Origin of the sequence: Microcoleus sp. T3_B1 (assembly GCF_036700445.1) — a bacterium.
GTDB lineage: Bacteria > Cyanobacteriota > Cyanobacteriia > Cyanobacteriales > Microcoleaceae > Microcoleus.
In genome coordinates this window covers 57,092-145,030 of record NZ_JAUBOX010000008.1, presented here as the reverse complement: position 1 = coordinate 145,030, position 87,939 = coordinate 57,092, and the positions used below count along the sequence as shown (strand labels likewise).

Sequence of the window (87,939 nt, the reverse complement as noted above, 5' to 3'; positions counted from 1 at the left end):
TCATCTTTATTTAACGATTTTACTAGCTTTTTCATTTTATCTCTTTTTTGACACATTTGCCAAAGTGAGATGCACCCGCACGCGATCGCAACCATCAGCCAACAAATCCACTTTCAAAACTCGCTCCACATCCCACAAAATCAGCGTATTATCCTCACTCACAGAAGCCACAAATGACCCATCCCCACTATACACTACCCCCCGAATCGCCGCAGAGTTACCTCTGCTGAGCGTCGTTAATTGGGTACCGTCAAGCTTCCAAAACTTCACCGTATTGTCTACACTACCAGAAGCAATAATATTACCATCCGGGCTAAACGCCACCCCCCATACCGCGGCCAGATGACCTTCCAGAGTTCTCAGTAACTTACCATCCACAGTCCAAAGCTTAATCGTATTGTCCCCGCTGCCAGAAGCCAGAAATTTACCGTCAGGGCTAAACGCCACCCTCCAAACCGCAGCAGTATGACCTTGAAAAGTTCGTAGGGGCAGTGCCCCCGTGCCTGCCCCATCAAGCTTCCACAACTTCACAGTACCATCACCCCCTGCCGAGGCAATTAGCTGACCGTCAGGGCTAAATAACACCTGCCAAATAGGAGCATGATGTTCTGTCATAATAGTCTGCAATAAAGTACCATCGGGCCGCCAAAGCTTGATAGTATTATCTTGACTTCCAGAAGCAAGAATTTGACCGTCAGGACTAAAAGCCAATGCAAAAACCGTAGTGTTATGACCTACCAAAGTTGCGATCGCTTTTCCGTTTCGAGTCCAGATATTCACCTTATTATCAATTCTGCCAGAAGCAATTAACTTGCCATCGCCACTCATGGCAACAGCATAAATCGCAGCCTTTTCGAGATCGAAAGTCGCCAGCAATTTGCCTTGCCGACTCCAAAGCTTAGTCGTGCCATCCTCGCTGCCTGTAGCAATTGTAGAACTATCCGAACTCAGTGCGATCGCCCAAATCCCGGCTTTATGTGCAGTAATCATCGTCCCGAATGGGTTTTGACTCTGCCACAGCCGCACCGTATTTTCTGCACCCGCCGAAGCAATAAAACTGTACGTCGGGCTCCAAGCTATCCCCCAAATCCCAGCAGTGTGACCTCTCAATGTCGTCCGTTCTGTTCCGTCAAGATTCCAGAGTTTAACAGTTTGATCCCGACTTGCAGAAGCAAGAGTCTGACCATCGGGACTGAAAACAACTCCCGATACTACAGCAGAATGACCTTCAAGCGTTCTAAGCAAAGTACCGTTTTTGTTCCACAGTTTCACCGTTTTGTCTCCACTTCCTGAAGCCACAATCTGACCGTCTGGACTAAACGCTGCTGCAGATACCACAGAAGTATGACCCCGGAGAGTTCTTAACAGTTTGCCGTCTTTGTTCCAGAGTTTCACCGTTTTGTCTCCACTTGCCGTAACAATAGTCTGACCGTCTGGACTGAAAGCCACTGAGGTTACCCCAGCAGTATGACCCTGGAGAGTTCGTAGGGGCAGTGCCCCCGTGCCTGCCCCGTCTTTGTTCCAGAGTTTCACCGTTTTGTCCATGCTGGCAGAGGCAATTGTTTGACCGTCGGGACTAAACGCCACTGTCCAGATACCAGCAGTATGACCCTGAAAAGTTCGTAGGGGCAGTGCCCCCGTGCCTGCCCTATCGAGTTTCCAAAGTTTTACAGTTCCATCATCACTTCCAGAAGCAATAAACTGACCGTCCGGGCTAAATTTGACAGACCGAACGATCGCCTGATGACCTTTGAGTGTTGCTATTTCCGTTCCGTCCCGCCGCCACAGTTTAATAGTTTTATCCACACTTGTTGAAGCAATAAACTTACTGTCCCGACTAATATCAATTCCAATAGCAGCCGCTTTATGTCCCGATAAACGGTTGTATTCAACCCCTTCATAAACCGCTTGACGCAATACATCGATCACTCGATGTTCAATATTTTTATCTTTATTGCCTAAGTTTTGTAGTCGGCGCTTAGCTTTAATTGCTTCTATTAGTGCATCCAATCGGCGATTAGAGGCAAACAGTCCCTCCGAGGAAGAAACCAGCGCTTCAATTTCACTCATCCGAGCTTCGCGCTCACTAATGACGGCTCGGCGATACTGAAAATAACTTGTTACTCCTAAAGCACCGGCAAGCAGCAGTGCAATACTAACAGAAAATAGTAAGCGCCTCTGTCGTTTCGCTGCTTTTTTTTCTTGAATTAATCGCATTTGTTCCTCGGCCAGCCGCGCTTCCACTTCTTTGGTGCGTTCTGCTTCTAAAGCTTGTTGAACTTCTCGCCTATCTAGTTCGGCACTAGCAGCTAAGAACTGATAGTCAAGGTTACTCAAGCTTTTTTCCTGCGCCCAGATTTGACCATCTTTTAAGGCTTGTCCCCGCAAAAGTCGGGAAAAATCTGTTTGTTGTGAAGCAACCCAAGCATCGAAGGTTTGCGAGTAGGGGCGCAGTTGCCCTAATTGCTTCTCTACCCATTCGAGGTTAAAAACTTCAGCATAAATCCTGTTTCTCACCTGTAAATAACCATTATTTTTGACCACTAATCCCGATAATAATAGTTCAATTTGTTCTGGTGAGTCATCAGTTGATACCCCTCCGGCTATTTGGCTCAAAGGTAGAAATCTTTCATTTCCTTGTAGGGGCAATTCTCCTGTAGTTGCCCTATAAAGATTTGGGTCAGGCACGGGAGTGCTGCCCCTATAGTCCTCTTCAAAGCCCCACAATGAAACAGATCCGCTGGCTAAAGGGGGGTTAGATTGTAAAATTTGCTGGTAGATGCCGAGTAATCTGCCCGCGCGTTGTTCGTTGCGAATAATCCGCTCCTTTATGGTTTTTAAATGTTCCGGCTCATCCTGAGATTCCCAGTTATTAATGATATTTTCTCGCACTAAACGATCTACCCAAAACTCTTCTGTTCCTGCTGGAATTGTTACTACTTTTTGCGGTGTAGTTTTAGTTGCTATGTAGGCTAAATAGCACAGTTTTTGCGTAAGAAATGGCTGCCCTGAAGTCCAAGCCAAAATCTGTTGGATAATAGCTTGATAATTATTGACTACACTTGCTAATCCCGCCGCTAATGGCTGGGCTTCTTCTAGTTCAAAACCTCGTAAATTTATGGCTCGCCCAATATTAAAAGGAGTTCGTTTTTTATCAACAATTAAATCGCTAGGTGTTGCTACTCCAAATATTGCAAAACTAATACGATTATATGCTGGATTAATTGAGCGTTGATTATAGCAAAAGCGAATTAGGGCAAAAAAATCATCGACAGGGAACTCTAGACTGAGAACACTGTCAATTTCATCAATAAATATAATAATTTTTTTGTCAGGAAACTTGGATAACAAAATATCTTCAATAAAATGACTCAATCTTTGCAGGAATGATAAATCTTCTTCATCACGCCACCAGGTTTTTAGGTTAACTTGCCCTAAAAGATTGAAGCCGCGCCACAGTTCACCAATCATCCCTTTATACCACTGTAAAGGAGTGATATTTTCACTGCCGATGCGGGTCATGTCGATCGTGCTGCATAGAAATCCCTCAGCTTGCAATCGGTGTAAGGTGCGGACTAATAGAGAAGATTTTCCCATTTGCCGCGAATTGAGTACATAACAAAATTCGCCGGCTTTTAAGGCTTCATAGAGTTCGGAATCTGCTTGTCTTACTACGTAGGTAGGCGCATTATTGGCAAGGCTGCCGCCGATTTGGTATTGGTAATTATTCATGTTTGTGAGTTCAGGGTTTTTGAGATTTTAACGATCGCCCACGGCATCGCACAGATGCCTATCCTCCTCCTTCACATCGGCATTTGTTCGCAGGTAATCTCGCACCCAGTCGCAACCAAACACCAGCGGGTCTGTATTGAGAATGCGCTTCACATCCCACAAAATCGCCGTTTGGTCATGGCTTGCCGAGACAAGGAAAGTGCCGTCGGGACTAAAGGAAACTCCTGTCACCACACCTGTATGCCCCGTGAGTGTCGTCAGCAAGATGCCATTTTTGTTCCAGAGTTTCACCGTGTTATCCAGACTTGCCGTAGCGACGATTTCACCATCCGGGCTAAAGGAAACTCCCACCACTCCCTCTGTGTGGCCTTTGAGCGTTCGCAGGAGCACTGCTTTCTGAGGAACTGAGGTATCTGAGGGATCTAATTTCCAGAGTTTGGCAGTGCCATCTGTACAGGCTGAAGCTAGAGTCTTGCCATCGGGACTGAAACTGACCCCCGTAGTCACAGCCTGATGGGCATCAATCGCCTGCAACAAAGTGCCATCGGTCTTCCAGATAGAAATAGTACCGCTGCTACCGACGGCGGCTAAAGCTTTTCCATCAGGGCTAAAGGCCACACTCCAGAAGGCGCTGCCATCTAGCTTCAGAGTTCGCAGTAACACACCGTCTGGCTGCCAGAGTTTTACCGTGCCGTCCATACTTGCGCTGGCAATAATTTTACCGTCAGGACTCCAAGTAATTCCGTAAACGATTCCGTTGTGGGCGTTGATTTCTCTGAGGAATCTGCCATCCTTGTGCCAGAGTTTAACTGTTTTTTCTGCCCCCACTGCAATGACTTGACCATCAGGACTGAATGCCACATCCCAAAGCCCTCCTGTACCCTCCTTAAGCGTCCGTAGGGGCAGTGCCCCCGTGCCTGCCCCATCGAGACGCCAAAGTTTCACCGTGCCGTCTGTACTGGCAGTGGCGACGATTTTACCGTCAGGAGCGAAAGCAGCTTTATAAACAGCAGCGTCGTGACCTGGCAGGGGCAAGAAAAAAATGTTTTTCGGCTGCCAAAGTTTGACAGCATTTCCTACACCCAGCGAAGCAATTGATTTGCCGTCAGGACTGACATGAATATCCCACACGGCACCGCGATGCCCTGCAAAAGTTCTCAGCTCTTTGCCGTCTTTACTCCAAAATTTGATTGTTCGATCGTCGCTGGCTGAGGCGATAATCTGACCGTCGGGACTGAAATCTAGACCCTGAACGCCAGATGCGTGACCCTTAAGGGTTCCTAGGGGCTGTAACTCTTCGTCTGACGGGGCATGGGATCGCCAAAGTTTAACAGTTTTATCCATGCTGGCGGAGGCAAATATCTCGCCGTCAGGACTAAACTTGACCTCCCAAATGGCAGCGCTATGGCCTTGAAACGTTCGCAGTACAGTTACTGCGTCCCAGAATAAGCCGTTTTTTTTCCACAATCGGATCGTGCCCTCCGCACTTGCGCTAACGAGCATTTCCCCGTCGGGGCTAAAGCTCAGGCTCCTCACCGCATCGGTGCGATCGAGAATGGTTAATAAATTGCCGTTTTTGTCCCAGAGTTTAACGGTGTTATTCTCACCGGATGCAGCTAAAGTCTCGCTATCTGGGCTGAACGCCACACCGCTTAACTCGTTACTGTGTCCCTCAAGGCTGTGCAGGAGTGTGGGGCCCGCCCAAGACGTTCCCTCTTGCTGCCAAACTTTAACTGTGCCATCTCCACAGATGCAAGCGAGGAGTTTGCTGTCGAGGCTAAAAGCCATCCTCCATACCATACTCTTGTGGGGAAGAGTCGCAATCAGGGTGCCATCTCGCTGCCAGAGTTTGACCTCGTTAGCTGTACTTGAGGAGGCAATTGTCTGAGCGTCGGGACTGATTGCTAATCTATACAGTGTCGCCTGATGTCCTGACAAGCGGTTGAACTCCGAAGCTCCATAAACTGCCTGCTCTAGTAATAATTGCACGCGATTTTCTAGTTCGGGATTTGCGCTGCCGAGTTGTTGCAGTTTACGCTTGGCTTTGATGGCGGCAATGAGGCTGTCTAATTTTTGCTCTAAGGTGAAGAGGGCTTCGGAGGAGGTGGCGATCGCTTCTACCTCACTTATGGTTGCGTGGCGATATTGCCAAAAAGCTGCTGTTCCGAGAAAGAGGGCGATCGCTAATGCTAAAGAGAGTGCAGCAATAAACCACTTTTGCCGTCTGGCATTTTTTTCGACTTCTTTTAACCTTTCTGCTTCTAAGGTTAGTTGCATTTCTTGCTTGTCGAGTTCGGCGCTAGCTGCTAAAAACTGATAGTCTAAATCGCTCAAACTTTTTCCCTGCATCCAGATTTGAGCATCTTTTAAGGCTTGTCCCCTCAAAAGGCGCGAATCATCTGTTTGTTTGGCAGCGTTCCAAGCATCGAAAGATTGGGAGTAAGGACGCAGTTGCCCTAATTTTTTCTCAACCCATTCTATATTAAATACTTCTTGATAAATTCGGTTTTTTACCTGCAAATAGCCTGCACTTTTTACCACTAAACCGGATAGTAATAGTTCGATTTGTTCTCGGCTGTCATCGGTTAATACCCCCCCTAGCCCCCCCTTAGTAAGGGGGGGAGCCGAAGGCGGGGGGGTCAGAATTTGCTGGTAAATGCTGAGCAATCTTCCGGCGCGTTGTTCGTTTCTCAGGATGCGATCGCCTATCGTTTTTAAATGCTCCGGTTCGTCTTGCGATTCCCATTTATCGATGATTTGCGATCGCACCAAACTATCCACCCAAAATGCCTCTGCCCCAGGGGGAATATTTACTAATCCGTCCGCCGTTTCTAGGCTGGCTCTGTACGCCAAATAGCAAACTTTATGGGTGAGAAATGGCTGTCCTGAAGTCCAAGCTAATATTTGTTTAAGAACGGCACGAGGATTACTGACGGCACTCTCTAATCCCTTAACTAATAGTTGGGCTTCGTGCAGTTCAAAACCCTGCAAATCTATAGCATGACCGATATTAAAAGGAGTTCGCTTTTTGTCAGCAATTAAATCGCTTGGCGTGGCTACTCCAAAAATTGCAAAAGTAATGCGGTTATACTCTGCATTAATCGCTCGCTGATTATAGCAAAACCGAATCAGGGCAAAAAAATCATCGACATCGAAATCCAAACTGAGAATGCTATCGATTTCATCGATGAATATAAATATCCGCTCGTGAGGAAAATTGACCAGCACGATATCTTCAATAAAATGACTCAATCTTTGCGAAAATGAGACCTCTTCTTCGTCGCGCCACCAAGTTTTTAAATTAACTTTTCCTAACAAATTGAAGCTGCGCCATAAATCCGCAACTATTCCTTTGTACCATTGTAAGGGAGTGATATTTTCGCTACCGATGCGGGTCATGTCGATCGTGCTGCATTGAAAACCTTCTGCTTGCAGTCGGTGCAGGGTGCGGACTAAGAGAGAAGATTTGCCCATTTGTCGCGAGTTGAGGATGTAACAAAATTCCCCAGATTTTAAAGCTTCATAAAGTTCGGAATCTGCTTGTCTTACTACGTATGTAGGCGCATCACTGGCGAGACTGCCCCCAATTTGGTATGTAACCTTGGTCATGCCGTTTATGAGTTGGTTTAAAGGTGAAAGTTGAGTATAAAAAGAGGCAGCCTGAGCGTTATTTTTGTCATCATCTCTACTGAATTATAATCCATCGGTAAAATTCATGTTTTCCAAGTAGTTGTTTTTATAATAAATTGACAAAATAACAACTAGAAATTATCATACAATATAGCCTAATGTTGTCAATTTATATTAACATTGAAATTAACAGCAAACAAGGAGAATCAATATGCTCATTCAAGAACAACCAGCACAGTCTAAACAAATGACCCTAGACGAGTTTCTGGACTGGTATCCAGAGGGTCAAGGTCGCTTTGAACTACATGATGGAGCCGTTATTGAAATGCAAGCAACTGGAACACACGAACAGGTGGGGGGTTTCCTAGCCCTTGAAGTGGGAGTAGAAATTAAACGTTTGGCTTTGCCCTATTTCATTCCCCGCCAAGGAATTATTAAGGCTATTGATTCTGATAAGTCTGGCTACAGCCCAGATGTGATGGTGTTAGATTGGCAACAAATCGAAACGGAACCGATGTGGAAAAAGCGCTCGACTATTACCAGAGGTGAAACTATCCGTTTAGTCATCGAAATCGTGAGTACAAATTGGCAAGATGACTACTTAATAAAGTTAGCAGAATATGAAAAATTGGCAATTCCTGAATACTGGATTGTCGATTATTTGGGGTTGGGGGGAAGAAGATATATTGGCAACCCCAAGCAACCAACTATTTCCGTTTATCAGTTAGTTGATGGTGAGTATGTAGTTAATCAGTTTAGAGGTGATGATGTGGTGCGATCGCTTGCATTCCCAGATTTAAACTTAACGGCAAAACAGATTTTTCAGGTGGGGCAATAACTAACTAAAGTTGTGCGAACCAAAATATAGGCGGTACAACTCGCAGCTTAGCGTACAGCGGTTGTTATCGATATGAATCAGGCCCATACTAAATAATTTAGAAGCTACTATCGGATCTAATTCCACTCCGTGTTCCGATTTTACCACTTGTTTAAGTGCAAGCGCAAGTTCGGGATACTCTTGCAATGTTGCCCAAAAACTCCGCAAGTAATCTTTATAAATTCCCGCGATTGTCGGAGCTTCTTGTAGTAGCTGATCTAGCCTTACACTGTTTTGACAGAGGTGGTAAAGAGCGAGCCGCACCAGATAAGGATGTCCCCCCACCATTGCCATCAGTCGCTCGGCATCGGAACCCTCTGTCCAATCCAGTCCGTGACGCTGCGCTAAAGCAAGTATCTGCTCTTCTGTAAAATAGGGCAATTGCAGCGGTAAACCGACATTAAAAGGCGATTCAGTGAGCTTTAAAGGAATATAAATTTCTGTGGAGTGAAGAACGATTAACCGCAGTTTTCCCAAAGTTTCAATCCGCTTTGCTTCTTCATGCCAGCTTCGCAGCAGCGGCAAAAATTCTCTGGCAATTTTTGGATACTCAAAAATTCTATTTACTTCATTTAAAGCTAACACAAGAGGGGTACTTATTTGTGCTAATATATATTGTTGCAAATAAATGGTGCAGCTTACTTTGCTACCCATGTCTTCATCCCAATAATCATCTAATAGAGGTGGTAATTCTAGGTGACGGCTGATGTTGGCACAAAACCAGCGTAAAAATTTATCGATATTGGCTAAGACAGCTTCCTCGGCTTGCTGAAAATCTAAACTTACAGTTCGATAGTCAAGAGAAGTCGCGCGATCTAAAATGCGTAGCAGAAGGGAACTTTTTCCCATCTTCCTGGGAGCTTTAATCCGCAGCACACTTCCTGGTTTGGTAATCTCTCGATAGGCGAGTTCTTCAATTAGCGGGTGAGGGATATAAAATGGCGAACCGAGGGGCACGGGAGATCCTGGAAATTCTAAAGGTGTTGCTAGGCATTGGCTGCGGGTGAATGCTTCAATTAATTCTCGTTCCTCTGCAGTCAGGGAACGTGATTCTACACAAGAGCGAAAATTTGATTTACTAATAGATGTCTGCAAGATTTGAGAGAGAGATTGCCACAAGGATGAGGCGATGTTTCTCAGGTAATGCTCTCCGTAATGAGAGGCAGATGCGATACTTGTATAAGTCTTTCCTTCCCAAACTTGGCGGAGTATGATTTCTTGTACTGGATATAAATCTTTTTGTAATCGGACACGAGTTAGCTGTAGTACCTCATCTATCGTCATAATTTGCAATTATCCCCTGAGTGTATCGTTGATATTATCACTTATAATTGACTGTAAAGCTGAGAGCGATCGCCTATTGGATTGCGACACGATCCTGTCGCGACATTTCTCAGGGGGTAATTGGTCACATCGGTTAATTATCCCCCGAAGAGTATCACTATCAATAAAGAATTCCCTCGCGGGGTGGGGGCGCGTTTATTTAACCTGTCTGCACTCTTCAAGGGTACAAGAGTGAACCCACCTCTACAGGCTTTGGAGAATGGTTCTCTTCGTTAAGTGAAATCCGTGACATCCGTTAAATCTGGTAATTTCCCCGTTGCCTGACCGATCGCTGAGTGCTATAACCTAATTTCAATGGGCGCTGGCGCTCCTACTGGAAAGGAATCTGTGCTCAGTTTTTCTTGATCGTTGGCCAAAATGTCATGCCGGTGTCACAGTTGATAGTGAAGGCAGAATTAAAAATGTGACAGTTGACTTTGCTAAAACTTAGTCGATTGATGTTAATTTAATTAACAGTAGTTTCTGATCGCTGCATTTACTCATCACAAGCGTTAAGTCCAAAAGCATAATTCTTCTTTTTGTGCTAGCAGGTTTTTTGATTTGCCTGTAATACGGTCTTAAAAATTTAGCAAATAACCTAGTTGATTTAATGCAAATGGTTCATAAAATTTTTCCTAATTATTTTATTCCTCACGGCCATTGCTACTTGTGGAAGCCTGGATTGGTGGGGCTACACGTTTTGTCCGATGGTTTGATAGCAGTCGCTTATTTTTTGATACCGATCACGCTGATTTATATTGTAAAAAAGCGGCAAGACGTGCCTTTTGACTGGGTTTTCATGCTGTTTGGCTCTTTTATTATCTGCTGCGGGATTACCCATATTATGGAAATATGGACGCTGTGGCATCCTAATTATTGGTTCTCTGGTTTTCTTAAAGGGATTACTGCGCTGATTTCGCTATGTACAGCAGCAGTGCTGGTAGAACTAATCCCAAAAATCTTGGCTATTCCCAGTCCCGCTCAATTGACGGCGGCAAATAGGGCTTTACAAAATGAGATTGGCGATCGCAAACAAGCTCAAGAAGCCCTCTCGGAATTAATGTTAGAATTGGAAAAACGGGTTATTGAGAGGACGATCGCTTTAGAAGTTGCTAATGAACGTTTGCAACAGGAAAATCGCGATCGCTCTTTGGCGGAAAATTCATTGCGGCACTCTGAAGCTAAACTGCTAGAACAAACTCAGCATTTAGAAAACGCTCTGCAACAACTTAAAGGCGCTCAAGCTCAACTCGTGCAAACTGAAAAAATGTCGTCTTTGGGGCAAATGGTAGCTGGGGTTGCTCACGAAATAAATAACCCTGTCAACTTCATTTATGGCAATCTGATTCCGGCTGAGGAATACATTAAAGATATTTTGGCCTTGATTAAGGCTTATCAAGTTTATTACCCCACTCCTGCGCCGGAAATTGCAGACAAGATTCACACTATCGAACTCGATTTTATTTTAGAAGACTTGCAAAAACTTTTTGGTTCGATCAAAATAGGAGCAGAGCGAATTAGAGAGATTGTTAAATCTTTACGAACTTTCTCCCGGTTAGACGAAGCCGAAATGAAAAAAGTAAATATCCATGAAGGGCTCGATAGCACTTTAATGATTTTGCAGCACCGCTTGAAAGAACAACCAAACCGTCCACCTATCCAAGTGATTAAAGAGTATGGAGATGTGCCAGCATTGCAATGCTACGCTGGGCAGCTTAACCAAGTATTTATGAATATTTGTTCAAATGCTATTGATGCTTTAGAACAGATTGTACAGGAGGGATATTCGACCAACGGCTATTGGGAAAATAATTTATCTGACAACTTACAAAACACCTATTGCCCACTGCTAAAAATTCGCCTCCGCACCCTTTTAGTTGATGGCAAGTGGGTGCAGATTCACATTGCTGATAATGGCACGGGCATAGATTATGATGCGATCGCTAAAATTTACGATCCATTTTATACAACGAAACCTATCGGTGCTGGTACCGGGCTGGGTTTGGCGATTTCTTATCAGATTATTCAAGCCCATGAAGGTTATTTGCGCTGCACTTCCGAGGTTGGGAGAGGTACGGAGTTTATCATTGAAATTCCTTTGCGATCGCAATTTGGCGAGCGCCACCATCTGCACAAGCAAGCTGTTATGAACAAGCGGGGTTTAGGCGTTAATAAATAATGCTGAATCCCGCTACAATTTTCGGCTTATTTTATTTTTTTGCCTAACTTAGGCATCATCAAATCCATCTTATCTGCCAATAACAACTATTATGTGGGAAGCACTCAAAAATATCTTTTCCCCAACTCAGTATATGCCTCACGGTCATTGCTATCTTTGGCAAACGCCTTTAGTGTGGCTGCACGTAACTGGGGACTTTTTAATCGCGATCGCCTACTATTCAATTCCGGCGATGCTAATTTATTTTATCTTCAAGCGCCGCGATGTTCCTTTTTTAGGAATATTTGCTTTATTTGGTGCATTTATTATTCTCTGCGGCACGGGTCACTTGCTAGACATTTGGACGTTGTGGCATTCCGCTTATTGGCTGTCGGGGATTGAAAAAGGAATTACTGCACTTGTTTCCTGCTACACCGCCGCCTCGATGGTAACACTATTGCCCCAGTTTTTGTCTTTAAAAACCCCCCAAGAATTAGAGGCGATAAATTGCAAGTTGCAGAGTGAGATCGCTGTGCGTGAAGAGGCAGAATTAGCGTTGCGCCACGCTTATGATGACTTAGAAATTAAAGTCCAACAACGCACCGTACAGTTGAGAAAAATCAACGGTTATTTAGAAGCAGAAATTAAAGAAAAAATATCCGCTGAATCCGCTTTGCGAGAACGAGAAACTAGATTAACAGAACAACAAAATGGCTTGCTAGAATTAGCAAAAAATTCTAGTATCTACGAGGGAAATATCGCCGAGGCATTGAGAGAGATTACGCAAATGGCAACTTGTACCCTGAATGTCGATCGGGCAAGTATTTGGTTTTATCAGGAAGATAAATCAGGAATGTGCTGCGCGGATCTTTACGAACTGATGCCCAATCAACACAGCGCCGGTGCAGAACTGAAAGTTGCTGACTATCCTAGCTATTTCCAAGCTTTGAAGACAGAACAGGCGATCGCAGCAGTTGATGCCAAAACTGATCCGCGCACCCTCGAATTTAGCGAATCTTATTTGATGCCTTTAAACATCTCGTCGATGCTAGATGTTCCTATTACCCATAAAGGGCAAGTTGCGGGTGTAATTTGTTTAGAACATCTGGGAACGACCAGGAATTGGACGCTCGACGAACAAAGCTTCGCTAGCTATGTGGCGCAGATCGCAGCTTTAGCAATGGAAGCCCGCGATCGCAAGCAAGCCGAGTTAAACTTGCGTTCTGTCACCGAACGCTTGCAATATTTGCTGGCGACTACTCCGGCGGTGATTTTTAGCTGCAAATTAGGGGGAAATTTTGAGGTAACATTTGTCAGCGATAATATTGTTTCAATGATTGGTTACGAAGCCAGAGAATTTATTGATGGTTCTCTTGATTGGCATAGCCTGGTTCATCCAGACGATCGAGAGATTGTTGCTACTTCATTCGCTCAGATATTGGAAAAAGGATCGATTTCCTACGAATACCGCGAACGGCACAAAGACGGTAGTTATCGCTGGATATACGATGAGGTTAAGTTAGTCAAAGATGCTGCTGGCCTACCAGTGGAGTGCGTTGGTTATGGAGTAGATATTACTGCTCGCAAACAGGCGGAAAGAGCCTTGCAGCAACAAGTAAAAAGGGAGCGGCTCGTGAATGCTATTCAAGAGCGGATTCGCTCCTCTCTTAACCTAGAAGAAGTGCTGACAATGGCTGTGGAAGAAGTCCGCCAGTTTTTGTCAACAGACAGGACTATTATTTACCGCTTTAACCCTGATTGGAGTGGATTGGTAGCCGTCGAGTCGGTAGCAGCCGATACAATGCCGATTTTGGGAATTGACATTAATGACCCTTGCTTTCGAGAAGGCTACATTTCTTTTTACGAGCAGGGACACATTCGCGCGATCGACAATATTTATACCGCAGGTATTTCAGAGTGCCATATTAATTTACTGAGCGAGTTGGAAGTTAAAGCTAACCTCGTGGTTCCCCTTTTGCAAGGTGAAAAACTATGGGGGCTACTCATTGCTCATCACTGCCGCAGTCACCGGCATTGGAACTCTTCTGAGATAGAATCTCTCAAGCAAATTTCCGTGCAGCTAGCAATTGCCATCCAGCAATGCACCCTTTTTGAACAAGCCAAAACTGAAATTGCCGAACGTAAATTAGCAGAAACAGCATTACAAAAAGCTGTGGTAGCTGCTGATACAGCTAACCGCGCCAAGAGCGAATTCCTTTCTTCTATGAGCCACGAATTGCGGACTCCCCTAAATGCCATTCTCGGATTTAGTCAGGTGATGGTGCGCGATTCATCTCTCAACAATCAACACCAGCAGCACCTAGAAATTATTAATCGCGCCGGCGAACACTTGCTTTCGCTAATTAATGACATTTTGGAAATGTCCAAAATTGAAGCGGGCCGAAGTCAGCTTAATGAAAGCAGTTTTAATTTAATGCGGTTGCTAAAAACCTTAGAAGAAATGTTTCGATTAAAAGCTAAATCTAAGAAATTGCAGCTAAATTTGGAACTGGGTGACGGCGTACCACACTTTGTTAGTGGAGACGAAGGTAAATTGCGGCAAATTTTGATTAATCTTGTAGGAAATGCGATCAAGTTTACAGAGAGGGGTAGCGTTACTTTGCGAGTGAAAAAGAAGGTAGAAGAAAGTTTGGGGGCTGAAACCGCAGAGTTATCCGACACACAAACAAAACTTGCCGGCGCGGGTTCTGAACATTCCGCAAGCTTAGCGGTTGAAACCGCAGCTATACAAAAGAAACCTGGATGGTGCACTGGTTTTAATCAGTCCGAAAGCTTGGGGCACTGTGATTGTGTAGACGCGACTGACCTTCGCCCGGAATTGTTACGCCTTCAGTTTGAAATTGAAGATACTGGCCTTGGCATTGCCCCTGAAGAGATGAATAAGTTATTTGAACCCTTTGAGCAAACAAAAACAGGTCAAAAGTCTCAACAGGGGACTGGATTAGGTTTACCAATTAGCCGCAAATTTGTACAAATGATGGGAGGAGATATTACTGTCAGCAGTACGCCTGAGTTGGGAAGTAAGTTTGCATTTGATCTTCAACTCAGCCTTGCCACTCCAAGCGAGATTAAAATCCTTACACCGCAGAAAAAAGTAATGAGTTTAGCACCGAATCAACCAGAATACCGGATTTTGGTTGTTGACGATCGCGCCGATAACTGCCTAGTCATAGAGAGATTATTGTCACCACTAGGCCTCATCGTGCGATCAGCTAGAGATGGTGAAGAAGCTATTGCTGTATGGGAGGATTGGCAACCGCACCTGATCTGGATGGATATGCAGATGCCTGTCATGGATGGCTATGAAGCCACCAGAAAAATTAAAGCTCATCCTCTCGGAAAACAAACTGTAATAGTTGCTCTTACTGCTAGCGCTTTTGAAGAGGAACGACACACTATTTTAGGAGCAGGCTGCGATGATTTCATGCGTAAACCCTTCGAGGCAAAGGTATTATTTGCGAAAATGGAAGAACTTTTAGGGGTGCGTTACATTTACGAGGAATCTGTTGATGCACCACTAGAAAATGAAAGCGAAATTAGCGGAGTGACTAGCAATCAATCGGTCGAGTCACAACTCGCTCAAATGCCTCTGGAGTGGGTAGAAAAGATATCTCATGCTGCTCATGAATGTTGCGACGATAAAATTGTCAACTTGATTGAGGAAATGCCGAGTGAGTTTGCTTTCGCCGCCGAATATTTAACTACTTTAGTGCAGGATTTCCTCTTTGACGATATTATAGATATAGCGCAGTCAGCAGTTCGGCGCTGTGAAGATACCAATTTTCAACTAATCTAAACTTAGGAGGCTATTCTATTTAAAAAAGACCTAACATTCAGCCCCTATAGGGTCTCCTTGCCCTCACTTTTTAGGAGAGCCAATTGGAATTTCTACTGTTTCGTTTTTTTTGAGGTAAAATTCTTAAGTATTCACATCTTTTCTCTTAACAAACTACCGTGAGCGAGCGCATGGACAGCCATCAATCTCCTACAATTCAAGCAAACATTTTAGTAGTTGATGATAAGCCAGATAACGTGCGGCTTTTATCTACAATTTTGACGACACAAGGGTATCAGGTTCGTAAAGCGCTGAACGGGCAAAGGGCGATCGCTACAGTGCTGGAGTTTCCGCCGACTCTAATTCTGCTGGACGTGATGATGCCCGAAATGAATGGATATGAGGTATGTGCAAAGTTGAAAGCTTCACCACAAACCAGTTCGATTCCCGTGATTTTCTTAAGCGCCTTAGATGACGTTTTAGATAAGGTGAAAGCTTTTGAGGTGGGAGCAGTTGACTATATTACTAAACCTTTTCAAGGTAAAGAAGTATTGGCACGAGTGGCCAATCAGTTAACAATTCAAAGTCAACAACAGTTACTTCAAGAGCAAACGAAGCAATACCAAGAACTTGTCGAACGTTTGCAAAACGAAATTAAAGAGCGGCAGGGGGTGGAGGTAGCTTTACGGCTTGCTCAAACAAAGTCGGATCATTTATTGCTGAATATTTTACCAGCAGCGATTGTTGAAAGTTTGAAAAAGGGCCAGGGTTCTCCTGCCCAGAGGTTTGATTCAGCAACAGTTCTTTTTGCCGATATTGTCGATTTTACGTCTATTGCTGCTAGAATGTTACCTCTAGAATTGGTAAATGTACTGAACCAGATTTTTTCAAGGTTTGACCAACTAACTGAAACACACGGTTTGGAAAAAATTAAAACAATTGGAGATGCTTATATGGTAGCGGGGGGGTTGCCGGTGCCGAGGGCAGATCATGTAGAAGCGATCGCGAATATGGCCTTGGATATGCAGGAAGCGATCGCTGATTTTCAAACTGACAGAGGCGAACCATTTCAAATTCGGATTGGCATTCATACAGGGCCCGTAGTTGCTGGCGTAATTGGCACTAAAAAATTTATCTATGACTTGTGGGGAGATACTGTTAATGTTGCTTCTCGGATGGAATGTCAAGGATTACCGGGATATATTCAAGTTACTACGGCTATTTACGAAGTGTTAAAAAATCGGTATTTATTTGAAGAAAGAGGTGCGATCGCGGTTAAAGGTAAAGGAGAGATGATCGCCTATTGGCTAAAAGCTAAAAAAGTTAGTTAAACTCACATCTTGCACCATTCTTAATTAGCCTTTTAGGAACAGGCAAGATGCCTGTTCCACAAGAAAATCTACTCTTTGTGGAACGGGCCGGAGAGCCCGTTCTTGAGAAGGGTGCAACATCTCAGGTTAAAGCTAATTGCTAATTTATAGCCGAACTCATCAAAAGATGAAAATAATTTGCAGATTCCAATTTGTATTTTCCCGGACGATTTCAATGCGATCGATAAATTCTCGAAAGTAAAACCTGCGTTCTGATTCTGATAAATCGAGCCAAAATTGCTGCAGGGAAACTGTTTGGGCAATTTCTCGCAAATTTACTGGGGGTAGTTGCGCCAATTTGCTTTGCAGTTCGGCAATTTCGGTGCGGATTTTGTAGGCTCTAAACTCGGCTGTTTCCGTGTCTAAAATGCCGCTTTCAATCAGGGCCCAAAGTTGCTCTATGATTTCTTGTTTCGATGCGATCGCCCTGACAATTCCTGCTTTAATTCCATTCATATTCGGCATTTGCAACCCAGCAACAGCATCGGGTAAATCCCGACAAATACCGGCGATGGTTAATTGCAATACTTCATCGTAGGAAAGGCCGCTACATTTAGGCTGTTGTGCACAGTTAATCGGTCGCAAATAAAGGTATTCTTTTTCTTTGCGGTAGGAGGTGACTTTGGCAACTGTCATGGGCGATTTGCATTCTGCACAAATTGCTAAACCTGCGAGGGAACGTGGGGCGCTAGCGCTGCGAGGAGAAAGGCAGCGGTTCCGGCGCAGCAACCTGTCTATTTGGGCGGCTTCTTCTCTGGAAATAATCGAGGCGTGGGTGTTAGAAATTACTTGGCCGTTTTGATATTCCAAATCGCCTCGGTAGGCGGGATTTGTCAGCCAGCGGCGGCCGGTACTTACAGAAATTTTTTTGTTGTATTTCTTGGCTAAATACCGCACGGAACCTCGCAAGGAACCGTAAATTAAAAAGTGTTCAAAAAAGTCTTTGACGGTGGGGGCGGTGGTTTTATCGATCGTATAACAATCTTTGCCGCGCCGGTAGCCGTAGGGAGCCTTACCCGGTGGAATGCGAGATTTGATGCGGTTGCGGGCGTGTCCTTTGCGAATACTCCGGCTGTGTTGGCTGCGCTGGATTTCTGCGAGGATTTGCAGCAAGTTTTGGCGGTTTCGTGGTTCTGTTTCTGCTTGTACGATGATTTCGACACCGAGGTTTTCGAGTTGGGCGAGGTGCGAACACACTTGCTGCAATGTGTCGCCTAGTTCTTCAAACCGCTGAATTAATAAGTATTTGACTGGTTCTGTTTGGCAGTCTTTGAGGAGTTGCTGAAGTTGCTGCCGGCCTCCTAAGTCTTGATAGGTGCGATCGACTTCTTGGCCCCAAATTTCCGGTGCGGGTGCTGCTTCCAGTAGCGGTTCGGTGTAAGAATAAGCGATGATTTTCATCTGTTACTCGCTGAGTTCGATGATGTTGCCGTCGGGATCTTGGGTAAATAATGCCGATCGACCTGACGCGCTCATTTGGAACGGGCAATTGTGAGCGATTAACTGCTGTTTGGCTGCCTCTAAGTTAGCAACAGAAAATGCTAGATGTCGGTTGCGTCCCCATTTGGCATGGTCTACGGCATCTGGGATAATTGTTTCACCTAAAATTAGGTGGAGCTGGAAGTCGCCGATTTGATACCAGATTCCGGGAAATTTTAAGTCTCGATCGATTTTTGGCAGGTTTAGTACGGTGCTGTAAAAGTGTTGAGATTGTTCCAGGTTGGAGATGAGGATGGCGCTGTGGAGGGATTGAGTAATTTGCATTTTTGTTGGGATTTAGGGTTTTATTTTAACCGCTGATGCAGGCTGATGAGCGCTGATGAACGCAGATTTTTTTGAGGTTGGTTGAGTTTTTGATATGATAACATTGTCCGTCGCTATTAATATATCCATTATCAAGTCTTGTAACAAAAAACTGCCCGCTGGGAGTGTTTTTAACAATGGTTTCTCAAAAAAGTGCGATCGTCTCCAGAGCGGGCAAATTCCGTCTCCGCAATGTCTTGGTAGTTCCCTTTGTTCTCCAAATTTTGGCGGCTGTTGGCTGCGTTGGCTATCTCTCTTACAGAAACGGAGAGCAGATAGTCAACGATATTGTTAGTCAGTTGCGCCAGGAAGTGAGTGCGAGAGTTTACGAACGTGTTCAAACCTATCTGGAAGCTCCGCCACTGGTGAATCAGATCAATCAGGATGCTGTACCTTTGGGGGTGCTGAACTTTGACGATTTGGAGCAAGCTAGACCATATTTTTGGAAACAAGTTCTGCAATTTAAGTCGATCGGTCACGCGGGAATTGCCAACGAAAAAGGTCAGTACCTGCGTGTGGGTTGGGTAAATCGGCTGGTTGGACTTGAACAACCTCAGCTTGCCCAGCAACTGATTCCGGGGGGTGGCGACTTGATATATTACAACCTTGACGATAATGGAAACCCGACAACAATCGACAAAAACACGCCCAATTATGACGTTCGCACGCGCCCTTTTTACAGAGTAGCTGTTGAGAAGAAACAGGCAGCTTGGAGTAAAGTTTATATTAATTTTGGCTACGGTACGCTACAAATTAATGCGAGTCTACCCTATTACGATGCCGAAGGGAAACTAATTGGCGTGCTGACTTGCCAGATGGGACTCGATCAAATTCGCCACTTCCTGCAAACCTTAAGGGTGGGTAATTCCGGTCAAGTATTTATCATTGAACCCCAGGGTGAGTTAATAGCCACTTCGGTTAAAGAACAGCCTCTTTCGGTGGGAACAGGCAAAGATACAAAGCGGCTCAAAGCACAGGAAAGCAGCAACCGACTGATGCGTCAAAGTGTGATTTATCTGCTCGATCGCTTCAAGCGTTTGGAAGACATCCATCAAACTGTTCAACTTGACTTTAAGCTGAACGGTGCGCGGCAATTTATCCAAGTTTCTCCGCTAACTGACAAGTACGGCCTCAATTGGCTGAGTGTAGTAGTAGTTCCTGAAGCGGACTTTATGCCGCAAATTTATGCTCACACTCGGCAGACTATTTTGCTGTGTATTGTGGCTCTCATTGTCTCTGTTGGAGTGGGTATTTTCACTGCTAGCTGGATTACTCGCCCCCTGAACCAAATTGCTCAAGCTTCAGAATATCTAGCAGGTGGTACTCTCAACCAGAACGTTGATTCCAGTCTGATTTTGGAAATTGAAACCTTAAGAAATTCCTTTAATAGCATGGCGAGACAACAGCAAGAATCCTTTGAAACCCTAGAAGATAAAGTCAAAGAACGTACCTCTGAACTCGCTACAGCCACTAAACAAATTGCTGCTCTCAACCAGCGCCTGAAAGCGGAAAACCTCCGCATGAGCTCCGAGCTCGATATGCTCAAACAAATGCAGCAGTTGATTCTGCCAAAACCTGCTGAACTTGCAGCCATTGAAGATTTAGATATTGCCGGATTTATGGAGCCAGCATCGGAAGTAGGTGGTGATTACTACGACGTACTTTGTACTAACGGAGTTGTCACGATTTGCATTGGTGATGTCACCGGACACGGATTGGAAAGCGGCATTTTGATGGTGATGACTCAAGCTGCTGTCCGCACTCTTCAGGAAATGCAAGAATCCAACCCGATGCGTTTTTTAGATACCCTCAACCGCACTATTTATAAAAATGTCCAGCGCATGAACTCCGACAAAAATATGACACTAGCTTTGCTCAACTATGCGGATCGCACAATTAGTATCAGCGGTCAACATGAGGAAACTCTTGTCGTCAGGAAAGGCGGTAAAATCCAGCGGATAGACACCATAAATTTAGGATTTCCCCTCGGCTTACATGATGATATTTCCGATTGGATCAGCCATGTTTTAGTAGACTTAGAGCCGGGGGACGGGGTGGTGCTTTATACTGACGGCATCCCCGAAGCTAGAAATATGCACAAAAAATTCTACGGTATTGAAAGACTCTGTGAGGTGGTTTCTCAAAACTGGCATTTGAGCGCCGAACAAATCAAGGAAGCCACCATCGCTGATTTGCGAAAATTTATTGGAGAACAAAAAGTTTTTGATGACATTACTTTGCTAGTATTGAAGCAACAGGGAAATATTGTGCATAATTTGTCACTAACCCCAGCCTAAAGGCATGGGGCTTGAAAGAGGAAGATTCACCGTCTTCTTAATTCAAGACTAAAACAGTGTCTAGCCTGCGTCTTTAAGACAAACTGAGCCATCTGGGAGTGGTATCCCACCGGACGTTAAGAATGCCTCCCTAGTTTTTAACCGCTCGGATGTGCCAGTGGCGAAGGGAAATATATACCTATAGATAGGACTTACCGTAAATGTTTGTACCCGTTGTAAACAGTGAAAATAGACCGTTAATGCCGACTACCTCAAGCCGCGCTAAGCGCTGGATTAAGTCAGGTAAGGCAACACCATTCTGGAAAAAGGGGGTATTTTGTGTGCGATTGAATATAGAACCTTCAAGCCACAACTATCAACCCATAGCGGTTGGCATCGATCCAGGTAGCAAACGCGAAGGATTTACCATTAAATCCAAATCGCATACCTACTTAAACATCCAGACCCATGCAATTGATTGGGTAAAAGACCATGTTGAAGTAAGGCGAAATATGCGACGTGCTCGGCGGTTTCGGAAGACACCGTGCCGTCAAAACCGAGCTAACAGGTTGGTTAACAAAAATCGGCTCCCTCCATCTACTAAGGCGAGATGGCAGTGGAAGTTAAGGATAGTTAACTGGCTAACGTTGATGTTTCCGATATCAACATTTGTTGTGGAGGACATCAAAGCGCGAACGTGGAAAAACGGACGTAAGTGGAACGTATCGTTTAGTCCTTTAGAGGTTGGCAAGCACTGGTTTTACTCTGAGCTTAGAAAGATTGCCCATCTTGAGATTAAATCGGGCAATGATACTTACAACCTGCGTCAAGAACTTGGACTTAAAAAATCAAAACAGAAGCTATCAAACAAGTTTGAGGCTCACTGCGTTGATTCTTGGGTATTGGCTAATTGGTACGTGGGCGGGCATACTCAACCCGACAATACCAAGCTAATAGAAGTAATCTCTCTTGAGTTTCATCGCAGACAACTCCATCGCTTGCAGCATTCCACAGGTCATATTCGCCCCCGTTATGGCGGCACTTTGAGTGTGGGGTTTAAGCGCGGTTCAGTCGTCAAGCACCCTAAATACGGATTTTGTTACGTTGGCGGTTGGCAAGAATCTCCAACGAAGAAAGACCCGTACCGGAAAACAATTAGCTTGCACGATTTAAAAACAGGCAAGCGTCTAACTCAAAACGCATCGCCCGCAGATTGTAAGTTTTTGTCCTACAACTCGTGGCGCATTGCAAATTAAATTGTAAAGCCGTCCTAGAAGGACGGGGTTTCTACCCATTTTTCTGATGAGTGACCGAAAGCATCCAGGATACAAGCCCCCGGATTCATTCCTTCGCAGACTCAGGACCCAGAAATAAAAAACCTGTATCCCATGAAACTTGCCCCCCGAATTTATCCGTGGGGTCGCCTCTAAAATCTAAAATCTAAAATCTAAAATCGATTGACGGTCGTCAACGCGGTTCCTAGGACGAGGGGTCTTGGATTTAGTGGTCAAGCATCGAAGCAGAAACCGGATTTCGAGTTCCGCGCCTGTAACTTCTAATATTTTACAGCGAGCGAGTCAAACAATTTTGCGCTTCCAGATTCGGAAGTATAAATTATGAAACCACAAATAAATTTAGCATCATCTAAATGTCCAGAAGAACTCCATACCCAGCTACGGGAGTTGAGCGAAAAACTTGAGGAAGTAGAGGATGAAAAAAATAGCTATGAAACCTTAGTAGAAATTATCACGGAACACTCCACGGATCTGGAAAACCAGATCCATCATAAAAACCGAGAGATGCAGACTTACATCGAGCAGGTAAAAAAGGTTATAGATGCAGCTATTGCTGTAAAAAACAATAGCTTTCAACCCCAGATATTGTCAGATGTGGCAGCGCGCAGTGATGCACTGGGAGAACTGGCACAGGTATTTTCCCATATGGTGCAAACGGTGAAAGCGCGGGAACAAGAATTAGAGAATCTTTTGCAGGCTTACGGACGTTTCGTTCCCGATGAATTTCTCCAATTTCTCGGCAAGCAAAGCATGGTTGATTTCCAGCTTGGAGATCACGTGAGCAAAGAGATGGCAATTATGTTTTCCGATATGCGTTCGTTCACCACGATGGCGGAGCAAATGACTCCTCAAGAAAACTTTGACTTCATCAATAATTATTTACAGCAAATTAGTCCGGAAATTCGTAAGCACAACGGTTTTATTGTCAAGTATATTGGAGATGGAGTCATGGCAGTTTTTCCCGATGGCGTTGATGATGCTATTCAGGCAGGAATTGTGAAGTTGGAGCAGTTGCAAAAATACAATCAAAGCCGTAAAATAAATGGGGATATACCGCTGAATATTGGCATTGGTATCCATGTGGGTGATACGATGGTTGGGATTATTGGAGATGCGAATCGGATGCAAGCAGATGCGCTCTCAGATCATGTCAATCTCACCGCTCGTCTGGAAGGTTTGACTAAGTATTATGGCGTATCTTTATTAATTTCTGGAGATGTGGTACAACGTTTGAGTCAACCCGAAAAGTATCATATCCGTTTTTTGGATCGGGCTATTGTTAAAGGTAGACAAGAAGCCATTACAGTTTGTGAGGTGTTAGATGTTGAAGTAGAACCAGTGCGATCGCTCAAAATTCAAACTTTGCCTATATTTGAGGAGGGACTCCAAGAATATTGTCAGGGAAATTTTGCTAAGGCCATAGTTTGTTTTGAACAGATAGTAGCCCTAAATCCAGATGACAAGCCCAGTCAACTTTACCTAAAACGCATCCAATCGCTGTTACAAAAAAGTATTCCTGCTAACTGGAATGGCGTGTGGAAATTCACCAAGAAGTGACCTTAATACATCAATTGGAGCGAGAAAAATCATGACATCTGGCAGCTTAAGAACAATGACACAAATCTTTGGAGAATTCATTGAAGAATTTCCTCCTGAACACGACTCCCTAGAACTTACATTTACTCCCAGTTCTCGCCCGATCAAACAGCGCTGGCGCAACAACAGGCTTTCAGCTCATTTTGTAGCAGATTATTTGTCTAGCTTTCTACCGGTGGATGAGGAGGATGCTAGCAGCGAGAAACGGATCAAACAAAGCAAGGGAGCTGTGAGTTACGTAGCCAACGAACTGTTAGAAAATGCGATAAAATTTAATAACGATGATACTCATTACAAGGTCAGATTTGGCATACATTTTATTGGTGAAACAGAGGTGACGGCGGTAATTTTTGCCAGTAATAGTGTCACTTCAGAAGGGGCGAAGAAGTTGAAGGAGTTTATTGAAGAAATTATGGCTTCCGATCCAAATGAACTTTATTTGCAGCAGCTTGAAAAGAATGCGGAATCGGAAAGTGATACATCGGGATTGGGATTGCTGACGATGATTAATGACTATTCAGCTAAGATAGGTTGGAAATTCGAGCCCAGGCCAGATAGTGATACCATCAGTGTTACGACTGTGGTTCAAATTAGGGTCTAGTTTCTAGCATTTCAATATTTACTCTCTTGTGCGATCGCAATATTTTAGTCAGGAAACCAAATCACAATGGGCATTCAAGAAATTAAAGGTGAAGATTACAGCATTCAATACGAACCAGCATCAGTCACACTCACTTTCCAAGGGGAACTCAGCCTGAGCGGCCCTCCCGAATATGCACCAATAGCCGAGTTGTTAGATGAGGTAGCCAATGGCGAACCGCCTACTATTACCTTGAACCTAAAACAATTGGAATTTGTTAACAGTTCTGGTATCAGTATGCTGTCTAAATTTGTCATTAGCGTCCGAAAAAAGAAAACGATTCAACTTTTGGTATTGGGTTCAAATGATATTCCTTGGCAACAGAAATCTCTCAGAAATTTAGAAAAGCTGTTGCCAACTTTGAAGCTCGAATTAGCGTAGGATATGTGTAAATTTTAACTACAGTTAACACAGGCGGGACGCCCGTGCCACAGTTAACACAGGCGGGACGCCCGTGCCACACACAGTTAACACAGGCGGGACGCCCGTGCCACACACAGTTAACACAGGCGGGACGCCCGTGCCACAGTTAACATAGTTGACACAGGCGGGACGCCCGTGCCACAGTTAACATAGTTGACACTCCCCGACTATCAAGGTGCGGGGATTCTTAATTCAGCGACTAACCTTTAAGTGTTGCGTCATGAAAGGCAATACTCCGACTTTTCAACCGTAGAATCCTACCAATTAACGAGCCTGAGCAAGCAGCCACCCCAGCGGGTCTGTCTCCAAAAGCGTACTAGAATACTTATCTAGAGTTTGGGTATGCCCTACCCTACTTAACAATCCTACAAATAGTTTGTTTTGACTGGTTTAAGGCTTACTGAATTCAGCCTCTAGCTGTTTAAAGAGTTTTCGCTGCTCTGCGTCCCCCGGTTTATGCCTAAAAGTGTGTCTCATGTCCTGTTTCACGAGGGCATTGCGAATTTGACCTTGACTTTTATACTATACTCCAGATATCGGAACCTAGCGGACTTTTTGAAAAAAGTTTTAAGAAATTAAAGCTGTCCTAGAAGAACAGGGTTTTAAACCCAAATTTTTGATAAATTTGGATGATTAGTAAATTGCTTAAGTTTGCTGGATCGGCAGTTCAATGATAAACTCGGTTCCCTTACAGGGTTCCGACTCGCACCGGAGCGATCCTCGGTGATTTTCTACTAAGATTTTGTAGACAATAGACAATCCTAAACCGGTACCTTTACCGATTTCCTTGGTGGTGAAAAACTGCTCGAACATTCGCTCTTTTATCTCTGGTGTCATTCCGGGTCCCGTGTCAGCAATCCGCACTCTCACGCGATCGGGCCCTGCTAATTCTGTGGTTATCAAAATTTTTAGCGCAGCATTGGGCTGATTTTGTGATACCTCGTCCAAAGCATCGATCGCGTTGGTAATTAGATTCATAAATACTTGATTTAGCTGTCCTGAATAACACTCTACAAGAGGCAATTTTCCATAATTTTTAATGACTTGAATGTCGCGACGGTCTATTTGAGAATTGAGACGGTTTCGCAAAATTAACACGGTGCTGTCAATGCTGTCGTGCAAGTCGCACATGGTCATGTTACTGTTATCGGTTCGCGAAAAGTTGCCCATAGATTTGACAATTTCGCGAATGCGAGTGGAACCCATTTGCATGGAAGAGATGACTTTAGGCAAGTCTTCAACTAGAAAATCCAGATCTATCTCTTCGATTTTAGCTGTGATATCGGGACAGGGATTGGGATAGCATTCTTGATAGAGACACAGCAGGTGCAACAAATCTTGAGTATAAATTGCGGCATGGCTCAAGTTGCCGTAAATAAAACTAACTGGGTTATTAATTTCGTGGACGATACTAGCCATTAGCGCCCCCAGCGAAGACATTTTTTCGCTGTGGAGGAGTTGAGCTTGAGTTTGTTTTAGTTCGCAAAGTGCGCGATCGAGCTGGGCGGCTTGAGCTTCCGCTTTCGAGGTAGCAGCACAACTTTCTTGATAAAGTTCAACCTGTTTGAGGTCGATTTCAAATTGTTCGATTTCGCTTTCTTGCTGGTATTGACTCACCACGGCATCGAAAGCTTCTAGCAATTCGCCCCCCGCAGCTTCGACAATGTACAGCAGATGGGAATTTTCCAGCCTGAGTTCGGCATCGGGAACTTGCACCAAGGCTTTAATTCGATCGATATATGCGCGTACTTGTTTGTCTAAATACAGTGGCGGCTCAAAATACATTGCCTTGAGGGTGGCTGAAGGGGGACTCACTAAGTTGACGCTGCTGCCAATATTAATTAAGTCGCGGTGCGATTTTTCCATAAGCTCGATCGCCTCTAACAAATTCCCGCGCAGTTTTGCTCTTTCTACCCCATTCTGAGAGCAAACTAACCTCATGCAAAAAAAAGCCGTTCGTTGGGAAAGCATTCGCTGGCGGCCGCTGATGTTAATTACCGCAGCACTAATTTTTCTGGCTGTCGTAATTTGTTCCAGATTAAAATAGTTTCTCATTGCCGCCATTGGTAATATCCCCGACTCCACTAAATGTCTGTAGCTCGTGCTGACACAAGATTTAAGAGCCATAAAAATAATTGTACAAGACACTAACCAATATATTCTGTATTTCGTAGTAAAGTAGTATACTAAAACACAATTATTTGCCCGTTGTGGCTTATCACAATTTTCAGGATTCCGCTTGTTGCACAGTTTTTCTTAACTATTCAAAAATTTACTAATCAACTTGGCCATGATGGGAGCTTGAGTTTGCGGCAACCCGTGAGCAGCATTGGGAATAATTGCTAACTCGGCCCCCGGTATCTCGCCCGCGTAGCTTTCACAGTGCCATAGAGGAATTGTTTCGTCACTCTCTGCTGCGATGACTAAGGTAGGAATTTGCAATTTGTGAATTTCTTTTTCTACTGTATCAACTGCGTCTTCCGGCCTCATCCGACTCATTAAAAATGACCTTGCTACTGGTTGAGACATCAACTCCCTGCGCCACCCGGAAATTTGCTGCAATTGCTCACTTTTTCCCGCTAAACTGGCAAAAGGTTTTGCCAACTGCAATGCCCAATCCACGGCTGGGGTTTCCCACAGCAGCGGCCGCAAAGCATCGTATTGACCACAAAAAGTGTCGTCTCGAATGCCCGCCGGTGCTGCTAACACTAAACTGCTAACAGAATTAGGATATTTTAGGGCATATGCAGATGCTACCCAACCGCCAAAAGAATGTCCGAGGATGTAGCAGGGTTCGATATTTAGTTGTTCTACAACTTGCCGCACAAAAGCAACTTCTACAGCTACGTCGTAGCGGATTTCTGGTTTGCTGGATTCTCCAAAACCTAACATATCTAAACTGATGCACCGAAACTGAGATTGCAATAACTCAATTAATGGCAGCCAGCAAGTCTTTTCTCCTAAGAAACCGTGCAGCATCAATAAGGGTCTGCCGCACCCGATGTCGAGGTAGGCGGCTGTTTGGGTGGTGCTATTGACAAATGTACTTAATGTGTGCTTTTGTCCTACAAGTGCTTGAGACTGCATGGGCGATCGACTCCTGATAGGTAAGATACCTTTGTAAAGGATTGTAACAAAAAAGCAGTTCAAACGTTAAACTTCATTACGGAGTACACAGTTAGAAATAGACCATGATATTGTCTATGATTATTAGAAAAAACTACAAACCCAAAGCAGGAGAACACCTTGAACTCTACTTTAAAACAGTACCCGGCTTGCTCTCTTCGCGAAGATGTCAGTGAGTACGTAGCACACCTACAGCTTCACATGACTTTACAAGCTCGCAACCTGCTCCCTACCATTACCACCGCTAAGGATAGTCGCGAACAACTGTTGCAGCAGACTCAGGCTCATTTTGAGAAACGTGTTTCTCGACAAGCTATTTAAACAAATTTTTCTGGGTCATTAAGATCGCCCGCAGTCGATCGAACTTTCCCACATTTCAGCATCCCAGAAACCCGGTAGCCTCAAAAATACCGGGTTTCTTTTCGGCTAATTATGCAGGGAACCCGGTTTTGGGTAATATGCGTTGGGTGTGCTTTAAATTTAATCTCTATGCGAATTTCGATTATTGCATTTTTGACTTTGGCGGCGCTGGGTGGCGGCGAATTGGCAGCGCGGGCGATCGATCCGAGTGCCGCACCGACTGAGGCCCAGTTTAGAGAGGGAACCGCAGAGGCGCAGAGGGCGCAGAGGGAGGAGGATGAGGTCATTGGTGATAACTTAACGTTAAACCCACCGTCTCTCTTGTTTGTAGCGAAGTCTAGATCCCCCCTAACCAAGGGCGGGCACGGGGGCACCGCCCCTACTAAGGGGGGGACAAGAAATATGCTCAAAGTGGGTCTTGTTAAGGGGGATTTAGGGGGATCTAGACTAGATGACAAGCGACGAACTGCAGAGGCACAGAGGGAGGAGGATGAGGTGAGTCTCACATCTGGCACCATTCTCCAGAACGGGCAAGATGCCCGTTCCACAAGAGATGAATTGTTTTGTGGAACAGGCATCTTGCCTGTTCATCACAAGCTGATTGAAAATGGTGCAACCTCTCTCAAGAACGGTGCTGCATCTGTCAACAACGGGCAAGATGCCCGTTCCACAAGAGATGAATTGTTTTGTGGAACAGGCATCTTGCCTGTTCATCAAAAGCTGATTGAGAATGGTGCAACCTCTCTCAAGAACGGTGCAGCATCTGTCAAGAACGGGCAAGATGCCCGTTCCACAAGAGATGAATTGTTTGGTGGCACAGGAATGTTGGCTGAAGTACGCGCGGCGCAGCTATCCCCTAGGGAATCGCCCTCACTCAAGTCCAGCCACAATAAAGATTTTACATCTCTGTTAAAAACTCCGGCGACGATCGCGGCACAAGCCGAAATCCCCGAAGCAGTAAACAGCAACGCCCGACAGCTAGGCGGTACTCGACAAATCAGTCAAGCGGGCAATGCTGAAGGCGTTTACGTTGCAGAGGTGAAAATTCGCTTTGTTAATTCCCGAGGCGAAGCTGTTGATAAAAAAGGGAATCCGGTTGAGGGCAGAATTTCGGAAGATTTTATCCGAGGCGAACTCAAACTCAAGGCGGGGGATAACTACAGCCGGGAAGTTGTACGATCGGATTTACAGCAGTTGCAGCAATTGGGATTGTTTGACAAGGTTACGGTTTCGATCGAAGAAGTGGGCACGGATGTTAATGTAATCTACAACGTTCAAGAGCGATCGGCTCGCTCTTTTAGCGTGAGTGCCAGTCTTAGTGATGATGTGGGCGTTGCGGTTCCTCTTTCCTATACCGATCGAACTTTCGGCACCACCCCACAGCGGCTGGCGGTGGAACTTGAGCCCAGCCTCCGAGGTATCCAGTACGATGTCCAGTTTGTCAGCCCTTACCTTGCCGCCGAAGACCGTTTGGGATACAGTGTGAGAGCTTTTGGTGATCGCAGAATATCGGAAATTTTCAACAAAGATATTGATTTGCCCAACGGGAACCGAGTTCGGGAAATTCGGATGGGGGGAAATCTCAGGTTTACCAGACCTTTGGGCGATTGGCAATCGACTTTGGGACTTAATTATACAAACATCAGTACGCGCGATCGCAACTTAAATATCGCCCGCCGCGACGAACTCGGCAATCCTCTCACATTCAGCGGCAGCGGCGTTGACGAGTTATACACTGTTTCTTTTGGTGCGATGCTCGATCGGCGGGACAATCCCTTCAACCCTACCAGCGGCTCGATTCTCAGCCTCAGCACCGAGCAGTCGATACCTTTGGGGCGTGGTAACATTGTGAGTAACAGGCTGTTGGCGAATTATATACATTATGTACCCGCAACTTTGTTCGGCATCAGCGAGTCCGAAGCCTTGCCCGAAATGCTGGCTTTTAACTTGCAAGCGGGCACGGTAATCGGGGATTTGCCACCAACGGAAGCTTTTCGCCTCGGCGGCCGCAATTCTGTGCGGGGCTACGATAGCGGGGATATTGGCAGTGGGCGGAGTTATTTTTTAGCTTCCGGCGAATATCGGTTTCCTGTCGGCAGGGATGTCGGCGGCGTGATATTTGTTGATTTTGCGTCGGATTTGGGCACGGGAGATAGTGTACTGGGAAAACCGGCCGTAGTCAGGGACAAACCGGGGACTGGGGCAGGTGTTGGGGTGGGTGTGAGGGTGCGATCGTCCTTTGGATTAATTCGCTTAGATATGGCGGTTAGCGACTCCGGCGACATCAAACTTATACTCGGTACAAAGCAGCGATTTTAAATTAGTCATTAGTCACGAGTTAACTGTAGGGGCGGGTTTTACCAACAATCTTTGATAACCGCAAACAATCTTGTAAACCCGCCCCCACACAACCGATAACCCAGATTAACCTGATATTCGAGCTAATCCAAAAAATGTAGATTCGGATTTGTCGTGTTCGTGGGGGCGGGTTTATTATATTGTTGGTTTCTGGCATAGATGATTGGTAAAACCCGCCCCTACAGGATGCGTGTAGATACAAGAAGCGATTTCAATTGCCAGTTGCTAAAAAAAGGTTTCAGCCTACGGTTTTAAACAGCGGGGTATCTGCTATCTCTGCTAAGAATTGGGCGACTTGTCGATCGAATAATTGAGTTTAATTTCGTTCATCAACCCCACATCCACAGTTTGTGGTAGTAATCGAAATTGAGTGAAATACAGCACCTCGGTAAGGACACAACAATGTTGTATCCCTACTGTGTTGTAGGCAATTGACAATTGCTATATTTATTTATCCTCGTAAATGCTTAACGCTTTGGTTTCTTCAGATCAACAGTTTTCGGCTTAGCCGCCGGAGTGCGCGGATAAAACTTAAACTTATTGAGCGCAGCACTTGCCGATTTAGCCACACCGCTATCTATATCTCGCAAAGCTTTTTGTAGCAGCGGAATAACTTTTTCCGACTTAATCATTGCTAGTGCTTCCACAGCAGCTTCGCGCACCTCCGGGTGAATATCTTGAGCTAATTTTCCCAAGGTTTCTATTGTTCGCTCACCTTCGGATCTCAGAGCATTAGCAGCAGCCATTTTACCTAAAGCAGACGCTGCAAACTTGCGGGTTTCTTTGTCCTGACTTTGAACACATCCCATCAACTGCGGTAGAGAATAGCTTGGTGCTTGTCTGGTAATTGGAAGCTGTTGTTCGACTTGGGGTTGATGTAAATCAGTTGATTGTGGTTCCGAAAAATCTGTGTAATTTAACTCTTCTTCAACTTCTGTTTTATTTAACTCACTTGACAGTTGCTGCCAAACTTCTTCTTGTGATAAACCTTCGGCAAATTCTGTGGAATTTAACTGACTGAACTGCTGATCGGGGACTTCTTGTTGTTGTACATTACTCTCGTACTGCTCTTGCAAAGACCTGATAGTAGCTTGCATCTGAGCTTCGTGCTCTCTCAACTGCTCGTGAGCCGCTTGCAACTGACTCTCGTATTGCTCTTGCAAAGCCTCCATATTTAACTGCATCTCAACCTCGCGGTTCTCATATTCCTCGGCAATTTGCCTCAAGCGAATTTCGTGTTCATCTTGGAGGTTTTGCAAATGTTGCTCCATCTGAGCTTGATAACTTAGATGCAATTCGTCAGCAACTCTGAGTAAATGATGTTCGTGTTCTGCTTGCAAAGATTGGATATTTTGCTGCATCCTAGCATTGTTAGCAGCTTCTAATTCCTCGGTGATTTGTCGGCGCAGCTCAGGCTCGTGTGCGCTGACAACTTGTTGGAGCTGACTGTCGCGTTCTGCCAAAACTTGTTGGAGCTGATTTTCGTATTGAGCCGCAACTTGTTTGAGCTGGTTTTCGTATTGGGTAGTAACTTGTCTGAGTAAATTGTCGTGTTCGATAGTAGCTTTTCTAAGCTGATTTTCCCGTTCTCCTTTCTGAGATTCGACAGCTTGTCGCACCCGAGACATCTGAGCTAATTCTATTTCCTCAGTAATTCTGCGAGTTTGCTGCAAGTATTCTTGTTTTTGCTTGTTTAAGCGCTTTTCCACTAACCAGTAAGCAACTGCTACCCCTGCCAAAAAACCTACGATCGCCCCTATGATACCCACAACTGAGATCCTCCCGACAAAATAGTTATGCTGGACTTTTTACATTTAACCATATAGCCTCCTGTAACCGCCCAGTAGCAACAGCCAGGCTGTCACTGCTAGCCAGTGAACCGCCACCGCAGGCCAGATAGAACCGCTTTGCAGGTATGCGAGGGAGCACGCAACTCCCAAAATTGCCGCCAGTAGCAAAAATACTGGATTCATAAAGGTCGATCGACCAACCGGGTAAAAAGTCAGCGCGTTCAGCGGGTGGTAAACTACAAAAGCCGCCAAACTCGCGCATCCCCAAAACCACAGCATTAACCCAGAAGCCTTCTCAAACGGGTGCGGCAGCATTAACACCCGGAACAATAATTCCTCGGTGATGCCCGGACTTAACAAACAGCCCATGAGCACTCCCACAATTGTACGCCGAGAGGTTTGCACGTCTACTTTTAGAAATCCCGACCAAAAACCGACGGAAAGAGCGATCAAAGTGTAAACCAGCGCGAGCATAGCTGCAACCAGCCAATCACTGAAATCGGGAATAGTTGAAAAAGCTAGGGTGACGCGGCGTATCAGGAATCCCGGCAGCACGCGCGGCGGAGCTATCCCGAAGGGAATCGTACTAAAATTTAACATAATCAAACTGATCCTTAAAATTTTGAAACAGATGTTAGCAGTAAGTTGACCCGTTTATGCAAAACCAATCATTGCCGCCCGTCAGAGTCCGCGTTTTTGTTTCGGGATTAGTTCAAGGAGTAGGCTACCGATATTCAACGAAGAATCAAGCAAAGTATTTCGGCCTCAGCGGCTGGGTAAGAAATCTCCCTGATGGCCGCGTCGAGGCTGTCTTTGAAGGAGCCAAAAAAGCTGTGGAAGGAATGATTAGTTGGTGCCGCCGCGGCCCCACCGGTGCTACGGTTAGTGAGTTGGTTTTGGAATACGAAGACCCGGAGGGCGATTCCCTTCAAGATAGCTCCGCCGCGCGTACTTTTGAGATCCGCCGATAAAACAATAAAGGGAATAATCTGCGGTTGAAACCGCTACCGTAGAAACGATGTCTGCCTTATATAAGGCAGGCTTCGCTCACGCTGACTAAAGAATGAATCGCATAAAAAGCGCGAATTTGCTATTGCCAATTTATCAATGATGAGCAAGTTGACTTAAATTAGCAAACAACTGAGCAACTTTGGTCAAATCTTTATCTCCCGGCGCTATTTCTACGCCGCTAGACAGGTCAACACCGCTGAAGTTATTGCCGAGGGAGCATCTCATATTTGCAAAAACACTTCTTTCTTCTTCCTTCTGACTCTTTTCTCCTGGCTCCTGACTCCTGACTCCTAATTCCAATTTCGAGCTTTGCTGCAAAAATGAGATGCTCCCATTCCCGATCGCACTATCAATTGCATTTAAAATATTATCGGGTGTTAAACCGCCCGCCAGCAGCCAAGGACACTGCGGTCTAAACTCTGATAACATCATCCAGTCGATCGTTTTACCAGTACCGCCCAATTGCTGTGGATGGTAAGCATCCAGCAGTAAAGTATCGACACGAACAGCATAAACAGCAGCGGTGGCTAAAGTTTCAGGAGTCTTAACTCTCAGGGCTTTGATAATTTCAATTCCCGGCAAAAACTCCCGCAGTCGATCGCAATATTCCGCTGTTTCATCTCCATGCAACTGCACCCCGCTTAAATTTGACTCTGCCGCTACTTGACAGATATTTTCTATTGTGGTGTTGGCAAAAACGCCGATGCGATCGACATTTTCCGGCAACTGCTCGACAATCAGGCGAATTGTTTCTGGGCTGACATAGCGGGGGGAAGCCGGCACGCAGATAAACCCCAAAGCCTGGGCTCCCAAGCGGGCGATCGCAATTCCTTGGTCTAATTTAGTGATTCCGCAAATTTTAACCCGCACTCCTCGTCCTCCGTTCCGAATTTGTATCAAAATATCAACGAATTGTTAACTATTAAAACAAATCTTAGTTTAATGCAAACCGCTTTTTATAATCGTGGAAATCAATTTATCTGTGAAATCAGGAGATAAGAACGTGATCAACTCATCTTTGCTGTTAGCCGTACAATCTACCGCTCCCTCAACACCGGAGTGGTCGCCACTGGTAGGACTGACAATGATTTTATGCAATTTGCTGGCGATCACGATCGGCTACTACGGCATCTCCAAGCAAAACCGAGGCAAGGGCCCAGCTTTACCCGTTGCACTCCCTGGAATGTTCAAAGGCTTCGGCGTACCAGAATTGCTGGCAACAGCCAGCTTCGGCCACTTGCTCGGAGCCGGAGTAATCTTGGGCTTGGGTAACGCCGGAGTTCTGTAAAAATCAGGGGAAAGGCAAAGGCAAGGGGTAGAAAAGATATATAGCAGCAATCCTAAATCATTTGGGAATTTCTTACTCCCTCCCCTTACCAAGGGGAGGGTTGGGGTGGGGTAAAAAGTTTACGATTCATTTAGGATTGCTATAATAGAAACTCTTTCTTGCTCTCCTTTCCCAGGAAAATTCATGCAGACAGGTTGGCGAATCGGCTCTTTATTTGGCATCCCCCTAGTTATAGATTATTCGTGGTTTATAATTTTAGCCTTAGCAACCCGCGAATACGCCAGCAGTTACCGCCTGTGGGGGCCTGCGCTCTCCTGGGGTGCGGGGTTAGCAATAGCTCTGCTCCTGTTTGCTTCCGTGCTCTTGCACGAACTCGGACACAGCTTGGCGGCGATATCGCAAGGCATTAAAGTTAATTCTATTACCTTATTCTTATTTGGTGGAGTAGCTTCGATCGACTCGGAATCAAAAACTCCCGGTCAAGCTTTTCAAGTAGCTATTGCCGGCCCTCTAGTCAGCTTTGCGCTGTTTTTAATCCTCGGTTTGGGTTCTCAAGTTCTTCCCCCGCAAAGTTTGCTAGCAATTGTCACCGAAAGGGTAGCGCTAATCAATCTCGTTTTGGGATTATTTAACTTAATTCCCGGTCTGCCTTTGGATGGAGGACAAGTTTTAAAATCAGCTATTTGGAAAATCACCGGCTCTCGATTTGCCGGCGTTCGCTGGGCGGCAAAAACAGGACAAGTTTTAGGCTGGCTGGCTGTTGCTTTGGGTCTGAGTTTATGCTTCTTAGCGCGCGAGTACGGCGGCTTGTGGATTGCGCTGATCGGCTGGTTTGGCATTCGCAATGCCACTGCTTATAGCAGATTGACTTCACTGCAAGAAGCCCTACTAAAAATTAAAGCCAGCGATGCGATGAGCCGCGAGTTTCGAGTTGTAGATGCAGATTTGACTCTGCGAGAATTTGCCGATCGCTATTTGTTAGAAGTCAATCCGTTTCCATTTTACATTGCAGCGACCAACGGCCGGGATTTGGGCTTAGTGTCGATCGACGATATCCGCTTCACAGAACGCAGTCAATGGCAAGTTCAGACTTTGCACAACATTTTGAAACCCCTGGGAAAAACCCCCACAGTCTCGGAAAAAGCATCCCTCGCAGAAGTAATTAACAGCATGGAAGCCCGTCAACTCCCCCGAATCATCGTCCTCTCACCGATTGGTTCAGTAGCGGGGACGATCGATCGGGGCGACGTGGTTAAAGTTTTAGCAAAATACCTCAAACCCCAGATTTCAATGGCCGACATCAAGCGCAGCAAAGAAGAAAACAGCTATCCTCAAGGATTGCAGTTAAGTGCGATCGCCAAAACCGCACAAGAAAACTAGAAATTGGGCATCGGTAAGGGGCATCAGCGATCGGTTAAGATGTAGCAAACTTTGTCAATGAGGGTTGAAGCAAAAAATTTTATGCCCAAATTCTTTAATAGAATTTATCATAAATTGGCGGAGAGACGTTGGAAAAACTTAACTCATTCCTTCCCCTTCCCTGACTTGCAACCTCTGATTATTACCTGCATTGCCGTGACGGGAACTCTATTGGGAGTGCGGCATTTAGGCTGGTTGCAGCCATTGGAATTAAATGCTTTCGACGTGATGGTGCAGTTGCGATCAGATCCGGGTCCTGACCCCAGGTTGCTGATAGTGACAATCACAGAACAGGACATTCATGCTTTTAAGAAATGGCCAATTTCCGATGGCGTTTTAGCAAAAGCGATCGCCGAAATAGCGCGTTTTGAACCCACAGCTATTGGCATAGATATAATTCGCGACATTCCCTACGAACCGGGGAATGCAGAATTAGTAGCTCAATTGAAAAACCCCAAAGTATTTCCCATTACCTTCATCGGCAAGTCAAAGTACGATCGAGTGGCACCTCCTCCTAACATACCAGATGAGCGGGTAGCATTTAACGACTTAGTAGTCGATCCAGACGGTATAGTGCGCCGCAATTTGATTTCTGTTGGCGATGGTAAAAAAACGTTTTTTTCATTGTCCAGTACGCTAGCTTTTGCATATTTTGACAGCAAAAAAGTCCCCTATAAAACCATAGAAAACGATGTTTTCGTGGTAGATAAAACGGTATTTTCAAAACTGCGCTCTCACTCAGGAGGTTATCAGAACATTGATGCCAAAGGTTATCAAATATTGCTCGATTACCGCTCTGGGAAAAATATAGCAGAGAGCGTGACACTAACTGAAGTTTTGGATGGCAAAGTTGACCCCAAACTGGTCACAGATAAAATAGTCTTGATCGGGGTTACAGCCCCTACTGTAAAAGATATTTTTTCTACGCCTTACAGCGCTAGTAAAAACGGTAATATCCTGACCCCTGGGGTATTAATTCACGCAACGGCCACCAGCCAATTTCTCAGCGCAATTTTAGACGGCAAAGGGATATTTTGGTATTGGGACGAATGGCAAGAAATGCTGTGGCTCGCTGTTTGGAGTGCAGTGGGCGGCTGTTTAGCTTGGCGGCTAGAAGAATCGCTGAGTTTGATGGGAAGTACGATCGCAGCTTTCGGCTCATTATTCGGATTCACCTTTTTCCTATTCACTCAACAGGGATGGATACCTTTAATTGCCCCAGCCCTGGCACTTTTAATCACCGCAGGAGTCACAATCACCTATAAATACGAGCAGTCGAAGCAACAGCAAGGGATTGTGATGAAATTATTAGGACAACAAACTTCACCCGCGATCGCAAATGCCCTGTGGAAAGAGCGCGTCCATCTGCTCGAATCTGGCTTATTGCCAGGGCAAAAACTTACTGCTACCATCATACTGACCGACTTGCAAGGTTTTAGTACAATCTCCGAAAAACTACCGCCAGAAGTAGTAATGAGTTGGTTAAATGAGTATTTATCAGCAATGGCCCAAGAAGTCCAAGCACATCAAGGCGTGATTAATAAATTTACCGGAGATGGAATGCTGGCAGTATTTGGCGTACCTATTCCCCGCACCACTCCCGAAGAAATTACCGAAGATGCTCGCCTCGCCGTATCTTGCGCTCTAGCCATCAGTTCCCGCTTGCCCGAAATGAATCAAAATTGGCTCACACGCGGTTTGCCGACCGCAAAAATGCGAGTAGGAATCTTTACAGGGCCTGTGATGGTGGGTAGTCTGGGAGGCGCAACCCGTTTAGAATATGGAGTGATCGGCGACAGCGTAAATATTGCCTCTCGGCTGGAAAGCTGCGAAAAGGATCGGCAAGAGGACACTTGCCGGATATTGATTGCAGAAGAAACCTTTCTGCATCTGGCAGGGAAATTTGAAGTAGAATCTTGGGGAGCTTTACCGTTAAAAGGCAGGGAACAAAAAGTTAATGTCTACCGCATTTTGGGAATTAAAAAGTAATAAAAAGACAGAATCTCTCCCTAAAAACTCATGAAAAAGATGAAAAAAAATACTAAGTTTCTCATCCACCTGACATCAATTGCAGCGGTAGTATCGATCGCCATACTCAACATTTCCCAACTTGCCGTTTTGGGACGGCCACAAATAAACATAGAGAACGGGCCAGACAATACTCAATCGGGAGGGCCGCGCTTCGTTCCGCCCCGTGATGAAGATAATCTGTCACCAGGGGCTCCAGCGAAATCGACGCGCGGACCAGGTAAATGCGATATCGGTAAGATAAAGCTAACAGCCTTGATACCAGAAAATAAAATCGGACGGACTGTTTCGGAATATCCTCTATTCTTTTTCTACTTGCCTCAAACAGAGGCGGAATTAGCCGAATTTGTTCTGAAAGATGAAAACGGGAAGCCGATTTATCAAACAACCCTAAAAACTAACAATTCATCAGGGGTTATCGGTGTTAGTATCCCTGCAAATAAAAATGTGCCGCCTTTGCAATTAGGCAAAAAGTACCCTTGGTCTATTTCATTGATTTGCGACGCTATAGACAGATCCGCAGATGTGTTGGAAGAAGGTTTTGTGCGCCGAGTTGAACTCAGTGCAGATATCCGCAGTCAATTAGATCAGGCAGATCCGCGCCAGAAAACCTTTATTTATGCTCAGAATGGGATTTGGCAAGATGCTCTCAGCACTCTAGTTGCCGCTCGTCGCGCTAATCCTAATGATGCAGAATTAACTGCTGATTGGGAAAGCTTGCTGGATTCTGTGAAATTGGGCGAAATTGCCAAAGAGCCGATCGTTCAAATTGAGCCCCCCTCGCAGCCATAGTTTATTGCATAGCAGGGGGTGACCAGAAACCGGGTTCGATCGACGAAAAAACTTCTTTGTCGCCCGCAGATTCGCTAAAAAACCCGGTTTCTAGGAGTCGGAGTTCGCAAGTCCTGTATTGCCAGCCTTTCCTCTTCTGAAAGAGGCTACTCTTTCAAATCAATTTCAAAACTTAGAATATCGAGCGAGAGGCGACAGCGTAAATATTGCCTCTCGGTTGGAAAGCTGCGAACAGGATCGGCAAAAGGACACTTGCCCGATATTGATTGCAGAAGAAACTTTACTGCATCTGGCAGGGAAATTGGAAGTAGAATCTTGGGGAGCTTTACCGTTAAAAGACAGAGAACAAAAAGTTAATGTCTACGGCATTTTGGGAATGAAAAAAAAGTAAATAAACAGCATCTATCCCTAAACCTTCATGAAGCCAATAAAAAAAACTACTAAGTTTATCATCCACCTGACATCAATGGCAGCGGTAGTATCGATCGCCACACTCAACATTTCCCAACTTGCCGTTTTGGGACGGCCGGATCTAAACACAGGTGACGGGCCAGACGATCCTCAACCGGCAGGGCCGCGCTTCGGTGATGAACCCCCGCAAATAAACCCACCGGCCAAGCCACCCAACACTCAACCGGCAGGGCCGCGCTTCGGTGATGGACTGCAGCCTCCAAGCACAGATGGCAAGCCATCCACTGAATCGGGAGGGCCGGGCTTCAACGAGTCGCCCCCCACTCAACCGGGACGCCCTGTGCGCGGTGGCGGCTGCGCGAGCATTAGTCAGCTAGGTCTCACAGCCTTAGTGCCTAAAAATAAGATCGGACGGACTGTTTCGGACTATCCAACGTTCTTTTTCTACTTGCCTCAAACAGAGGCGCAATCAGCCGAATTTATCCTACAAGATGAAAGCGGCAAGCCGATTTATAAACAGGATGTCACAATTAGCAATTTATCAGGAGTGATCGGCGTTAGTATCCCTGCTGACAAAAATGTGCCACCCTTGGAAGTAGGCAAAAGTTACACTTGGAATTTGACAGTGATTTGCGACGCTCAAGACCGATCGAGCGATCAGATCGAAAGCGGTACTGTAGTGCGAGTTGAACTCAGTGCAGATATCCGCAGTCAATTAGAGCAGGCAGATCCGCGCCAGAAAACCTTTATTTATGCTAAAAATGGGATTTGGCAAGATGCCCTCAGCACCCTAGCTGCGGCTCGACGCGCTAATCCTAATGATGCAGAATTAACTGCTGATTGGGAAAGCTTGCTGGATTCTGTGAAATTGGGCGAAATTGCCAAAGAGCCGATCGTTCAAACTCAGCCACAGCCATAAGCTGTACTGCATATAAATTTAACTTTTTTGGTAACGTTAGAGCAACGGGCTAGAAGAGTTTTAATAAAAAGAAGTGTACAAGTTTTTAACTTGTATCAGTAACAGCCAAGATGGCTGTTCTACAATAAAAATTCTTTCTTGTGGAACGGCCATCTTGGCTGTTCCCAAAAGGCGGTATACCCCACAATAATTATTCCAAAAATCTCTTGTGGAACGGCCATCTTGGCTGTTCCCAAAAGGTGGCATTAAACCCCGCCCCCAAATATGCAGGTTAAATGTGAAACAGCTTATTACTTGTTAATTCCAAAATATCCTGCCATTCCAGATCCGAAAGTGGCTGCACCTCCAAATCAATCTCAAAACAGCGACAAGCCGCCGCACTCAAAACATCAATTACAGTGGCAATAAAATCATCTCCCCCTTCAGATAGAGGTAATTGCACAGGAATTAATTCCTCCCCAAACACTCGAGAAAATAATTTAACATCCGGCTGCAAACGCATCGAACCATGCTGCAAAATAGCATCACCCCGTCGCAATTGCGCGCTACCAATTAACTTGCAACCATCAGCGGTAACTAAATCCGCAGCCGTCGCAGTACCAAAACAATTCGGATTGTGAATATAACCCCTTCCAGCTTCCCCGTAGTGCAAATCCAAACCCATCGCCCTCCAACCCTCAATCAAAAACTCGCAAATAGTCTGATAAGCTTTCATACGGCTGCTTCCAAACCCCGACGCCACAACTGCATAAGTTAAATCCCCTTGGTGCAGCACGGCGCGCCCGCCGCTGGGCCTCCTCACCAACTCCACAGGCATTCCCCCCCAAGACAACTGCTGCCAAAACTCCGGCCACCTGCGCTGGTGGTAGCCCAAGGAAATCGCCGTCGGTTGCCAAGTGTAAAATCGCAGAGTTGGCGGATGTTTGCCCGCTAGATGCTGTTCCAGTAGCCATTGGTCGATCGCCATCTGCACCCTACCAGACGCCGACAACAGTGGAATTAAACGCCAAACAGAATTAGCCATCAGTCGCGAGTCCTTAGTTTCTACTCAATAATTCGCAGAATGTTTTAAAATTAGTAACAGTTTTTTGGGCCTGTCTTCTAAGTTGGTGCAAGTTTCACGCCAGCCGGTGCTTTAGAAATAAATAGAAAAAATAATCGCAGAACCATGAGCAACAGTGTAATTGTCATTAACGACGAAAAATTTGAAACAGAAGTCCTGAAAGCAGAGCAACCAGTGCTTGCCTATTTTTGGGCTACTTGGTGCGGGCCTTGCAAACTGATCGCGCCTTCGATAGACTGGGTGGCGGCCAACTACAGCGATCGGCTGAAAGTGGTTAAAATGGAAATTGACCCCAATCCTAATACTGTCAAGCAGTATAAAGTAGAAGGAGTCCCAGCTCTCAGGCTGTTTAAAAATGCCGAAGTAGTGCTTTCTCACGAGGGAGCTATTACTAAACAAACTTTGGTCGGTTTGCTCGACGCTCACTTATAAAGTTTGGAAATGATTCGGGAGTTTCCAACTCCCAACTTAAGCTGTGTTGCATCTAGATTGCCTATGGTATTAGAGAGGGAGAGGGGGAGAAGAGGAGAGGGGGAGAGGATTTGATGATTGTTGATCGGGACTCGAAATATGCAATTTAAATGAACAACAGCTTACAACTATAGAAATCGCAAATATTTTTTTAACATCTCTCTTTTATCCTCCATATTCCTCTCTGGCTCTGCGCCCTCTGCGCTCTCTGCGGTTACTAAAAAAAATCCCAAAGTCAATAAAAAGGCCCTATAAAAAATAATTTAGCTCAGATAAAAACATTCCTTAAAATTCCACAAAACTATAGAAAATATGCAATTTGCTAAACGTTTAGAACCACTGCAATTTAATGTATTTGCCGATATGGATCGGGCAAAAGCTCAAGCTAGAGCAGCGGGGCAAAATGTGATTGACTTGTCTCTGGGTTCTTCGGATTTGCCGGCGGCGGCTCATATTACAGATGCGATCGCACATTCTCTGTCCGACACCAGCACCCACGGCTATTTGCTATTTAACGGCACAAGAGATTTTCGGGAAGCAGCAGCCATTTGGTACGAGCAAAAATTTGGGATTGCAGTCAATCCAGAAACAGAAGTGCTGCCGTTAATTGGTTCCCAAGAAGGCACAGCGCATATGCCTTTAGCTGTACTCAACCCTGGAGATTTTGCTTTGTTGCTCGATCCGGGCTATCCTTCCCACGCGGGCGGTGTGCATTTGGCGGGCGGTCAAATTTATCCGATGCCGATATTAGCAGAAAATGCCTTTTTGCCGATATTTGAAGATATTCCGACAGCAGTGCTTGCTCAGTCGAAGATGATGGTTTTGAGCTATCCTCACAATCCTACAACTGCGATCGCCCCGGTTGCTTTTTTTGAGAAAGCTGTGGCTTTTTGTCGAGAACATCGGCTGGTTTTAGTTCACGATTTCCCTTATGTGGATTTGGTATTTGACGATTCCGTAGGGGCGGTGCCCCCGTGCCCGCCCTCTGGGATCGAGGAAAACCGCAAATTGATGGCACCGTCAATATTTCAGGCGGATCGAGATAAGAGTGTGGCGATCGAGTTTTTTACACTATCCAAATCCTACAGTATGGGAGGTTTTCGAGTCGGATATGCGATCGGCAATTCCGAACTAATTGCAGCGCTGCGACAGGTAAAAGCCGCAGTGGACTTCAACCAATACCGAGGGATTTTAAACGGAGCGATCTCCGCATTAACGGGCCCTCAAGATACCGTCAGAACCAGCGTAGAAACCTTCAGAAAACGGCGGGATGCCTTTGTGAACGCGCTACAGGGCATCGGCTGGCAAGTACCCGTACCCCCTGCCACCATGTACGTCTGGGCGAAACTGCCGGAACCTTGGGCCCAAGATTCCGTGAAATTTTGCACTCAGCTAGTACAGAGTACAGGAGTCGCAGCTTCCCCTGGTGCCGGTTTCGGGAAATCAGGAGAAGGCTACGTGCGATTTGCCTTAGTCGAGTCGCCAGCAATTTTGGAAGCAGCAGTTAGAAAAATTGCTGAGTTTCTCAATTGAGTACACGCCTACGGCGAGTGCCGTAGGCGTGTCAACTTAAGCTTTTAGTCCGCCAGTCCTCCTGCTCACCCCGCACTCTTCGCCAGGGAATAAATTCCACGGGGCTTATAGCTAAAGTCCTATCAAAGAGGACTGAAAAACTCATTAGTCGTCTTCAGACGACTTTAGCTTTGAGGCTCTTGTTTCAACCCCTGTCGGACTGTCGGACTATCGGTTGCACGTTAAGTTGACACCTACGGGCACGGCGCTTTCCCTACAGGGGTTTTAACCCCTGCCGGACTGGGGTTTTGACGTTTTTGGGCACAGGATGAAGGGCAAGGCGTCTAAGTGCTTACCCATAGCTCAAGATGGATGCAATGGCTAAAATAATGTGATTTCTACCTAAAGGAATAGATATTTGCACGCAGTATCTGTCACAATCTTTTTTAAGAAATGTTAACGTGAGACATCTTGGGAATTACCAGTTCCGCTCACCCACTCTAAAAATCCTTGAAGTGAATTCTGTCGGGGTAGCGATTGTTCCGTAGCCGCGAGCGCAAACCCGAAAAAGACCACACTGCCCAAAATGGCAATCAGCGGAAAAGGCTTACCCAGCCCAAAGTCCCGCTGAAGGCGAGCTAACGGTCTGCTCTCGCGCCTGAGCATCTTTCCTACCGTCAGTTGTTTGAGACTAAAAGGATCGCGCACAAAATGACCGCTCCAGCTAATTACCATATGAGAATGGCAGTGGGGGCAAGTGAATAGTCCACTGACCATCCCGACTGGGCCTACGACGCTGGAACGGTTGCAGATCGGGCAAGTGACAGAATGAGTGTTATAGGTGGGAGCGTTCATAACTGTTTTTCTTGAGTAAAAAAAACTAACAAGTAATTGGTAGCCTGTGTTAACGCTTAAGGTATAGACCTTGAGAGGCACTTTTCCTTAATTCCTAGTTTACCGCTCCAATCGGGTCGATCGGAGCTCAATCCTTGGGAAAACCTTCAAATTGCCAATCCCGCAGCGAGTGCAAGTCTGGAGCACAGGTGAGATTATATTGCAAGGGAGTTACGGTTATTCTGTTGTCGCGAATAGCTTGTACGTCTGTAGGAATATCATGCGGCACCGCCGAATCGGCGATTTCTTCTACATCTTCTAACAATTCGCCAGCCAGCCAATAATAAGTTTTGCCGCGCGGATCAGTGCGCTTTTGAAATATGTCGAAATAGCGGCGAATGCCTTGACGGGCGATCGCAACTCCGGTAATTTCTGCTTGTGTGACTGCCGGTATGTTGACATTCAACAGCATCGGTTTGGCCATTGGCTGTTTTTCCAACTGTGCCAGCAAGGTGACAGCGAAATCCACCGCCGGCCCAAATTCCTGCGAAGTAAAGCTCGCGAGGCTGAAAGCAATGCTGGGAATACCTTCCATAATTCCTTCCATTGCTGCCGAAACCGTACCCGAACAGATGATATCCGTGCCTAAATTAGGCCCGTGGTTGATACCGGAAAGGACAAAATCCGGCGGTTTGTCAAGTAAAGCCCACAAAGCAAGTTTCACGCAGTCGGCGGGAGTACCCGAACAGGCCCAAGCTTGGACTCCGGGCTCAAAAATAGATTCGACAATTTCGGCGCGGATGGGTTGGTGCAGGGTAAGGCCGTGGCCGGTAGCGGAGCGCTCTCTGTCGGGACAAACTACACTCACATCGTGGCCAGCGGCGGCGAGAGCGTTGGCGAGGCTGCGGATGCCTTGTGCAAAGATGCCGTCGTCGTTGCTAATTAAAAGTTTCATTGAAATTTTTATAGGCCTTATAACAATACTAAACTAGATTCAACTAGGGCGATCGCTCTAACATCGAATTACTTATTACAAATTATCCGTAACTGCCGAAAATCTAAAATCTAAAATCAACAAGCTGTAGAGCCAAAATTGCGCTAAACTCAACTTGGCCCAAAACTGCCATCAATCTAAAATCTAAAATCTAAAATCTAAAATCAAAATGACTGTCCAGCTAAGCGACATTGAAACTCAACTAGAAACCCTCGGTCAAGAGTCCAAAAGTGCGATCGCCACTGCCAATACCCTCGAACAACTCGAACAGTTGCGCCTCGGCTACCTCGGCAAAAAAGGCCAACTCTCTCAAATTTTAGGCATGATGGGCAAACTGTCGCCAGACCAGCGACCCAAAGTAGGTGCGATCGCCAATACAGTCAAAGAAGCCCTGCAAGCCGATTTAGAAGACAAGCGCGCCGCCCTCCAAACCGCCCAAATCCAAGCCAAATTAGCCTCAGAAACCATCGATGTCACCATGCCGGGGATTTTTCGCCCCCAAGGCCGCGTTCACCCCTTAAACGCCGTCATAGACCGCGCTCTCGATATCTTTGTCGGCCTCGGCTACACCGTCGCCAACGGCCCGGAAATGGAAACAGATTATTACAACTTCGAGGCGCTGAACACACCGCCAGACCACCCAGCGCGGGATATGCAAGATACATTTTACCTACCAGGCGGCGACTTGCTGCGGACTCAGACATCATCAGTGCAAATTCGCTACATGGAACAGCACAAACCGCCGATTCGGATTGTCTCTCCCGGCCGCGTTTACCGCCGCGATACTGTCGATGCTACTCACGCAGCAGTTTTCCACCAAATTGAACTTTTAGCAATTGATGAAGGTCTGACCTTTACTGACTTGAAAGGCACAATTAAAGAGTTTTTGCGGCAAATGTTCGGTCAAGATTTGCCGATCCGTTTCCGCACGAGTTACTTTCCGTTTACGGAACCTTCGGCCGAAGTTGATTTGCAGTGGAACGGCAAATGGCTGGAAGTTTTGGGCTGCGGAACGGTCGATCCGAATGTTCTTAAAGGAGTCGGTTTAGACCCAGAAAAATATACTGGGTTTGCGGCCGGTTTTGGTGTCGAGCGGTTCGCAATGGTACTTTATGAAATCGACGACATTCGCCGGGTTTATGCTAGCGACTTGCGCTTTTTGCGGCAATTTTAAAGCATGGTTTGGGGTCGCTTACACGAGTAGTCTAGAGGTCTTCGTCAATGTACCTCAATCTTTCAATTTCAAGTAAGTAAGTACAAATAAACATTACTTGGGGAGAGGGCGGGTTCTGCAACGATGACTCGTCCTTACTGTAGATAAGCCCTAAAGCCGCCCCTACAAGCCCCTGCAAGATATTATTGTTTTTTTGCACTTACCTACTTATTTATTTCCTACTTGCTAAAAACACCCTTGATGCTGTCAACAGCGCTCTCGACAGCATTCTTGGTATTATCTACTGCTTTCTGAGTCCGAGCTGAATCTTCCGATGCTCTTTTCTCAATTGTGGCCGCATCTTTCTTAGCTTTGCGCTCTACGACACTACCATCCTCCGATGATCGATCGACTTTAGAAGCATTTGTCTTGGCAGTTTCCTTAACTTTATCTTCTGTATCTCGGATGAAGTTCTTGGCTCGTCCAGCATCTTTGCTGGCTTTTTCTTGAACCGCATCGCCCGCATCTGCTGCTGCGATCAAGTTTACACTAGGAGATGCCATTGCTGCGGTGTTGGAGAAGAACGCACCAGACCAAACGAAGGCCATCGCTGACACGCAAAGCACAGTTGTAGCCATCCAGCGCCCGACAGTCGAAAGCCGTTTCGTAAAAGAATTCAGTTTCATACAATACACAATCAGATATGACATTCTATTTCTACTCGATCAGAGCGATCGGCTGAACCGTTCTCTAGAGAGAGGTTATCCGCCAACGAACGGTTAAAAAATGTCACTCTTTTGATAGATGGACGCAAGGAATGTCAGTCAATTTTAGATTTTAGATTTTAGATTTTAGATTTTAGAGTTGACTCCACAACCGCCATTTGGAATCTTGAACTTTGGTGAGTTGATTGTAAATTTTAGGTTAAAGATTAAACAATTGATTAAGGAAAGTCAGTCAATTTTAGATTTTAGATTTTAGATTTTAGATTTTAGATTTGACTCCCCAGCAGCCATTTGGAATCTTGAACTTTGGTGAGTCGATTGTAAATTTTAGATTAAAGATTAAACAATTGATATCGATTCCGGTTGCACCGGAATCGATATGAAACAGCCTTGGGGCGGGTGGGGTGAATGTACTTCACTCAGTTTAAATCGGCTGTATTTAGGAATAGGTTGTTTCCGAGATTGTGTGTGGGATATCAACATATAATACTTAACAAACAACTAATGACTAATCACAATTTAGTAAAAAAGTCAATACCGTTTCATCAATTCCCTTTAGTTTCAAAGGCTTATATTTAACAATGCGATTTTCCTCAACATAATCTGCAACCGCCGCCGAAATTAGCACCGTGTTTGGTTCCGTCACCTCTTGCAAGCGGGCGGCAATATTCACGCTCGGCCCGATCGCAGTATAATCCGATCGATCGGGGCCGCCAAACATCCCCACCACCGCAGTACCCTGGTGAATTCCGCAGCGAAACCGCACCGGAGGGACGCCATTTTCCCCAACAATTCCCTGCTCCAGCCAGCCCTTGTTAAGCTCCTTCAGAGCTCGCAGCATTTGGTCAGCAGCAGCCACAGCGCGGCGTACTTGCTCATTAGGCGTTAGTTCCTCCGGCGCGCCAAAGAAAGCCATTACCGCATCTCCCACAAACTTGTCCACCGTACCGCCGCTGTCAAAAATAGCCTTAGTCATTGCCGCCAAATATTCATTCAACAGCTCAGCTACCCGGCGCGAGCGCAGCGTATTTGCCATTTGAGTAAAACCGACAATATCGCTAAACAAAATAGTAATCAATCGCGGTTCCGGGCGCAAATCCAAGGCCAAATCTCCAGCCGCTGCAGCCTTCACCATCGCCGGCGGCAAAAATCGGCGCAGCACCGACTCAGTTAAATAACTGTTCAACTGCTGCACTCGGCGCTCGTTTTGTTTGAGGGCGATCAAATTCCGCACTTCCGCCAACAATTCTCGATCATTAAAAGGCTTGGACAAATAAGCATCCGCACCCCTTTCTACTCCTTCAATTCGAGTATCTTCGTCGGCTTTAGCAGTCAGCAAAATTGCCGGAGTTCCCTGCAATTCCTCATCCTCTCGAATCATCCGAATCAAATCCAAGCCCGAAATCAAAGGCATCATCAAATCCGTTATAATTAAATTAGGGCGACGTTTTTTAGCCACGGCAAATCCTTCTTCTCCGTTGCGCGCGAGCAAAACTGCAAAGCCGGCATCTCGCAGAATGGCCGACACATAAAATCGCAAATCGGGATTGTCGTCAACTACCAAAACCGTTCCCACTGCTGTTTCTGATCTGACAGGTTGGATCGGCTCAAAGTTATGATTTTCGGCCTCATTTTCCGACAAATCCGCTTCCACATCGGCCAGTTCCACCGCAGCTTTCGATGAGTGAAACTCCGCAGGTATTTCTAGTACCTGTTCCGGGGGCAAGTGAGTCGAACCGAAGTGCAGCCAAACGGTAAAAGTAGTACCTTCGCCGTAAACTGATTCAACTGAAATTTGACCGCCGTGGAGTTCGACTAATTCTTTGACAAGTGCCAAACCTAAACCGCTGCCTTCGTAGGAACGGCTAGCTGAACCTTCGGCTTGGTGAAAGCGCTCGAATAAATAGGGAATTTGTTCGGTGCGAATGCCGATACCCGTGTCTTTTACTTGCAACAAGCAGTGAGCGCCGGCCGATTCAACTTTCAGGGTGATAGTTCCGCCTTCTGGGGTGAATTTAACAGCATTTGATAGCAGGTTGTAAATAACTTTGTCAAATCTTTCCAAGTCCAAATAAAGTAAAGGACATTCTTGCAGTTGGGTAATTAAGTGCAGTCCTTTTTTCTCGCAGTAGGCGCGGAACGACTCTGCGGTAGAGTAACAGAAACCGACTAAATCGCAGGGGCGGAAACTCGGCTGCATCCGTCCGGCATCGAGCCGCTGCAAGTCCAGCAGTTGATTTACCAAGCGCAGGAGGCGGCGGGAATTACGCAAAGCGATTACGGCTTGTTCGTAGGGCAAGTCTTCTTTGCGCCTGCAAGCTGATTCCAGAGGGCCGATAGTTAGAGTTAGAGGCGTGCGGAACTCGTGGGAGATATTTTGGAAAAATTCGGTTTTGAGCCGATCGGCTTCCAGAAGCCGTTCTGCCTGCTGTCTGGTAGTCTGGTAGAGGCGCGACTGCTGCACGGCCAGAGCAGCTTGAGTTGCGACTATTTGAGCCAGGTCAATGTCTGAGATGTTCCAGCGGCGGATGCTGTGATTTTGGCGCAGGGAAATGCTGCCGATGATTTTGCCTTCTGAGAGTAAGGGAACGACTAACAGGGCGCGGGCTGGCGATCGCACTTGCAGTTCTGTAACATTTAACTCGGGGTGTTCGTCGAGATCTTCGATCGCCACCGGCTCTTTTGATACCATAACTTGCAACAACAGCGGATTGCCCCGAATCGGCACCAAAGACTGTGGCAAAGAAGGATGGGCAAAAACCCAGGCGCGAGTGTTAGCAGCAGCATCACCAGAAGCCGTCTCGTAGCCCAGAGAGTTCGCAACTAGCTCTGGATTGTCAATAAAACCCTGTTCTACAGCCACGGTATCCCTATCTGTGTCGTATAGCCCCACGCATTGGACGTATTCATCATCTTCTGTCCACAGAGATAGGGCGCAGCCGTCAACTTGCAAAGCTTGGCCGAGTTGTTGAGTAATGGCTGCAAAAATATTTTGGGGATCGAGACTCGATCGAATTGCCGTAGTAATAGTATTGACTAAGGCCTCCCGCTTGGCCAGCGCCCGCACCTGTTCGTAAGCCCGGGCTTGAGAAAGCGCCAAAGCCGCTTGGTCTGCCACGGTAATTACCAACTGTACCTCGTGGTCTTGCCACTGACGCCGTCGATCAAACTGGTGCAGCGCCAAGACTGCCATCAGTTCGATTTTGTAAAATAGCGGTACGATCAAGCTCGATCGAATATTCGCAGCTTCGTAAGCCTGCTTTCGCTGTTGATTATCCCAGTTTAAAACTCGATCGTCAGTTTGGGCATCTTGAATCACCTCCACATCCAGAGTTTCCCAAACCAAATCCGGCAGCAAATCCGGGGAGAGTTCGGCCGCAGAAGCATCTGGGGGCGTGACTTCCTCATCGCCCCCCAACCCTTTAGTTTCTGCCTTCTGGTAAACGAACCACTCATCGGCCACCCGGCCGTCTTGGAACGGCCGCAGCAGACAGCAACTCACCTCAAACATCTGCCCGACACTTTCCACAATTCTTTGCAGCATTTGCTGGTAATTGGGAGCCGATCGGATAGTATTGGTAACGGCATAAAGCAGCGATTCTTGGCTCAAAGCACGGCGCAGTTCATTGGTGCGCGTTTTCAGAAGATTGTGAGTCTCAACAGCTTGACTGACAAGATTTATCAGCTCTTGAGCATCCCAAGGCTTGGTAACGTATTTGAATACTTTGCCAGCGTTAATAGCTTCAACTAAATCTTCAACATCCGTATAGCCAGTTAAAATAATTCGGATCACGTCGGGGTACTGAGCCGCCGTCAAGCTGAGAAACTCCGTACCGCTCATTTTTGGCATTCGCTGGTCGGAGATAATCACTGCTACTTCTCCCTCTTTTGCCAAAATTTCGAGAGCAGCGGGGCCAGATTCGGCTCTGAGCACTTTGTAGTCTCGATGAAAGGTGCGGTAAAGCAAGTCGAGGTTATCCGGTTCGTCATCGACGATCAGAATTTTTAGCTTAGGATTTTCTTGGGAATTCATGCACCGTTCTCCTGTGCCCCGGGGCTGTGCGATTTAATAAGTCTGATAAAAGGAAGAATTCGCCGATTTAAATTGCTGAAGTCATACCATTTTCGATTTTCGATTTTCGATTTTCGATTGCGAATGACTGATGACATAAGGATTGGTATTTTGCCTAGAGTGCCATTATTTTGGGAAAATGGTATCACAATCATTCGTGGATATGAAGTTGTTGTGAGTAGGCCGAGGCAAGCATCAACCTTGATTTTTGATGTCTGGGTTTTCAATTCGGAATTCTTCTGAGCCACAGTTATCTGTCGTGCACCCCAATTTTATTATTTAATGATATTCATATAAACTCGTCTCCCGATAAGTTTTTTTCACCCCTTACCTTTATGCAGCAGGAGAGCAAACACACATCTGGCCCTTTTAACGGGAGCATCTCAATGAAAGCAGCCCAGCTAGAAATTGGAGTTTTGAGGCAGGAGTTTTGAGGGAGGAGGCAGGAGGGAAGAGGAAGAAGGAAGGAGCCAGAAGAAGTGTTTTTACAAATATGAGATGCTCCCATTTTAACTGCCGTCTCGATATCTCCGAATACATAGGAATAACCGTCCTGATTGTGAGTTGATTGGCCAAATTTATGTTTGCTCCTGGCTCCTGGGAATATTTTATTTGGTATGTGAAAGCTGCCCGCAGCAAGATACAATAGACAACCAACATCTTCCCCTGTGTTTTTTTCCCACAAGTAACAGCAACTTTAACAGTCAGCCAAGGATAGCGACCACCATCCGGCGCCGAGCCCCTGACTGATATTCGGGGGTGGCCCACAGACCACAGAGGTGTCTGTGGGAGTGACGCAATTGCTGTACCATTTTAGTTAGACTTGCACTTTTTTCCCGATCTCGGCATTTTTTGTGCCTCCTGCAGACCAACGCCCAAGCCAATTACTGCGGCGAAACACCGCAAGATCGAGCATCCATCTGTTAATCTTAGCTAGGGATGTACTCTGTGGAAACCGATCGGTCGATTTTAGATTTTAGATTTTAGATTTTAGATTTACTCCACAGATGAATCGGGGAGCTTGAACTAGGGTCTAAAATTTTGATCTGTCCCCGACGAGTGTCGGTGGCTGGTATCGGTTTTTGGGCCGGGTGAATCAGCTCGATCGAGGTTTTGAAGGTTAGCCCCCAGTAACTAATTTGCTTACTTTTACTAACGTATGCTACTATTGGCTACATGGCATACGTCCCACTCAGAAAAGCGGTTGAATTTCTGGGCTTGCATCCACACACCCTAAGAAAATATGCAGATGAAGGGAAAATCAAAAGCATCAAAAACGAAGCAGGGCAACGACTCTACGATGTCGAGTCCTACCAGCGTGGTGCAACTAGAACTACCTTTATTTGCTACTGTCGCGTCAGTTCTCCCAAGCAGCGAGACGACCTCGCTCGACAAGTTGACGACCTGCGACAGCAATACCCCAACGCCGAAATCATCCAAGATATCGGGTCGGGGCTTAATTTTAAACGGAAAGGACTGCAAGCCCTACTGGTCAGATTTATGCGCGGCGAACAGCTCACGGTTGTTGTTGCCTGTCGTGACAGATTGTGCAGGTTCGGATTTGAACTATTCGAGTTTATGGCCGGGCAAAACGGTGGACAAATCTTGGTTCTCGACCGAACTGTTTACTGCCCAGAAACCGAACTCACAAGCGATCTTCTTGCCATCCTTCACGTCTTCAGTTGCAGAATGCACGGACTCAGGAGTTACAGCAAGAAAATCAAGGAAGATCCGGCTATTCCTAAATCCTGAACAGAAAGTGCTGCTCAAACAGTGGTTTGGGGTGAGTCGTTTTGTTTACAACACGACTATCAAATACCTGCAAGAACCAGGCACAAAAGCTAGCTGGATGACAATCAAAACTGGAATACTCAACAGTTTGCCAGAATGGGCAAAGCCTGTACCTTTCCAAATCAAATCGATTGCCATCAAAGACGCTTGCTCAACTGTCAAAGCAGCTAAGCAGGGTTTCAAGAAAGACGGGCAAATCCGTAAATGCAAATTTCGCAGTAGAAAAGACACCAAGCAATCTATCTATGTGCCGAAGTCAGCCATAAAAGAATGCGGCGTCTATCATTCGATTCTAGGCAAGTGTCAATTGACAGAATCCTTGCCTGCAAATTTCAGTGATGGTAGGTTGACTCTCGCTTATGGTGAGTATTACATAGTTGTCTCTGAAGAAGTGCCACAAGTCAAGACCGATAAACAAGGTCGGCTGGTTGCCTTAGATCCCGGTGTCCGCACGTTCATGACATTTTTCTCTGAAGATTCTTACGGCTGGTTAGGAAAAGATTCTAATTTGCACATCCAGAAATTGTGTTTTCGGTTGGACAAATTGGTGTCAAAAATCCCTAAATCTCCTAGTCGGCAAAAAAGAAGATTTAAGAAAGCAGCCAGCAGGCTTCGTTGCAAAATCAAGAATTTGGTCAAAGAGTTACATCACAAAATAGCTAAGTTTTTAGTCTATAATTTTGATGTGATTGTGCTGCCAACTTTTGAAAGTTCTCAAATGGTGTCTAAGTCGCGCCGTAAGTTGAGAAACAAAACGGTGCGACAAATGCTAAGCCTAAGCCATTACGAGTTCAAAACTTTTCTTAAATGGAAAGCTTGGGAAAAGTCTAAACTTGTGATTGATTGCAACGAAGCTTACACGTCGAAAACTGTGTCGTGGACTGGCGAAATTGTCAAAAATCTAGGTGGCGCTAGGACTATTACGTCCGCAGCTACTGGGTTGAAGATGGATCGGGATCTAAATGGTGCTCGCGGGATTTTGCTGCGGGCATTGGTTGACACGCCTTTGTTGAGAGATTCTCTTAACTTATATATTTGTTAGCATTTGTTAGCAAAAAAGTGTCGGTCTCACTCGCGCGCAGCAGAGTATCGAACCGACGGGGCCAACCCCTGGAGACTGTTTCCAGGCATCCAAATTTAAATTGGACGTTGGAAAAGTACCCAGTAGCTCAACAGGCAAGATCGGTTCGATCGGGGACGGGCGATGGATAGCCCAGAACTGCTGAAAGCTGGGGTGCCAAGCCGGGGGGCGGCGGGGAACATCCGACGCGCGATCGAGCCCGGTGTTAGTATGGTCAGTCGTTGAGTTTTTCAACTACCGCTTGACGGATAAATTATATTCGATCGGGTATTTCCCTAAGCAGAGAGCGGTAGGATTCCGGGAACCTGACGTTAAAACCTTTGTAATTGTTTTTAATACCTTGCCCGCTAAGCTGTCGCGCATTTAATTTGTAAGCTACTGTTTACTTAAACTCTTGTGATGCCGGCCGAAAGCCAGGGATCAAGCTTCAATTTAAAGGGCAAATAGCTTATCCACAAATCTACTATTAGGGGATGAGTTCTATTTTTTCATAACTAGAATATTAAATGCTAAAAATTTTCCATTTACCTCAAATACTACTTAAAGTCAACACAAAAATATGTAATTTAATCTGGCTAATAAACTATGCCTATAAGTTACGTTATAAGATCAGTATAACATCAGTGATTATTCTAAGAGGGTAGCTTAGAAACCCGCGTAAAAAAAATCATATAGTGGCCTGGCATTGTGAATCCTTCATTTTTTTCCTCACCATCTCACCAACAACAAACTCCTGGACTTTCTGGTTTTTCGATCCGGGTGGCTGCGCCCAACGACTTAACGCAGCTAGCTGATATTTTAGCCATGAGCTTTCACTCCCGCGAGGGGTTTGTAGAATGGGTGTATCCAGTGTTGCGTTTGGGCATTTACGAAGATTTAAAAAATCGACTGCGTTCTAAGGCAGAACATTACATTTGTCTGGTTGCTGAGCTAGTCTCGCGCGAGGAGGGAACGCAGAATTATCGATCGCACCGAGCTCAGCGCATAACAGGAACAGTAGAAATGGCTCTACGTTCTCGCTTTCCTTGGCAAATCCCTAATTCTGACTATCCTTATTTGTCGAATTTAGCCGTTCACCCGGAGTACCGGCGGCAGGGGGTTGCTCAACAATTGCTCAGCAACTGCGAGGAGACAGCCAAAGAATGGGGATTTTCTGAGATTTACCTCCACGTTCTGGAAAATAATCACCCAGCGCGACAGTTGTACTATCAAGCCGGCTATCGCTTGCAACAGGTGGATTGGAATTGGACTGGTTGGCTGTTCGGCCAGCCGCGCCGCCTGTTTTTACGCAAACAGATTTCGCTCTCCTAAGCTAAGTATTTGAATTGATCGTGGGGAATTGGGGCTTCGCCAAGAAAAAGGAAAAAATAGCTCTTCTTTCCTTCTATTGTGAATCAATGGAATGGGAATGGGGAATTATTGATGAATTTTAGTTTGCTCTTAAGCCCGATCGCACAACCCACTAAAATTAGTTTGATCGAGCGTAAGGATTCAGGTCTTTGATTGGGGAATAAGAGAAGGCATCAAAAAGTCACAAGAATGGGCAGATATAGCATCACGGAAAAAAGCCATTGCGCTTTTACCCTGAAACCGACAAGTCTGAATCACAGATAACAAATCAGCGGTTTGTTCAAACCGAGACATTGACCGGGAACCCCCAGATACCTTACGTTTAGTCACAGCTAATCTCAGAGAACGTTCTGCTAAATTATTATCAGGAGGAATGTCGGGATGGTCTAAAAAGTACCACCATTGATCTGCTTTCTCACGTAACGAGCGCAGTAACAGTCCAGCAGCATGACCAACATGACCTTGCCAAGTATTTAACAATTCTGCCAATCTCGTCTTAAAGTCCCTCGCCCAAGTCTGATAATCAATCTCTTGGGGGTGTTCCCGCCCTAGGCGATGTTGTCGAAATGCCTCATCAATTAATTCCAAAAATGCAGAAGCGACGACAGTGTTGTTACCGTGGCCCATTTGCAGAACTTTCTTAAAATGTCGCCGTAGATGGGCTAAACATTTTTGTTGCGCTCCCACAATCACACCGTTATATACGCTAAAATCATCGGAACTCAACACAGAGCGCAAATTCATGCCCCAGCATTGTCTCTAATTCGGCTCTACTGCGAGTGTCTGCGGCATGAAACAGGCAAAAATCTTGACCTGTGGCTGTCGGTCAACCATTCTTTGACTCCCTTCACACACCGGGGGTGTTTCATCCACATGGACGTTGCCTTGTAATGGTACCCATTTCCATAAAGCTTCAACGGCGGGTTTGACAGCATCAGCTACCCGCGCATTTGTCGCTTGTCCTGGACCTATCCCTAGGTCGATTCCACCTAGTTCGCGCAGGAACTCTTGTTGTTTTTCATAGGATAGGTGTCCATAATTACCCAACCAGCTTAATAATGCTTGTAGGTCAATACTTAAGTCAAGTCAAGGAACTATCCCGGATGCTGGTGCACCCATCACCATTGCTCCGCATTCATTGCATTGACATTTGACTCGTTGATATTCTACCACTTCAATTGGTAAGGCTGGCTTTACACGCTACCTGCTGCTTGCTATAACCAATCGGATCACTTAATTCTCTACTACCACAATGCTCACAAGATTCAGGAGTGCTGATTTGATATCTATCTACTCGCCCAAACCCTTTTCGGGTTTTGCCGATATGTCCCGGCTGTCCTCCTGCTTTGCGTTTTGGTTGGGACTGTGACTCTGACTCTGACTCTTTTGAGTTGTCAAAAGCGGCTGTCTCTGATTTCTGTATCAGATCGCTCGATGGTGGTTTTGATGATGTTTTACTATTACTGGGCTGTCTCTCTTGGAGCTTTTCGAGCTTTTGTTGTAATTTTTCAATCAGCTTCTGTTGGGTGAGCACAATTTTGACCAGCTCCTGGTGGCTCAACTGGTCAACCATTTCTAATTTTAGTGCTGCTGATAACTCTGACTTTTCGCTCATCTGACTACATTACCATATTGTTCGGCTCTCTGCGGAACTATTTTTACCTGAATCCTTACCTGCCAACAATGGACAATCTCAAAAACCCGCCCCGACCGGGATATTATGGTTAATCGATCGGACATGACATGAAACCACAGATAAACGCAGATAAGCGCCGATTTCCTTGGCAGTTTATCTGCGTTAATTTGCGTTCATCTGCGGTGAAAAATTAAATCTGATTATCTTCAGAAAAAAGTCCCAACAAAGGGCCGAGAATAGCGCCGAAAACAAAGCCACCGGCGTGGGCCCAGTAGGCAACTCCCCCGGATTCCATGCCGACACTTGCCGGGGCATTCAAGGAAGCCAGCCCGCTCAATGCTTGCTGTGCAAACCAAAATCCTAGAAAGAAGAAAGCGGGGACTCTGACGGTGGTAATAAAAATTCCCAATGGCAGGAGTGTCAGAACTTTAGCTTGGGGATATCTGAGAATGTAAGCTCCCATCACGCCTGCGATCGCGCCGCTAGCACCTAGGGACGGAATGGCAGATGCTGAGGAGAAAAACCACTGAGTTAGTGATGCTAAAACGCCGCAAGTAAGGTAAAATATTATAAATTTGACGTGTCCTAAACGGTCTTCTACGTTGTTGCCAAAAATCCACAAAAATAACATATTTCCGGCAATGTGAAGAAAGCCTGCGTGCAGGAATTGGGAGCTAATTAGTGTCGTCCATTCGGGAAATGGCGAAGCTGGCAGAGCAACCCGACACATATTGCTTAACTGGCAAGGAATTACGGCCCAAGAGTAGAAGAATTGCGTTAATTGTCGATCGCCCAAACTGAGTTCGTACAAAAATACTAATATGTTTGCGGCAACCAGCCCGTAGGTGACATAGGGAGTGATAGTAATGGGATTTTCATCGCGTAAGGGAACCACGGCCTTTTTTCCTCATCAAAATATTGGCAACACAGTAGCGCATTTATAGCCCAGGTGTCTCCTGTCTAAAGGAAGAGGGAACAAACCAATCGATTTTAGATTTTAGATTTTAGATTTTAGATTTAAAGAATTGAAGGATTGAAGAATTGAAGAAAGCGACCTCATATCATTTCCGGTCGAGGGATCGCGATTGTTGTAGGGGCGGGTTCACCAACAATACCTGCCAATAATTGACAATCTCAAAAACCCGCCCCGACCGGGATATTATGGTTAATCCATCGGACATGATATTACGGATATATCCGAGGGCTGGTTAATCGATTTTAGATTTTAGATTTTAGATTTTAGATTTTAAGAATTGAAGAATTGAAGAAAGCAACTTTACGGATGTATCCGGGGGCTGGTTATCGGATACTATATTTTTTTTCTGCACGGATGAATCCAGGGGCTTTTACCGCCATCGGATGCCGCAAGCTTCCTTCAAACTCGCCGTTTCCCGCTGAAACCAAAATAAAACCCTCCACCTTGCAGTTAGTTGAATATCTGCTTTTTAGTGTTGGGTTTTATTTTACCGCAAAGGCGTATATTGTAGGATTGCAGAGGAAGTTTGTAGTTGCGATATTGGTACTGGTTTTCACATCTCAACCAAACTACAAACTTATTTATCCCCTTGCTGATTACATTTTTACAGCGGGGCTAGTCGAAGGTTTAGGCGACTTAATTTCCTGGGAAGCTGCACGGGCGCGGAAGAGTTTAGCAACGACTTGTTCACACTTAGACAAATCCGATTCTATCTCTGTCAAAATCGCCGTTGATACGGGATCTGTTAACTTCACCCGCAGGTTGTTGATATCGACAACACCGGTTTGCAAATCACCGAGAGTGCTCCGCAGCAAAAACGTTTCATCGCTTCCTTGCATCGAAGCTTTTAATTTAGCGTATTTGTCAGCAATTTGGGCAGGAATTGAGGGTTTTTCCCCGAAATCGTTGAGGCGTTTTTCGATAGCGAGGATGTGGTTCTGTTTATTTTGAATCATTTCTCTCAAGAGCGATCGCAAATCGCTGTCTTGGGTTTTTTCCGCATAATGTTCAAAGGCTTCGCAAGCATAGCGTTCCCCTGCGAGGGCGGTATTCAAAGCTTTAACAATGTCGCCTTGTGTCGAACCTCCCCAACCATTAGCTAATTTCCACCATTCTGCATTTTTGTCAGTTTCTTCTGGCAAACCGACTGCTTTTCCGCCGTAACCGAGGCGAGCCATAATTGCGGTGGTAAATATTGCTAAATCTCCAGGTTGGCGGGAAGTGATCAAGTTACCGTCAACTACTAAAGCTTCGTTGATGTAGTTAGCTCCGGCATTAATCATGTCTGTTTTAATTGCCAAGAAACCTGTGGCATTTTTGCCTTTCAGCAAGTCGGCTTCAATCAAAACTTGCGGGCCGTGGCAAACAGCAGCGACAATTTTCCCTTGCTCAAATGCTTCTCGTACAAAACGTACTGTATTGGGGTTAGTCCGCATTGTATCGGGAGCCATCCCGCCGGGAATTATCACTGCATCGAATTCTGCGGGGACTGCTTCAGTGGTAGTTCCGTCAGCCTGCTGGGCAACTTTTCCTTGTTTTCCTGCATACTTTTCATTTGTCCGCGAACCGAGGACAACTACATCAAAATTTGCTTGTTTTAAGGCGTTGTAAGGAACTAAAAATTCCGAATCTTCAACTCCATTTTCAATGAGTATGGCAACTCGTTTTGTGTTGCTACCATTATCGGTTGTCATAATCAAATTTCCTCAGACTATCTTTTTATCTAACCATAAATGATTTATGATGTTTTTAGCGTCTTGCTAAAGTGATAAATTACTTGGTTTTAAAAGCTGTCAGCGTGAGCCTTGAGAGGTATTTTACAGTAATTGTCTCAATGCACGTATGAGGCTCCATTAATGTCGATCGTAGTCCCGGTAGCGTGCGTAGCCAAACCGGATGCTAAAAACGCGATAACATTAGCAACATCTTGAGGAGGAGCGATTTTGCCGATCGGGATATCGCGAATAATATCAGATTCACCGAACTCCTGAATAAACTGATTAGACATTTCTGTACTAACAAATCCCGGTGCAACTGTAAAAGCCAAAATATTATCAGCCGCAAACCCTCTAGCAATACTGCGAGTTAAAGCAACAATAGCACCTTTAGAAGCGGCGTAGTGCAGATAATTGGGGTCATCCCCACGAAAAGCAGCGCGACTTGCTATATTAATAATTGTACCGCCCCTGCGACTTTGAAAATGCAGAATAGATTCCCGGCACAAATCGGCAACGGCAATTAAATTCACTTGTAGAGTTTGCTGCCAAGCTGAAGACCAAATATCGAACTCGTCCTCTATACCCGCTGACTGCATAATCCCCGCATTATTAACTAAAATATCAATATGGCCCCGCCATTTTAAAGCATCTCGCCACAAAGTCGAAGCCGCGTTTTCCACCATCAAATCTGCTGCCAATAAATAACAGCGATCGCGCGCAACACTTGCTGCCACCGCTTCAGCTTCTTCCTGACTGCGAAAGTAATGCAAAATCACCTCGGCCCCAGCATTAACCAGAGTCCGCACCGTCACTGCACCAATCCCTTTCGAGCCACCAGTTACTAAAATTACCTTTCCGGTTAAATCAATCATTCATGTCTCTCTTTTCTCTTTCTCTGTGACCAAGAATTTCTTGATGGTACCCGCCACGTGATTTATCCGTGGAATCAATCCAAAATCTAAAATCTAAAATCCTCAAGCCCCCGCATTTATCCGTGGGGTCAATCTAAAATCTAAAATCTAAAATCTAAAATCGATTGACCTCTGCGCCCTCTGCGGTTAATAAAAAAATAAATCCCCTTCACACACGAAATATAATTGCTCTATGATACAGCACATCCCATCTAATGTGTATGCCATTTCCTTATGCTGATAGATATCTGCCACACACATCTCCAAAAACTTCCAAATCCTTTCCTCTGTTGGTTTCTATTAGAAATATAGCCACTGCTTACAGCACTATACCTTCTTTGTCATTAAACTCGATAACTACAGTGGATTCGGCAGCAAAGGTCGAATCAGCTCCATAATTCGATCGGAATTAAAATTATTGATATAATCGGTTAGGGCTGTGGACAAACTTGCTTTCGATTCTGGAATTTGTACGATCAATTCGTTCATAACTTCGGTATCGAGATAGTAAGCGGCTTGATACATTTGTTCTAACCACTGGGGGGGCATCATGGATATATCTTCTACAGACACCGTTTCAACTAATGGTTTTTGTGGAGTTTGTTCTACGACTTCGTAGATATATTGTACTCCCAAATATTTAGCGAGTTTATCAAAAAGTTCTCTCTGCTGAAATGGCTTGCTTATAAAGTCGTTGCAGCCAGCCCTAAGAACTTTCTCTCGATCTTCTTCCAAAACACTGGCAGTTAAAGCAATAATGACAGTTTGTTGGCTCTGAGGGCGTTCTCTAATATATTTAGTAGCTGTGTAGCCATCGACGATCGGCATTCGCAGATCCATCAGAATCAGGTGTGGCAGCCAACTCTCCCACAGTGAGAGTGCCTCCACTCCCTGTTTTGCTTCTCTCACCTCAAAACCAACCGAGGTCAGGATCTCGACTAACAAGCGACGATTTTCTTCTAAATCTTCAACAATAAGAATGCGGTAAGTCGGTTGTCCGGGAGCTAAACCAATTACTCTTTGATTAATTGATTCTGGGGGTAAGGATGCTGATTGAGGTAACTGTACACCAATCTCAAAGGAAAAAGTGCTACCTCGGTGCAAAGTGCTTTTAACCTGAATCTGACCGCCCATAAGTTTGACGAGTTTTTGACTGATGGCTAAACCAAGGCCCGTGCCTTGACTCAAATTATTTCCAGCTTGGGTTTGCACGAAAACCTTAAATAATTTATCAATTTCTGTGGGCGAAATTCCCACGCCTGTATCCTCAACTTCAAAACATAGGTGACAGGATGTTTTGTCTCTTTGTGTTGCTCTTACCCGTAGGGTGACGCTTCCGTGATTGGTAAACTTAATCGCATTACCGAGCAGATTGACCAATACTTGATAGAGTTTTTTCTCGTCACTATGCACAAATTGAGGAATGTCGGGATCTCGCTCGACAATTAGCTGCACTACTTTAGATTGGACTTTAACTTGGAACATTTCTTCGATAGAAGTCAGCAAACTTGTCAAATCAAACTCAGAAGGATTGAGAGTCATCCGTCCGCTCTCTATTTTGGATAAATCTAAAATATCGTTAATCAAATCCAATAAATGTTTACCGCTACGATTGACAATCTCTAAACGTTCTTGGAGAGAACGAGTCAGATTGCTCTCATAGCTCATCAATTGCGTGAATCCCAAAATTGAGTTGAGGGGGGTGCGGAGTTCGTGGCTCATATTGGCGAGGAAGACTGTCTTGGCTTGGTTTGCTTCATTTGCCTGATGAAATTCCAACTCCGCTTGTTTACGATCGCTAATGTCAATTAAATATCCCAAAATTTCTACGGCTGTACCTGAATTATCTCGAATTAGTTTAAGCTGACTGAGCATCCAGCGATAAACCCCATCGGAGCGACGAAAACGGTATTCGTGGAAGTAAAAATCATTAAGGAATAGATTTGCTAAGCCATTAAGCACCGGTTTTACATCATCGGGGTGTAAGTGATTCACCCAAAATTTAGAATCTTCTAAAAACTCGCTGCTTTCGTAGCCCAATATATCTTTGATATTTTCGCTGATGAACGTTGCTCCATAATCGCCAGCAGCTTTACTGCTAAAAATGACCACGGGGCTATAGTTGAGAAGAAAGTTGAGGCGATTTGTGGTAGCTTGCAAGGCTTGCTCAGCCAGTTTTAGCTCTGTTGCGTCTTCCTGAACAGCAACATATACAGTTCCGTATTCAGGATGCTCAAACATGGATGTATGAACTCTGCACCAAAAGAGAGTTCCATCTTTCTTTCTATTCTGGACTTCATATTTCGCTTCCCCGGTCTGTTCAATTTGAGTGACGATATCTAGAACGGCTACATCTGGTGTAACCTTTGTATCGACATAATTCAAAATACCAAGGGGTTGACCTGCGAGTTCGTCCTCTGTGTAGCCAAACATAGCGTCAAAGGTAGGGTTGGTGTAGACGATCATGAGGTCTGAGGCTTTGATTAAACACACTCCTCCTGCCATGTTATTCATAATAACGCTTTGAAGTTCTAGGGTCTTTTGAGCTTCTTTTCGAGCCGTAATTTCTTGTATTTGAGAAATAAAATGCAGTGGATTTCCCTGTCCATCTTGTACTAGCGATCCATTAAGAATAATCCAAATAATGTGTCCTTCTTTATGGAAATACCGTTTTTCCAGTTGGTAAGTTGAAATTCTTCCTGCTAATAGTTGATGTGCATAACTAAGATCGCCGTCTAAATCGTCAGGATGGGTGATGTCTTGGAAAGTTAACGCTAACAACTCTTCTGAGGAGTAGCCAAGAATCTGACATAAGGCAGGATTGACTTTAATCCAGTACCCATCAAGTGAAACGATCGCCATCCCGATAGAGGCATCTTCAAACGCATGGCGAAACTGCTCTTCACTGTTTCGTAAAGCCATCTCAATTTGTTTGCGATCGCTAATATCGCGCAAAATCACAGTAAATACCGTTTCGTCTCCCATTTCCAGCTTAGAAATAGAGGCTTCAGCCGAAAACTGCGTTCCATCTTGACGACGACCCAAAATCTCGCCTCGTTCTCCCATCCTTCGCGCTCTGGTAGAAGACTGTGAAAATTGTTTGATATGCTGCGGATGTGCATCTCTAAACTGTTCTGGCAGCAGTAAATTCAGTGGCTCCCCTAAAATATCCTCAATTTTATAGCCAAACATCTTTTCTGCCCCTTGATTAAACAGGGTAATGCGTTGAGTGCGATCGACTGAAATAATTGCATCATTGGCGATTTCTAGAATTCCTGCAAAACGAGCCTGCGATTTTTGTAAAGCATCTGTTCGTTCAACCACAAGAATTTCTAAATTTTCGTTAAGTTTTTTAATTTCTTTTTCGGCTTGTTGGCGCTTATAATCTATCTGGTTCAAAAAGCGAGCCGTCCCCAAAATGAGAAGTGAGAACGTGAAAACCATAACAGTTGAACGCAATGTATAGCCAAAATTAGCGTTATACCAGCCTAACTTTTGTCCCTGAAGAGTGAACCAGTTCACTGTCACGGGAAAGATCGTCGCCCAAGGCAGCAACCACCGAACCATTACTCCGCCAACTAGGGGACTGGTTACTACTTGCATTAATCCTTCCTTGGGGCGGAGGAATAAAATTCCTCCATAGAGGATGAAAAAGGTGGCGATCGTGTTTAGGGGTTGAATCGTCGTAATTGTGACCAACCGTTCAAGAATATCGACATGGAATAGGTGTGCAAATAAAGCTAGTAGAGAAATTAAAGCTGCAACACTACTAAAAATCTGAGCCAACCAAGTATCCCGTTGGGAATTTTGCCCTAACAGTAACAGTGCTAGTCCCATCAGCACAAAATTTAGGGCGGTATTTACTCCCATTCTTCCCGGATCAGGAGTCGCGGCAGACACAAAATCTCGGAAAAGCCACTGATCAGTACCCAGCTTCCAACCAAAAATATACTGGCTCAGCGTCAGCATACCCATGATGATTATCAATCCTGCCATCCCTTGAGCGATGCGATCGTGCAGTCGGGTTCTTTGGTACTGCAACAATCTCAAAGACCCTCCAGCCAGCAAAAAGCAAATTGCCGTGTTTGCTTTCATGGTCGCAGTCATACCGGGAAAACCACTTTTGAGTAGGGAGATGTCAAATTGCCAACCCAGCAGCACGAGACATCCGATCGCAATGACGGCTAGACTTGCCATTTGAGAAATCCGCTTGTTCATAAATCGCCTGCTTGGCTTGAAACAATGTTCTTCTAATGTTAGGCGAAGCGAAGAAGGGCGACCACGAGGGGACTGCCCCTAGCCGAACTATTCAGATTTTGTATGGTTGCGCCCCCTTGCCAGCCCCATATCTCCGGGAGCGCAGGACTTCTTTGTGGGTAAACTAACTTTTTTAACCGAATAATTAAACTATACTATTTGTGCATAGGTTTATATTCCTCTAGCAGGAAACTAGGGAAATGAGTATGATTCTCCATAGAACTAGCGATAGGGTTAGCGATCGAGCTACAAACTACCGAGGCAATATTTTAATTGTTGACGATCTGCCTGATAACCTGCGTCTGCTCAGGGATACTTTGAGTGCACATGGTTATAAAGTTCGCAGTGCCACGACAGGTGCAATGGCGCTGAGAGCCGCCCAATTGCCATCGACGGAGTTAATCTTACTAGATATTAAGTTGCCCGATCAGGATGGCTATGAAGTTTGCCGAAAATTAAAATCTGATGAGCGCACCGCCGACATTCCAATAATTTTTTTGAGTGCGCTAAATGAAACTTTTAATAAGGTGCAAGGGCTGGCTGCGGGAGGGGTAGATTATATTGCTAAGCCATTTCAAGTCGAAGAAGTATTAGCTCGTGTCGAAACCCACCTAACTATCGGAAGGCTGCAACAAAAACTCCAAAAGCAGAATTTACGTCTCTTGAGAGAAATTGAAGAACGGCAACGTCTCGAAGAGTCTCTCTTTGCCGAAAAGGAATTGGCTCAAGTGACACTGCAATCCATTGGCGATGCGGTCATTACTACTGATGCCCAAGGTAATGTGAGATATTTCAATCCTATAGCTGAGCAACTGACAGGCTGGAAAAATCATGAGGTTCAAGGAGTTCCTTTCTCTACGGTATTCCTAATTGTCGAGCAAGTAACGCGAGAGCCAGTAGAGAATCCTATAAACAAGGCTCTATTAGAGGAGCGAATTGTGACCTTAGCTAACAATACTATTCTGATTTCCCATGATGGAACCGAGTATCCCATTGCTGACTCGGCAGCACCGATTCGAGACCGCGAAGGTCAAATTATCGGGGCAGTCATGGTCTTTCATGATGTTACTGAATCGCGCTATCTCACCCGTCAACTCTCTTGGGAAGAAAATCACGATGCCCTGACGGGGTTAATCAACCGTCGAAAATTTGAGCAGCAGCTAGTGGAGGCGCTCGCCTCTGTTAAAGATAGCAATCAGCAGCACGCTCTCTGTTATTTAGATTTAGATCAGTTTAAAGTCGTTAACGATACCGTAGGTCATATTGCTGGCGATGAGCTACTGCGCCAAATCACAGCACTTATTCAAAAGGGAGTCCGTGCTAATGATATGCTGGCTCGCTTGGGAGGTGATGAATTTGGTATTTTGCTCACTCAATGTTCGCTCTCTCAAGCAACCCAGATTGCCGAAAACCTCAAAGACATAGTGCATCAGTTTCGGTTTATTTGGAATGGCAAAACCTTTATCATCGGAGTCAGCATTGGAGTTGTTGCTATTGACCAAACCAGCCAAAATTTGATGGAGCTTCTGGGAGCGGCTGATGCAGCTTGTTATGCCGCCAAAGCCAGAGGCCGCAACTGTGTTCATATTTATAGTCTAGATGATAGTGAACTAATTAAACAACGTGGTCAGAGGCAGTTGATTGCCCAAATCAGCCGAGCGCTGGAAACCAATCGTTTTTGTCTCTACTACCAAAAGATTGTCTCTATTACCTCTAAACCATTAGTAGAGCATTATGAGATTTTGCTCAGAATGCTGGACGAAAATGGAAAAATAGTATCTCCTGCTCAGTTTATTCCCGCCGCCGAGCGTTACGGGTTGATAACAGAAATCGATTGTTGGGTCATCGAAAAGTTTTTCTCGAACTATCACAAATTGCCTGAGAAAGATGCTCTTAGTCAAGGCTTGTATACGATCAATCTATCTGGCGCTAGCATCAGTAACAATCAGTTTATGAGGTTTTTAATCGAACAATTTTCTCGCTACCAAGTCCCCCCACAAACCATTGGTTTTGAAATCACGGAAACGGCAGCCATTGCAAACTTTGAACAAGCCAGATATTTCATGGGCGAACTCAAAAAGATTGGCTGTTGCTTTGCTTTAGATGATTTTGGCAGTGGGTTGAGTTCCTTTGCGTATCTGATAAATTTACCAGTTGATTATCTAAAAATTGATGGTGCTTTTGTCAAAAATATTAGTCATAATTTGATTTCTCAAGCGCTCGTTGAAGGGTTTAATGGTATTGCCCATGCGATGAATCTTGAAACTATAGCTGAGTTTGTCGAAGACGAGACTATTTTAGAAAAATTGCGGGAGATTGGAGTAGATTATGCTCAGGGTTATGGGATCGCGCGCCCCGTGCCTATTAATTTTAATCGCTAGCCATCGCACGCTTGCCAGCGAACCCATTGCCTCACGCCTGCCCATTGTCTGGAGGTCTCCCAGAGTCGATCGCCCGCTGCTACAAGGCTAGCTCAATTTCCTGTGTCACATTTAGATCGAATGTGCTGTAATTGTAAAGGATTGAGTGTTCTATTGGAAATAAACCGGAAAATTTGCCATGAAAGCAGTTGCGTTCGATCGCTACGGTTCAGCCGAGGAATTGCAGTACCGAGAGTTGGAAAAGCCGATCGCCAAATCCAACGAATTGTTAGTGCGAGTTCGCGCTAGCAGCGTCAATCCCGTAGACTGGAAAATCCGACAAGGACACCTGCAACTATTAACAGGATTTAACTTTCCTCGAATAGTCGGTTCTGACATCTCTGGAGTTGTCGTGGAAGTCGGCAGGGAAGTCACCAAATTTCAACCCGGAGATGAAGTTTATACTTTCTTAAATCCCATCAGTGGGGGTGCTTGTGCCGAATACGCGATCGTGCCAGAATCGGATGCCGCCTTTAAACCGAAAAACATCACTCATGCAGAAGCAGCAGGAGTACCGATCGCAGGTTTAACTGCTTTGCAATCGCTCAGGGATTTGGGCCAAATCCAAGCAGGAAACAAAGTATTGATTAACGGCGCTTCCGGCGGAGTCGGCACTTTTGCCGTGCAAGTTGCGAAAGCAATGAACGCGGAAGTAACGGGAGTTTGCAGCGCTAAAAATAGAGAATTTGTCAAGAGTTTGGGAGCGGATTTTGTTCTGGATTACGCAGAAATTGACTTTACTCAACAGCCCGAAAAATATGATATAATCTTGGATGCTGTCGGGACAAGAACATTTGCTGAATGCGAAAAAGTGCTGCAACCAGAGGGAGTTTATATCTCGACTTTGCCGAGTTTCGACAACCTCGCACCGATGTTAACGAGCTGGTTAATATCGGGCAAAAAAGCTAAATTTATTTTAGCCAATGCCAACCCCAGCGATTTAGGGGCTTTGCGGGAGTTAATAGAATCAGATAAAGTTGAGCCGATTGTCGATCGCACTTACAGCTTAGCAGAAGTAGCAGCAGCCCACGTTTACAGCGAAACCGGCCGCGCTGTCGGCAAAATTGCGATCGGCATTGAATAATGAAGGCAATACACGGATTTTGATACCCCTACACGGATTAATTATCGATCGTTCCTTCTGCTGCTGAAGTCAGAATAAAGAATGAAGAAGGAAGTCGGAGCAATTATGAAATAACTATTCTCAATTTCCAATTTCCAATTACCAATTTTCAATTACCCATTCCCTCTTCCCAATTACCCTTTACCAATTACCCATTTCCTATGACTGCTCCCTCAAACTTGGAGACATCCGAACAAGGTTCCGACAACAACCTCGAAGTAATTAGCCCGGAAAACAGCATTGCACCAATCGCAGGCGGTGCGATGGGTTCTCGCAACTTAGAAAACGAATTTCTCGACGAACTTCCCGACGAAGTTGAAATGTCTTTATTCGACCATTTAGAAGAATTGCGGCAGCGACTTTTTTACTCGCTAATTGCAGTAGTAATCGCTGTAATCGGTTGCTTTTTCACAGTTAAACCCATCGTGCAACTGCTAGAAGTACCGGCAGGGCCCGTCAAATTTCTGCAACTAGCTCCCGGCGAGTATTTCTTTGTTTCTATCGAAGTAGCCGGATACAGCGGTTTGCTCATCGCCAGTCCGTTTATTTTTTACCAGATAGCGCTGTTTGTTCTCCCCGGTTTGACTCGGAAAGAACGCAGGTTGCTGGGGCCGGTGTTTTTCGGTTCGAGTTTCCTCTTTTTGGGCGGGTTAGTCTTTGCTTACATCGCTCTGATTCCGGCGGCGCTTAATTTCTTTGTTACCTATGGGGCGGATGTTGTAGAGCAGTTGTGGTCGATCGACAAATACTTTAAATTTGTGCTGCTGTTAATGTTCAGCACCGGCTTAGCTTTTCAAATCCCGATCGTCCAAGTATTGCTCGGCGTTTTGGGCATAGTTTCTTCTAACCAAATGCTCTCCGGCTGGCGGTATGTAGTCTTGGGAGCGGCAGTTTTGGGAGCGGTTTTAACGCCTTCTACTGACCCTTTAACGCAAAGTCTTTTAGGAGGTGCGGTGCTGAGCTTGTATTTTGGCGGGGTTGGTTTGGTGAAGCTTTTAGGGCGGTGAGAATTAAGAATAGCAGACAATGTAAAAGTTACCGAACATCTGAATTTTAAAATTGTCTGCTATTTTTAGCCGAGATTGCGATTGTTGTCAACTTATCTTAAAAACATTGCTTCAGTTATTTTGAGGGCGAATTGAGTATTTACCTCTGGCAGCTTATAAAGATTGTGTAAAGCTAAGCTTTTGAGATATGTGAGTAAGTTGATTGTTTTATATTAGCATCATTGCTGATTTAGCAATTTTTCAATAACTTTTACAAATAAGAAATCCAATTCGCATTAGCAAAGTTTAGTGTGCCATGTCTGGGGCTAAGGTTTTTAGCCTAAATTCACACTATTTTTTAGGTGCTCTCGCTGGCAATCATAAGTTATTTTAATGATTAAATTTTTAAGGTTTGCATCAAGATTTCGGACGAGCCGATCCTTAGTATTCGCTTTAGAGATAACATACCGACACAGTGAAATTACTGAAAAAGAACGTAAAATTTCAGCAATAGAGTCAACCTGGCTCACTGAAGTCTAGCTATATCTTTTGAGTTTCCTGGCTGCCTAAGATAGGAGAATTGTTGGTTTTTTGGGTGGATTTTTTAGTAAGTTATTTTGAAAAATCCACACTGTAGATTTTTACCTTTTTGACGGTTTCAGTTTCTTAATCTCAATCGGAAATTAAATATATGGCACCAATACCTGGCACTTCGGGCCCTGACTACTTATACGGCGCTGGCCCTTTCATTGATAGCGATGACACCATCTATGGTCTGGCTGGCAATGACACTCTCGATGGTGATCTTGGCAGTGATAGTCTCGATGGTGGAAGTGAAGATGACCTCCTCTATGGTGGAAGTCAAGATTATCCTTCCGACGTTAATACTCTGCTTGGTGGACTTGGCAATGACAGTCTCTATGGAGGAGGCCGAGCTTATGACTTGCTCGACGGCGGAGCAGGCAATGATTATGTGCTTGGTGACTACACTGGCAATAATAATAGAGACCAGCTAACAATTGGTAACGATGACACGCTCTACGGTGGAGAAGGAAATGACACGCTCTACGGTTGGCGTGGTAGTGACATTCTATATGGCGGAGTTGGCAACGATCAACTCGACGGCGGCTTCGAGAACGATTTGCTCAATGGCGACGATGGCGATGACACTCTGTCTGATGGCAGTGGTCTCTTAGGTTATGGTGGTACCCCTGCCATCAACGGCAACGACACTCTCAACGGCGGCAGGGGTAATGACTATCTCGATGGCGGGGTTGGGAATGACTTCCTCAATGGAGGGGATGGCATCGACACAGTATCGTACATAAGTGCCAGAAGTGGTATCAATCTACAGTTGGCGCCTATCGGTGACGGGTCTGGGTTAGGTCGGGCTCTCGATGGATTCGGCGGTATAGCATCCAGGGGGGCGCCCCCGCCGATCGTAATAGAGAACGGTGTAGACTCACTCTCTGGCATTGAAGTCGTTATAGGTTCTAGTTTCAACGACACCCTAGTTGGCGGGAGTAGCAATGAAACACTCTTGGGCGGGGCCGGTAATGACTCTTTGTCGGGTCGTGCTGGGAATGACTTGCTCAATGGCGGGGATGGCATCGACACAGTATCTTACAGTTTTGGAGGAACTGGCGTCTATCTCCAGTTGGGGGCAGTCGGCGACGGGTCTGGGTTAGGTCGGGCTTCCGACGGGCAGGGCGGCATAGACTCGCTCTCCGGCATCGAAGTAGCGATAGGTTCTAGGTATAACGATACTCTCCTTGGTGGAGACGGCAGCGAAACGTTGATTGGCGGGGCCGGCGACGACTTATTGTTTGGCTTCAGTGGCGATGACTATCTCGTTGGTGGCAGAGGGGCTGACAAGTTTAGGCTTTGGAAGGGTTGGGGGACAGATACGATTGCTGACTTCAAACCAGGTGAAGATAAACTGTTGGTACGTTCTCGCGCTCCGTTGGCAGACATCACTTTTGGGTCGATTAATAATGGTTTAGATACGGAAATTCGTCAGGTTGGAAGCCCTACCGCTATAGGGATTCTGAAGGGAGTTTCGAGTGCTTCTATCATTCCTGCCCGTGATTTCATTAGTGGTTGATTGTATGGTCTGCATCGATCGATAGGTGACAACAATCGCCTAAAACCCATGAGGAATATCGCTTTTATTCGAGTCCAGATCCCCCTAAATCCCCCTTAAGAAGGGGAGTAGGGGTTGACTTTGATGTGACTCTTGTCCCCCCCTTCTTAAGGGGGGCTAGGGGGGATCTGGGCCGATCCGATGCAACCGGATTTGATATGAATTAGCCCCAAAAAATATAGAGGTGCGATCGCCCGCGCCTCTATAATTACTAAAACTTAAAATTCAACACCAAAGTTTTGTCAAAACTTTGACTACATTCGGAACTGTTCTACTTCAGGAGTGTAGCCGATCGGCAAAACGTAATCCAGATTCTCGTGGGGACGAGCAATTATGTGATACGATAGCAACTTTCCGCCATCGACCTTTTTAACTGATTCAATTCCAGCAGCAACGGCTGCTTGCACTTCAGAAACATCTCCTCGCACTATAATTGTCCAGTAGGCGCGGGTTATTTTCTCATAGCGAACTAAAGTAACACGGGCTGCTTTCACCATTGAGTCCGCAACTTCTACTGCAGCGGGAAATCCTAAGACTTCAACCATTCCCAGTGCAACACCCATTACAACATTCTCCTAAATTTCACAAGATATCTGACACTCATTGTATGTGAAATTGTTGACAGAAATTGGTTCGGATGATTTTGGTAAGCATGAAGGACGATCGCCCAAAATTAAAAAAGCCCCTAAAAAGCCCCAGAAACTGTTGCGGCATTTAAATCCCACAGTTGGCGGCGCGCAGCAAAGCCCGCCACACAAGACTTTGAATCAAAACACCTGTGCAAATTAGATGCGCCACAGCTTAGTTTCTCACCCGCGGCAAGTCGTATGATAAGCTCGCCGATCGATTTTAGGGACTTTGGGCTCAACTAATCCAGCCGCGGCGCGACACAAAACTTTAGGGAACTCCCCCAGATCCCGGCTGTGGAGTCAATCTAAAATCTAAAATCTAAAATCTAAAATCGACTGACTGATTCAAAACTCGTCTAGCAACCACTCCGAGGCTCTTTCACCCAAATCGAGGGGAACGCTGACAGCTTTACCCAAGCGCGGGCGATCGCGAGTAGTTACGATATATTCTCTCACCTGTTCTGTGCTCCCCCAGCCGTTGAGGTAATTGGCCACCGCATCCAAATGCTCGAAATAATCAGCCTCCGTCATCGGAAAAGATGCCTGTTCTAGATATTTCCACATAACTTGCACAAAAATCTTGCCTCGTGTTCGCCGCAATCTGATATCGTAAGACTTTCCCCATTTTTCTAGCAGTAGCTGGTGTAAATCCTTGCCCGTCATGGTTGCTCCTGAGTTAATCCATTAAACAATAAAAGACAAAGTTCAAAAAATGTAATAATACTCTAATAAAGGCTGGAAGGCGCATTCTTAAAAGGAATTTTCGCGGCCTAAAATTTGTGCGAGCAGATTAACGGCAATTATCCTCCTTCCTCTGCACGTACAGGTTCGCTAACAGCTAACAAACAAACGTAACTTAAAACCGTAAAGGCAGGTCATGGCTCAATCTTCTGCTGGAAATCCCGATGTTCCCGATATGGGGCGTCGCCAATTTATGAATTTGCTGACGTTCGGTACAGTCACAGGTGTGGCACTGGGCGCACTCTATCCCGTTGTCCAATATTTTGTTCCTCCGTCGAGTGGGGCAGTTGGCGGCGGAGTCACAGCTAAAGATGCTTTGGGTAACGACATCATCGTTAGCGAATATTTGGCTTCGCACCCTGCGGGCGATCGCAGCTTAGCCCAAGGTCTCAAAGGCGACCCCACCTATGTTGTGGTGAAAGAAGACTTATCTATCGCCGACTACGGCATCAATGCAGTCTGCACTCACTTGGGTTGCGTCGTGCCTTGGAATGTTAGCGAAAACAAGTTTATCTGTCCTTGCCACGGTTCTCAATACAACAATGAGGGCAAAGTGGTGCGCGGCCCCGCGCCTTTGTCTCTGGCCCTGGCCCACGCCACTGTCGCAGATGACAAGATCGCTTTTACAACTTGGACAGAAACTGATTTCCGCACCGGCGAAGCACCTTGGTGGTCTTAAACTATTTTGGATTTTAGATTTGAGATTTTAGATAGGGGGTGAATGGTGAAAACCACAGATAAGTGCATCCCTAAACCAGTCTAATAATCCAAAATCCAAAATCCAAAATCCAAAATCCAAAATCCAAAATCCAAAATTGTCTGACCTTTGAGATTGAATACTCTAATGCCACAAACTAATTTATCTGCGATATTTCGCCGCAGTGCCAGGACGATCGCGAAAACTGCCTTAATTGCGATCGCCGCAGCAGGATTTTTCCTCACCAGCGACATCGCACTTCCCCAAGCAGCATTTGCTTACCCTTTCTGGGCTCAGCAAACAGCACCCGCTACTCCCCGCGAAGCAACAGGCCGCATTGTTTGCGCTAACTGTCACCTCGGTGCAAAAGTGACTGAAGTGGAAGTGCCGCAATCTGTTTTGCCTGACACAGTGTTTGAAGCTATTGTCAAGATTCCCTACGATACTAGCGTGCAACAAGTTGTCGGCGACGGCAGCAAAGGTGGCTTGAATATCGGCGCAGTTGTGATGTTGCCCGAAGGTTTCAAGATTGCTCCCGCTGACAGAATTCCCGAAGAAATGAAGGAAAAAGTCGGCGATCTTTACTTCCAACCTTACAGCGAAACCCAAGAAAATATTCTTTTAGTGGGCCCGGTGCCGGGAGAACAGTACAAAGAATTGGTATTCCCAGTTTTGTCGCCGAATCCGGAAACTGACAAGTCGGTTCACTACGGCAAATACCAAATTTATGTCGGAGGCAACCGCGGTCGCGGTCAGGTTTATCCTACTGGCGAAAAGAGCAATAATACTGTTTACAATGCTTCGGTAGCTGGCACCATTTCTAAGATTGCTCAACCTGAAGATGGCGGTTATCAAGTGACAATTCAACCTGCCGAAGGTGCAGCCGTTGTTGATACGATTCCCGCAGGCCCAGAACTGATTGTTACCGAAGGACAAACAGTTGCAGCAGGCGAACTTTTGACGAATAATCCTAATGTGGGCGGCTTCGGTCAAAAAGACGTGGAGATTGTGCTGCAAAGTGCCGATCGCGTTAAAGGATTGATGGCTTTCGTGGCTTTGACCATGCTGGCTCAAATTATGCTGGTTCTCAAGAAGAAACAGGTCGAAAAAGTTCAAGCTGCTGAAATGAATTTCTAAGCGCGGCTGTAATTAGTTGGGTAATACCAATTTAATGTGAAGTTGCACATATCTCGATCCCCCTAAATCCCCCTTAAGAAGGGGGACTTTGATCGGAATCTTGTCCCCCCCTTATTAAGGGGGGCTAGGGGGGATCGGATTCTACGGAGCCTCATAAAAAATTGGTATAAGGTGCGGATGTGCACACCCAACTATTAGGTAAGTAGGGCGGGGAATACCCGCCTTATTGTTTGATAAATAACCAGTAAAATAATGTCAATTGATGAGAAAATAGTTGAAGTAGGCCCGCTGCAATGGTTTTATCGGGAAACAAATCCAGTTAACGAAACTGGTAAACCGCCCGTACTGCTGCTGCACGGTTTGCCGTCCCAGAGTTTTACCTGGACTGTAATGATGCCGGATTTGGCGGCAAGCGGATTTAGATCGATCGCCCCAGATTGGGTGGGTTACGGGCGATCGACAAAACCAGACAAGCGCGACTTTGCCTACACTCCCGATGCTTTTGTTGACGCCCTCGCTGGCTTTATTCAAGCTCTAGAATTAGACCGATTTTACCTCGTTGTCCAAGGATTTTTAGCTTCAGCCGGTATTCAATACGCTTTGCGGAATCCAGATAAAATTGAGCGTTTAGCTGTCATCAATACACCAGTTTCAGCAGATATAAAATTGCCTTGGAAAATGCAGCAGTTGGGGCTGCCTTTTATTGGCGATATGATGACGCAAGACCCGCTTTTGGTTGACAGAACTCTCGAAGGTGGCAGCGGCCAGACAATATCAGACAAGGATTTAGATGTTTACCGTCGCCCGTTTTTGAAGAGTTCGGATGCAGGTCGATCGCTGATGAATACAGTCCGCAATATTCAATTGCCGCAGTCAATGGCCGAAATTGAATCCGGCTTGAAAGCATGGACTCGACCAACTTTATTTGTCTGGGGTTTGACAGACCCTTGGCTGAGTGTTGAACCTGCTAAAAAGCTAGTCGGTTCCCTGCAAAATGCAGAGTTAGTCACACTGGAACAAGCGGGGCATTATCCTCAAGAACATTGGTCAGAAAAAGTTGGCGATGCTGTGATAACTTTTCTGCGCCGCCAGGAGGTAAAATAATATTTTGTACATAACTCTCGGTGCTGGGTCAGCGAAGCAGAGCCAAAGCATCTGCGTTTCCAGGCAGAGCCTTGGAACGAACACGAGCAACCCCGTACCCGCCCTGTGCCCGCTCGCAACGAGCAATCTAAAATCTAAAATCTAAAATCTAAAATCGACATGACTCGTCCCCGTTCAATTTTTGCCTTGATGATGGCGTTTTTGATGGCATTTCTGGTTAGTTGCAGTAGTGTCGAAGCAAAAGTTCCAACGACTTACACAGCAGCCCAGATCCAGCAAATTCAGCGTTATGTTCCTACCCTGACAGAGTTGCGATCGCGCATGGATAAACTGGGAACCCTAATTCAAAAACGGAATTGGGTTGATACCAGAACTTACATTCACGGGCCTCTAGGCGACTTGCGGAATGTAATGAAAACCGTCTCTGGGAGTTTGTTGCCTAGTTCTCAACAGCAAGCTGTTGATTTAACTAAGAGTTTGTTTACCGATTTGGTTAACATTGACCTTGCTGCTAAAGAGCTTGACTATGCAAAAGTCACGGCCAGCTATCAAAAAGCTGTCAATGATTTCGATACCTTCTTGCAGCTAATTCCTAAAGCTTAACTAGCCTTAACTCACATCTGGCATCCAGAACAGGCAAGATGCCTGTTCCACAAAGAAAGAATCAGTTTTCTTGTGGGGCGTATCATTGTCAAGAACAGGCAAGATGCCTGTTCCACAAAGAAAGAATTAGTTTTCTTGTGGGGCGTATCATTGTCAAAAACAGGCAAGATGCCTGTTCCACAAAGAAAGAATTAGTTTTCTTGTGGGGCGGGCATCTTGCCCGTCCGAAAAAGGTTTATATGGACAAAACCTAGGAAGCAGTTAATCTAAAATCTAAAATCTAAAATCTAAAATTGAATGGTTCGTGTTGCAATTATTGGTTGCGGTATTGTTGGGGCTTCGATCGCCTTTGAACTAAGTCAATTTCCCGAACTGAAAGTTACTGTGTTCGACAAACAGCCGCCGGCACAAGGTTCGACTGGCGCTGCACTCGGTGTTTTGATGGGAGTTATCAGCCACAAAACTAAAGGCAGAAATTGGCAGTTGAGGGAAACCAGCCTTCAGCGCTACGAAACTTTGATTCCTGAATTGGAAGCAGTTACAGGGCGAAAAATTCCTTTTAACAAACAGGGAATTTTAATGCTTTGTTCGGAGGGAGAGGATTTAAGTAAGTGGGAAAAGTTGATAGCAACTCGCCAATCTCAAGGTTGGCAATTGGAACTTTGGGATCGGGAACGAGTGCGATGTCGCTGCCCTCATCTCTATTTAAATGATAAGATTATTGCTGCGATTTATTCGCCTCAAGACCGACAAGTCGATCCGACGGCGCTAACTTTGGCTTTGGTTGAGGCTGCTAAACTCAAAGGAGTTAATTTTGAGTTTGGAGTGGAAGTTCAAGGCATTACTGAGTTGGATTCTCAGGTGTCTGAGATTCAACTCGCATCTTCCATTGCTGTCAATAAGTCTTGTGGAACAGGCATCTTGCCTGTTGCTGAAAATTTCGATCGACTAATTGTGGCGGCTGGTTTGGGTTCTGCTGCTGTGACTGCATCGTTAAATCAGTTGGTTGACATTCGCCCGGTGTTGGGACAAGCGCTGCATTTGCTGACGCCCAATCCTGTAGGAAACCCAGATTTTAGCCCGGTAATTACTTGCGATGACGTTCACATTGTCCCTGTGGGAAATCAGGAATTTTGGGTGGGGGCGACGGTGGAGTTTTCCGAAAATGGCGGGGAAATTCAGGCGAATGCTGATATGTTGGCGCAAGTGATGGCGAGGGCGACATCCCTTTATCCGGGCTTAGCATTCGCCTCAATCATCAGGAAATGGTCAGGATTGCGCCCGCGGCCGGAAGGGCGGCCGGCCCCCATTATTGAGACGCTTCCCGGTAACGATCGCGTTCTCATCGCCAGCGGCCACTATCGCAACGGTGTTCTGCTGGCCCCTGCAACAGCGCGATCGATTCGAGAAATGATTTTGCAATAATTAACAAATGTTAATATAATCAAGATAGCAATTCATATCTTACATCTAAATATGTCCGACAAACCTTTAGGTAAACCCCGCTCTTTGTGGCGACTAATTTTGCTGTCGGCAGTCAGCTTGCTGCTATATTACGGATGGTACAAATGGATTATTCAAGAAGAATTGCGTCGCTATAACGGCAGCGGTTGGTCGGGAACTCTTTGCTTGCTTCCTTTTGTTTTAGGAGTAGCCGTCCCCCAAGCTTTGCGAATATTCGACCCTGACGTTCCCGGATGGTTTGGTTGGTTTTCCTTGCTGGGTATTGCTTGGATTTACATCGTGCAGTTCAAACTTTACAACACAGTTAACGAATTGTACCGCCAAGAAGGAATCAAAGAACCGCTAACAGTTTGGTGGATTTTTGTACCCGGTTTAAATTTAGTTGTCGGCTTGCGGCAAATTCACTTTTTAAGCCAGTTTTGGGCGAGAAAACAGGGAATAGAAGTTAAGGATAACTTAGCCGAAAGTATTCCTTTCCTCTCAGCTAACGCTTAATCTGTATTCAGGCTTATGGACTTGTTGCTGCAATTTCTCTGGGATTTGCAGCGATCGCATCTACATATTCTATTCTCAAAGAGTTACGTGGACTTTTAACATCTCCCAAGTTTCCCGTTCCATGTTCAAGATATTGCCCACTTCTTGCCAAAGTTCATAAACCTTTAAATTTATGGGAATTTCTTCTTCAATGAGAATATCGCACAAAGTCTCTAACGCCAGATTCCACTCGCCCGCCTGAATATTTGAAACCATAAATTCTATTTGAGTGTCTGACAGTTGTGGTTTCACGATGTTAATGACCGAAAGCATCTAGGGTACAAGCCCCCGCATTCATTCCTTCGCAGACTCAGGACCTGGGAAATAAAAAACCTGTATCCGATGAAACTTGCCGAACGTATTTATCCGTGGGGTCAAGTCTTCAATTCTAAGATCTAAAATCTAAAATCTAAAATCGATTGACTTCATGGAGTTTACTTTCTACAAGTTTATAGTCAAACATGATCCTATCTCCTTCTGGGAGCGATAGCGATCGGGCATTATGAGCCAAGCCACTTGAGAAAAGGAACCGGGTTTCTCACCTACTCAATACTTTGAATTAGTTTAATGTTATTTCTCAGCCATTCATTGACCAAAACTTGAACCTCAATCTTTTTATGCTCAGCAATTTTAGTCACAAATTCCTCGACATCTGGTTCGAGATAAATGGGATAATGAAACGTAGCATCAGGATGGTAAAACTTGCCTTGCTCTGATGAAGAAAAGTCATACTCTGATTTCATAATTTCCTCTCTTGATAAGCTTGGGTTTCAGTCAAATTAGCTTTGCGGGCTGAAATTATCCGAATTATACAGGAGGTGCGATCGGTTTGTTCAAAGGTATGGATGACAACCCTTAAAGTTCCTGTTTCATCTAAGCCTATGGTAATCCATCTATCTTCATCTTGACCACGAATTTCAAAGGTGGTACCCGCCACGTGATTTATCCGTGGAATCAATCCAAAATCTAAAATCGAAAATCCTCAAGCCCCCGCATTTATCCGTGGGGTCGCCTCTAAAATCTAAAATCTAAAATCTAAAATCGATTGACTGTGTTCTTCATCATATATTGTTAATTGAGAACGATCGCGGAAAACAGTTGATGCCAAACGAAAATTTAATTGATGCTTGCGAATATTTTGCTTTTCTTTGGCTGGATTCCAATCAAAGTTATAATCCAAGGCAATTTATTATGGTAAACGAAGCTAGAATTAAATTATAACATAAATTATGAGTTAATGACTTCATGGAGTTTACTGCCAACAAGTTTGTAGTCAAACATGAGTTTCTCTCCTTTTGAACTCGATCGCGATCGGGTCTTATGAGCCAAGCCACTTGAGAAACGTATAGCGGAATCTTGTCTGGCGACTTAAATCCTGGTAAGTGACTCCTGGAATCGCGCACATTTTAATCTTAACATTGCTGAACTTTGACTGCACTTCCGATTCCAGCTTGTCGAGAAGTCTTAGATACCCGACTTTGTGAATAAGTCGGATATCTGGGTATTGTTCACCAGAACCTATTAGGCAAATCGGCTAAAATGAGTTTGAGTTCCGGTTCATTAACCCGCTTAATTGCTTTAGGAATACTTACCCACTGCCGCTTTCTCTTGGTAGCTTCGGGCCAAATTTCCAGAACTGCTTGCACTTCCATTAAAAATACTCCTACCAGCCAAGTACAGCCGGACTTTTGATACTCGTAAGTTCCTAGCAAATCCGGGAACACTTTACCCAACAAACCTGCTTCTTCCCAAGCTTCCTTGGCGGCGGAATCTTGGGGAGTCATGTCAGGTTCAATTAATCCTTTGGGAATCACCCAGCGCTTGCTAGCCGAAGAAGTAATCAGCATTACTTCAATTTGTCCGTCTTGAATGCGATAGGGAATTACCCCCGATTGCTCTATCAATACAGCGGTTCTTATACTCATAATTTCTGCAATATTTCAGGGTGAAAAAGCTACTGCAACTTCATCAACAGTTGACAACTCAAAAATAAAAATTGCATCCACCTTCTAGATAATTCCCCTGTTGAGACAACAAAGTGGAGAATAAAGATATTTGGTTTTTCCCCTCTGTGGAAAATAGGAAATTCCCCTGCACTCCCACTGAACAATAATATTATTATAATAACTGCGCGAAATCCTCTACCGACAAGCAGATAAAAGCCGATCGCCAATATCTGCCTTTATCTGCGCCAGTATGGGGTTTTACACCTAATCTTTCTTCGCCTTAGCCTCCAAATTCTCCATCCGACTCCTCAAATCTTGATTCTCCTTTTTCACCTGGTCTAATTCCTCCCGCAACTGCTTTACCGCTGCATCAGAACCAGCATTTTTCTGCACTCTCTGCACAGCTTCATCAGCCATGCGGCGAACGCGACCATCGGGAGTTTGGTCAGCTAAAGAACGCAAAATGCGAATGGCTTTGCGAGTTTGCATTTGTCCTAATCCCGCTACTACAGAGACTTGAGTCAAGAAAAACGTCTCTTTAGATAATTCTGCCAATCGCTGCAAAATCCGTTCTAAATTGACCTTGGTTTGACCACTCGAAATTGTACCCAAAGCTCGAATTGCAGCCAAGCGCAAAGCTTGCGGAGTACCGGCGGCTGTGTATTTCAATATTAAATTCAGCGCATCTTCCGAAGTTTTCATCTGCGCCAAACCGGAGATCGCACCCGATCGCACTACCTCATTCCACCCCTGACGCTCTTTGAGCACCAATTTTAACTCTTTCAGTACCTGTTCGTCGGTCGGTTTTTCGTCGGGGTTAGCCGCTGCAATTGAGCCCATAGCACTCGCTGCGGCGGCTTCTACATAATAGCTGTCGTCGCCTTTTTCGACGATCGATCTCAGCGCTTTATAAGTTTCGTGAGTTTGGATTTTACCCAGCGCATTCACCACAGCGCGACGAACACGAGCATCTTTATCTTTTAAACCACTTACTAAACCTTCAAAAACTTGGTCGAGTTTAATTTCAACTAACTGACCGGCAACTTCTGCCCGTACTGCCCAGAACGGCTCTTTCTTGAGAACTTCTGACAGCGTTTTCACCGCTTCCAGCCCTCCCTTCTTCGCCACAGCTTGGGCAGCGTAAATCCGCGAAACCGGGTCTGGATCGAACTGCAACTGAGCTTTTAGTTCCGCAATTCCATACTCTAAAACAACAGTCTTTAAGTATTTATTGCCGACATCAAAACTGATAAATGCAGGCTTCTCTTCGAGAGGGAAATAGAAGCTTTGCTCGCGCTCATGCACTCGGACTGTGAAAGTTTTTAGGTTCGGGGTTGAACGTGCCCAACTGTCATCGTTTGCTTCTTTTTCTGGCTTGTAACCGAAGCCGATCGGAATTTTTAGGTCAAAGACATCTTTGCTGTTGCCGTTGCCATTTTTGCTATCTTTCACCTGAGTTTGAGTGACAGTAACTTTTGCTAATTTGCTGTCACCATCCCAGGAATAAGCAACCTTATAATCTGGATGACCGCCACGATAAACGTACTGGTCAAACAAAAACATGAGATTGCGACCGGTAGCCTTTTCTATCGCCCTGAGCAAATCGATCGTTTCTACAGTTTTGTGAGCGTTATCCCGCACAAAAGTGTGAATTGCTTTGTAAAATAATTCGTCGCCCAACTCGGCGCGAATCATGTGATAGACGCAAGCACCTTTTTCGTACAAATGGCGATCGTACAATTCAATGGCTTCGCGGTAAACGTGAGTAACCATCGGGCGGCGGTAGCGGGAACTGTCTTCTGCTAAATAACTGCGGGCTTCATTTAACATATAGTAAGCCGCGTCTTCTTTGCCATATTCTTTATCAGTCCACAGCACCTCGGAATAAGAAGCCATGCCTTCTTTCAGCCAAGCGTGAGACCAATGTTTAATTACTACTAAATCACCGAACCATTGGTGAGCCAATTCGTGGGCGACTAAGCTTTCAGTACCTCGATTGTCGAGGGCGGCGCGTTCGTCTAGCAAGCACCTATCTGTTAGCAAAGTTGTCGAAGTATTTTCCATACCGCCGAAGATGAAATCATCGACGCAGACTTGAGCGTATTTGGGAAAAGGGTAAGGATAGCCAAATGCTTCCGAGAAGAATTCAATCATTTGAGGCGTTTTGCCCATGCTGCGCTTAGCGTCTGCTTCGCGGCTTCTTTCCACGTAATAATTAACTGGTTTGCCGTTCCATTCGTCTTTAATTTCGGCGAAATCTCCGACTGCTAAGGTCATTAAGTACGTCGGGTGTACCTGGGTTTGCGACCAGTGATAAATTTTCTCGTCGCCGTCGTTTTTTGTGCTAATTAATTCACCGTTGGAGATGGCAAAAAGTTGCCTGGGAACTCGCACTCGAATTTCCGAAGTTGCCAACTGTCCGGGATAGTCGAAACAGGGAAACCAGAAGCGGGAATCTTCGTCTTCGCCTTGAGTCCAAACTTGTGTTGGTTTGTCTGGATAGTTTTTGTCCGGGCCGACGAAATAAAGGCCGCGTTGGGGTTTTTCGACCGAGTATTCGATCGCAATAGTAATTGGTTGGTAAGCTTCTGTTGGTTCGTGCAGTTGAATTTGCAGCACTTCGCCGTCGCTGTCGAAATTTTGCTCGGTTTCGCCAACTTTTACCGATTCAATGTTCAAGTTGACCGCATCTAAGGTTAATTTGTCAATGCCGCTGCGGACGGGATTGATGCGGATGCTGCAAGTGCCGCGAAAGCTTTGTTTGGGAATATTCAGCACTAAGTCGAGGAAAATGTGTTCTACTTGACCAGGGCGATCGGGATTGTAATGCGGCCTGGCACCGGGCATCTCGAAGGATTTGTGAGCGTTTTCAGAATCGAAGTAAGTATTTGACATTGTGATGGCAAAGTTGTGAGTCGAGCGGCGATCGCTGGCAGCGCCGATCCGGCTGAACTGCCAGCTTATTATAGAGTAGCGCGTCCTAGCTGCTGTTGTCGCTAACTTGTTAAAAACTGGGTCTATCGTTGAGGGGATGGAAAATATGATTTTTTCGTTACAATATCACCAAGGCTAATGTCTGCAATCATCAGCCTGCAATTGAAATTGAGAGGGAAATCTGCGTCAGTAACTCAACCCTAAAGGGATTGAGCTTGTAAGAGAAATTCTTGCAAGCTGTACTGACCAGCCTAAGTCTTAATTGACTACGTTTTTTGAGTCACGACACCCCGGAATGCGTAGCTAGTTCCTTGCTCTGTCATCTGCAATTAAACAGTTTTAAAGTCACTGAAACAGTGTTGCAGGTCGAAAAAGCTCTTAAAACATTGACCGACAAGCTAACATTACCCCGAAAGGGAGGCTCAATTGAGCGAACCATTATGCGTACAGGGTTGGGAAGTTTGAGATGGTAATTGTCAAGCGCGAAAGTGCATTACAAAAGTACACCAAATTGAACAACTCCAAGGCGGTAATGGGTAAAGAAAGATTCAATGCGGTTGAAACCGCTTGTGTGATCCACGCTCGCGTAGCCGAAGTGTCATTGTCCTCTCAGGGCTAAAGCCACTGAGTTTCGCACTTACTGAGATTTTTTATGACAGCTACACTATCAGTTCCCAATTCCATCGAGTCTTGGCTGGGCGACGAAGCCGAAGACTTGCTCACCCATGAAGCAAAAGTTTCTAAAGATTTTTTGCACCTGCCGGGCCCGGATTGGGTCGATCGCATTTTTGCTCAAACCGATCGATCTCCTCAAGTTTTGCGATCGCTTCAGCAACTCTATTCTAGCGGACGCTTGGCGAATACCGGCTATTTATCCATCCTGCCAGTAGACCAAGGAATCGAACACTCGGCGGCCGCTTCTTTTGCACCAAATCCCATTTATTTTGACAGCGAAAACATCATCAAACTAGCAATCTCTGCAGGCTGCAATGCTGTCGCGACAACGCTGGGAGTTTTGGGAAGCGTATCTCGCAAGTACGCGCACAAAATCCCTTTTATTGTCAAGCTCAATCACAACGAGTTGCTGACTTATCCCAATCAATACGACCAAATAATGTTTGCTTCTGTAGAACAAGCTTGGAATTTGGGAGCAACAGCAGTCGGAGCAACAATTTATTTTGGTTCCCCGGAATCGACGCGGCAAATCCAAGAAGTTAGTCAAGCTTTTGCACAGGCTCACGAATACGGAATGGCGACTATTCTGTGGTGCTACCTCCGCAACGATATCTTTAAACAAGACCAAGATTATCACATTGCGGCAGATTTAACCGGGCAAGCAAATCACTTGGGAGTGACAATTCAAGCTGATATTATCAAGCAAAAATTGCCCGAATGCAACAACGGCTATGCAGCAGTTGCTAAAGCTAGCGAGCACAGTTACGGCAAAACCGACAAGCGCGTTTATTCGGATCTAACAACGGATCACCCGATCGATCTAACTCGCTATCAATTGCTCAACTGTTATGCGGGAAGGATGGGTTTAATTAACTCCGGCGGTGCTTCCGGGAAAAGCGATTTTGCAGAAGCAATTCGCACGGCGGTAATCAACAAGCGCGCTGGGGGATGCGGCTTAATTTCCGGCCGCAAAACTTTTCAGCGTCCCTTTGAAGAAGGCGTAAAATTGTTCCACGCCATTCAAGATGTTTATTTGTCGCCCGAAATCTCGATCGCCTAAAAATTTACCGCACTCAATATCACCACCTAAACCTAGCGTGCACCTTACGCACAAATTCCCCTAAACGTAGGGTGCACACTGTGCACCTTACGTGATTAAAATTCCTTAATCTGGCGTTGCAACTTAGCTGTAATATTAATACTATAGCAATCCTAAATCATTTGTAAAAATATGTAGGGGTAGTGCTACCCCTACTCCCCGTGCCTACCCCCTATCTATCGGGGCAACCACGGGGGGATTGCCCCTACAATAATTAGGCGAATGATTTAGGGTTGCTATAGATGCCGAGCAAACGAGTACATACATCGATGATCGCACTTTAACATAACTGGGTGCTGATGGCGCACCTTACCCCACAATAAAATTGAACGATGAGTGGAACAGGCATCTTGCCTGTTCATTAAACTCGTGCAATCTCTCAGATTTAAGCAACATGGCGCGGTGAATCAACCATCGGCGCAGTACCAAACAAATGTCTGAGATAACTGCGACTGAGCTCGCGGTTCCAGCGCCGCAGACGCACCATCACTCGCGTGAATGTAAAAGTCAATTCCACCACCAAAGAAAGCTGTTTGAGACTAAGTGAAGTATTAAACACATCGTTACCGTGCGTGCGTTCAATCTGATGGTGTTTCAGCAAAGCAATCAGGTTTTTGGTAGAGCCTTTCAGTTGATTGAAATAACTCTGGAAGAAGGCCCAGCGACTGAAAGCCCAAAACTTAGCCAAATGATTTATCTCATCCTGTAAAGGCTGGGAAATTGCCTGTTGCAACGCTCCTGTTGAGTGTACCATCAACCATAAATAAATAGAAGTAGCTCCCCACTCGGTACTCAGGCGACTAATCACGTGTTTGTAGGTATCTTGCCAAGCGTCGCCTGTGGATTGACAACCATTAACAGAGTTGGGTTTAACTTGCAGTTTTTCGGCGGTAAGTTCCTGGTAAATTTTCCTAAATGTCGGGCAATGTTGGCGTTCTTCTTTTTCCCAGACACCTATCTCTAGAATGTTGCCGTTGTCATCAAAAATTCCTCCCATAAACCGCGCCATTTGCGGGTAAATATGCTGTAAGTAGCACCAACTTTCTCTACCGTAGCTGCGGATGGGAGCTTCAATTTCTGCCGCACTTGCCAAAATTTGTAAAAATATTTCTGGCTTGACACCAATAATTTGGTCGCGAGTGATTCGTTGCCAATCTATGGGTTCCCAAGGGCGGGGATGCGGGTTGGAAAATTGCTGGGGTAGATCGGAAAGTCGATCGCTCAAAACTTCCAATGACATATAATGGTCGATGAGGGAGTTAATCCTTGCCCGACTTTGCAAGTAGCGAGGGCTTTGATACTGATTTCCAGCCAAATCAATTGTATACACCTTACCAGTAGCTTTCATTGTTTCTGCCTGTTCGTAACTTTTACAGCTATTGTGCAAAAGGCATTTGGGAAGCGGCAATGAGTAAGCTGCAGGCTGCTCAATTACTACGAGTTGCTTGGAGTTAGCCGAACTCAGGTGAAGCGGCATGAAGTAGGGTGAACTACACAACACATGATAGCCGTAATCTGCGCCGAAGAGTAGCTTTCCTCCCATCAATTATCTGCGTGCATCAGCGTTAATCAGCCTACATCTGCGGTTAAAAACCCACATAATTTTGCCGCCACCAAGCGCGCACAAACTTAATCTCCTCAAACGTATAACGTTCTTCCAAAAAATCATAAATTGCTCTCAGTTTTTCATCCCCCATAACTTCAATAGCGTACACTATCGCCTGCTGGCGTTCCGGTTCCACTAACAAATTTATATCAACTTCCCTGCCCATTTCCATCAATTCTATCAGATGCCCCGAAATAGTATTAGGACTCATACCCCGCGCATTCGCTATTCCTTGAACTGTCAAGCCTTGTCGGTATAATTCCCAGGTTTGCATCTGCGAATAAGACGCAATGTTGGGAAGATTGGGAAGATTAGCAACATCAGAAGATGCAGTACCATTCGGCAATCCTTGTTCTTGGCAAAAATTGCGAATGGCCTCCAAGAAAACCTTACCGTACTTATCTCGCTTGTTGCTACCAACGCCGTAAACATCCTCGAATTCTCGGAGATTTTGCGGGCGTTTTTCTGCCATATCTCGCAAGCTTTTATCTGCAAAAACTACGTAAGGTGGCACAAATTGTTCGTCGGCAATTTGTTTGCGTAGCGTCCGCAGTATGGTAAATAAAGCTTCTACTTCTACTGCCAAAGAACGAACTTTCGCCTGTACTTCCCGCTGCGGTTCAATGGCGATTTCAACTGTGCGCTGACGTTTCATAATTTCCCAACTTTTTTCATTCAGTTTTAAAATGGGAAACCCGTCTGTTCTTTCCTCTAAAAAACCTTGATTTACCAGCGATCGACTCAACTTTTTCCATTCATCAGCACTTCTATCTTTGCCTATTCCGTAAGTAGAAAGTTGGTGGTGCTGGTATTGCAATACTTTTTGATTTTTTGAACCGCGCAGCACGTCTATAATATGATTCATGCCGAATTTTTCTTGGCATCTCGCGACGCAAGAAAGAAATTTCATTGCCTCAATCGTCCAATCTTCTACTGGTTTTTGGTTGCAACAGTTATCGCAAGTACCGCAGTTTCCGGGGAATGAATCGCCAAAATAACTTAACTGGATTGTGCGGCGGCACTCGGTGGATTCTGCATAGTTGATTACTCGCCGCAACTGTTGGCGGGCAATTCGTTGTTCTTGCGGGTCAGGTTTTTGCTCGATGATGTAGTCGATCATTTTGACATCGCCG

The 87,939-nt window shown here is 45.4% G+C and carries 65 protein-coding genes and 1 pseudogene (1 of these 66 running past the window's edge); 36 read left to right on the top strand and 30 right to left on the bottom strand.

Going from position 1 to position 87,939, the window contains the following annotated elements:
* Nucleotides 1-36 precede the first annotated feature (36 nt).
* Complete coding sequence (locus QT990_RS07425) at nt 37-3,732, bottom strand: WD40 domain-containing protein (RefSeq protein WP_333465084.1); 3,696 nt, start codon at nt 3,730-3,732, stop codon at nt 37-39.
* A 27-nt stretch (nt 3,733-3,759) separates the two neighbouring features.
* Nucleotides 3,760-7,341 (bottom strand): AAA-like domain-containing protein, encoded by a 3,582-nt coding sequence (locus QT990_RS07420; protein WP_333146041.1) that lies wholly within the window; start codon nt 7,339-7,341, stop codon nt 3,760-3,762.
* A gap of 232 nt (nt 7,342-7,573) precedes the next feature.
* On the opposite strand from QT990_RS07420, the gene QT990_RS07415 reads away from it, so the two are divergent.
* On the top strand, nt 7,574-8,200 hold the full coding sequence (locus QT990_RS07415; protein WP_333309320.1) for a Uma2 family endonuclease: 627 nt from the start codon (nt 7,574-7,576) through the stop codon (nt 8,198-8,200).
* On the opposite strand, the gene QT990_RS07410 is transcribed toward QT990_RS07415, so the two are convergent.
* Nucleotides 8,201-9,523, bottom strand: a complete 1,323-nt coding sequence (locus QT990_RS07410) for an AAA-like domain-containing protein (protein WP_333146045.1) — start codon at nt 9,521-9,523, stop codon at nt 8,201-8,203. It lies immediately after the preceding gene.
* Between the two features lie 649 nt (nt 9,524-10,172).
* Between QT990_RS07410 and QT990_RS07405 the strand changes: the two genes are divergently transcribed.
* The 3 genes from QT990_RS07405 (at nt 10,173) to QT990_RS07395 (ending at nt 16,847) form a co-directional block, all read left to right on the top strand.
* A complete protein-coding gene (locus QT990_RS07405) occupies nt 10,173-11,741 on the top strand; it encodes an ATP-binding protein (RefSeq protein ID WP_333465083.1) in 1,569 nt (522 codons plus the stop codon).
* A 91-nt stretch (nt 11,742-11,832) separates the two neighbouring features.
* Complete coding sequence (locus tag QT990_RS07400; protein WP_333465082.1) at nt 11,833-15,537, top strand: GAF domain-containing protein; 3,705 nt, start codon at nt 11,833-11,835, stop codon at nt 15,535-15,537.
* 170 nt (nt 15,538-15,707) lie between these two features.
* Nucleotides 15,708-16,847 carry an adenylate/guanylate cyclase domain-containing protein gene (locus QT990_RS07395; RefSeq protein WP_333309336.1) on the top strand — a complete coding sequence of 380 codons (1,140 nt, stop codon included), beginning with the start codon at nt 15,708-15,710 and terminating at the stop codon, nt 16,845-16,847.
* Nucleotides 16,848-17,006: 159 nt separating this feature from the next.
* Here the strand turns inward: QT990_RS07395 and QT990_RS07390 are convergent, their stop codons facing one another.
* Both QT990_RS07390 and QT990_RS07385 read right to left on the bottom strand, forming a co-directional pair.
* Nucleotides 17,007-18,287 carry a recombinase family protein gene (locus tag QT990_RS07390; RefSeq protein WP_333465081.1) on the bottom strand — a complete coding sequence of 427 codons (1,281 nt, stop codon included), beginning with the start codon at nt 18,285-18,287 and terminating at the stop codon, nt 17,007-17,009.
* 3 nt (nt 18,288-18,290) lie between these two features.
* Nucleotides 18,291-18,650: a VOC family protein gene (locus QT990_RS07385; protein WP_333104319.1), complete on the bottom strand. Its 360-nt coding sequence runs from the start codon at nt 18,648-18,650 to the stop codon at nt 18,291-18,293.
* Nucleotides 18,651-18,826: 176 nt separating this feature from the next.
* Between QT990_RS07385 and QT990_RS07380 the strand changes: the two genes are divergently transcribed.
* The 5 genes from QT990_RS07380 to QT990_RS07360 all read left to right on the top strand — a co-directional run bounded on the left by QT990_RS07380 (nt 18,827) and on the right by QT990_RS07360 (nt 24,877).
* Nucleotides 18,827-20,986: a SpoIIE family protein phosphatase gene (locus QT990_RS07380; protein ID WP_333465080.1), complete on the top strand. Its 2,160-nt coding sequence runs from the start codon at nt 18,827-18,829 to the stop codon at nt 20,984-20,986.
* Nucleotides 20,987-21,186: 200 nt separating this feature from the next.
* Nucleotides 21,187-22,221, top strand: a complete 1,035-nt coding sequence (locus QT990_RS07375) for an RRXRR domain-containing protein (protein ID WP_333410648.1) — start codon at nt 21,187-21,189, stop codon at nt 22,219-22,221.
* Nucleotides 22,222-22,581: 360 nt separating this feature from the next.
* The gene (locus QT990_RS07370) at nt 22,582-23,817 is read left to right on the top strand and encodes an adenylate/guanylate cyclase domain-containing protein (protein ID WP_333146060.1); all 1,236 of its coding nucleotides are present in this window, start codon (nt 22,582-22,584) and stop codon (nt 23,815-23,817) included.
* A gap of 31 nt (nt 23,818-23,848) precedes the next feature.
* On the top strand, nt 23,849-24,457 hold the full coding sequence (locus tag QT990_RS07365) for a DUF6272 family protein (RefSeq protein WP_333104315.1): 609 nt from the start codon (nt 23,849-23,851) through the stop codon (nt 24,455-24,457).
* Between the two features lie 66 nt (nt 24,458-24,523).
* Entirely contained in the window at nt 24,524-24,877 is a 354-nt protein-coding gene (locus tag QT990_RS07360; protein WP_333146062.1) for a slr1659 superfamily regulator, read from the top strand.
* A gap of 687 nt (nt 24,878-25,564) precedes the next feature.
* On the opposite strand, the gene QT990_RS07355 is transcribed toward QT990_RS07360, so the two are convergent.
* Nucleotides 25,565-27,046 carry an ATP-binding protein gene (locus tag QT990_RS07355; RefSeq protein ID WP_333410645.1) on the bottom strand — a complete coding sequence of 494 codons (1,482 nt, stop codon included), beginning with the start codon at nt 27,044-27,046 and terminating at the stop codon, nt 25,565-25,567.
* 129 nt (nt 27,047-27,175) lie between these two features.
* Nucleotides 27,176-28,006, bottom strand: coding sequence for an alpha/beta hydrolase (locus QT990_RS07350; RefSeq protein WP_333410643.1), 831 nt, complete (start codon nt 28,004-28,006; stop codon nt 27,176-27,178).
* Between the two features lie 159 nt (nt 28,007-28,165).
* Between QT990_RS07350 and QT990_RS07345 the strand changes: the two genes are divergently transcribed.
* Nucleotides 28,166-28,366, top strand: a complete 201-nt coding sequence (locus QT990_RS07345; protein WP_006634481.1) for a hypothetical protein — start codon at nt 28,166-28,168, stop codon at nt 28,364-28,366.
* A 168-nt stretch (nt 28,367-28,534) separates the two neighbouring features.
* Nucleotides 28,535-30,724 carry a BamA/TamA family outer membrane protein gene (locus QT990_RS07340; RefSeq protein WP_333465079.1) on the top strand — a complete coding sequence of 730 codons (2,190 nt, stop codon included), beginning with the start codon at nt 28,535-28,537 and terminating at the stop codon, nt 30,722-30,724.
* A gap of 506 nt (nt 30,725-31,230) precedes the next feature.
* Here the strand turns inward: QT990_RS07340 and QT990_RS07335 are convergent.
* Nucleotides 31,231-32,532 carry a HEAT repeat domain-containing protein gene (locus QT990_RS07335; RefSeq protein ID WP_333145716.1) on the bottom strand — a complete coding sequence of 434 codons (1,302 nt, stop codon included), beginning with the start codon at nt 32,530-32,532 and terminating at the stop codon, nt 31,231-31,233.
* A 45-nt stretch (nt 32,533-32,577) separates the two neighbouring features.
* Nucleotides 32,578-33,153, bottom strand: a complete 576-nt coding sequence (locus tag QT990_RS07330) for a CPBP family glutamic-type intramembrane protease (RefSeq protein WP_333145714.1) — start codon at nt 33,151-33,153, stop codon at nt 32,578-32,580.
* A gap of 56 nt (nt 33,154-33,209) precedes the next feature.
* On the opposite strand from QT990_RS07330, the gene QT990_RS07325 reads away from it, so the two are divergent.
* Complete coding sequence (locus QT990_RS07325) at nt 33,210-33,524, top strand: acylphosphatase (RefSeq protein ID WP_333145712.1); 315 nt, start codon at nt 33,210-33,212, stop codon at nt 33,522-33,524.
* Nucleotides 33,525-33,657: 133 nt separating this feature from the next.
* Here the strand turns inward: QT990_RS07325 and QT990_RS07320 are convergent, their stop codons facing one another.
* Nucleotides 33,658-34,434, bottom strand: coding sequence for a phosphoribosylanthranilate isomerase (locus tag QT990_RS07320; protein ID WP_333145710.1), 777 nt, complete (start codon nt 34,432-34,434; stop codon nt 33,658-33,660).
* A gap of 133 nt (nt 34,435-34,567) precedes the next feature.
* On the opposite strand from QT990_RS07320, the gene psaK reads away from it, so the two are divergent.
* The 6 genes from psaK (at nt 34,568) to QT990_RS07290 (ending at nt 40,421) form a co-directional block, all read left to right on the top strand.
* A complete protein-coding gene (gene psaK / locus QT990_RS07315; protein ID WP_333070476.1) occupies nt 34,568-34,852 on the top strand; it encodes a photosystem I reaction center subunit PsaK in 285 nt (94 codons plus the stop codon).
* Between the two features lie 183 nt (nt 34,853-35,035).
* Nucleotides 35,036-36,232: a site-2 protease family protein gene (locus QT990_RS07310; protein WP_333465078.1), complete on the top strand. Its 1,197-nt coding sequence runs from the start codon at nt 35,036-35,038 to the stop codon at nt 36,230-36,232.
* An 81-nt stretch (nt 36,233-36,313) separates the two neighbouring features.
* Complete coding sequence (locus QT990_RS07305; RefSeq protein WP_333145706.1) at nt 36,314-38,260, top strand: adenylate/guanylate cyclase domain-containing protein; 1,947 nt, start codon at nt 36,314-36,316, stop codon at nt 38,258-38,260.
* Between the two features lie 39 nt (nt 38,261-38,299).
* Entirely contained in the window at nt 38,300-39,091 is a 792-nt protein-coding gene (locus QT990_RS07300; RefSeq protein ID WP_333301025.1) for a DUF928 domain-containing protein, read from the top strand.
* Nucleotides 39,092-39,209: 118 nt separating this feature from the next.
* Nucleotides 39,210-39,482, top strand: coding sequence for a hypothetical protein (locus QT990_RS07295; RefSeq protein WP_333145700.1), 273 nt, complete (start codon nt 39,210-39,212; stop codon nt 39,480-39,482).
* A 27-nt stretch (nt 39,483-39,509) separates the two neighbouring features.
* Nucleotides 39,510-40,421: a DUF928 domain-containing protein gene (locus QT990_RS07290; protein ID WP_333145698.1), complete on the top strand. Its 912-nt coding sequence runs from the start codon at nt 39,510-39,512 to the stop codon at nt 40,419-40,421.
* A gap of 271 nt (nt 40,422-40,692) precedes the next feature.
* Here the strand turns inward: QT990_RS07290 and QT990_RS07285 are convergent, their stop codons facing one another.
* On the bottom strand, nt 40,693-41,445 hold the full coding sequence (locus tag QT990_RS07285; RefSeq protein ID WP_333310534.1) for a biotin/lipoate A/B protein ligase family protein: 753 nt from the start codon (nt 41,443-41,445) through the stop codon (nt 40,693-40,695).
* A 144-nt stretch (nt 41,446-41,589) separates the two neighbouring features.
* Here QT990_RS07285 and QT990_RS07280 point away from each other — a divergent pair, with 144 nt between their 5' ends.
* Nucleotides 41,590-41,916 carry a thioredoxin domain-containing protein gene (locus tag QT990_RS07280; RefSeq protein WP_190740071.1) on the top strand — a complete coding sequence of 109 codons (327 nt, stop codon included), beginning with the start codon at nt 41,590-41,592 and terminating at the stop codon, nt 41,914-41,916.
* A 351-nt stretch (nt 41,917-42,267) separates the two neighbouring features.
* Nucleotides 42,268-43,488, top strand: a complete 1,221-nt coding sequence (locus QT990_RS07275; RefSeq protein ID WP_333145692.1) for an LL-diaminopimelate aminotransferase — start codon at nt 42,268-42,270, stop codon at nt 43,486-43,488.
* A 435-nt stretch (nt 43,489-43,923) separates the two neighbouring features.
* Here QT990_RS07275 and QT990_RS07270 read toward each other — a convergent pair whose 3' ends face one another.
* Nucleotides 43,924-44,322 carry a hypothetical protein gene (locus QT990_RS07270; RefSeq protein ID WP_333108768.1) on the bottom strand — a complete coding sequence of 133 codons (399 nt, stop codon included), beginning with the start codon at nt 44,320-44,322 and terminating at the stop codon, nt 43,924-43,926.
* A gap of 127 nt (nt 44,323-44,449) precedes the next feature.
* On the bottom strand, nt 44,450-45,256 hold the full coding sequence (gene surE / locus QT990_RS07265; RefSeq protein ID WP_333108767.1) for a 5'/3'-nucleotidase SurE: 807 nt from the start codon (nt 45,254-45,256) through the stop codon (nt 44,450-44,452).
* 208 nt (nt 45,257-45,464) lie between these two features.
* Here surE and pheS point away from each other — a divergent pair, with 208 nt between their 5' ends.
* Nucleotides 45,465-46,469 carry a phenylalanine--tRNA ligase subunit alpha gene (gene pheS / locus QT990_RS07260; protein ID WP_333286421.1) on the top strand — a complete coding sequence of 335 codons (1,005 nt, stop codon included), beginning with the start codon at nt 45,465-45,467 and terminating at the stop codon, nt 46,467-46,469.
* A gap of 218 nt (nt 46,470-46,687) precedes the next feature.
* Here pheS and QT990_RS07255 read toward each other — a convergent pair whose 3' ends face one another.
* The gene (locus QT990_RS07255) at nt 46,688-47,134 is read right to left on the bottom strand and encodes a hypothetical protein (RefSeq protein ID WP_333465077.1); all 447 of its coding nucleotides are present in this window, start codon (nt 47,132-47,134) and stop codon (nt 46,688-46,690) included.
* A gap of 547 nt (nt 47,135-47,681) precedes the next feature.
* Nucleotides 47,682-51,206 (bottom strand): response regulator, encoded by a 3,525-nt coding sequence (locus QT990_RS07250; protein WP_333465076.1) that lies wholly within the window; start codon nt 51,204-51,206, stop codon nt 47,682-47,684.
* A 1,215-nt stretch (nt 51,207-52,421) separates the two neighbouring features.
* Between QT990_RS07250 and QT990_RS07245 the strand changes: the two genes are divergently transcribed.
* The 3 genes from QT990_RS07245 to QT990_RS07235 all read left to right on the top strand — a co-directional run bounded on the left by QT990_RS07245 (nt 52,422) and on the right by QT990_RS07235 (nt 55,428).
* Nucleotides 52,422-52,997, top strand: coding sequence for an IS607 family transposase (locus QT990_RS07245; protein ID WP_333145679.1), 576 nt, complete (start codon nt 52,422-52,424; stop codon nt 52,995-52,997).
* Nucleotides 52,998-53,004: 7 nt separating this feature from the next.
* Nucleotides 53,005-54,078, top strand: a complete 1,074-nt coding sequence (locus QT990_RS07240) for a transposase (protein WP_333145676.1) — start codon at nt 53,005-53,007, stop codon at nt 54,076-54,078.
* 726 nt (nt 54,079-54,804) lie between these two features.
* The gene (locus QT990_RS07235) at nt 54,805-55,428 is read left to right on the top strand and encodes a GNAT family N-acetyltransferase (RefSeq protein WP_333145675.1); all 624 of its coding nucleotides are present in this window, start codon (nt 54,805-54,807) and stop codon (nt 55,426-55,428) included.
* Between the two features lie 180 nt (nt 55,429-55,608).
* On the opposite strand, the pseudogene tnpC reads toward QT990_RS07235, so the two are convergent.
* From tnpC to QT990_RS07205, 5 genes and pseudogenes are all read right to left on the bottom strand, one after another.
* A pseudogene (gene tnpC / locus QT990_RS35790) lies at nt 55,609-57,082 on the bottom strand (IS66 family transposase).
* A 211-nt stretch (nt 57,083-57,293) separates the two neighbouring features.
* Nucleotides 57,294-57,998 carry a rhomboid family intramembrane serine protease gene (locus QT990_RS07220; RefSeq protein WP_333144439.1) on the bottom strand — a complete coding sequence of 235 codons (705 nt, stop codon included), beginning with the start codon at nt 57,996-57,998 and terminating at the stop codon, nt 57,294-57,296.
* A gap of 677 nt (nt 57,999-58,675) precedes the next feature.
* Nucleotides 58,676-59,773: a DJ-1/PfpI/YhbO family deglycase/protease gene (locus tag QT990_RS07215; protein WP_333310403.1), complete on the bottom strand. Its 1,098-nt coding sequence runs from the start codon at nt 59,771-59,773 to the stop codon at nt 58,676-58,678.
* Between the two features lie 137 nt (nt 59,774-59,910).
* Complete coding sequence (locus QT990_RS07210; protein ID WP_333465075.1) at nt 59,911-60,669, bottom strand: SDR family oxidoreductase; 759 nt, start codon at nt 60,667-60,669, stop codon at nt 59,911-59,913.
* Between the two features lie 396 nt (nt 60,670-61,065).
* Nucleotides 61,066-64,926, bottom strand: coding sequence for a PAS domain S-box protein (locus QT990_RS07205; protein WP_333465074.1), 3,861 nt, complete (start codon nt 64,924-64,926; stop codon nt 61,066-61,068).
* A gap of 245 nt (nt 64,927-65,171) precedes the next feature.
* Here QT990_RS07205 and QT990_RS07200 point away from each other — a divergent pair, with 245 nt between their 5' ends.
* The 4 genes from QT990_RS07200 (at nt 65,172) to QT990_RS07185 (ending at nt 71,598) form a co-directional block, all read left to right on the top strand.
* Nucleotides 65,172-67,346: an EAL domain-containing protein gene (locus QT990_RS07200; RefSeq protein WP_333465073.1), complete on the top strand. Its 2,175-nt coding sequence runs from the start codon at nt 65,172-65,174 to the stop codon at nt 67,344-67,346.
* 178 nt (nt 67,347-67,524) lie between these two features.
* On the top strand, nt 67,525-68,469 hold the full coding sequence (locus QT990_RS07195; RefSeq protein ID WP_333144444.1) for an NAD(P)-dependent alcohol dehydrogenase: 945 nt from the start codon (nt 67,525-67,527) through the stop codon (nt 68,467-68,469).
* Between the two features lie 200 nt (nt 68,470-68,669).
* The gene (gene tatC, locus QT990_RS07190; protein WP_333144445.1) at nt 68,670-69,515 is read left to right on the top strand and encodes a twin-arginine translocase subunit TatC; all 846 of its coding nucleotides are present in this window, start codon (nt 68,670-68,672) and stop codon (nt 69,513-69,515) included.
* A 670-nt stretch (nt 69,516-70,185) separates the two neighbouring features.
* Entirely contained in the window at nt 70,186-71,598 is a 1,413-nt protein-coding gene (locus QT990_RS07185; RefSeq protein WP_333144446.1) for a calcium-binding protein, read from the top strand.
* Between the two features lie 293 nt (nt 71,599-71,891).
* Here QT990_RS07185 and QT990_RS07180 read toward each other — a convergent pair whose 3' ends face one another.
* Together QT990_RS07180 and QT990_RS07175 are read right to left on the bottom strand one after the other, a co-directional pair.
* Nucleotides 71,892-72,200, bottom strand: a complete 309-nt coding sequence (locus QT990_RS07180; protein ID WP_006631236.1) for a carbon dioxide-concentrating mechanism protein CcmK — start codon at nt 72,198-72,200, stop codon at nt 71,892-71,894.
* A 411-nt stretch (nt 72,201-72,611) separates the two neighbouring features.
* Complete coding sequence (locus tag QT990_RS07175) at nt 72,612-72,929, bottom strand: DUF3067 family protein (RefSeq protein WP_190661639.1); 318 nt, start codon at nt 72,927-72,929, stop codon at nt 72,612-72,614.
* A 214-nt stretch (nt 72,930-73,143) separates the two neighbouring features.
* Here QT990_RS07175 and petC point away from each other — a divergent pair, with 214 nt between their 5' ends.
* The 7 genes from petC (at nt 73,144) to QT990_RS07140 (ending at nt 78,507) form a co-directional block, all read left to right on the top strand.
* Nucleotides 73,144-73,686, top strand: a complete 543-nt coding sequence (petC, locus tag QT990_RS07170) for a cytochrome b6-f complex iron-sulfur subunit (protein WP_333062057.1) — start codon at nt 73,144-73,146, stop codon at nt 73,684-73,686.
* A 165-nt stretch (nt 73,687-73,851) separates the two neighbouring features.
* Entirely contained in the window at nt 73,852-74,841 is a 990-nt protein-coding gene (gene petA, locus QT990_RS07165; RefSeq protein WP_333144448.1) for a cytochrome f, read from the top strand.
* A gap of 252 nt (nt 74,842-75,093) precedes the next feature.
* Nucleotides 75,094-75,945, top strand: coding sequence for an alpha/beta fold hydrolase (locus QT990_RS07160; protein ID WP_333465072.1), 852 nt, complete (start codon nt 75,094-75,096; stop codon nt 75,943-75,945).
* Nucleotides 75,946-76,104: 159 nt separating this feature from the next.
* On the top strand, nt 76,105-76,548 hold the full coding sequence (psbQ, locus tag QT990_RS07155) for a photosystem II protein PsbQ (protein ID WP_333144450.1): 444 nt from the start codon (nt 76,105-76,107) through the stop codon (nt 76,546-76,548).
* A 38-nt stretch (nt 76,549-76,586) separates the two neighbouring features.
* Nucleotides 76,587-76,802, top strand: a complete 216-nt coding sequence (locus QT990_RS07150) for a hypothetical protein (RefSeq protein ID WP_333465071.1) — start codon at nt 76,587-76,589, stop codon at nt 76,800-76,802.
* Between the two features lie 43 nt (nt 76,803-76,845).
* Nucleotides 76,846-77,973: an FAD-dependent oxidoreductase gene (locus QT990_RS07145; RefSeq protein ID WP_333144452.1), complete on the top strand. Its 1,128-nt coding sequence runs from the start codon at nt 76,846-76,848 to the stop codon at nt 77,971-77,973.
* Between the two features lie 51 nt (nt 77,974-78,024).
* A complete protein-coding gene (locus QT990_RS07140; protein WP_333144453.1) occupies nt 78,025-78,507 on the top strand; it encodes a hypothetical protein in 483 nt (160 codons plus the stop codon).
* A gap of 75 nt (nt 78,508-78,582) precedes the next feature.
* Here QT990_RS07140 and QT990_RS07135 read toward each other — a convergent pair whose 3' ends face one another.
* The 6 genes from QT990_RS07135 to QT990_RS07115 all read right to left on the bottom strand — a co-directional run bounded on the left by QT990_RS07135 (nt 78,583) and on the right by QT990_RS07115 (nt 83,387).
* Complete coding sequence (locus QT990_RS07135) at nt 78,583-78,819, bottom strand: MafI family immunity protein (RefSeq protein ID WP_333238746.1); 237 nt, start codon at nt 78,817-78,819, stop codon at nt 78,583-78,585.
* A gap of 269 nt (nt 78,820-79,088) precedes the next feature.
* Nucleotides 79,089-79,289, bottom strand: coding sequence for a hypothetical protein (locus QT990_RS07130; RefSeq protein WP_333144455.1), 201 nt, complete (start codon nt 79,287-79,289; stop codon nt 79,089-79,091).
* Nucleotides 79,286-79,483 (bottom strand): BrnT family toxin, encoded by a 198-nt coding sequence (locus tag QT990_RS07125; protein WP_333144456.1) that lies wholly within the window; start codon nt 79,481-79,483, stop codon nt 79,286-79,288. The genes QT990_RS07130 and QT990_RS07125 overlap by 4 nt, the downstream gene beginning before the upstream one ends.
* 84 nt (nt 79,484-79,567) lie before the next feature.
* Nucleotides 79,568-79,654 (bottom strand): hypothetical protein, encoded by an 87-nt coding sequence (locus QT990_RS35785; RefSeq protein WP_445252067.1) that lies wholly within the window; start codon nt 79,652-79,654, stop codon nt 79,568-79,570.
* Between the two features lie 400 nt (nt 79,655-80,054).
* Nucleotides 80,055-80,471, bottom strand: a complete 417-nt coding sequence (locus QT990_RS07120; RefSeq protein WP_333144458.1) for an NUDIX hydrolase — start codon at nt 80,469-80,471, stop codon at nt 80,055-80,057.
* A gap of 285 nt (nt 80,472-80,756) precedes the next feature.
* Nucleotides 80,757-83,387, bottom strand: coding sequence for a M1 family metallopeptidase (locus QT990_RS07115; protein ID WP_333144459.1), 2,631 nt, complete (start codon nt 83,385-83,387; stop codon nt 80,757-80,759).
* Between the two features lie 691 nt (nt 83,388-84,078).
* Between QT990_RS07115 and QT990_RS07110 the strand changes: the two genes are divergently transcribed.
* Nucleotides 84,079-85,161: a class I fructose-bisphosphate aldolase gene (locus tag QT990_RS07110; protein WP_333144460.1), complete on the top strand. Its 1,083-nt coding sequence runs from the start codon at nt 84,079-84,081 to the stop codon at nt 85,159-85,161.
* A 424-nt stretch (nt 85,162-85,585) separates the two neighbouring features.
* Here QT990_RS07110 and QT990_RS07105 read toward each other — a convergent pair whose 3' ends face one another.
* A complete protein-coding gene (locus QT990_RS07105) occupies nt 85,586-86,743 on the bottom strand; it encodes a hypothetical protein (protein WP_333465070.1) in 1,158 nt (385 codons plus the stop codon).
* Between the two features lie 43 nt (nt 86,744-86,786).
* Nucleotides 86,787-87,939 carry the 3' portion of a DNA helicase RecQ gene (recQ, locus tag QT990_RS07100; protein WP_333144545.1) on the bottom strand. Its footprint extends 1,043 nt past the window's final position, so the window shows 1,153 of its 2,196 coding nt (coding positions 1,044-2,196); its start codon lies beyond the right edge, outside the window; the stop codon is at nt 86,787-86,789.

What these genes read in the sequence shown, in the direction of transcription:
- QT990_RS07115 (WP_333144459.1), bottom strand. Translation starts at nt 83,387, where the DNA reads ATGTCAAATACTTACTTCGATTCTGAAAACGCTCACAAATCCTTCGAG.
- QT990_RS07200 (WP_333465073.1), top strand. Translation starts at nt 65,172, where the DNA reads ATGATTCTCCATAGAACTAGCGATAGGGTTAGCGATCGAGCTACAAAC.
- QT990_RS07385 (WP_333104319.1), bottom strand. Translation starts at nt 18,650, where the DNA reads ATGCAAATTACTCAATCCCTCCACAGCGCCATCCTCATCTCCAACCTG.
- QT990_RS07405 (WP_333465083.1), top strand. Translation starts at nt 10,173, where the DNA reads ATGCAAATGGTTCATAAAATTTTTCCTAATTATTTTATTCCTCACGGC.
- QT990_RS07110 (WP_333144460.1), top strand. Translation starts at nt 84,079, where the DNA reads ATGACAGCTACACTATCAGTTCCCAATTCCATCGAGTCTTGGCTGGGC.
- QT990_RS07250 (WP_333465076.1), bottom strand. Translation starts at nt 51,206, where the DNA reads ATGAATTCCCAAGAAAATCCTAAGCTAAAAATTCTGATCGTCGATGAC.
- QT990_RS07365 (WP_333104315.1), top strand. Translation starts at nt 23,849, where the DNA reads ATGACATCTGGCAGCTTAAGAACAATGACACAAATCTTTGGAGAATTC.
- QT990_RS07185 (WP_333144446.1), top strand. Translation starts at nt 70,186, where the DNA reads ATGGCACCAATACCTGGCACTTCGGGCCCTGACTACTTATACGGCGCT.
- QT990_RS07175 (WP_190661639.1), bottom strand. Translation starts at nt 72,929, where the DNA reads ATGACGGGCAAGGATTTACACCAGCTACTGCTAGAAAAATGGGGAAAG.
- petC (WP_333062057.1), top strand. Translation starts at nt 73,144, where the DNA reads ATGGCTCAATCTTCTGCTGGAAATCCCGATGTTCCCGATATGGGGCGT.
- surE (WP_333108767.1), bottom strand. Translation starts at nt 45,256, where the DNA reads ATGAAACTTTTAATTAGCAACGACGACGGCATCTTTGCACAAGGCATC.
- QT990_RS07310 (WP_333465078.1), top strand. Translation starts at nt 35,036, where the DNA reads ATGCAGACAGGTTGGCGAATCGGCTCTTTATTTGGCATCCCCCTAGTT.
- QT990_RS07120 (WP_333144458.1), bottom strand. Translation starts at nt 80,471, where the DNA reads ATGAGTATAAGAACCGCTGTATTGATAGAGCAATCGGGGGTAATTCCC.
- QT990_RS07375 (WP_333410648.1), top strand. Translation starts at nt 21,187, where the DNA reads ATGTTTGTACCCGTTGTAAACAGTGAAAATAGACCGTTAATGCCGACT.
- QT990_RS07340 (WP_333465079.1), top strand. Translation starts at nt 28,535, where the DNA reads ATGCGAATTTCGATTATTGCATTTTTGACTTTGGCGGCGCTGGGTGGC.
- pheS (WP_333286421.1), top strand. Translation starts at nt 45,465, where the DNA reads ATGACTGTCCAGCTAAGCGACATTGAAACTCAACTAGAAACCCTCGGT.
- QT990_RS07305 (WP_333145706.1), top strand. Translation starts at nt 36,314, where the DNA reads ATGCCCAAATTCTTTAATAGAATTTATCATAAATTGGCGGAGAGACGT.
- QT990_RS07145 (WP_333144452.1), top strand. Translation starts at nt 76,846, where the DNA reads ATGGTTCGTGTTGCAATTATTGGTTGCGGTATTGTTGGGGCTTCGATC.
- QT990_RS07380 (WP_333465080.1), top strand. Translation starts at nt 18,827, where the DNA reads ATGGTTTCTCAAAAAAGTGCGATCGTCTCCAGAGCGGGCAAATTCCGT.
- QT990_RS07355 (WP_333410645.1), bottom strand. Translation starts at nt 27,046, where the DNA reads ATGGCTCTTAAATCTTGTGTCAGCACGAGCTACAGACATTTAGTGGAG.
- QT990_RS07330 (WP_333145714.1), bottom strand. Translation starts at nt 33,153, where the DNA reads ATGTTAAATTTTAGTACGATTCCCTTCGGGATAGCTCCGCCGCGCGTG.
- QT990_RS07390 (WP_333465081.1), bottom strand. Translation starts at nt 18,287, where the DNA reads ATGAAAATCATCGCTTATTCTTACACCGAACCGCTACTGGAAGCAGCA.
- QT990_RS07410 (WP_333146045.1), bottom strand. Translation starts at nt 9,523, where the DNA reads ATGACGATAGATGAGGTACTACAGCTAACTCGTGTCCGATTACAAAAA.
- QT990_RS07285 (WP_333310534.1), bottom strand. Translation starts at nt 41,445, where the DNA reads ATGGCTAATTCTGTTTGGCGTTTAATTCCACTGTTGTCGGCGTCTGGT.
- QT990_RS07210 (WP_333465075.1), bottom strand. Translation starts at nt 60,669, where the DNA reads ATGATTGATTTAACCGGAAAGGTAATTTTAGTAACTGGTGGCTCGAAA.
- tatC (WP_333144445.1), top strand. Translation starts at nt 68,670, where the DNA reads ATGACTGCTCCCTCAAACTTGGAGACATCCGAACAAGGTTCCGACAAC.
- QT990_RS07360 (WP_333146062.1), top strand. Translation starts at nt 24,524, where the DNA reads ATGGGCATTCAAGAAATTAAAGGTGAAGATTACAGCATTCAATACGAA.
- psbQ (WP_333144450.1), top strand. Translation starts at nt 76,105, where the DNA reads ATGACTCGTCCCCGTTCAATTTTTGCCTTGATGATGGCGTTTTTGATG.
- QT990_RS07150 (WP_333465071.1), top strand. Translation starts at nt 76,587, where the DNA reads ATGCCTGTTCCACAAAGAAAGAATCAGTTTTCTTGTGGGGCGTATCAT.
- QT990_RS07370 (WP_333146060.1), top strand. Translation starts at nt 22,582, where the DNA reads ATGAAACCACAAATAAATTTAGCATCATCTAAATGTCCAGAAGAACTC.
- QT990_RS07215 (WP_333310403.1), bottom strand. Translation starts at nt 59,773, where the DNA reads ATGACAACCGATAATGGTAGCAACACAAAACGAGTTGCCATACTCATT.
- QT990_RS07195 (WP_333144444.1), top strand. Translation starts at nt 67,525, where the DNA reads ATGAAAGCAGTTGCGTTCGATCGCTACGGTTCAGCCGAGGAATTGCAG.
- QT990_RS07300 (WP_333301025.1), top strand. Translation starts at nt 38,300, where the DNA reads ATGAAAAAAAATACTAAGTTTCTCATCCACCTGACATCAATTGCAGCG.
- QT990_RS07350 (WP_333410643.1), bottom strand. Translation starts at nt 28,006, where the DNA reads ATGCAGTCTCAAGCACTTGTAGGACAAAAGCACACATTAAGTACATTT.
- QT990_RS07130 (WP_333144455.1), bottom strand. Translation starts at nt 79,289, where the DNA reads ATGAAATCAGAGTATGACTTTTCTTCATCAGAGCAAGGCAAGTTTTAC.
- QT990_RS07160 (WP_333465072.1), top strand. Translation starts at nt 75,094, where the DNA reads ATGTCAATTGATGAGAAAATAGTTGAAGTAGGCCCGCTGCAATGGTTT.
- QT990_RS07415 (WP_333309320.1), top strand. Translation starts at nt 7,574, where the DNA reads ATGCTCATTCAAGAACAACCAGCACAGTCTAAACAAATGACCCTAGAC.
- QT990_RS07395 (WP_333309336.1), top strand. Translation starts at nt 15,708, where the DNA reads ATGGACAGCCATCAATCTCCTACAATTCAAGCAAACATTTTAGTAGTT.
- QT990_RS07105 (WP_333465070.1), bottom strand. Translation starts at nt 86,743, where the DNA reads ATGGGAGGAAAGCTACTCTTCGGCGCAGATTACGGCTATCATGTGTTG.
- QT990_RS07325 (WP_333145712.1), top strand. Translation starts at nt 33,210, where the DNA reads ATGCAAAACCAATCATTGCCGCCCGTCAGAGTCCGCGTTTTTGTTTCG.
- QT990_RS07420 (WP_333146041.1), bottom strand. Translation starts at nt 7,341, where the DNA reads ATGACCAAGGTTACATACCAAATTGGGGGCAGTCTCGCCAGTGATGCG.
- QT990_RS07205 (WP_333465074.1), bottom strand. Translation starts at nt 64,926, where the DNA reads ATGAACAAGCGGATTTCTCAAATGGCAAGTCTAGCCGTCATTGCGATC.
- QT990_RS07400 (WP_333465082.1), top strand. Translation starts at nt 11,833, where the DNA reads ATGTGGGAAGCACTCAAAAATATCTTTTCCCCAACTCAGTATATGCCT.
- petA (WP_333144448.1), top strand. Translation starts at nt 73,852, where the DNA reads ATGCCACAAACTAATTTATCTGCGATATTTCGCCGCAGTGCCAGGACG.
- QT990_RS07255 (WP_333465077.1), bottom strand. Translation starts at nt 47,134, where the DNA reads ATGAAACTGAATTCTTTTACGAAACGGCTTTCGACTGTCGGGCGCTGG.
- QT990_RS07275 (WP_333145692.1), top strand. Translation starts at nt 42,268, where the DNA reads ATGCAATTTGCTAAACGTTTAGAACCACTGCAATTTAATGTATTTGCC.
- QT990_RS07290 (WP_333145698.1), top strand. Translation starts at nt 39,510, where the DNA reads ATGAAGCCAATAAAAAAAACTACTAAGTTTATCATCCACCTGACATCA.
- QT990_RS07245 (WP_333145679.1), top strand. Translation starts at nt 52,422, where the DNA reads ATGGCATACGTCCCACTCAGAAAAGCGGTTGAATTTCTGGGCTTGCAT.
- QT990_RS07425 (WP_333465084.1), bottom strand. Translation starts at nt 3,732, where the DNA reads ATGAATAATTACCAATACCAAATCGGCGGCAGCCTTGCCAATAATGCG.
- QT990_RS07135 (WP_333238746.1), bottom strand. Translation starts at nt 78,819, where the DNA reads ATGCTTTCGGTCATTAACATCGTGAAACCACAACTGTCAGACACTCAA.
- QT990_RS07280 (WP_190740071.1), top strand. Translation starts at nt 41,590, where the DNA reads ATGAGCAACAGTGTAATTGTCATTAACGACGAAAAATTTGAAACAGAA.
- QT990_RS07270 (WP_333108768.1), bottom strand. Translation starts at nt 44,322, where the DNA reads ATGAACGCTCCCACCTATAACACTCATTCTGTCACTTGCCCGATCTGC.
- QT990_RS07180 (WP_006631236.1), bottom strand. Translation starts at nt 72,200, where the DNA reads ATGGGTGTTGCACTGGGAATGGTTGAAGTCTTAGGATTTCCCGCTGCA.
- QT990_RS07140 (WP_333144453.1), top strand. Translation starts at nt 78,025, where the DNA reads ATGTCCGACAAACCTTTAGGTAAACCCCGCTCTTTGTGGCGACTAATT.